The 113,199-nt window shown below is 60.8% G+C and carries 108 protein-coding genes (1 of these 108 only partly in view); 30 read left to right on the top strand and 78 right to left on the bottom strand.

Annotated elements, in window-relative coordinates:
- Positions 1-113: 113 nt before the first annotated feature.
- Positions 114-2,573 carry a ribonuclease R gene (rnr, locus tag WBK19_RS18610; RefSeq protein ID WP_511292432.1) on the top strand — a complete coding sequence of 820 codons (2,460 nt, stop codon included), beginning with the start codon at positions 114-116 and terminating at the stop codon, positions 2,571-2,573.
- A 15-nt stretch (positions 2,574-2,588) separates the two neighbouring features.
- Here rnr and WBK19_RS18615 read toward each other — a convergent pair whose 3' ends face one another.
- The gene (locus tag WBK19_RS18615; protein ID WP_511292434.1) at positions 2,589-3,377 is read right to left on the bottom strand and encodes an HDOD domain-containing protein; all 789 of its coding nucleotides are present in this window, start codon (positions 3,375-3,377) and stop codon (positions 2,589-2,591) included.
- A 197-nt stretch (positions 3,378-3,574) separates the two neighbouring features.
- On the opposite strand from WBK19_RS18615, the gene WBK19_RS18620 reads away from it, so the two are divergent.
- A complete protein-coding gene (locus tag WBK19_RS18620) occupies positions 3,575-4,138 on the top strand; it encodes a bacteriohemerythrin (protein WP_511292436.1) in 564 nt (187 codons plus the stop codon).
- A gap of 70 nt (positions 4,139-4,208) precedes the next feature.
- Positions 4,209-4,940 carry a 23S rRNA (guanosine(2251)-2'-O)-methyltransferase RlmB gene (rlmB, locus tag WBK19_RS18625; RefSeq protein WP_226498170.1) on the top strand — a complete coding sequence of 244 codons (732 nt, stop codon included), beginning with the start codon at positions 4,209-4,211 and terminating at the stop codon, positions 4,938-4,940.
- Positions 4,941-4,943: 3 nt separating this feature from the next.
- Here the strand turns inward: rlmB and WBK19_RS18630 are convergent, their stop codons facing one another.
- From WBK19_RS18630 to WBK19_RS18645, 4 genes are all read right to left on the bottom strand, one after another.
- A complete protein-coding gene (locus WBK19_RS18630; RefSeq protein ID WP_511292438.1) occupies positions 4,944-5,921 on the bottom strand; it encodes a sensor domain-containing diguanylate cyclase in 978 nt (325 codons plus the stop codon).
- Between the two features lie 268 nt (positions 5,922-6,189).
- Positions 6,190-7,602: an efflux transporter outer membrane subunit gene (locus WBK19_RS18635; protein WP_511292440.1), complete on the bottom strand. Its 1,413-nt coding sequence runs from the start codon at positions 7,600-7,602 to the stop codon at positions 6,190-6,192.
- On the bottom strand, positions 7,595-10,729 hold the full coding sequence (locus tag WBK19_RS18640) for an efflux RND transporter permease subunit (RefSeq protein WP_511292442.1): 3,135 nt from the start codon (positions 10,727-10,729) through the stop codon (positions 7,595-7,597). Before WBK19_RS18640 ends, WBK19_RS18635 begins: the two co-directional genes overlap by 8 nt.
- A 9-nt stretch (positions 10,730-10,738) precedes the next feature.
- Complete coding sequence (locus WBK19_RS18645; RefSeq protein WP_511292444.1) at positions 10,739-11,914, bottom strand: efflux RND transporter periplasmic adaptor subunit; 1,176 nt, start codon at positions 11,912-11,914, stop codon at positions 10,739-10,741.
- A gap of 140 nt (positions 11,915-12,054) precedes the next feature.
- On the opposite strand from WBK19_RS18645, the gene WBK19_RS18650 reads away from it, so the two are divergent.
- The 3 genes from WBK19_RS18650 (at position 12,055) to WBK19_RS18660 (ending at position 14,800) form a co-directional block, all read left to right on the top strand.
- Positions 12,055-12,675 (top strand): TetR family transcriptional regulator, encoded by a 621-nt coding sequence (locus tag WBK19_RS18650; RefSeq protein WP_511292446.1) that lies wholly within the window; start codon positions 12,055-12,057, stop codon positions 12,673-12,675.
- Positions 12,676-12,854: 179 nt separating this feature from the next.
- Positions 12,855-13,046: a hypothetical protein gene (locus WBK19_RS18655; RefSeq protein ID WP_511292448.1), complete on the top strand. Its 192-nt coding sequence runs from the start codon at positions 12,855-12,857 to the stop codon at positions 13,044-13,046.
- Positions 13,047-13,222: 176 nt separating this feature from the next.
- Positions 13,223-14,800 (top strand): ATP-binding protein, encoded by a 1,578-nt coding sequence (locus tag WBK19_RS18660; RefSeq protein ID WP_511292450.1) that lies wholly within the window; start codon positions 13,223-13,225, stop codon positions 14,798-14,800.
- A 9-nt stretch (positions 14,801-14,809) separates the two neighbouring features.
- Here WBK19_RS18660 and WBK19_RS18665 read toward each other — a convergent pair whose 3' ends face one another.
- The 4 genes from WBK19_RS18665 to WBK19_RS18680 are packed head-to-tail and all read right to left on the bottom strand — an operon-like array spanning position 14,810 to position 19,080.
- Positions 14,810-16,147 (bottom strand): fused MFS/spermidine synthase, encoded by a 1,338-nt coding sequence (locus tag WBK19_RS18665; RefSeq protein WP_511292452.1) that lies wholly within the window; start codon positions 16,145-16,147, stop codon positions 14,810-14,812.
- A gap of 29 nt (positions 16,148-16,176) precedes the next feature.
- Entirely contained in the window at positions 16,177-17,466 is a 1,290-nt protein-coding gene (gene paeA, locus WBK19_RS18670) for a polyamine export protein PaeA (RefSeq protein ID WP_511292454.1), read from the bottom strand.
- Between the two features lie 46 nt (positions 17,467-17,512).
- Positions 17,513-18,397 (bottom strand): EamA family transporter RarD, encoded by an 885-nt coding sequence (rarD, locus tag WBK19_RS18675; RefSeq protein WP_511292456.1) that lies wholly within the window; start codon positions 18,395-18,397, stop codon positions 17,513-17,515.
- Between the two features lie 5 nt (positions 18,398-18,402).
- Positions 18,403-19,080, bottom strand: coding sequence for a DUF599 domain-containing protein (locus WBK19_RS18680; protein WP_511292458.1), 678 nt, complete (start codon positions 19,078-19,080; stop codon positions 18,403-18,405).
- Positions 19,081-19,244: 164 nt separating this feature from the next.
- Between WBK19_RS18680 and WBK19_RS18685 the strand changes: the two genes are divergently transcribed.
- Both WBK19_RS18685 and WBK19_RS18690 read left to right on the top strand, forming a co-directional pair.
- On the top strand, positions 19,245-20,378 hold the full coding sequence (locus WBK19_RS18685) for a diguanylate cyclase domain-containing protein (RefSeq protein ID WP_511292459.1): 1,134 nt from the start codon (positions 19,245-19,247) through the stop codon (positions 20,376-20,378).
- Positions 20,379-20,440: 62 nt separating this feature from the next.
- Positions 20,441-20,755: a hypothetical protein gene (locus WBK19_RS18690; protein ID WP_511292461.1), complete on the top strand. Its 315-nt coding sequence runs from the start codon at positions 20,441-20,443 to the stop codon at positions 20,753-20,755.
- A gap of 104 nt (positions 20,756-20,859) precedes the next feature.
- Here the strand turns inward: WBK19_RS18690 and WBK19_RS18695 are convergent, their stop codons facing one another.
- From WBK19_RS18695 to WBK19_RS18705, 3 genes are all read right to left on the bottom strand, one after another.
- On the bottom strand, positions 20,860-22,233 hold the full coding sequence (locus tag WBK19_RS18695; RefSeq protein ID WP_511292463.1) for a PAS domain-containing protein: 1,374 nt from the start codon (positions 22,231-22,233) through the stop codon (positions 20,860-20,862).
- A 129-nt stretch (positions 22,234-22,362) separates the two neighbouring features.
- Entirely contained in the window at positions 22,363-22,935 is a 573-nt protein-coding gene (locus WBK19_RS18700) for a DUF1415 domain-containing protein (RefSeq protein WP_511292465.1), read from the bottom strand.
- 128 nt (positions 22,936-23,063) lie between these two features.
- Positions 23,064-23,618 carry a DUF4124 domain-containing protein gene (locus WBK19_RS18705; RefSeq protein WP_511292467.1) on the bottom strand — a complete coding sequence of 185 codons (555 nt, stop codon included), beginning with the start codon at positions 23,616-23,618 and terminating at the stop codon, positions 23,064-23,066.
- Between the two features lie 231 nt (positions 23,619-23,849).
- Here WBK19_RS18705 and WBK19_RS18710 point away from each other — a divergent pair, with 231 nt between their 5' ends.
- Both WBK19_RS18710 and WBK19_RS18715 read left to right on the top strand, forming a co-directional pair.
- Positions 23,850-25,835 (top strand): TonB-dependent receptor plug domain-containing protein, encoded by a 1,986-nt coding sequence (locus WBK19_RS18710; RefSeq protein ID WP_511292469.1) that lies wholly within the window; start codon positions 23,850-23,852, stop codon positions 25,833-25,835.
- Positions 25,836-26,065: 230 nt separating this feature from the next.
- Complete coding sequence (locus WBK19_RS18715; protein WP_511292471.1) at positions 26,066-26,872, top strand: SHOCT domain-containing protein; 807 nt, start codon at positions 26,066-26,068, stop codon at positions 26,870-26,872.
- A gap of 65 nt (positions 26,873-26,937) precedes the next feature.
- Here the strand turns inward: WBK19_RS18715 and WBK19_RS18720 are convergent, their stop codons facing one another.
- The 12 genes from WBK19_RS18720 to nifB form a co-directional block, all read right to left on the bottom strand.
- Complete coding sequence (locus WBK19_RS18720; protein WP_511292473.1) at positions 26,938-29,106, bottom strand: putative bifunctional diguanylate cyclase/phosphodiesterase; 2,169 nt, start codon at positions 29,104-29,106, stop codon at positions 26,938-26,940.
- Positions 29,103-31,253, bottom strand: a complete 2,151-nt coding sequence (locus WBK19_RS18725; RefSeq protein WP_511292475.1) for an HDOD domain-containing protein — start codon at positions 31,251-31,253, stop codon at positions 29,103-29,105. The genes WBK19_RS18720 and WBK19_RS18725 overlap by 4 nt, the downstream gene beginning before the upstream one ends.
- Positions 31,254-31,580: 327 nt before the next feature.
- Complete coding sequence (gene gltA / locus WBK19_RS18730; RefSeq protein WP_511292477.1) at positions 31,581-32,879, bottom strand: citrate synthase; 1,299 nt, start codon at positions 32,877-32,879, stop codon at positions 31,581-31,583.
- A gap of 357 nt (positions 32,880-33,236) precedes the next feature.
- The gene (locus WBK19_RS18735; RefSeq protein WP_511292479.1) at positions 33,237-34,850 is read right to left on the bottom strand and encodes a methyl-accepting chemotaxis protein; all 1,614 of its coding nucleotides are present in this window, start codon (positions 34,848-34,850) and stop codon (positions 33,237-33,239) included.
- Positions 34,851-35,144: 294 nt separating this feature from the next.
- Positions 35,145-36,095: an ADP-ribosyl-[dinitrogen reductase] hydrolase gene (gene draG / locus WBK19_RS18740; RefSeq protein ID WP_511292481.1), complete on the bottom strand. Its 951-nt coding sequence runs from the start codon at positions 36,093-36,095 to the stop codon at positions 35,145-35,147.
- On the bottom strand, positions 36,074-36,649 hold the full coding sequence (locus WBK19_RS18745; RefSeq protein ID WP_511292483.1) for a nitrogen fixation protein NifQ: 576 nt from the start codon (positions 36,647-36,649) through the stop codon (positions 36,074-36,076). Before WBK19_RS18745 ends, draG begins: the two co-directional genes overlap by 22 nt.
- Positions 36,650-36,663: 14 nt before the next feature.
- Positions 36,664-37,026, bottom strand: coding sequence for a 2Fe-2S iron-sulfur cluster-binding protein (locus WBK19_RS18750; protein WP_226498288.1), 363 nt, complete (start codon positions 37,024-37,026; stop codon positions 36,664-36,666).
- A gap of 178 nt (positions 37,027-37,204) precedes the next feature.
- Positions 37,205-37,492, bottom strand: a complete 288-nt coding sequence (locus tag WBK19_RS18755; RefSeq protein WP_226404730.1) for a 2Fe-2S iron-sulfur cluster-binding protein — start codon at positions 37,490-37,492, stop codon at positions 37,205-37,207.
- A 25-nt stretch (positions 37,493-37,517) separates the two neighbouring features.
- A complete protein-coding gene (locus WBK19_RS18760; RefSeq protein ID WP_511292485.1) occupies positions 37,518-38,789 on the bottom strand; it encodes an FprA family A-type flavoprotein in 1,272 nt (423 codons plus the stop codon).
- Positions 38,767-39,246 carry an ArsC/Spx/MgsR family protein gene (locus WBK19_RS18765; protein WP_511292487.1) on the bottom strand — a complete coding sequence of 160 codons (480 nt, stop codon included), beginning with the start codon at positions 39,244-39,246 and terminating at the stop codon, positions 38,767-38,769. The genes WBK19_RS18760 and WBK19_RS18765 overlap by 23 nt, the downstream gene beginning before the upstream one ends.
- Positions 39,246-39,524, bottom strand: a complete 279-nt coding sequence (locus tag WBK19_RS18770) for a 4Fe-4S binding protein (RefSeq protein ID WP_511292489.1) — start codon at positions 39,522-39,524, stop codon at positions 39,246-39,248. Before WBK19_RS18770 ends, WBK19_RS18765 begins: the two co-directional genes overlap by 1 nt.
- Entirely contained in the window at positions 39,525-41,033 is a 1,509-nt protein-coding gene (gene nifB, locus WBK19_RS18775) for a nitrogenase cofactor biosynthesis protein NifB (protein ID WP_511292491.1), read from the bottom strand. It lies immediately after the preceding gene.
- Between the two features lie 262 nt (positions 41,034-41,295).
- On the opposite strand from nifB, the gene WBK19_RS18780 reads away from it, so the two are divergent.
- Positions 41,296-41,502 (top strand): hypothetical protein, encoded by a 207-nt coding sequence (locus WBK19_RS18780; RefSeq protein ID WP_226404737.1) that lies wholly within the window; start codon positions 41,296-41,298, stop codon positions 41,500-41,502.
- Positions 41,503-41,819: 317 nt separating this feature from the next.
- The gene (locus tag WBK19_RS18785; protein WP_511292493.1) at positions 41,820-42,479 is read left to right on the top strand and encodes a YiaD family glycine zipper/OmpA-like lipoprotein; all 660 of its coding nucleotides are present in this window, start codon (positions 41,820-41,822) and stop codon (positions 42,477-42,479) included.
- Between the two features lie 45 nt (positions 42,480-42,524).
- Here the strand turns inward: WBK19_RS18785 and WBK19_RS18790 are convergent, their stop codons facing one another.
- Positions 42,525-42,998: a VF530 family protein gene (locus WBK19_RS18790; RefSeq protein WP_511292495.1), complete on the bottom strand. Its 474-nt coding sequence runs from the start codon at positions 42,996-42,998 to the stop codon at positions 42,525-42,527.
- Positions 42,999-43,130: 132 nt separating this feature from the next.
- Here WBK19_RS18790 and WBK19_RS18795 point away from each other — a divergent pair, with 132 nt between their 5' ends.
- Complete coding sequence (locus tag WBK19_RS18795; RefSeq protein WP_511292497.1) at positions 43,131-44,480, top strand: (Fe-S)-binding protein; 1,350 nt, start codon at positions 43,131-43,133, stop codon at positions 44,478-44,480.
- 80 nt (positions 44,481-44,560) lie between these two features.
- Here the strand turns inward: WBK19_RS18795 and WBK19_RS18800 are convergent, their stop codons facing one another.
- The 7 genes from WBK19_RS18800 to WBK19_RS18830 are packed head-to-tail and all read right to left on the bottom strand — an operon-like array spanning position 44,561 to position 49,583.
- On the bottom strand, positions 44,561-44,953 hold the full coding sequence (locus tag WBK19_RS18800; RefSeq protein ID WP_511292499.1) for a NifB/NifX family molybdenum-iron cluster-binding protein: 393 nt from the start codon (positions 44,951-44,953) through the stop codon (positions 44,561-44,563).
- Between the two features lie 14 nt (positions 44,954-44,967).
- Positions 44,968-45,822, bottom strand: coding sequence for a ModD protein (gene modD, locus WBK19_RS18805; protein ID WP_511292501.1), 855 nt, complete (start codon positions 45,820-45,822; stop codon positions 44,968-44,970).
- Entirely contained in the window at positions 45,822-46,217 is a 396-nt protein-coding gene (locus WBK19_RS18810; RefSeq protein WP_310494389.1) for a hypothetical protein, read from the bottom strand. Before WBK19_RS18810 ends, modD begins: the two co-directional genes overlap by 1 nt.
- A gap of 10 nt (positions 46,218-46,227) precedes the next feature.
- Positions 46,228-47,298 carry a molybdenum ABC transporter ATP-binding protein gene (modC, locus tag WBK19_RS18815; protein WP_511292503.1) on the bottom strand — a complete coding sequence of 357 codons (1,071 nt, stop codon included), beginning with the start codon at positions 47,296-47,298 and terminating at the stop codon, positions 46,228-46,230.
- Position 47,299: 1 nt separating this feature from the next.
- Positions 47,300-47,977 (bottom strand): molybdate ABC transporter permease subunit, encoded by a 678-nt coding sequence (gene modB / locus WBK19_RS18820; RefSeq protein ID WP_511292505.1) that lies wholly within the window; start codon positions 47,975-47,977, stop codon positions 47,300-47,302.
- Positions 47,978-47,998: 21 nt separating this feature from the next.
- The gene (gene modA / locus WBK19_RS18825) at positions 47,999-48,745 is read right to left on the bottom strand and encodes a molybdate ABC transporter substrate-binding protein (protein ID WP_511292507.1); all 747 of its coding nucleotides are present in this window, start codon (positions 48,743-48,745) and stop codon (positions 47,999-48,001) included.
- 19 nt (positions 48,746-48,764) lie between these two features.
- Positions 48,765-49,583, bottom strand: a complete 819-nt coding sequence (locus WBK19_RS18830) for a TOBE domain-containing protein (RefSeq protein ID WP_511292509.1) — start codon at positions 49,581-49,583, stop codon at positions 48,765-48,767.
- Positions 49,584-49,785: 202 nt separating this feature from the next.
- Between WBK19_RS18830 and WBK19_RS18835 the strand changes: the two genes are divergently transcribed.
- The gene (locus tag WBK19_RS18835) at positions 49,786-50,214 is read left to right on the top strand and encodes a TOBE domain-containing protein (RefSeq protein WP_511292511.1); all 429 of its coding nucleotides are present in this window, start codon (positions 49,786-49,788) and stop codon (positions 50,212-50,214) included.
- Positions 50,215-50,431: 217 nt separating this feature from the next.
- On the opposite strand, the gene WBK19_RS18840 is transcribed toward WBK19_RS18835, so the two are convergent.
- From WBK19_RS18840 to WBK19_RS18970, 27 genes are all read right to left on the bottom strand, one after another.
- Positions 50,432-52,027: a diguanylate cyclase domain-containing protein gene (locus WBK19_RS18840; protein ID WP_511293090.1), complete on the bottom strand. Its 1,596-nt coding sequence runs from the start codon at positions 52,025-52,027 to the stop codon at positions 50,432-50,434.
- On the bottom strand, positions 51,909-52,709 hold the full coding sequence (locus WBK19_RS18845; RefSeq protein WP_511292513.1) for a Crp/Fnr family transcriptional regulator: 801 nt from the start codon (positions 52,707-52,709) through the stop codon (positions 51,909-51,911). The genes WBK19_RS18840 and WBK19_RS18845 overlap by 119 nt, the downstream gene beginning before the upstream one ends.
- Positions 52,702-52,947 carry a hypothetical protein gene (locus WBK19_RS18850; protein ID WP_511292515.1) on the bottom strand — a complete coding sequence of 82 codons (246 nt, stop codon included), beginning with the start codon at positions 52,945-52,947 and terminating at the stop codon, positions 52,702-52,704. The genes WBK19_RS18845 and WBK19_RS18850 overlap by 8 nt, the downstream gene beginning before the upstream one ends.
- Positions 52,948-53,038: 91 nt before the next feature.
- On the bottom strand, positions 53,039-53,464 hold the full coding sequence (locus WBK19_RS18855; protein ID WP_511292517.1) for a hypothetical protein: 426 nt from the start codon (positions 53,462-53,464) through the stop codon (positions 53,039-53,041).
- A 351-nt stretch (positions 53,465-53,815) separates the two neighbouring features.
- Positions 53,816-54,457, bottom strand: coding sequence for a response regulator (locus WBK19_RS18860; RefSeq protein ID WP_511292519.1), 642 nt, complete (start codon positions 54,455-54,457; stop codon positions 53,816-53,818).
- A gap of 11 nt (positions 54,458-54,468) precedes the next feature.
- Positions 54,469-58,938: a PAS domain S-box protein gene (locus WBK19_RS18865; RefSeq protein WP_511292521.1), complete on the bottom strand. Its 4,470-nt coding sequence runs from the start codon at positions 58,936-58,938 to the stop codon at positions 54,469-54,471.
- Positions 58,939-59,419: 481 nt separating this feature from the next.
- Positions 59,420-59,827, bottom strand: a complete 408-nt coding sequence (locus tag WBK19_RS18870) for a hypothetical protein (RefSeq protein ID WP_511292523.1) — start codon at positions 59,825-59,827, stop codon at positions 59,420-59,422.
- Positions 59,828-59,869: 42 nt separating this feature from the next.
- Positions 59,870-60,175, bottom strand: a complete 306-nt coding sequence (locus WBK19_RS18875; protein ID WP_226404766.1) for a hypothetical protein — start codon at positions 60,173-60,175, stop codon at positions 59,870-59,872.
- The gene (locus WBK19_RS18880) at positions 60,172-60,705 is read right to left on the bottom strand and encodes a flavodoxin (protein ID WP_511292525.1); all 534 of its coding nucleotides are present in this window, start codon (positions 60,703-60,705) and stop codon (positions 60,172-60,174) included. The genes WBK19_RS18875 and WBK19_RS18880 overlap by 4 nt, the downstream gene beginning before the upstream one ends.
- Before the next feature lie 2 nt (positions 60,706-60,707).
- A complete protein-coding gene (locus tag WBK19_RS18885) occupies positions 60,708-60,980 on the bottom strand; it encodes a nitrogen fixation protein NifZ (RefSeq protein ID WP_511292527.1) in 273 nt (90 codons plus the stop codon).
- Between the two features lie 4 nt (positions 60,981-60,984).
- Entirely contained in the window at positions 60,985-61,314 is a 330-nt protein-coding gene (locus tag WBK19_RS18890; protein WP_511292529.1) for a (2Fe-2S) ferredoxin domain-containing protein, read from the bottom strand.
- A 737-nt stretch (positions 61,315-62,051) separates the two neighbouring features.
- Positions 62,052-63,179, bottom strand: coding sequence for a hydrogenase formation protein HypD (hypD, locus tag WBK19_RS18895; protein ID WP_511292531.1), 1,128 nt, complete (start codon positions 63,177-63,179; stop codon positions 62,052-62,054).
- On the bottom strand, positions 63,179-63,424 hold the full coding sequence (locus tag WBK19_RS18900) for a HypC/HybG/HupF family hydrogenase formation chaperone (protein WP_511292533.1): 246 nt from the start codon (positions 63,422-63,424) through the stop codon (positions 63,179-63,181). The genes hypD and WBK19_RS18900 overlap by 1 nt, the downstream gene beginning before the upstream one ends.
- 29 nt (positions 63,425-63,453) lie before the next feature.
- Entirely contained in the window at positions 63,454-63,936 is a 483-nt protein-coding gene (gene hybE / locus WBK19_RS18905; protein WP_511292535.1) for a [NiFe]-hydrogenase assembly chaperone HybE, read from the bottom strand.
- Positions 63,933-66,284, bottom strand: a complete 2,352-nt coding sequence (hypF, locus tag WBK19_RS18910; RefSeq protein ID WP_511292537.1) for a carbamoyltransferase HypF — start codon at positions 66,282-66,284, stop codon at positions 63,933-63,935. Before hypF ends, hybE (WBK19_RS18905) begins: the two co-directional genes overlap by 4 nt.
- On the bottom strand, positions 66,281-67,354 hold the full coding sequence (gene hypB, locus WBK19_RS18915; protein ID WP_511292539.1) for a hydrogenase nickel incorporation protein HypB: 1,074 nt from the start codon (positions 67,352-67,354) through the stop codon (positions 66,281-66,283). Before hypB ends, hypF begins: the two co-directional genes overlap by 4 nt.
- Before the next feature lie 13 nt (positions 67,355-67,367).
- Positions 67,368-67,709 (bottom strand): hydrogenase maturation nickel metallochaperone HypA, encoded by a 342-nt coding sequence (hypA, locus tag WBK19_RS18920; protein WP_511292541.1) that lies wholly within the window; start codon positions 67,707-67,709, stop codon positions 67,368-67,370.
- Positions 67,702-68,631 carry a hypothetical protein gene (locus tag WBK19_RS18925; protein ID WP_511292543.1) on the bottom strand — a complete coding sequence of 310 codons (930 nt, stop codon included), beginning with the start codon at positions 68,629-68,631 and terminating at the stop codon, positions 67,702-67,704. The genes hypA and WBK19_RS18925 overlap by 8 nt, the downstream gene beginning before the upstream one ends.
- Positions 68,628-69,095 carry a [NiFe]-hydrogenase assembly chaperone HybE gene (gene hybE, locus WBK19_RS18930; RefSeq protein ID WP_511292545.1) on the bottom strand — a complete coding sequence of 156 codons (468 nt, stop codon included), beginning with the start codon at positions 69,093-69,095 and terminating at the stop codon, positions 68,628-68,630. The genes WBK19_RS18925 and hybE (WBK19_RS18930) overlap by 4 nt, the downstream gene beginning before the upstream one ends.
- Positions 69,096-69,379: 284 nt before the next feature.
- Positions 69,380-69,577 (bottom strand): rubredoxin, encoded by a 198-nt coding sequence (locus WBK19_RS18935; protein WP_226402793.1) that lies wholly within the window; start codon positions 69,575-69,577, stop codon positions 69,380-69,382.
- A gap of 9 nt (positions 69,578-69,586) precedes the next feature.
- Entirely contained in the window at positions 69,587-70,450 is an 864-nt protein-coding gene (locus WBK19_RS18940) for a hydrogenase expression/formation protein (RefSeq protein ID WP_511292547.1), read from the bottom strand.
- Positions 70,447-70,905: a hypothetical protein gene (locus WBK19_RS18945; RefSeq protein WP_511292549.1), complete on the bottom strand. Its 459-nt coding sequence runs from the start codon at positions 70,903-70,905 to the stop codon at positions 70,447-70,449. Before WBK19_RS18945 ends, WBK19_RS18940 begins: the two co-directional genes overlap by 4 nt.
- On the bottom strand, positions 70,902-71,204 hold the full coding sequence (locus WBK19_RS18950) for a HypC/HybG/HupF family hydrogenase formation chaperone (protein WP_511292551.1): 303 nt from the start codon (positions 71,202-71,204) through the stop codon (positions 70,902-70,904). Before WBK19_RS18950 ends, WBK19_RS18945 begins: the two co-directional genes overlap by 4 nt.
- Position 71,205: 1 nt before the next feature.
- A complete protein-coding gene (locus WBK19_RS18955) occupies positions 71,206-71,820 on the bottom strand; it encodes a HyaD/HybD family hydrogenase maturation endopeptidase (RefSeq protein ID WP_511292553.1) in 615 nt (204 codons plus the stop codon).
- Between the two features lie 63 nt (positions 71,821-71,883).
- On the bottom strand, positions 71,884-72,588 hold the full coding sequence (gene cybH / locus WBK19_RS18960; RefSeq protein WP_494646647.1) for a Ni/Fe-hydrogenase, b-type cytochrome subunit: 705 nt from the start codon (positions 72,586-72,588) through the stop codon (positions 71,884-71,886).
- 22 nt (positions 72,589-72,610) lie between these two features.
- Positions 72,611-74,401 carry a nickel-dependent hydrogenase large subunit gene (locus WBK19_RS18965; RefSeq protein WP_511292555.1) on the bottom strand — a complete coding sequence of 597 codons (1,791 nt, stop codon included), beginning with the start codon at positions 74,399-74,401 and terminating at the stop codon, positions 72,611-72,613.
- Between the two features lie 3 nt (positions 74,402-74,404).
- A complete protein-coding gene (locus tag WBK19_RS18970) occupies positions 74,405-75,499 on the bottom strand; it encodes a hydrogenase small subunit (RefSeq protein WP_511292557.1) in 1,095 nt (364 codons plus the stop codon).
- Between the two features lie 256 nt (positions 75,500-75,755).
- Between WBK19_RS18970 and WBK19_RS18975 the strand changes: the two genes are divergently transcribed.
- Positions 75,756-80,777 carry an EAL domain-containing protein gene (locus WBK19_RS18975; protein WP_511292559.1) on the top strand — a complete coding sequence of 1,674 codons (5,022 nt, stop codon included), beginning with the start codon at positions 75,756-75,758 and terminating at the stop codon, positions 80,775-80,777.
- On the opposite strand, the gene WBK19_RS18980 is transcribed toward WBK19_RS18975, so the two are convergent.
- Positions 80,759-81,664 carry a hydrogen peroxide-inducible genes activator gene (locus WBK19_RS18980; protein WP_511292561.1) on the bottom strand — a complete coding sequence of 302 codons (906 nt, stop codon included), beginning with the start codon at positions 81,662-81,664 and terminating at the stop codon, positions 80,759-80,761. The genes WBK19_RS18975 and WBK19_RS18980 overlap by 19 nt on opposite strands.
- Positions 81,665-81,831: 167 nt before the next feature.
- Here WBK19_RS18980 and WBK19_RS18985 point away from each other — a divergent pair, with 167 nt between their 5' ends.
- The 11 genes from WBK19_RS18985 to napF all read left to right on the top strand — a co-directional run bounded on the left by WBK19_RS18985 (position 81,832) and on the right by napF (position 90,067).
- A complete protein-coding gene (locus tag WBK19_RS18985) occupies positions 81,832-82,839 on the top strand; it encodes a cytochrome-c peroxidase (RefSeq protein ID WP_511292563.1) in 1,008 nt (335 codons plus the stop codon).
- A 131-nt stretch (positions 82,840-82,970) separates the two neighbouring features.
- Complete coding sequence (gene ccmA, locus WBK19_RS18990; RefSeq protein ID WP_511292565.1) at positions 82,971-83,579, top strand: cytochrome c biogenesis heme-transporting ATPase CcmA; 609 nt, start codon at positions 82,971-82,973, stop codon at positions 83,577-83,579.
- A gap of 13 nt (positions 83,580-83,592) precedes the next feature.
- Positions 83,593-84,261, top strand: a complete 669-nt coding sequence (gene ccmB / locus WBK19_RS18995; RefSeq protein WP_511292567.1) for a heme exporter protein CcmB — start codon at positions 83,593-83,595, stop codon at positions 84,259-84,261.
- Positions 84,258-85,013: a heme ABC transporter permease CcmC gene (gene ccmC, locus WBK19_RS19000; protein ID WP_511292569.1), complete on the top strand. Its 756-nt coding sequence runs from the start codon at positions 84,258-84,260 to the stop codon at positions 85,011-85,013. The genes ccmB and ccmC overlap by 4 nt, the downstream gene beginning before the upstream one ends.
- Positions 85,010-85,198 carry a heme exporter protein CcmD gene (gene ccmD / locus WBK19_RS19005; protein ID WP_511276593.1) on the top strand — a complete coding sequence of 63 codons (189 nt, stop codon included), beginning with the start codon at positions 85,010-85,012 and terminating at the stop codon, positions 85,196-85,198. The genes ccmC and ccmD overlap by 4 nt, the downstream gene beginning before the upstream one ends.
- Positions 85,195-85,680 carry a cytochrome c maturation protein CcmE gene (gene ccmE, locus WBK19_RS19010; protein ID WP_494646637.1) on the top strand — a complete coding sequence of 162 codons (486 nt, stop codon included), beginning with the start codon at positions 85,195-85,197 and terminating at the stop codon, positions 85,678-85,680. The genes ccmD and ccmE overlap by 4 nt, the downstream gene beginning before the upstream one ends.
- Before the next feature lie 2 nt (positions 85,681-85,682).
- The gene (locus tag WBK19_RS19015) at positions 85,683-87,677 is read left to right on the top strand and encodes a heme lyase CcmF/NrfE family subunit (protein WP_511292571.1); all 1,995 of its coding nucleotides are present in this window, start codon (positions 85,683-85,685) and stop codon (positions 87,675-87,677) included.
- Entirely contained in the window at positions 87,674-88,258 is a 585-nt protein-coding gene (locus WBK19_RS19020; RefSeq protein ID WP_511292573.1) for a DsbE family thiol:disulfide interchange protein, read from the top strand. Before WBK19_RS19015 ends, WBK19_RS19020 begins: the two co-directional genes overlap by 4 nt.
- Positions 88,255-88,743, top strand: a complete 489-nt coding sequence (locus WBK19_RS19025) for a cytochrome c-type biogenesis protein (protein ID WP_511292575.1) — start codon at positions 88,255-88,257, stop codon at positions 88,741-88,743. Before WBK19_RS19020 ends, WBK19_RS19025 begins: the two co-directional genes overlap by 4 nt.
- On the top strand, positions 88,740-89,579 hold the full coding sequence (gene ccmI, locus WBK19_RS19030; protein ID WP_511292577.1) for a c-type cytochrome biogenesis protein CcmI: 840 nt from the start codon (positions 88,740-88,742) through the stop codon (positions 89,577-89,579). Before WBK19_RS19025 ends, ccmI begins: the two co-directional genes overlap by 4 nt.
- A gap of 11 nt (positions 89,580-89,590) precedes the next feature.
- A complete protein-coding gene (gene napF / locus WBK19_RS19035; protein WP_511292579.1) occupies positions 89,591-90,067 on the top strand; it encodes a ferredoxin-type protein NapF in 477 nt (158 codons plus the stop codon).
- Here the strand turns inward: napF and WBK19_RS19040 are convergent.
- Positions 90,054-90,326, bottom strand: coding sequence for a hypothetical protein (locus tag WBK19_RS19040; RefSeq protein WP_511292581.1), 273 nt, complete (start codon positions 90,324-90,326; stop codon positions 90,054-90,056). The two genes, napF and WBK19_RS19040, sit on opposite strands and share 14 nt — an antisense overlap.
- 29 nt (positions 90,327-90,355) lie before the next feature.
- Here WBK19_RS19040 and WBK19_RS19045 point away from each other — a divergent pair, with 29 nt between their 5' ends.
- Positions 90,356-91,891: a cyclic-di-GMP receptor FimW-related protein gene (locus WBK19_RS19045; RefSeq protein WP_511292583.1), complete on the top strand. Its 1,536-nt coding sequence runs from the start codon at positions 90,356-90,358 to the stop codon at positions 91,889-91,891.
- 84 nt (positions 91,892-91,975) lie between these two features.
- On the opposite strand, the gene accC is transcribed toward WBK19_RS19045, so the two are convergent.
- From accC to scpA, 4 genes are read right to left on the bottom strand one after another with little or no spacing between them, the layout of a single operon-like run.
- Complete coding sequence (gene accC / locus WBK19_RS19050) at positions 91,976-93,985, bottom strand: acetyl-CoA carboxylase biotin carboxylase subunit (protein ID WP_511292585.1); 2,010 nt, start codon at positions 93,983-93,985, stop codon at positions 91,976-91,978.
- Positions 93,986-94,005: 20 nt separating this feature from the next.
- The gene (locus tag WBK19_RS19055) at positions 94,006-95,541 is read right to left on the bottom strand and encodes an acyl-CoA carboxylase subunit beta (RefSeq protein WP_511292587.1); all 1,536 of its coding nucleotides are present in this window, start codon (positions 95,539-95,541) and stop codon (positions 94,006-94,008) included.
- 27 nt (positions 95,542-95,568) lie between these two features.
- Positions 95,569-96,558, bottom strand: coding sequence for a methylmalonyl Co-A mutase-associated GTPase MeaB (gene meaB, locus WBK19_RS19060; RefSeq protein ID WP_511292589.1), 990 nt, complete (start codon positions 96,556-96,558; stop codon positions 95,569-95,571).
- A 28-nt stretch (positions 96,559-96,586) separates the two neighbouring features.
- A complete protein-coding gene (scpA, locus tag WBK19_RS19065; protein WP_511292591.1) occupies positions 96,587-98,737 on the bottom strand; it encodes a methylmalonyl-CoA mutase in 2,151 nt (716 codons plus the stop codon).
- 166 nt (positions 98,738-98,903) lie between these two features.
- Here scpA and WBK19_RS19070 point away from each other — a divergent pair, with 166 nt between their 5' ends.
- Positions 98,904-99,572, top strand: coding sequence for a GntR family transcriptional regulator (locus WBK19_RS19070; protein ID WP_511292593.1), 669 nt, complete (start codon positions 98,904-98,906; stop codon positions 99,570-99,572).
- Positions 99,573-99,755: 183 nt separating this feature from the next.
- Here WBK19_RS19070 and WBK19_RS19075 read toward each other — a convergent pair whose 3' ends face one another.
- Entirely contained in the window at positions 99,756-101,429 is a 1,674-nt protein-coding gene (locus WBK19_RS19075) for a cation acetate symporter (RefSeq protein WP_511292595.1), read from the bottom strand.
- Positions 101,429-101,749, bottom strand: a complete 321-nt coding sequence (locus tag WBK19_RS19080) for a DUF485 domain-containing protein (protein ID WP_494646622.1) — start codon at positions 101,747-101,749, stop codon at positions 101,429-101,431. Before WBK19_RS19080 ends, WBK19_RS19075 begins: the two co-directional genes overlap by 1 nt.
- A 133-nt stretch (positions 101,750-101,882) precedes the next feature.
- On the opposite strand from WBK19_RS19080, the gene WBK19_RS19085 reads away from it, so the two are divergent.
- Entirely contained in the window at positions 101,883-102,659 is a 777-nt protein-coding gene (locus tag WBK19_RS19085; RefSeq protein WP_511292597.1) for an enoyl-CoA hydratase/isomerase family protein, read from the top strand.
- Between the two features lie 11 nt (positions 102,660-102,670).
- Here WBK19_RS19085 and WBK19_RS19090 read toward each other — a convergent pair whose 3' ends face one another.
- The 11 genes from WBK19_RS19090 to dctP are packed head-to-tail and all read right to left on the bottom strand — an operon-like array spanning position 102,671 to position 112,598.
- Positions 102,671-103,480 carry a sulfite exporter TauE/SafE family protein gene (locus WBK19_RS19090; RefSeq protein WP_511293091.1) on the bottom strand — a complete coding sequence of 270 codons (810 nt, stop codon included), beginning with the start codon at positions 103,478-103,480 and terminating at the stop codon, positions 102,671-102,673.
- A gap of 42 nt (positions 103,481-103,522) precedes the next feature.
- On the bottom strand, positions 103,523-104,437 hold the full coding sequence (gene mdcH / locus WBK19_RS19095) for a malonate decarboxylase subunit epsilon (RefSeq protein ID WP_511292599.1): 915 nt from the start codon (positions 104,435-104,437) through the stop codon (positions 103,523-103,525).
- Between the two features lies 1 nt (position 104,438).
- A complete protein-coding gene (mdcB, locus tag WBK19_RS19100; RefSeq protein ID WP_511292601.1) occupies positions 104,439-105,332 on the bottom strand; it encodes a triphosphoribosyl-dephospho-CoA synthase MdcB in 894 nt (297 codons plus the stop codon).
- Positions 105,325-105,993: a malonate decarboxylase holo-[acyl-carrier-protein] synthase gene (mdcG, locus tag WBK19_RS19105; protein WP_511292603.1), complete on the bottom strand. Its 669-nt coding sequence runs from the start codon at positions 105,991-105,993 to the stop codon at positions 105,325-105,327. The genes mdcB and mdcG overlap by 8 nt, the downstream gene beginning before the upstream one ends.
- 4 nt (positions 105,994-105,997) lie before the next feature.
- Complete coding sequence (gene mdcE, locus WBK19_RS19110) at positions 105,998-106,717, bottom strand: biotin-independent malonate decarboxylase subunit gamma (protein ID WP_511292605.1); 720 nt, start codon at positions 106,715-106,717, stop codon at positions 105,998-106,000.
- Positions 106,714-107,616 (bottom strand): biotin-independent malonate decarboxylase subunit beta, encoded by a 903-nt coding sequence (locus WBK19_RS19115; protein WP_511292607.1) that lies wholly within the window; start codon positions 107,614-107,616, stop codon positions 106,714-106,716. The genes mdcE and WBK19_RS19115 overlap by 4 nt, the downstream gene beginning before the upstream one ends.
- A complete protein-coding gene (gene mdcC / locus WBK19_RS19120) occupies positions 107,613-107,927 on the bottom strand; it encodes a malonate decarboxylase acyl carrier protein (RefSeq protein WP_511292609.1) in 315 nt (104 codons plus the stop codon). The genes WBK19_RS19115 and mdcC overlap by 4 nt, the downstream gene beginning before the upstream one ends.
- Positions 107,928-107,932: 5 nt before the next feature.
- Positions 107,933-109,585, bottom strand: coding sequence for a malonate decarboxylase subunit alpha (mdcA, locus tag WBK19_RS19125; protein WP_511292611.1), 1,653 nt, complete (start codon positions 109,583-109,585; stop codon positions 107,933-107,935).
- An 18-nt stretch (positions 109,586-109,603) separates the two neighbouring features.
- Positions 109,604-110,944, bottom strand: coding sequence for a TRAP transporter large permease (locus WBK19_RS19130; RefSeq protein ID WP_511292613.1), 1,341 nt, complete (start codon positions 110,942-110,944; stop codon positions 109,604-109,606).
- Positions 110,941-111,525, bottom strand: coding sequence for a TRAP transporter small permease subunit (locus tag WBK19_RS19135; protein ID WP_511292615.1), 585 nt, complete (start codon positions 111,523-111,525; stop codon positions 110,941-110,943). Before WBK19_RS19135 ends, WBK19_RS19130 begins: the two co-directional genes overlap by 4 nt.
- Before the next feature lie 47 nt (positions 111,526-111,572).
- Positions 111,573-112,598: a TRAP transporter substrate-binding protein DctP gene (dctP, locus tag WBK19_RS19140; protein ID WP_511292617.1), complete on the bottom strand. Its 1,026-nt coding sequence runs from the start codon at positions 112,596-112,598 to the stop codon at positions 111,573-111,575.
- Between the two features lie 192 nt (positions 112,599-112,790).
- On the opposite strand from dctP, the gene WBK19_RS19145 reads away from it, so the two are divergent.
- On the top strand, positions 112,791-113,199 hold the 5' portion of the coding sequence (locus tag WBK19_RS19145; RefSeq protein ID WP_511292619.1) for a GntR family transcriptional regulator. 353 nt of this gene lie beyond the right edge of the window; the window shows 409 of its 762 coding nt (coding positions 1-409); its start codon is at positions 112,791-112,793; the stop codon falls past the right edge of the window.

A 113,199-nucleotide genomic window follows, 5' to 3' on the forward strand; every position in this document is an offset into this window, starting at 1 on the left:
AGGGACTCGAACCCCCACGGAGTTACCCGCTAGTACCTGAAACTAGTGCGTCTACCAATTCCGCCACCTGGGCACAGGTGCGAAGAGCCGCCATTATAGAGAAAGAAGAATTGATGTCAAGAAAAAAACTATCAAAAATCCGTCGTGCTGATCCCTTCTTCGAGCGTGAATTGGCGCGCTACGAGTTCCCTTTGCCTTCGCGTGAATACGTCTCGCAAGTGCTGGCTGACGAAGGTCGGCCTGTCGAGTTCAACGAACTGACCGAGTTGCTGGATATCACCAATACCGAACGCGAAATGTTCCAACGTCGCCTTGGTGCCATGGAGCGCGAAGGTCAGTTGATGCGTAACCGCAAGGGCGCGTACATCCTGCCCGAGCGGGCCAGCCTGACCCCGGGGCGTATCCAGGGGCATCCGGATGGCTATGGCTTCCTGATTCCCGATGATGGCAGTGCTGATATCTTCCTTGATCAGCACCAGATGGGGAAAGTGCTGCATGGCGACCGGGCGCTGGTCCGGGTTACCGGCATAGACCGCAAGGGGCGTCCCGAGGGCGGCATTGTCGAAGTGACCGAGCGGGTCAATACGCGGATTGTCGGCCGGGTTTTCGTCGAGCATGGCGTCGTGGTCGTGGCGCCGGAAAACAAGCGTATTTCGCAGGATATTCTGGTGCCACCGGTACCGAAGGCCAAGGACCAGCCGCAGTCCGGCCAGGTCGTGATGGTCGAGATCATCGAGCAGCCAAGCAAGTTCTCGCAGCCGATCGGCAAGATCATCGAGGTGCTGGGCAATTATGCCGATCCGGGGATGGAGATCGAGATCGCGCTGCGCAAGCACGATCTGCCTTTCGAGTTTTCCAAATCCGCGCTGGATGAGAACAAGGCTTTGCCGGACAAGGTGACCAAGGCCGACCTGAAGGGCCGCGTCGATTTGCGCGATATTGCGCTGGTCACCATCGATGGTGAGACGGCACGCGATTTCGACGATGCAGTGTATTGTGAAAAGAAGGGCCGTGGCTGGCGCCTGATCGTGGCGATTGCCGACGTGTCGCATTACGTCAAGCCAGGTATGGCGCTGGACCGCGAGGCAGTGGAACGCGGCAACTCGGTCTATTTCCCGCGCCGGGTGATCCCGATGCTGCCGGAAAAGCTGTCGAATGGCATCTGTTCCCTGAATCCCGATGTCGAGCGCATGGTCATGGTTTGCGACATGGAGATCAGTTCGACCGGCAAGATTGGCAAATACAAATTCTATCCGGCTGTCTTCAAGTCGCATGCGCGGCTGACCTACAACCTTGTCTGGTCCTGGCTGTCCGGTGAAAAAGAGCCGGAAACCGACGTCCACCGCAGTGTTCTGCCGCATGTGCAGAATCTCTACAAACTGTTTGCCGCCTTGCACAAGGCGCGTGGTCAGCGCGGGGCGATCGATTTCGAGACGACCGAAACGCAGATGTTGTTCAACGAACAGGGCAAGATCGAAAACATCGTGCCGGTCGTACGCAACGATGCGCACCGGATCATCGAGGAGTGCATGCTGGCAGCCAATGTCTGTGCTTCGGATTTCCTCGCCGAACACAAGCAGACCTGTCTGTACCGTATCCACGCTGCGCCGTCGGAGGAAAAGCTGGCCAACCTGCGTGCCTTCCTCGGCGAATTCGGCCTGGCGCTGGGCGGTGGAGATGATCCTCAGGCCAAGGATTACGCCATCCTGCTCGAAAAGGTCAAATTGCGGCCTGACTTCCAGTTGCTGCAGACGGTGATGTTGCGTTCGTTGCGCCAGGCGATGTACAGCCCGGACAACGTCGGTCACTTCGGCCTGGCTTACGAGCATTACACCCACTTTACCTCGCCGATCCGTCGTTACCCCGACCTGCTGGTGCATCGGGCCATCAAGGCCGTGCTGGCCGGTGAAACCTATACGCCGGATCGTTCCTGGGACGACATCGGCCTGCAATGTTCGAGCACCGAACGGCGGGCTGATGAGGCGACGCGGGATGTCGAGAACTGGCTGAAGACCTTCTTCATGAAGGAGCGTATTGGCGAGGAGTTTGACGGAACGATTTCCGGGGTCACCGCCTTTGGCATTTTCGTGGCGCTCGATACGGTTTACATCGAAGGCCTGGTGCACGTTTCCGAACTGGGGGCCGATTACTTCCAGTTTGACAACATCAAGCACCAGATGCTGGGCGAACGGACGGGGCAGCGCTTCCGTCTAGGCGACCGGGTACGGGTCAAACTGGTGCGCGCCGACCTCGAGTCGAACCGCATCGATTTTGTTCTGGCTGGTAGCGAGAAGGCCTATGCCGGGAAAAGAACGGTGCCGAAGACGGCCGTCAAGCCGGTGAGTCAGCGGCCTGTGGTCAAGGCGGTTGCTGCCAGGGCTCCGGCGAAGTTGGATAAACCAGCCACCAAGCCGGAGGTCAAAAAATCAGCTGCCAAAAAATCAGCGAAGCCGGCGGCCAAGGGCGTAGCTAGACCTGCTGCCAAAAAGCCCGCGGCCAAAAAATCGGCCGCGCCACGCAGCAAGACCGCTGCTGCCAAACCGGTTAAAAAAGCCGCGCCGAAAAAGCGCTGACCGGCGCTGTCGCGCTCAATGGTGGGCCGGGTCGAGTAGATCCGCTGCCTTGAGCGCGATGGCAGCGATGTGCTCTTCGTCGAGCCCAGGCAGTTGTTCGGTTAGCCATTCCAGTGAGGCGCCAGGAATGAGGTGTTTGGCGGCGGCGATGTCAGCCGGCAATGCCGGGTCGTCGGGGCCGCTGCTGATATGGCGGGCGGTGTCTACACAAAGACGGGACAGGTTTGCTCGGGTGTTGTCGATGCCTCGAATCAGCTGCGTCAGCAGTGATGGCAGGTGCCAGATCAGGGCGCATTTGAGCGTCATATCCTTGAAGCGGAAGCCGCAGGTGTCGACCTGGGCCTGCAGCGAGCGCGGCGAACGACCGGAATGCAAGGCCTCAAGCGCGGCCAGAGGCAACTCTTCGGCGAAGGACCAGAGCAGTAGCTCGCCGATTTCGGAGAGCAGGGCGGCCATTGCAACCTCGTCGGGTGAAATGTCGGCGCGCGCCGCACCCCAGCGCAGGGCCAATCGGCTGGCCAGGTGGGCGCGGGCTTCGCATTCGGCGAGGCCATGGTTCGATTCGTCTGTTTCCGGACAATCGAGCATCAGTTTATGCACGGCGTCGGTACCCAGTTGCATGACCGTACCTAGCGGGTTGGTGGTTTCGTGTCCGAGGCGCTGGGCGCGATGGTTTTCCGCTTCGCGCAGCAGGCGCAGGCAAAGAAAGGGGTCGGCGGCGGCGATGTCGGCCAGGTCGCAGGCGGCCAGTCGTTCGCCCTTCTCGGTTTCAAGTTCGAGCAGGCGCGCTTTTGAGCGCGGCATACAGGGCAATTCCTGGCTGCTCAGGTAGGCCGCCCACTGATCAACTCCCCAATGTTTCTGGTGTTCTGTCAGCAAGAGATTCCCCCGGTAGGTTCAATGGTTTGCTGCTGGATTTTATGCTCAAAATTAAAAGTTGCCGTATCAACAAGTTGATATGCGACGGTAGAATAGCGGTTTCTAATACTTTCGGAATAGGGATGACGAAGCAGCGGGTGGTTTCCATTCCTCATATGACGGGTGCTGCTGTCGACGATTTGTCCGAAAGTACGGCCTACTGGCTGTCGACCGGCGAGTTGCCGGCCGAGCTGATCACTGGTCACAAACTGATCGATTCCGAACACCATTTCCTGATCGCGGCCATCGCCAACTTGCGCCGGATATGCATCGATCACGTCAATCTGAAGGATTGCACAGGCTGCAGTCATGAGCGGCAACAGCGTTGCGAGGCTGAGGTGATAGCCATGCTCGGTGATGTTTTCGCTTTTATCCTCGACCATTTCAAGACCGAGGAAATGGTCATGCGCGACTCGCTGTTGCTGATGGTCGATCGCGATGTCTGCGAGGCGCACATGGAAGATCATGCGGCGATTTCATCGACCGTGCAGCAGATCGTTTCGTCGCTCGACTCGAATCATGTCGTTTCACGAATCCGCGAACTTGATGCCTTGCTCGCCCGTTGGGAGACTAATCACATCGCGCTGCATGACCTGATATTGTCGCGCTGGATCGCCCGCGAGGATTCGCTGCTCAGGGATTTCTGAGTCCTCGCTGAATCTTCGGCCAATGGCTCCGGCGCGGTAAAATTCGCCCTTCAGTTTTTCGAAAGCAGCCATGTCCTCCCGCCTGATTTACGGCTTTCACGCCGTTACCGCCAAACTTCGCCATGACCCGGAATCGGTCAAGGAAATTGTCATCGACGCCACGCGCCACGATGCGCGGGCGCGTGACCTGCTCGCCCATGCGGAGTTGCAGGGCGTCAAGGTGATCGGCGCCGACGGCAAGCGGCTCGATGGCATGGCGCCTGGCGCCAAGCACCAGGGTGTTCTGGCCCGCATCGAAGGCGACCGCAAGCTGGCGCATCTCGATGACGTGCTTGATACGCTCGAAGAACCGGCTTTCCTGCTGGTGCTCGACGGCATCACTGACCCGCGCAACCTTGGTGCCTGTCTGCGCGTGGCCGATGCGGCCGGCGTTCATGCGGTCATCGCACCGAAGGACCGCGCCGTCGGGCTGACCGATGTGGCGGCCAAGACGGCCTGCGGAGCGGCCGAAACGATGCCCTACGTGATGGTCACCAATCTGGCGCGGACACTCCGTGAATTGCAGGAACGCGAGATCTGGGTGGTCGGTACGGCCGGCGAGGCGGAGAGCGATCTTTACGCCGCCGAATGGCCGAAGGCGACGGCCTGGGTGCTCGGCGCCGAAGGCGAGGGCATGCGCCGGCTGACCCGTGAAAACTGCGACCAGTTGGTCAAGATTCCGATGCACGGCTCGGTCGAGAGCCTCAACGTTTCCGTTGCGGCCGGCGTCTGCCTGTTCGAGGCGCGTCGACGTTTGGGTTGAAAGCTAGACGGCTGCCGCAAGGACGACCCGGTTGCGGCCTGAGTTCTTGGCCCGGTAAAGCGCCGCATCGGCTTCGGCAATCAGGGTTTCCTGGCTGTTGCCGGCATCCGGCACGAGGGCCGAGACGCCCAAGCTTAGTGTCAAATGGGGGGCGGTTTCCGAGGCTGCATGTGGAATGGCCAGAGCGCGAATGGCCACGCAGATGCGTTCGGCCACGGCGTGGGCACCGGCCAGATCGGTGTTGGGCATGACGATAGCGAACTCTTCGCCACCATAGCGGGCTGTCATGTCGGACGGTCGGAATACCGCAGCGCCAATGGCGCCCGCGGCCGAACGCAGGCACTCGTCGCCTTTCGGGTGACCGTAGTGATCGTTGTAGAGCTTGAAATGATCGATATCGGCCAGTATGAAAGCCAGAGAAGTGCCAGCACGCAGGCCGCATTTCCATTCGAGCTGGAGCTTGTCGTCGAGCGAGCGGCGATTGGCCAGACCGGTCAGGCTGTCCTTGGTTGCCAGGCTCTGCAGCGCCATTTCGGCCAGCTTCTGGTCAGTCATGTCGCGCAGCGTTTCGACGATGGCAATCAGCTTTCCCTGGTCGTCGTAAATCGGCCCGGCATCGACGGCAAGATAGTGGCGTTCGCCCTTGACCGGCATGACGCACCAGTTCTCGGCGCGCAGGCCGAAGCCGAATTCACCGGGCGTGGTATGGGCGGAATAAAGCTCGGCGAGTTGGTCAAACTTTTCGAGTGCGATGAGGTCGGCCAGACAGTGGCGCGGTTCATTGTAAAAGCCGCGCCAGTGGTCGCTGGTGCCCAGCATGTCGGCCGCGGGAATGCCGGTCAGGCGTTCGCAGGCGTGGTTCCAGATGGTCACCCGGCGCTCTGCATCGAGGACAAAGGTGGGAACGACCAGGTGTTGCATGAGGCGGACCGCCATGCTGTGGTCAATGTCGTTGCCAAACGTGTGCTTGCCGGAATCCAACGATATTCTCCTGGCTGAGGATAAGAAATGCGTTCTCGCGGGGGAATAATGCCGGCCTGATCATCGGCTGGTCTGTTGGGGCAGGAACCTTACGCTATGACTTTGGTCGTGTCAAAGCGGCGCCGGCCATGCTGTGCCAGCGATTTCGTTATTAGCCATTTTTTCCGGTTGACCGTGGGAGGATGCTGGCTCAAACGGCGCGATCAGTCCCCGCGCTGGCCAAGCCAGATCAGTCCTGACTTGGCCGGGCGGGGACAACCACTTTTGATCAGCTGGCTACCCAGCCACCGCCAAGTGCCTTGAACAGATCGACCGCCGCGCCGAGCCGGCTTTTCCGGCTGGCCAGATACTGCAACTGGGCGCCGTTCAGCGTGCGTTGGGCATCGAGCAGATCCATGTAGCCGGAATAGCCGGACTCGTAGCGCTTCTGGGCCAGATCGAGTGCCTTTTGCGAGGAACCGACCTGGGCCGAGTAGGCGGCTTCTTCGTCGCTGTATTCGCGCAGGCCGACGATGGCGTCGTTCACTTCCTTGAAGGCGGTTTGCACCGTTTTCCGGTAGTTGGCCAGGCTTTCCTTCTGCACGGCCGTCGCTTGATCGACCCGGGCGCCGGTGCGGCCGGCATCGAAAATCGGCATGGCGAGGCCGGCGGCGGCTGACCAGATGCCGGCGCCGCTGGTGAACAGGTTGGACAGCGCCATGCTTTCGCTGCCGAACAACCCGGTTAGGCTGATCGTCGGGTAGTAGGCGGCCTTGGCGACACCAATGCGGGCATTGGCGGCGACCAGCTTTTCCTCGGCTTGGCGGATGTCCGGGCGGGCTTCGAGCAGGGCCGAGGGCAGGCCGGCCGGCGGGGTTGGCGGCAGCGGCAGCTTGTCGATACCGGTGGCGCCGATCTTGAGGCCGGGCTGGCCGCTGAGCAGGCCGATCTGGCTTTCGGACAGGGCGCGCAGGCGTTGCAACTGGCTCCACTGGGCCTGGGCGCCGTTCAGTGCGCTTTCGGCCTGGGCCAGTTCGAGGCCGGAGGCGCTGCCGGCATCGAGGCGGGCCTGGACGATTTTGAGCGCCTGCTTGCGTGATTCGAGCGTCTGGGCTGTGACTTCAATCTGGCCGTCGAGACTGCGCAGATTGAGGTATTCGTTGGCGACCTGGCCGACCAGCGTCAGGCGCAGGCTGTCGCGGCCGAAACGGCTGGCCAGCGCTTCGGCCCGCGCCGCTTCGTTGCTGCGGCGAATGCGGCCCCAGAGGTCTAGCTCGTAGCTCAGTGTCGCGGCAACCCGGTTGTTGTCGTAGGTTGCGCCGCCCTGTTTCCGGCCGTTGAAGGTTTCGCCGCTGCTCTTGCTGCGCCCGGTGCTGGCTTCCAGACCGATCCTCGGCAGGTAGTCGGCGCCGGCTTCGCGAGCCGCCGCTTCGGCCGCTTCGAGGCGGGCGATGGCGGCTTGCAGATCCTGGTTGGCGGCCAGTGTCTGGTCGACCAGCGCATTGAGGTCGGCATCGCCGAACAGCGTCCACCACGTAGGATTGACCGGTACTTGAGCCCTGGCGACGGCCGGTGCCGCTTCCGGCAGCGTCGAAGCCGGGCGGAAGTAGTTCGGGCCGATGGCGCAGCCGCTCAGGGCGATTGCCACGGTCAACCCAAAAAATGGGCGAAATTTGAAATGTTTGGGGAGCAGCTTACGCATTTTGGTTTTCCTCCGTATCGGCGGCATGCGGGTCGCCGGCCGGCAGCATCTGCTTGCCGCGCTCCAGCCACATGAAGAAGAGCGGAATGAAGATGGTGGCGATGAAGGTGGCGGCGATCATCCCGGCGAAAACGCCGGTACCCATCGACTGGCGTGCGGCGGCGCCGGCGCCGGTGGCCTTGACGAGCGGGAAGACGCCGAGCACGAAGGCGAGCGAGGTCATGATGATCGGGCGAAGACGCAGGCGGGCAGCTTCGAGCGCGGCATCGACCACGTTCACGCCTTCGGCGTACTTATGGGCGGCGAACTCGACGATCAGGATGGCGTTTTTCGACGCCAGCCCGATCAGCACGACGAGGCCGATCTGGAAGTAGATGTCGTTCGGCATGCCGCGCAACCATATCGCTGTCAGCGCGCCCATCAAGGCGAAGGGCACGGCCATGATGACGGCGACCGGCAGCGACCATTTTTCATACTGGGCGGCAAGGATCAGGAAGACCATGATGATCGCGAAACCGAAGGCGTAGAGCGAAGAGCCGGAACTGCGCTTTTCCTGGAAGGCCTGGCCGGTCCACGAGATTTCATAACCGCTGGGCAGCGTGGCGGCGGCGACTTCCTCGACGATCTTGATGGCGTCGCCCGAGCTGATGCCCGGCTTGCTGTCGCCCATCACCTTGGCGGCGACGAAGCCGTTGAAGCGTTCGACCTGTTCCGGGCCGACGATGCGCTTGATGGTGCTGACGGCGGATAGCGGGATCATCGCGTTGCTGCTCGTGCTGCGCACGTAAACCTTGCCGAGGTCGTCCGGCTTCATCCGGTAATTTGCTTCAGCCTGCAACTGGACGCGATAGACGCGGCCGGCCTTGTTGAAGTCATTGACGTACAAGGCGCCCATCGTGCTCTGCAGCGTGCTGTAGATGTCGGCCAGCGGGATGCCGAGGGCGATGGCCTTCGGTTCATCGACTTCGACGAACAGTTGCGGCACGGTCGGCCGGAAGAAGGTGCTGATCCGGGTGAATTCCGGGCGCTTCTGCAACTCGGCGATGAAGGTCTGGGCGACTTCGTTTAGCTTGCGGGTGTCGCCGTCGACGCGGTTCTGCACGTAGACTTCAAAGCCGCCAGCGGTGCCGAGGCCCATGATCGGCGGTGGGTTGAAGACCAGTGCCATGCCGTCGGACTGCATCATGCCCATGCCCATGAACTTGCCGGCCAGATCCTGCGCCTTGGCATCGCGTTCGGACCAGTCCTTGAGCGGAATGAAGATGGTGCCGGCGTTCGGCTTGTTGCCGCCGCCGATCAGGTCGAAGCCCGCAACGACGAAGGTGTGCTTGACTGCCGGATCGTTGGCGACCATCTGGCGCATGTTCTCGCCGGTCGTCTGGGTCCGCTTCAGCGTTGCGCCATCGGGCAGCATCAGCGCCGAAATCAGGTAGCCCTGGTCTTCGGCCGGCACGAAACTGCCGGGAATGATGCGGAAAAAGAAAGCGACGATACCGATAACGAGCACGAAGATGATGCCGCCGATGATGCCGTGCTTGAGGGTCAGGCCGACAGTGCTGGTGTACGAGCGGGTGAAGCGCTCGAACAGCCGGTTGAACGGGCGGAACAGCTTGTGCTCGGTATGCTGGGCCTTGAGCAGCAGGGCACACAGCGCCGGCGTCAGGGTCAGTGCGACGACACCGGAGAGCACGACGGCAACCGCCACGGTAACGGCGAACTGCTTGTAGAGCTGGCCGGCAATGCCGCCGAGGAAGGCGACCGGGACGAAGACCGAGACCAGCACGAGCACGATGGCGACCAGCGCGCCCTGCACCTGCTGCATGGCTTTGATCGCGGCATCCTTCGGTGAAAGGTGCTCCTCGGCCATCAGGCGCTCGACGTTCTCGAGCACGACGATGGCGTCATCGACAACGATACCGATGGCCAGCACCATGGCGAACAGCGTCAGCGTGTTGATCGAGAAACCGAAGATCCACAGGCCGGCAAAGGTGCCGATCAGCGAGATCGGCACGGCGACCATCGGGATCAGCGTCGCCCGCCAGCTTTGCAGGAAGAGATAGACGACGGCGAGGACGAGGATCATCGCTTCGACCAGCGTCTTGACCACTTCGTTGATCGAGGCAGAAACGAAGCGCGTCGTGTCGAACGGAATGACGTAACCCATGCCTTCCGGGAACTTCGCCTTCAACCCTTCCATCTTCTTGCGTACGAGCTCGGCCACTTCCAGCGCGTTGGCGCCGGTTTGCAGGAAGACGCCCATGGCGATGGTCGGCTGGCCGTCCAGGCTGACCGACTGGTCGTAGCTGTAGGCGCCGAGTTCGATGCGGGCAATGTCCTTCAAATACAGGGCGCCGCTCGGGCCGCTGGCGCGGATGATGATGTTGCCGAACTCTTCCGGCGTCAGCAGGCGGCCCTTGGCGGTCACCGTGTAGACCAGTTGCTGGTCGGACGGGGCCGGTTCCTGGCCGATCTTGCCGGCGGCGTTCTGGGCGTTCTGCGCCTTGATTGCGGTCGCCACGTCGGTCGTCGTCAGGCCGAGCTGGGCCATACGGTCCGGCTTGAGCCAGACGCGCATCGAGTAGTCCTGGGCGCCGAAAATGGTGACGTCGCCAACACCCTTGACCCGCTTGAGCTCGTCAACGATGTTCAGGCTGGCGTAGTTGGAGAGGAACAGGGTGTTGTACTTGCCCTTTTCAGAGTCGAGGGCGACGACCTGCAGAATGTCGTTGGAGCGCTTCTGGACGATCACGCCGTTACGTCGGACTTCTTCCGGCAGGCGCGGTTCGGCGGCTTTCACGCGGTTATTGACGTTGACCGCGGCCATGTCGACATTGCTGCCGACATCGAAGGTGGCAGTGATCGTCACCGAGCCGTTGGCCGAGGCCGACGAGGTGAAATAGGAGAGATTTTCGACCCCGTTCAGCTGTTCCTCGATCGGTGCAGCGACCGTCTTGGCCAGCGTTTCAGCCGAAGCGCCCGGGTAGGTGGCGGTGATCAGCACGGTCGGCGGGGCAATCTGCGGGTACTGCGCAATTGGCAGCACCTGCGAGGCGACCAGCCCGGCAATGACGATGATGATCGAGATGACCGACGCGAAAATCGGCCGGTTGATGAAGAATTTCGACATGGCTGCTCCTTAACCCTGCTTGGCCGGGGCCGGTGCAGCTTCCTTGGCGGGCGCCGCGCCTTCCTTGGCAGGAGCCGGAGCACCCGGCTTTTCACCGGGGCCGTGCGGGGCAACCGGGGCGCCGGGGCGCAGCTTCATGAGGTTGTCGACGATCACCTTGTCGCCAGCCTTGAGCCCGCCCAGGATGACCCAGTCCTTGCCGCGCCATTCGCCAGCCTGCACCGGACGCGGTGCAACCTTGTCGCCTTCGCCGGCGAGCATGACGATGGCGCCTTGCTCGGTCTGCACGACGGCCGATTGCGGTACCAGAAATACGCCGTCGCGCTCGCCGGTGAGCAGGCGGATACGGACGAACTGACCGGGCAGCAACTGGTTGTCGCTGTTGTCGAACTCTGCGCGCAGGGCCTGGGTGCCGAGCGTGGTGTCGATGTTGCTCGCCAGAAAGTTGAGCTTGCCGGTCTTCTTGTAGACGGTTCCGTCAGCCAGGATCAACTCGACGCCGCTGATATTCTTGGTGGTGACGCGGCCGCCGGCCAGCTTGGCCAGATCGCTGTCGCCGAGGCTGAAGCGAACCCAGATCGGGTTGCTCTGGTAGATAGAGGTGAGCAGGCTGTCGGCACCGGCGGTGATCAAGTTGCCTTCGGATTTGGCGGCGCGGCCGGTCGTGCCGGAAACCGGCGCGGTGACCGTCGTCCATGACAGGTTGAGCTCGGCCTGGCGCAGCGCGGCCTGGGCGATGGCGTTATTCGACGCCGAATCGTCGTACTCTTTCTGGCTGATCGCCTTGGCTTCGATCAGGCTCTTCAGGCGATTCATTTCACGGCTGGTCTGCTCGGCCTTGGCCTTGGCTTCGGCCAGCGCGATTTCGTAACTCGAGCGGTCAATCTGGAAGAGCGGCTGGCCGGCCTTGACCGTCTCGCCTTCCTGATAGAGGCGCTTGACCAGAATGCCGGCGACGCGAGCGCGTACTTCGGTTTCGCGGGCGCCTTCGGTCTGCGCCATGACTTCGACGGAACTGGGCACCTTCTGCGGCTGAACTTCCAGCACAGTGACCGGCATCGGCCCCATCGGCGGGCCGCCAGCCGGCTTGTTGTCCGAGCAACCGGTGAGCAGGGCGGTGCCAAGAACCGTTGCACCGAGAAGAGTCGAAAGGGTGGTACGCCGCAGCAGATTTCCGGAAATCATGGGGGAGAACTCCAAATTTAGAAAAGTTTGGGCTATTATATACAAACACGAATGTATGTAAAATATTTTCGGTGTCGAAGTTGATGGCTTAACATTGGCAACGGCCAAGCCAGAAAGTTGCCAGGCCGGGAGAGGACAAAGTGGTCAGAAAAACCAAGGAAGACGCGGAAAAAACCCGTCAGGACATCATTGGATCAGCGCGCACGGTGTTTCACGAGTGCGGCGTCAGCCGTTCGACGCTGGAAAAAATTGCCAAGGAGGCCGGCGTCACGCGCGGCGCTATCTATTGGCATTTCAAGGATAAAGCCGAGCTGTTTTTTGCCATGCGCGAAGACGTTTTCGCGCCTATGGTCGAGCGGACCGATTCCCTGCTGTTCTCCGAGGCCTACGACAACCCGCTCGACGCCATCGAAGCCTCGCTGAAAGAATTTTTCCGCGTTCTCGACGACTGCCCGGTGGTGCGGGAAGTTTTCGAAATCATGATTTCACGCTGCGAATACGTCGATGAATTCGCCGCGGTTCAGGAAGAGGCCGGCCGCCCGGCTTACGAGTTTCTCGAAAAAATGGAACGCTTCTACCGCAAGGCAGCGGACAAGGGCACCCTGCGTCAGGGGCTCGACCCGGAAGCGACGGCCCGCGACACCTGGGCTTTTACCAGCGGCCTCCTGCACTTGATGCTCGGTTGCCAGAAGGGCTCGGATATCGACAAGCGGATTCCGGCGATGATAACGATGCACGTGGCGTTGCGGCGGCGAGCCTGATACAGCCCATCCTGACCGCAGAAGTACCTGAAACATACGCTGCAGTCATCTCCCGGCAATGAGCGGTGCCCATAATCCCGTCCAGATTAGACGAGGGTTTTCCCGCCATGATAAGAAACGCCGGCGCATTAGTGCGCGGCTATGTTGTTTGGATTCGCCGGTTGCCACAAGCAACCGGCATGATGTTCGCTGCCCAGTCGTCCTGGGGGCGTTCGCTCAAGATTGGCTTGTTCGGTATCGGCGTGGTGCTGCCCCTGGGGTCGCTGATCTGGGCGCTGCTTTTCTGGCATGGCAGTGGCGTTCGCAAGCGTACTGTCGTGCTGCCGGTTGATCTGGCCAAGACCCTGCCAGCGCCGACTGGCGACGCCTGATTTCACCTTGCCCGGTTGAGGTTGGCCCGGGTTTTCTCACGACCTGTATTGCCGCTTGGCTATCAGGCTGCTCAACGCTTTGCCGCGCCTGTAGAGGGATTTCGTTGATATAGGTCTGGTGCTCTTGCTGCGTTCTTGCGTTATTGTGAATTCCTGCGTGTCCAGGAGTTCCGCCTTTGGAAGCCTTCGTTCCCTCTGCTACCGGTCGCACTATTCCGCGCGTCGTTCGTGAGCGTCGCTGGTGGCTGTCGCTGCTTGTTGCCTGGGGGGTTGCCGTCGGTTTTTCACTTGATTCGCAGATCGAGCAGACGCGCCGGCAGGCCACGGCGGTGGCCATCGAAGGCGCCCGCAACATGTTCCGGATGGTTCTGCTGACCCGCAACTGGAACTCCAGTCATGGCGGTGTCTATGTGCCGGTGACGCCGTCTACTCAGCCGAATCTCTATCTGGAACATCCACGTCGCGATGTCAGGACGACCGATGGCATCGCGTTGACGATGGTTAACCCGGCCTACATGACGCGCCTTATCGGTGAGACGGCCGAAGCCTCGTCCGGTGCGATCTTTCGCCTGAGCAGCCTGCGCCCGATTCGCCCGGGGAACGAGCCGGATGCCTGGGAGCGCCAGGCGTTGCTGGCTTTTGAACAGGGCGAGAAGGAAACAACCGGCGTCGAGCGCGGCCCGCAGGGAGCGATGTTGCGTTACATGGCGCCGTTGCCGGTGAAGAAGAGTTGCCTGGACTGCCATGCCAAGCAGGGCTACCAGGTCGGCGATATTCGCGGTGGTCTCAGCGTCTCGCAACGCTATGAGCCGATTGAGGCGGTGGTGCAGGCTGGTGTGCGCAAGGCGCTCATTTCCCATGGCATCGGCTTTGTGCTGGTGCTTGCTGCCGGCTGGCTCCTGCTTGAGGTTCTGCGCCGCCGCTGGTTTGAACTGGCCGACAAGGTGGATGAGCTGGAGGCCTCGCAGAGCCAGTTGCTGCAGTCGGAAAAAATGGCTTCCATTGGCCAGTTGGCGGCCGGGATAGCGCATGAAATCAACAATCCGGTCGGTTTCGTCAATTCCAACCTCGGGGCACTGAAAAAATACAGTGAGCAGATGATTGCCCTGCTCGAGCGTTGCCGTAACGGCCAGGCCTCAGAGGCCGATTTTGCCGCCATCGAATTTGACTACCTCAAGGATGACCTGGGCGATCTGCTCAACGAATCGCGCGATGGTCTGGAACGCGTCAAGAAGATCGTCGTCGATTTGAAGAATTACTCGCGGATAGACCAAACCGCCTGGCAGGATGCCGACATCAACAGCGGCATCGAAAGCACGCTCAACGTGGCCTGGAACGAGCTTAAATACAAGGCCGATGTGATCCGCGAATTGGGCGAATTGCCGCCGGTGCCCTGCGTTGCGGCGCAGATCAATCAGGTCGTGATGAATCTGCTGGTCAATGCGGTGCATGCCATTGATACGCACGGCACGATCACGGTGCGTACCGGCCACGACGACGCGTGGGCGTGGATCGAGGTGGCCGATACCGGCAAGGGCATGACGCCGGCCGTAATGAAGCGCATTTTCGAGCCGTTCTACACGACCAAGCCGGTGGGCAAGGGAACCGGGCTGGGGCTTTCGCTGTCCTACGATATCGTCAGGAAGCACGATGGTCGCATCGAGGTCAGCAGCGAAGTCGGCGTCGGTACGACCTTCCGGGTCATGCTGCCGCTGCATGGCCGCAAGCCGGAAGGCCCGGGCGACACGCAGTAGCCTGCGGGCTTATCGTGTGCGGTCGAGATCGGCCCGGTTTTTCTCATCGACGTAAATGCCCGTCTCGGCTGGGCGGCTGCTCGCGAAGCAGCTGACTTCAACGTTGGCCTGCGCCTTGGCCTTGTGCAGCACGTCGACGGCGCAGCGGCCGAAAACGCTGTCGATGGTGGCCAGCAGGTTGCGGGCGTAGGGTGTTTCGAGCTTGCCGTCGAGGATCAGGTTGGCGAGCAGGACGCCGTCCGGCTTGAGTACGCGGCGGGTGCCGGCCCAGAATTCGCGGGTGACGAGGTGGCTGGGGATCGAGGTGTGCGAGCTGTAGACATCGACGACGACGGCATCGAAGCGACGGTCGCTGGTCGCCACGAAACGCCGGGCATCGTCGGCGATGAATTCGCCACGCGCCGGTTCGTGCAGGAAATGCTTTTCGGCGATGTCCTTGATGGCCGGGTCGATATCGACGTAGGTGTAGCGGTTGAGCGGTTCGCGGTGCGACAGCGTGAAGCCGCCGGCGCCGAGGACGAGGATGTCCTTGTCTTTGAAGCCGAGGTCGTCGAGCAGGATTTGCCGCAGGTGTTTGATGTAGCGCGTGTAATTGGGCGGCTCGCTGTCGTCGATGAGCGAGGCGACTGACTTGTTGACCCAGAAGGCGCGCGGGTCTTTCTGGCCGGGTAGATCGACGGCGCCGATGATGTATTCGGCGTAGGCCGTGTCGGCGGTGACGTCGTGCTGCAGGTTGAGGCCGGCGGCGATTGCTAAGGTCAACCCGGAAAAAAGCCAAAATTTGAAATTTTTCCCGGCCAGCAAAAGCGTGCCGACGAGCAGCCCGAGCGCGCAGGCGAAGACGGCGGCAGAAACGCCGAGCCATTGCATGACGAGCAGCGACAAGCTGATCGACCCGAGGAAGGAACCGAGCGTCGACCAGTAGAGCGCCAGGCCGCTCGCCTCGCCGGTGCGTTCGGCTTTCATGAGATTGGTCAGGATCGGCACGGTCTGGCCGAGCAGCCAGGCCAGCGGGCAGAGCACGCCGCCGATGAAGACGAGGTAGGCGACGAGCACCGGCTGCAGGTGGGCGAACATCCAGTCGACGCTGAGGCCGGCCAGCCCGATGCCGGCCAGCGCGGCGGCGATCAGGAAATTGCGGGCGACGATGTTGAGGTAGTTGCCGGCGACCCTTGCGCCCGAGGCATAACCGAGCGCCAGCGCGAGCAGAAAGAAGCCGATGGTCGGTGCAGTGACGACGATGGAACTGCCGATGTGCGGCACCAGACGGCGCAGCGCGATGACTTCGGCGCCGAGCGAGCAGAAGCCTTCGATGAAGACGATGGCGTAGATCAGGAAACGGGACATCGCCCGATTATCGCCTGCGGCGGCAGGTTTTACGCGGTCGGCGGCAGGCGCGTGACGAGTAGCTGGTCGATGCGGTTGCGGTCGACGTCGATGACCTCGAACTTGAGGCCGCCATGCACCACGCTGTCGGTGCGTTTGGGCAGCTTGCGCAGCATGTACATCATGAAGCCGGCGACCGTTTCGTACTGGCTGTCGTCGGGGAAGGGCGGCAGGTCGAGTTCGGTCTCGACGTCGCCAATCGGCGTCAGGCCGTCGATCAGCCACGAATCCGCATCGCGGCGGACGATCTGGGCTTCGTCGCTGGCGATCAGCGGGTCGCCGACCAGCGTGCTGGTCAGGTCGTTGAGGGTGATCAGGCCGACGATCAGCGCGTATTCGTTGATGATCAAGGCGAAGTCCTCGCGGCCGGCGCGAAAGTGGCCGAGGATTTCGGAGAGCGTCAGCGTATCGGGCAGGATCAGGGCGGGATGGACGAGCGGCGTGTCGAGCGCCAGCGGCTGGCCGGCGATGATGCGGCTGAGCAGGTCCTTGGCGTCGACGTAGCCGAGCGGCTGGTCGATCTCGTCGCGGCAGACCGGGTATTTCGAGTGCGGATGCGTCGCCAGCTTGGCGCGCAGGCTGGCCTCGTCCTCGTCGACATCGAGCCAAACGATACCGTCGCGCGGCGTCATCGATGAAGGCGCCGTCCGCGTGTCGAGTTCGAGCACGTTCTCGATCATCTGCTGCTCCTGCTCGGCGACCACGCCGGCATCGGCACCGGCCTGGGCGAGGGCGACGATGTCTTCGGCCGTGACGTCGTCGGGGCGCTTCTGGGGCAAGCCGAGCGCCGCCAGGATGCGGCTGGCGATGCCGTTGAAGGCCCAGATCAGCGGCGACAGCAGACGGATGCACAGGGTCATCGGCCCGGCAATGCGCAACGCGATGCGTTCGGGGGCGACGATGGCAATGCGCTTCGGCACCAGATCGGCGAAGAGGATGAAAACCGAGGTGACGAGCAGGAAGGAAAGCACGGTAGCCAGCGTGCCGGCAGTGTCGGGGCTGGCAAAATGCGGGGTGAGCAGGGTGGTGAAGTAGGGCGCGTAGGCACCTTCGCCGAGAATGCCGGCAAGGATGGCGACAGCGTTGAGGCCGATCTGGATGGTCGTGAAAAAGTGGCCGGGTTGCGACTGCAGCGACAAGGCTTGCCTCGCCCGCGCATCACCGTTGCCGGCCAGTTGTTCGAGCTTGAGCCGGCGGGCGGCGGCCAGGGCAATTTCGGAGGTGGCAAAAAAGGCGCTGGCGGCGATCAGCAGCAGGATGATCAGGGTGCTCTCGAACATGCGGTGCCTCGGGTTATCCGGTCAGGGAATTATCCCCCTTTGTCGCTCAGGCACGGTGCAACTTGTGCCACATGCTGACGCTGAAGAAACCCAGCCCGAGCCAGATCAGCCCGAAACTGACGAGCCGCGCCGTCTGCAGCGGCTCGCCGAAAATCCAGATGGCCGTGGCGAATTGCATGGTCGGGTTGATGTACATCAGCATGCCGACGGTGGCCAGGTCGAGGCGCTGCGTGGCGGCGGCGAAAGCCATGAGCGGCAGGGCGGTGATGATGCCGGCGCCGACCAGCCATGCTGCGGTCGACGTGTCCTCGGCGGCAAAAACCATATGGCCGCTTTGCGCCATCCACAGCGCGTAAATGGCGCACACCGGCAGCATGGCCAGGGTTTCCAGCCACAGGCCGGACAGCGCATCGACCGGCACCTGTTTGCGGACTAGGCCGTAGGTGCCGAAGGTGGCGGCGAGGAAGAGCGAGACCCAGGGCAGGCTGCCGAGCGAAATGACTTCGTTGGCGAGGCCGGCGACGGCGAGGCCGACCGATATCCATTCCAGCCGGTTGAGCTTTTCCTTGAGGACGAGGAGGCCGAGCAGCACATTGACCAGTGGCGTCAGGAAATAGCCGAGGCTGGAGGCGACGACCTGTTCATGGGCGACGGCCCACAGGAACATCAGCCAGTTGCTGCCGACAAGCAGCGCGGCCAGCGCCAGCATGACGAACTGACGCGGCGTGCGAAAGACGGCGACGACCTTGGCCCAACTGCCGTGTAGCGTGAGCAGGATACTGACGAAGACGCAGGCCCAGACGGCGCGGTTGGACAGCACGTCCATCGGCGAAATGTGCGAAAGCTGGCGGAAGAAGAGCGGAAAGAAGCCCCAGATGCCGTAGGCGAGCAGGCCGAAGCCGATGCCGGCCAGTTGGCTTTTTGGCTGCACTGCGTTCAGTCGCGCAGGATGTGCAGCGCCGGCGAACGGTAGTCGCGGCGGAAGAGCACGACCAGCACGACGACGGCAAAGGCGCCGAGGATGGCCGGGTTGAGCAGCCAGCCGGAGGCGGCGAGGCCGAAATAGTAGGCGCGGATGCCGCGGTTGAAGTCGTCGCCGGCCAGGTTGTTGGCCCCGGCGACGCGCTTGGCGTAGGTGTCGATGCCCGGTTCGCCGGTCTTGCCCAAGGGCGCGGCGCCGACGAGGATGGAGAGCAGGTTGAACTGGCGCAGCGACCAGGTGAATTTGAAGTAGGCGAAGACGAAGGAGGCGAGCAGCAGCATGAGCTTGATTTCGAGTAACTCGCGGTTGCCGGCGCCGCCGAAGGGCAGTTCGGAGGTGAAGCTGAGCAGCTTGTCCGAAGCGCCAAGCGCCGCGACGAGGCCGGCGATGATGTAGATCGTCGTGTTGGCGTAGAAGGAAACGCTGGTCACCAGATTGCCGATCAGCGTCGAGTCGGCCACCCGCAAGTCGCGCTCCAGCATGCGGTAGGCCCATTCCAGGCGGTAACGCTGGGCGGTGCGGATCAGGCCGTTGGCGCCACGCTGGCTGTGTTCCGAATACCAGGCGTAGCCGGCCCAACTGGTAAAGAAAATGGCCAGCGAGATCCAGTCGATGAGAGAAAGGTGGGGCAAAGCATGCATCCGGCCATATTGCCATAGCCGATCGGGCTTGCGACACCGTGTAAACCCTTGTTGTCGGGGACCGGAACCTTGTCATATGCTCAAAGTCATACTTGGGTTGCATTACCGGGTTCTTCGTCATGGCCGACGTGAAGTTTTCTCGAGGCGTTTCATCGATGAACAGAATGCATCCGCTCACTTTGCGTTTCCATGACCCGGAAACCGAGCGTGCCTTCCTCCGGCAGCTATTGCCCCGCCTGCGTCTGCAAGGCCGGGCGGCCATCGTCGTGGGCGTTTTTGTGTACTTTGTCTATGGCGCGCTGGACCACCTTTTCGTGCCGCCGAGTCAGCTCGGCTTGGTCTGGCTGATCCGCATGCTGGCCCTGGCCGTGCCGCTGGCGGTCCTCGTCCTGACCTTTACCGTGTGGTTCGAGAAGGCCAACCAGTTCCTGCTCGCGCTGGTCGGGCTGTCGGCGGCGCTTGGCCTGATCGCCATGCTCTGGCATCTGCCGGTTGAAAGCAGCGCCTACTACTATCCGGGGCTCATGCTGGCCACGTTTTATACCTACAACCTGATCGGCACCCGTTTTATCCAGGCGCTCGGCATCAACGTTTTTGTCCTGCTGCTCTACAACCTGCTATTTGCCTACGTGCATGCCTATCCTGATCCGATCCTGCTCAGCCAGAATTTTTTCATGATTTCGGCCAACCTGATCGGTGGGGCTGCCGGCTATCTGGTCGAATACCAGCGGCGCCAGCTTTTCCTGCGTGAAATGCAGCTCGATCGGGAACGCCGCCTGCACCTTCAGCGGTCGCTGCATGACCGGCTGACCGGCCTGCCCAATCGGGACCTGCTCGACGACCGGATGAACCAGGCGCTGGCGCTGGCCCGGCGGGATTCCGAGCGGCATGCCGGTTTTTTTGTCGATCTTGACGGGTTCAAGAATGTGAATGACCAGCTCGGGCACGAGGTCGGCGACACGGTGTTGCGTGAAATTGCCCGCCGCCTGGTCGCGGCGACGCGTGAAACGGACACCATCTCGCGTCTCGGTGGTGATGAATTTTTCCTGCTCGTGCAGGACATCGGCTCCTGCGATGCGGCTGTCCATCTGGCTGAAAAGCTGATCCGGATCATCGAGGAACCTGTTGCCGGCTTTCCCGATATGCCTCCGATAAGCGCCAGCATCGGCATCTGCCTGTTTCCCCAGGTCGGCCAGGAAAGCACGTCCGAGGCGATCATTCGCTGCGCCGACCAGTCGATGTACCGTGCCAAGGCGGCCGGCAAGCGGCGCTATCACCTGGCCCAGTGAGCTGGCCGGCCGGGTTTGAATTCCTGTATCCTGCCAGCCTTTGAAAAGCGCGGGGAACAGACATGGGACAAGCTAAAAATCGGGGTTCGCAGGCAGAACGGATCGCTCAGGCGCAGGCCAAACTCGAGTCGACGCGCCCGGAAAAGCTGGTCTGCAATGGCTGTGGCGGCGACGTGACGACCATAAACCCGGTCAGCACGCGCGGCCTGCGCGGCATCGAAGCGATCTGGGTCGGCCAGTGCGAGTGCGGCCAGACCACCTTTGCCGCCTCCGGCGAGCCAAAAGCCGTCGAAGCCTTCTTCTTCGCCCTCAGCGAAAATACCGAACTGACGCTGGGCCGCCAGGAGAAGGACGGCGCCGGGCACGAAACGGCCTGATCAGCATTTCATTTTTGGCCAGTTTTCCCGGTTGACCGTGGCAGGGGCGAAATATCGCACCTGCTGACCACCGCTTCGCCTTGGACCTGACCGTTCAGTCCGGGCTATCGGTGTTGTAAAAAGCGCTCCAGCTTGCCGGTTATTTCCGATAGTTCAGCCTGGAAATTGAGCTGTCCGGACTGTGCTTGCGAGATTTCAGCAATGCTGGCGTCGATCAGGGCAAGCAACTCATCTTCCTGAATTTGTGTCAGGCCAAGGTGGACGAAAAGCTTTTCCAGATTGCGCACCATGTTGTTGATCGCATGGCTGCTGGCCTCAAGCGAGTCATGTTGTTTCTTTTCGACGCCGCCGAGAACGCTGCTCATCTGCTGCATCGTGCTGACAATGATGGCTTGCTGGCGCTGCATGTCGGCGTTGGCCAGGATGGCGGCCAGGCGAACATCGGCGGCTTCGACCAGAATCGCCAGGTTGTCGCGGATGCGGCCGACTTTTTCGCTGTCGTCTTTCGGGATGTCGTGAATGAGCAGCGATACGCCCTCGTAGTTGATGATCATCCGGCTGTGGAAATGCACGATTCGGCCCATGTCGACCAGACGGGCGAAGACGGCGGAGTCGTGAGGTGATGCCTTGCCGGCACTGCCCACTTCGATTGTTTCCTCGGCAGTGCGAACCTGCGCCACGCCGCTCATGTAGAAATTGGCCAGGCTGTTGATGATTGATTCAGCGATGTCGCGCGGAGTGTGGCAGTTGTTGAAGTTTTGCAATGCCTGTAGAAGAACGCCCATTTCCCCCATGCTGCTCATGGCGGTCATGGCCGTCGTGCTGGCAAAGCTGACGCGTTCTTCAAGCTGGCTGCGCACCTCGTTGAGTTCGAGCAATTCGTCATTGCGTTGACGCAACTCCAGCGTGCGTTGATCGACCACTTTTTCCAGGTTGGCGAACTGGTCCTGCAAGGCCTCTTCGGCCAGCTTGCGGGCGGTGATGTCCTGCAGCGTTTCAATCGCTGCGACGATTTCGCCTTGGCTGTTGCGAATGGGGGCGGCGGTGAAGTAAAGCCAGCGTCCATCGCCGCCGGCGTGGGGGAAATAGCCCTCGGCCTCGTAGGCGTCCTCGATGATCGGCGAACGCTTGCAATGCCCGGCTTCATAACGGGCCATGGCCTTTTCGATTTCACCGGCAATGATCAGATCAGCCAGGACGGGACGGGGCGCAGGGTAAAAACCCTTCCACTGTTCCGAGCTGCCGACCATGTCGTTGGCACTGATCCCGGTGAGATATTCGCAGGCCCGGTTCCAGTGGGTGACTTTGAAATGGGTGTCGATGACGAAGGTGGCAACCGGGCTGCCCTGCAATACCTCATCAAGCAACTGCCAGTTGCTGTCGCTTTTGACGACGCCAGTGAGCAGGTTCGCGGAGTTTTCTTGCAATGTGCCAGCACCCTGCTCGTTGGCATCCGGATGACTATTGATGAGTGACATTTGTCTTCTCCTCCCTGGAGGATCCCTGTCTGGCCAATGGAAAGCTTGGCTATAAGCTTAGGCTATACCGCAAATGATGTGGCTGTACATAGTTTCGCACTGACCAGCGGCCTTCCCCTGAAAGCTGGCTCAGCTCAGCCAGAGCTTCTTCCAGCCCTCGTGGCCGAGTCGCTCCATCGTTTCGATGTTGCGCTCGAAAATCGCTTCGGCGTCGGGGAAGGCTGCTACCGCCCGGTCGATGCTGCTTTCGCGGAGCAGGTGCAGGGTCGGGTAGGGGGAGCGGTTGGTGAAGTTGGCGATGTCGTCCGGGGCGCTGCCAGCAAATTCATATTGCGGGTGCAGGCTGGCAATCTGGAATATGCCTTCGTAGCCGAGGTTGCGGATCAGGGCATCGACTTCGCCGAGAAAGAAATGGAAGTCGAGAAAATCCGTCATCGCCAGCGGGTGGATAAGCAGCGTGGTGTCGAGTTTGGCCGGATCGGTTTCGACCATCAGCGCCAATTCATGCTCCAGCTCGGCCAGCAGTTCGTCGGGCGTGCTCGCTGCGGTCAAGGCGTAGCGGACCTGCTTTTTGACGAAGACGCTTTTGGCGAAAGGGCACAGGTTCAGCCCGATGACGGCGCGCTCCAGCCAGGTTTGTGTGCTGGCAATGATTTCCTCGCTGGCGGCGGTGTCGGGGTAGGGCTTGAGAAGCTCGGTCATGGTGTGCCTTGGCATTCGTTGGGGGCGACGCTGTCGCCTTCGGGGTGTTTCGAAATTGGCCAATATTTCCGGTTGACCGTGGGAAACCGGTCAATTCCCGGAAAAGGGGCGGTGCTGCACTGGTTCGCTTACTGTTTCAGGGGCTGTATCGCAATAGCCGGCGCGCTGGGCGGTTCGGCCTTGGGGGCCGGGGCAGGCTGCGGATGTATATGCAGACGTTGCGGATAGACGGGCACGCCGACGGGGGCGTACACCGGCTGCGGGCTGACCAGGTTTCGGCATTCCGCCTCCATCTGGGCGCGTTGGCTCGCTTCCAGAACCATGGATTCGATGCTGCGCAGGCATTCATCGGTGTTGCCCGTTTGGCGGGGGGCGCGACTGGCCGTGTTTTGCTGGCGCTGGCTGGCAACCCGCTCCTCGCGGTCGGCAACTTCTGCGGCACGCTGTACGGCCTCGCGTTTCTCGACGTAAGTGCGCATCCGCTCGACATCACGCTCGGCGGCCCGGCGAGAGGTTTCGGAAACGTGCTCGTCGGGGCGCACCGTCACCGTGCCGCTACCCGTCGGGCAGGGAACGTTGGCTATCTCGGTCTTGCCATTGGGCAGGCGGCATTTGTAGATTTCCGCGCTGGCCGCGGTGGTCAGCGAGATCAGGACAGCGGTGGCTATGAAGTTTCTCAACATGGCGCAATTATTCACCAAAAATGCTTTCGATGCGTGTCAGCGAGAACTGCTCGCGGGTGTTCTGGTTTGCCGATGCCATGTTGCTATTTATTCGTATTGTTTGGATAAAGTAACAAAAATGCGATTCCGGTGTCGATGGTTTTTGCTTTTGATAAAGTCGGTTAAAATACAGACTGCGACATGCGCCTTGCATGTGCAGGCGCTGGCAACGACACGGGGAAAATTGGCGGAATGAGTTTTGGCAGGCTGAAACGGTTGCATGGTGTGCTTTGCCTGAGCTTCCTCGCCGGCGCGGTGCTGGCAGAGCCGGCTGTTGACCTGACGGAACTGCCGCTGGAGCAATTGATCCTCCGCGAGGCCGTACCGGTTGCGCAAATGGCCCAGCAGGTCAGCGATTCCCCGTCGGCCGTGAGTATTGTCACGGCGGCCGATATCCGCGCCTTCGGCTACCGCACGCTGGCTGATGTCATCAACAGCATGCGCGGCCTGCATACCACCTACGACCGGCGCTATCAGTACATGGGCGGCCGCGGCTTCGGCGAACCCGGCGACTACGCCGGGCGCATCATGTTGCTGATCGACGGCTATGCAACTCAGGACAGCCTGTTCAACCAGGCCTACATCGACGAATCCGGCCTGCTCGACCTCGAACTCGTCGAACGTGTCGAATATGTACCGGGCACTGGCTCGGTCACCTACGGCAACAACGCCATGCTCGGCATCATCAACGTGGTGACGAAAAAGGGGCGCGATTTCAATGCCGCCCAGTTGTCCGGCGAGGTCTCCAGCCAGCGCGGGCAGAAGCAGCGGGCGACCTACGGCAAACGTTTTGATAACGGCGCCGACGTCTTGCTGTCGGCGTCGGCGCTCGACGTCCATGGCCGCAACCTGTTCTTCCCGGCCTACGACACGCCGAGCACGAACAACGGTATCGCCGAAAACCAGGATGGCGAGACCAACAAGCGGGTTTTCGGGAAATTCGCCTATCAAGGTCTGACCGTTGAAGGCGCCTATGTCGACCGCAAGAAAATGCTGCCGACCAATCCCAGTGAGTCGACCGCCTTCAACACGCCTTTTTCGGTACGCGACGAAAACGCTTTCATCAATCTCTCCTACCAGACAACGCTCGGTTCAACCCTGAGCTCCTTGTCCCGCCTCTATTCCGGCCACTATGCCTACGATACATGGCGCGAATTTACCGACTACAGTGTCGACAACGAAAAGTACGGGCGGCGCGAATACCATGGCCAGTGGTGGGGAATCGACCAGAAATTCGTGGGCAACTGGTTTGTCGATCACACGATGGTCTTCGGCTTTGAGTTCCGCAACGATTACCGGCAGCAGTTTCGGCGGACTTATTTGTCTCCTCAGTACGCGGTCGTCGAGGTTTTCAGCGACTCCCTGTCGCGGCGCACGGCCAGCTTTTATCTGACCGACGAATACCGGATCAACGAGCGCTGGTCGCTCAACATCGGTGCGCGCTACGACGATGCCAGCGATCTGGCCGGTAACTGGAGTCCGCGTCTGGCCGTGATCTACAAGCCGACCCTGCAGACGACCCTGAAAGCTTCCTACAGCGAAGCCTTCCGGATGCCGCATGCCTATGAGCGTTTCTCCTCCGACGGGACCGCCGTGCCCGAATACGTGGCGGCCACTGAACTGGCGCTACAGCACGAATTTGACCGCGATTCACGCCTGACGGCCTCGTTATACAACTATGACCGGAGTGGTCTGTTGATCTATAGCGGTGCAGTTGACGACTATGTACCGGAAGGCAACAGCCGTACCCTTGGTCTGGAACTCGAACTCGAGCGCCTTTGGGAAGGTGGCATTCGCTCGCGTGGCAGCCTGGCCTGGCAGAACGCCCAGGATGTCTATGGGGCCGAGCTGGTCAACTCGCCGCACGTTCTGGGCAAGTTCAATCTCAGTTTTCCGATCATCGCCGGCGCCGTGCGTACCGGGATCGAGGCGCAATATCTCGGCTCCCGGCTGACCCTGGAACGGCGGCGACTCGACGGTGTGGGGCTGGCCAACCTGACCTTTTCGAGCGAGCGCAAGTGGTATGGCCTGTCAGCCTCCTTCAGTATTCGCAACCTGTTCGACCGCGAATACGAAGTGGTTTCACCCTTCGACTGGCGTCCCGACAGCGGCCTGCCGCAGGATTCCCTGCGCATGGATGGCCGAACCTACTGGTTCCAGCTCAATTACGATCTTTGAGCTTGGTGAGTGGCCGTTTGGACTGCCTCCTCCCCCTTTATCTCCCGCGGGGAGGGTGTCGCCTGGGACATGGTGGAGATGGGTTTGGCGCGGACCGGTCAGCGAAACCCATCCCCTCACCAGATCTTGAAGAGGGGCGAGTAGCGGGCCATTTGATTGGATGAAAGAAAACCCCTGTAGACTGGCAGCCGGAATTTTCAAAATTTGGGCGTTTTAGCCAGGAGTCGGTCATGCAACAGTTATCAGCGCAGGGGCAGCAGTTCATTCAGGGTTTGGCGCAGCGTTACGGGATCAGCACCGATGCGGCGATCACCATGCTCTACGCGGTGATGAACGGCAACGGGACGATGGCGCAGTTCAGCCATCCCGAGCTCGGTGGTTCGGGCCAATGGATGATGGGCGGCATGACGATGGTTGGCGACATGTTCAACTACGGGCTCAAATCCAAGGTCGATGGCCTGTGTGTGGAAATTTCCAACCAGTTGATGAACCAGCCCGGCTATTTTCAGCCTGCCCAGTCGCAATTCCAGTCGTCGGGCAATGCGCCGGGCGGTAACCTGTTCGTCTCGGCTGCGGCGGCTGGCCAGTGGTGGCCGGGCGATCTTGGCTCGCCGTCGTCTACGGGCGGGCAGAACAACGTTCGCTACGCCGTTTTCCCCAGCTCGCGGCGCTTGGTCGTCGATATCGGCGGGCAGGTCACGGTCTATGACACGCTCGACAACCAGATCGGCGGCGTTTCGCAGCAGCAGGGCGGCAACGATTCGATGACTTTCAGCAGCCAGTACGGCACGATCATGGTCAACAGCCTGCCGGTGGTCAGCATCAACGGCTATCAGCCACAGCAACAGCCACAGCAGAACTTCATGGCGCCGCCACCGGCCCAGCAATTCAACGAGGCCCCGGCCTATCAGGCGCCAGCCGGCCAGGATGGCGATGTCTTTGCCAAGATCGAACGACTGGCCGATCTTTTCCAGAAGGGCATCCTGACCGAGCAGGAATTCACGACCAAGAAAATGGAGTTGCTCAGCCAGCTTTGAGCCGGGAAGTCATTTGGAAATCGGGCAAAATTTCCGGTTGACCGTGGCAGTGCCTGAAACAGCGGTCAGTGCCGCGTAACCTGCAAAAACTCCAGCAGCTGGTTTGACGGCAAGGGCCGGCTGAAGAAGTAGCCCTGCATTTCGTTGCAGCCGAGTTGTCTGAGGATGGCTACCTGCAGCTCGGTTTCGACGCCTTCGACGATGACGTGCAGATCGAAGTTTTTGGCAATCCCGACGATGGCCTGAATGATGGCGAAAGAGTCGTGAGAGGTTTTCAGGTCACGGACGAATGACTGGTCGATCTTGATCCGGCTGACCGAAAAGCGGCGCAGGTAACTAAGCGACGAATAGCGGGTGCCGAAGTCGTCGATCGAAATATGGACGCCGGTGCTGCGCAGGTGTTTGACCCGCGCAACAATGTTCTCGGCGTCCTTCATGAGCAGGCTTTCGGTGATTTCGATCTCGAGCGATTCGGGGGGAATGCAGAATTCGTCGAGCGGGATGCGAATTCGCTCGAGGAGGTCGATGCGATCGAATTCCCGGGCCGACAGGTTTACGCCCAGTCGAAGCTCGTTGAAGCCTTGTTGCTTCAAGTGCGCCAATTGGGCACAGGCTTCGCGCAACACCCAGTCGCTGATGTTGATGATCAGTCCTGTCTCTTCGGCAATCGGGATGAAAATATCCGGGCTGATCATGCCGGCGCTCGGGTGGTGCCAGCGAATCAGGGCTTCAACGCCGACTACCTTGCCGGTGGCGGCATTGATCTGTGGCTGAAAGTGCAATTCGAACTGATTGCCTTCCTTGACCGCTTTGCGCAGGTCGTTTTCCAGTGACAGGCGGTCGAGGTGGGCCGTGTGCATGTCCGGCTCGAAAGCCAGGGCGCCGTTCTTTCCCTGCGCCTTGACCTGGTACATCGCCATGTCGGCGCAGCGAATCAGGTCTTCGGCGCTGGCGCTGCTGTCAGGGTAGACGGCAATGCCGATGCTGGTTGTCGCGAGGAACTGGGTTTCGCCAAGGACGAAAGGTTTGCGCAGTTCGGTGAGGATTTTTTCGGCGATGACGTGAACGTCTTCGGTGTTGCTGATGTTCGGCAGCAAGGCGGTAAATTCATCGCCGCCTTGCCGCGCCAGGGTGTCTCCGGTACGCAGACAGCTGCGGACGCGGGCGGCAAATTTGCGGAGCAGTTGATCGCCGATCTGGTGACCATAGGTGTCGTTGACCAGCTTGAATCGATCGATGTCGAGGAACATCACGGCGAGTTTTTCCTTGCGCCGCAAGGCTTGTGCTATGGCCATCTCGAGCCGGTCGACGAACAGGATGCGATTGGGCAGCTTGGTCAGCAGATCGTGAAATGCCTGGAAGGTAATGGTTTCTTCGGCTTTCTTGCGTTCCGAAATGTCGCGCGCCACACCTGAAGTGCCAAGGAAGGCTTCCGAAGATCCGCTCATGCCTGTGTCGTAGACGCCTTGCGAACTGAGGATGGCCGTCATGACCGGACCGCTGCCGGCGCGGGGCATGGATGGCTTGGGCTTGAAGCGGACCTCCAGGTTGCTCGTCGCGCGTTCGCCGACCCGCCTTTCGTTGAAGGCATATTGGACATGCTCGTGGTCGCGCGGGTCCACAACCTTGGTGTAGTTTTGCCCGAGCAGTTCTTCCGGGGCGTAGCCGAGCAGGGTGCTGACGCGCCCGTTGATGAAGGTAAAGCGGCCATCACGATCGAGCGTGAAGATCAAGTCGGGCGATTGCTCGACGAGGAATCGGTGCAGTCGCTCGGAGTGCTGGAGCTGAGCCGAAACGACGGACAGTTCCTTGTCGCGGAGCCGATTGGCCAGGGCGCGGTCGACAGCCATGATCATGTCGTTCGGATCGCAATCCTTGCGCAGAAACTCGAAGGCCCGGTGGCGCAGGGCGTGAATGGCCGAGTTGATCGACTTGTCGGCGCTGAACACAATGACCGATGCGTCGATCTTGTGCGAGGTCATCCACTCCATGATTTCGAGGCCCGAGATATCCGGCAGCCGCAAATCGAGAATGACCAGGTCAATGTTGCCCATCTTGAGCCGGGCAATGGCCGCTTGCCCCGTGCTTGCCTCGCTGATCGAACGCTGGTCTCCAGCCAGCAGTTCGCTGTACGCCTGGCGAAAGTGGGGCTCATCGTCGACGATCAGGATGTCCTGCTGCGACCCGATCACGGGAACCCTGGCCAGTTCGTACAGTGCAGTGATGGCGTTCATGCGCTGGTGCCCGGGGCGGATGTTCGGTTCTTGGGGATGAGCAGGGCAATGCTGGTACCGGCGCCGATCTGGCTGCGGCAGGTGATGAGTATCCCTTCCCTTTTGGCCAGGCTGCCGACAACGGACAGGCCGATGCCGCGTTGCCCCGTGTCGGCGATCGGCTTCGGCCGATAGATCGCCTGAATGGTCTCCTCCGACATGCCAGGGCCGTTGTCATCAATGCGCAACTGCACATAGCTGCCACCGTCGTGGATGATGTTGTCGCTGACCGAGATTCTTATCAGCTTGCCTTCGGTAAGCGCTTCCGAGGCGTTCTTCCAGAGGTTGAGGACAATTTGCTTGAGGTTGTCGCGGTTGACCGGGACGAGTAGCTCAATTGTTGGCAGCGCCGTTTCGACACGTATTCCCTTGGCGTTGAACAAGGTGTCGGCGTAGAGCACAAGGAAATCGTTGAGGACGCTGACGAGGTCGATGCTGCGGGTGTCCGCGGTGGATTTGATCGATTGCGTCATGTGGCCGACGATGTTGGCGACGCGATCGATTTCCTCGGTCAGCACGGCCAGTTCCTGGCGAACGCCATCCTCCGGCAGTTTCCGTTCGAGAATGCTCAGGTAGCTCTTGATGATGCCCAACGGGTTGCCGGCCTCGTGGACGATCTGGCGCGCCTGGCGGGTAAATTGCTGGGTCAGTTCTGCTTCGACTTGCTGGCGGTGCTGGTTTGCTTCAATGACCGCATCAAGGCTGATCGCCGCGATTTTGCCGAAATTCGCCAGCCAGGGAATCCGGCGCTGCAGGCGACCGTACTGTTTTTCGGACAGGCCGCAGACAATCACGCCGATGACGCGATTGCGCGCCAGCATCGGGATGCAGAGCAGACCATCGGCGGACAGGGCGCGGGCAAGTTGCAGGTCGAGCAAGGCGGGGGAGTCGGTCTGATCAAATGTTGTCCGAACCTGGCGTCCTATGACAGCGGCCGCGGCCAGCGAGCGGGAAGAGATCAATGGGATGGATAACTGCCGGAATAGTTCCGGCTGGGCGCCAACTTTTTCGCCGGAAATCGCATCGCCTTTGTCGTTGGCCAGCAGGATGGCGACTTTCGGGAGGTCAAACAGGATGCGGGCAGATTCCCTCAGCGCGAGGAGGACTTCGGTGTCGCTGCCGAGCTGAAAGAGATCCTGTTGCAACGGCTGCAGCATTGCCATGCCACCGACCAGCGCTGCCAGTTCCTGGTCGGCCGCATTCGCCGGGTCGGGCAAACAGGGCGTCGGTGCCGGTATCGCCGTGCGGCGTTTGGGGAAGTCGTCAGCGATGCTGATGCCCAAGGCATCGGCAATCTGGCGGGCGCGCTGGATCGCGCGCTCGCGAACGGCTAGCAGTGCAGACATCTCAAGGCGGGGGCTGCTGCGATTGACGACGATGGCCAATTCCGGCGTGCTCTCCGCTGTGGTACTCAGTGCCTGGGCGATCCAGACGATCTGCGGCAGCGTGGTCGCTGTGACGATCTGATTCGCCGCCGTGTGATGGAAGGCGACGCCATCGGCCAATACGGAATCGAGTCCCCAGTGGTCGATGAGCCAGCCCCCGACGTCGGCATGCGTCGTGCCGAACAGCTGAAACTCTTCGGCCTGGAGTTTCGGGGTTTCGCTCGAATTCGCCAAAAAGCGATGATACGGTTCGCCAATCGCCGAGAGCAGGATCAGTTCGCCTATATCGTGCAACAGCCCGGACAGGTAGGCTTCATCGGGATGCGGATATTCCGCCAGTTCGGCCACACCACGCGCCATTTCGCCGACCAGCAGTGAGTGGCTCCAATAGTCGGCAACATCGAATTTGTCGAGGTTGGGGTTGCGGTCGAAAAGTTTCTGGATGGAAAGGCAGGTCGCCAGCGAGCGGACCAAGCGCGTCCCCAAGGCGATCAGGCAGGTTTCCAGATTCTTGAGTTCTTTTCCCCGGCGCAGGGCGGGCGAGTTGGCGACGCTCAGTATTCGGCTGGCCAGGCCAGGGTCCTGTTCAACAATGGTGGCCAGCTCCCCCATCGTCGCTTGTTCGTCTTCGACAGTCCGCACCAGTCGCAACAGAATCTCGGGCGGAGAGGGTATCCGCGCGATATCGATAGCTTCGAGAACCGACTTGGGGAGACTGTGCATGAATATACGATATGAATATTGGACCAATAAACAGCACTGATGGGCGGCCAAATTCTGGCCTACCCAACTGACAATATTCTAATTTACACAGTTCATGAGTCGTATATATGAAATGTTGGAAATATTTTTTAAAGGGAGTCGAAGCAGGGTAAGTCGGCAAATGCTATATAAATACCGGGGTAAGCCGATGTGTTTTCATCGACCTGTTTCGGGCAATTGAGGATTTTAAATTTGGCCGAAATTTCCGGTTGACCGTGGGATTGCTGCCGGTGGACGAAAAAAGGCCGGCCGGGAAGGTATTTCCCCGGCCGGCCTTGCTTGCCTGTGTTAGCCGCGCTGGGCGAGCGGCACGACGTCCCGTTTGGCGGCGCCCATGTACAACTGGCGCGGACGACCGATCTTGTATTCGGGATCGGAAATCATTTCTTCCCACTGCGTCATCCAGCCAACCGTGCGGGCCAGCGCGAAGATGCAGGTGAACATTTCGGTCGGGATGCCGATGGCTTTCTGGACGATGCCCGAGTAGAAATCGACGTTCGGGTAGAGCTTCTTCTCGACGAAGTAGGGATCTTCCAGGGCGATCCTTTCGAGTTCCATGGCCAGCTTGAACAGGCGGTCATTTTCGAGGCCGAGTTCGGTCAGCACTTCGTTGCAGACCTTGCGCATCAGCGTGGCACGCGGGTCGAAGTTCTTGTAAACACGGTGGCCGAAGCCCATGAGCTTGAACGAATCGTTCTTGTCCTTGGCGCGGGCGATGAACTCGGGAACGCGCGAGACGTCACCGATTTCTTCGAGCATCTGCAGGCAGGCTTCGTTGGCGCCGCCGTGGGCCGGGCCCCACAGACAGGCGATGCCGGCCGCGATGCAGGCAAACGGATTGGCGCCGGAGGAGCCGGCCAGACGCACCGTCGATGTCGAGGCATTCTGCTCGTGATCGGCGTGCAGCGTGAAGATGGTGTCGAGCGCGTTGACCAGCACCGGGTTCGGGACGTACTTCTCGCACGGATTGCCGAACATCATGCGCATGAAGTTGGCGCTGTAGCTGAGTTCGTTGTCGGGATGCATGAAGGGCATGCCGATGTTGTACTTGTAGGCCATGGCGACGATGGTCGGCATCTTGGCGATGATATGGATGAAATTGGTATTGCGATGCTCGGCATCGGCGAAATCCATGGCGTCATGATAGAAGGCCGACAGGGCGCCAACAACACCGGTCATGACGGCCATCGGGTGGGCGTCGCGACGGAAACCGGAGAAGAATTTGGCGAGTTGCTCATGCACCATCGTGTGATGCGTGACGGCGCCTTCAAACGCCGCTTTTTGCTCGGCGTTTGGCAGTTCGCCATTTTTCAGCAGATAAGCCACTTCGAGGAAGTTGCAGTTCTCGGCAAGCTGCTCAATGGGGTAGCCGCGATAAAGCAGCTGGCCGACGTCGCCATCGATGAAGGTGATTTTCGACTTGCAGCTGGCCGTGGAGAGGAAGCCGGAGTCGTAGGTGAACAAACCGGTTTTGGCGCCTAATGTACGAATGTCTACACAGTCGTTGCCATGGACCGGCGTCATGATCGAAAAATCGACCGGTGCCAGACCGTCAATGCTCAGTGTTGCCTTGCGTTCGATAGTCATTTTTACTCCCTGGAAAAGTCATCTATTGGCTATGCGTCATGAAACCGATGGCGGATATGGAACAAACGCCGATTTTTTATTGGTGATTTTGGATTCAAGCAATACACATGCCTTGAACTGCCAAAAAAGGCCGAATGCGACCAAACCACTGTCAGCCCGCGAGGGTAACAGGCAATACTTACCTGAACCTTGGGCAAAGCGAATAAGGCAGCACCAAAGCGGCGTTACTTTTCAGCAAACGCTCATTTTCGGTGCGTTATCCCAGTGGTCCGTATCGAGGCGCCGGTTCTCTGCGCCATGAAAAAAAGCCAGTCGGGCCGGCGCGGCCAAACTGGCTTTTTCGGCAGCGGGCCGGCTTTAGAAGCGGAAGTTTCCGACCGCCGTCTTGAGCCGGTCGGAAACGGCAACCAGGGCGGTGGCCGTGCTGGCCACCGATGCGACGGCTGCCGAGTTTTCTTCCGACATCTGGGCGATGGTTTCGACGTTGCGTGAAAGCTCGGTCGAGGCACTACGCTGTTCGCGCATGGCCTCCGAAATTCCGGTGATCGCATTGCGGACCATTTCGGTGGCATTGCGGATGCCATCCATCGAACTGCTGGCCGCTTGGGAGGCCTGGACGACATCGGTGACCAGATGGCAATTGGCCTGCATGCTGGTCACGGCACCCGAGACGCTGCTCTGGATAGTCGAGATGACGGTACTGATTTCCTGAACCGACAAGGTTGTCCGTTCGGCCAGTTTGCGCACCTCGTCGGCCACCACGGCAAAGCCGCGGCCCTGTTCGCCTGCCCGCGCCGCTTCGATGGCGGCATTGAGGGCGAGGAGGTTGGTTTGGTCGGCGACATCGCGGATAACGGTGGTGATGTTGCCGATCTGCTTGACGTGCTCGGAAAGGGTCTGGATCTGCCGGGCCGTTTCGTCGACGCTTTCGGCAACCCGGTTGATCTGCTGGGTGGCGGTTTCAACGCCCTTGCCGCTGGTAATGGCCAGATCGCCGGCGGCACGGGCTTCCTCGCTGGCATCGTCGGCACTGCTGCCAACGTGGTCGATGCTCACGGTGAGTTCTTCGACTGCGGCTGCCGAGGCAGCGGTCGAGCTCGACTGGCTCTGGGTGCTGGCCGAAACCTGTTGGGCGGTGATCGAAAGCTGGGCGGCCGAGGCGGCCAGCTCGTCGCTGCTGGAAGCAATGGCGCCGACGGTGCGGGCGAGGTCCTGACGCATTTTTTCCATTGACTGGATAAGCATGCCGGCTTCGTCATCGGAACTGCTCTGCGGCGCATTGCGACTGGAAAGATCGCCGGAAGCAATGCTTTCGGCCAGCCGGTTGGCTTCACGCAGGCGTGAGGTCAGACTGTTGCGGATCTGCAGGCCAAGGCCGCCGACGATCAGGATGGCAACGAGCCCAATGGCGAGGGACGACCAGGTCGCAAGATCCTTGGCGGCCAGGCCTGCCTCCGCTGACTTCTTGCCGAGTTCAGCATTGAAGCGCATATGGGCTTCCAGCGCCTCGTTGAAATGCCTGGCCACATCCGACGCAGCCGTCAGTTTCTGGCGAGCCTCGTCATTTTTATTCTGGCGCGATAGTTCAAGGATGGGTTTCAGCGATTCACGATAGTTCGCGAAGGTTTTCTTGTTTTCATCGAGCAGCCTTTGGTCTTCTGCGTCGAAAATCAGCTTGTCGTAAGCGTTCAGGGCATGTTCGGTGTTCTTGAGCCCTGTCTCGATGCTGGCATCGATTTCCGCAATGGCTTTGGGGTCCGTGTTGAGCACGTGACGATAAACACGGACGCGAACCTGGCCGAATTTGAGCAGTGCTTCGTCGAGCACCAGAATGCTCGGGACGATATTTTCGTTGCTGAAATTGGCAGCGGAGTAAACCCGCTGCATCTGGATCATGCCGAGTCCGGCGACGAGAATCAGCGAAGTGATCGATGTGGCAAGCAGGATTAGCAAGCGTTTTGACAGGGTCATATTCTTCTCATTGGGGATGGCTCGAAACGCCAAGTTGGTTGTTATCGAACATATCATGGGCCTGACATCATCTGGTGATTACTATATTTGATATACAGCAAAAAGTATAGATATATCAATATTGACAATCCGTCCGCAGGTATGGTGAATCCGGGTCGATTGCTGATTTTAATGAGCGTTAGTCTCTGGGATTCTGCCGGCGCGTGGAAGCCAGGGCATGAACGGTTCCCGGTCGTGTCTTGCGCTGAGTTGGCGGGGGGGCGAGGTCGACGACACCGACCTCGAATTCCTGATTCAGGAGTGGCCCGATATGGCGAGCAGGGCGCGGGCCTGGTCAGGGCACTGGGCGGAAATCTTTTCGTCGATCACCTTCAGCCAGCGATTTGGAATGCTCTCCATACCGTAGCGGGCGCCGGCCAGCATGCCGGCGATGGCGCCGGTGGTGTCGGCATCGCCGCCGCGATTGACGACATCAATCAGGCAGTCCTCAAAGGTATCGGTAGCGAAGAAGGACTGGAAAACGGCTTGCATGGTATCGACGACGAAGCCGCTGGGGTTTTCGCGGCGGCGTTTGTCGTAGGCGAAAACGGGAAAGTCACTGACCAGCTTGCCGGCCCGCTCGCGTTCGACCTCGATGGGGTCGCGGCCGGCCAGGAAATCATGGACCATGAAGATCAGCGTTTCGCAAGCCGCATCGGAAAGCGTGTTGTGGTGCGTGACATGGGCCTGGGCGCGGTTTGCGATTTTGACCGAATTTTCCGGTTGACCGTAGCAGGCCAGGGCGACGGGCAAAACGCGCATCGCGGCGCCGTTGCCGGCGTCGTGTTCGGACGCGACGGCTTCCGGGTTGCCGGTCTTGCGGAAAGAGATCAGGTTACGGCGCACCGTGTTGCCGATGTCGACCGGCTTGGCCCGCATCCAGGCATCGAAGGCTTCGGCCGCGGACATGGCGTCAACACGGCCGCGGGCGATGATCGACTCGCCCAACGCCAGCGACATGGTCGTGTCGTCGGTAACCTTGCCCGCCTTCAGGCGCAGCCAGCCACCGCCGGTGATTTCGCAGTGCAGGCCGATCTGGTGGCGGATTTCATTGGGGGTCAGAAACTCGACCGTGGCGCCCAAAGCGTCGCCGACAGCCAGGCCAAGATAGGCCGCCATGCCGCGGTCGACGTGCGGCGCGTAGGCCGGAATGGGGCGCCGGCGCACCGGCGCGGATTTGGCGATCAGTTCTCCGGTCCAAAACATTTGGCGTAATCCTTACAAACCCCACACGAGGGGGCGGGGCAAACGTAGATGCCTTCGCGCGAACAGAACTGGCGATAAAGGAATTTCTTCCACTTCATGTCGCCGGTGTTGGCGCGGGCGAGGGCCGGAAAGTTTACCCACATGAGCCGGGAAAGTTCTTCCCGGTTGGCCAGACCGAGATCCTGCCAGAGATGGTCGCGGCCGGCGCAGGCGGTGGCGACGATGTTGGCGATGAGCAGTTCGGACGGGTATTCGCAGGCGCGATGGTCGAGCAGCAGCTTTTGCAGGTCTTCCCATTCGGGAATGGCTTCAACGGCGCGCGATGGGCCGCTGACGTCAAGCCGGGGAAAGTAGGTGTGGAGCAGCGCGGCATGAACGGCCTTGCCCAGCCCGAGATCGGCTGGCAGGCAGCCGGAATCGGTCACTTGCCCGGCGACGATGCTGGCCAGCAGCGAACGATTCGGATCGGCCGCAGCCTTCGCCGTCGCCGCCGGCATGGCCAGCAGCTCGGCGAACAGGGTGGTGCGGTAAGGAAGCCGATCCGGACCGTTCATGTCACGCTCGTTACTTACTTGCTCGGATATTCGACCAGGATGTCTTCGTCACGGACGATCATCTGGCAGGCCAGGCGCCACTGGGTCGGCGGGATGTCGTCGACGTACATCTGCTCGATCTGGGCCTTGGTGATGTGGCCGAGTTCGGTCAGCGCAGCGACTTCGCGGACATTGAGCGGGCCACCCATCGGAGCGCGCTTGCCGTCAACCGACGAAACCTTGACCAGACAGGTGCCGCAGTTGCCTTCCTGGCAGCCGAAGTCGATCGGGATGTGATGTTCCTTGGCCAGCGCGAGGATGGTCTGGGTGTGGCTGCCGGCGACGGCATAAACCGTCTTGTCCTTGTGCAGCGGGCTGGTGAAAGTGATTAGTGCCATTTCCTAAGTTCTCCTGGAGAGCGGGTTGATTTGAATTTCTCTGTTGGGGTTGGGTCGATTTCTTTTAACGATGCTTTTAATCTTGTTCGGTACGTTCGCCGTCATTCCCGCTAAAGCGCGAATCCAGTCCTTGGACCTCTGGATTCCCGTTCAAGGCGGGAATGACGGTGTTTAATGTTCATGCCGGCTTGACGACAATATCGCCGCCGATGATCTGCGCCTGGCAAGCCAGCCGATGGCCGCGCGGTGCCATGTTGTCTTTGAGCACCTGGTCTTCGAGGATGCTCGGCGGGGCGAGGAATTCGCCGCCGGAGATGATCTTGGTCAGGCAGGTGCAGCACTCGCCTTCGCGGCAGCCGTAGGTGATGCCGGCGCCGACTTTTTCCGAGACTTCGATCAGTCGGGTGCCGGCCGGCACGGTGACCGTGACGCCGATATCCTGAAAAGTGACTTTTGCTTTAGGCATTATTTTTCCCCCTGTTTGTCATGTGTTAGGCGAGCGCCGCCATGTCGATCTCGCGGTGCTCGACCCTGCCCGTCAGGTGACGGGCCAGTTGTTCGCCGAGATCACGGCAGGCTTCGAGTTCACTGGCATCCGGCACCAGCTTGATACGCAGTCCTTCGACCGGGACGCGCAACTTGAGGCCGCGCAGACGATCCTCGATCAGCCGTACCGCTTCGCCGCTCCAGCCATACGAGCCGAAAGCGGCGCCCAGCTTGCCCTTGACGTTGACCGTGGTCAGCGACGAAAGGACATCCCAGATCGGTTTGACGGCGTCGGCGTTGATCGTCGGGCTGCCGAAGGCCAGGCCGTCGGCTTCCTCGATCAGATCGGTGAAGATGCCCGATTCGCCGCCTTCGAGGTCGTACAGCGAAACGCGTACGCCGCCGATGGATTCGGCGCCGGCAGCGAGCGATTCAGCCATGCGCCGGGTATTGCCGTAGGCCGAGATGTAGAAGACGACCAGTGTCTTTTCGCTGCGCGCCTCGTTGAACAGTCGCGGCGTGGCCAGTTCGCGGTAGCGATGCACATAGTCGCGCGGCGCGTGGCGCAGGATGGGGCCGTGCGCCGGGGCGATCAGGTTGATCTCGAGCGGCTCGATCAGCGCGATGGCATCGAGTACATACTCGCGGAAGGGCCGCATGATGTGCGCGTAGTAATACTCGAACGAGAATCGGAAATCGCCGACCGTGTCGTTGAACAGGCGGTTGTCGCAGAAATGACAGCCGAAGATGTCACCGGTGAACAGCAGGCCATCCTCGACGAGATAGGTGCACTGCGTGTCCGGCCAGTGCAGGTAAGGCGTGTGCAGGAAGCGCAGGGTGCGGCCGCCGAGATCGACGGTGTCGTCGGTGGTGACCGGAATGTATTCGGGCGGCTTTTCGCCGGAGGGCTTGAGCAGCGCTTTCAACATCATCTGGGCGCGGCTCGACAGATAGACCTTGGCCTGCGGCGCGCGCTTCAGGAGTTCGGGCAGGGCGCCGCTGTGGTCCGGCTCCAGGTGATTGAGAACGATGGTGGTGATTTCGTCGTAACGGGCCACCGATTCGAGTCGACGGAAGAAATCGTCGGCGAAGTTTTCCTTCACCGTGTCGATGATCGCCACGCCGTTCTCGCCGCGCACGACGTACGAGTTGTAGCTCGTGCCGTTGGCGGTTTTGAGGATGATGTCGAAACTCCGCAGATGCGGGTCGAGGGCGCCCACCCAGTGGACGCCCGGCGCAATTTCTACGGCGTTGTCAGTGAGTGCCGCAGCGACCATGGCTGCTTTCCTCTTCCTCGTGATCATGCGCGTGGCTGCCGCAACTGCCATGGCCTTCCGGACCATGCACGCAGGCTTCGATATTGCCTTCCGGCAGCTCGACGTTTTTCAGGCCAATCCACGCGTCGACCGCAGCGATGTCGAAACCGACCAGCCGTTCCTCGCCGATTTCCATGAGCGGGCGGCGGATGAGCAGCGGGTTTTCGAGCAGCAGATCCAGGGCATCCTCGAAACCGAGGTTCTCCGGGACGATTTCACCCGACTTGATATCCGTTGCGGCCATGTTGAACCAACTGGCGACCGGCAGCTTGCCAAGAAAGGCGAGCAGGCGATCAGCCGTCCAGGCTTCGGTCTTGAGACTTTTGGCCTGGACGGTGTGGCCGGCTGCAGCGAGCAGGGTCTTCTGGCGAAGATTGCCCTTGCAGCCGGGTTTTTCGTAGAACGTGACAACCGCCATTACGCTGCGTCCTTCCACATGCCGAATTGCTTGAGCTTTTCGATCGGGATGCCGGTCAGCGAACCGGGCGGATTCAGGAAAGCGCCCAGTTCATCGACGATGGCCATTTCAATCGGGCAGATCGCGGCGCATTGCGGCACGCTGTGATCGCCCAGGCACTCGGTGCATTTGTCGTCATCGATCAGGAAGTGCGGCTTGTCTTCGTAGATCGCATCGTTCGGGCAGACATCGACGCAAGCCCAGCAATTGACACAGGATTCGGTGATTTGCAGTGCCATTTACGCCACCTTCAGGGTTTCTGCTGCCGGACTCAACTTGCCGGTCGCCGCGATTTCCTTGTACACCGCCATCACGGCTTCCTCGATCGGCTCCATCGCGTGTTCGCCGTTCGGCGCGATGCCGGCGGCTTCCAGCTTGGCCCAGGGCTCGAAACCGACCTTGGAACAGAGCACGACTTCGCAGCCTTCGAGCACGCGGATGTTGCGGTCGAGCAGCGATTCGGTTGAGCCAGCCTCGGCCACGTCGCCATCCCCGCAGGCATCCATTCCGCCGCAGTAGAGCTCGGTCTTGCGATGGCTCATGAAGCGCACGCCAGCCGGCGAGGCTTCGTAGATCAGGAACTCCTTGGCGTGACCGAAGTGCTCGGCGACGACACCGTTCTTGCCGGCCACCGCCATGAGCACCGGGCGGGCATCAGCCGGGATGCCGAGTTCTTCGGCCTTCGGCTTGACGATGCCGCGCTTGGCGTCGAGCTTTTCGATAATCTCGTCGTGGACAACCTTGCGACGGACCATGGCGGCTTCGTAATCAACCTCCATGACGTCGATCTTGTCCATGGTGAATTCGTCGCCACGATCTTCGCCGAGCAGGCCGACCGCATCGGCGCGGCACTGGCGGCAGTGGCGCATCATCGCCATGTCGCCGGCACAGGCGTCCTGCAGGTCTTGCAGCATTTCCGGTGTCGGTTCCGGCTGCTCCATGATGCCGTAGTAGGTGCCGTGTTCAGCTTCGGCGATCAGCGGCATGACGTTGTGCAGGAAGGCGCCCTTGGCCTTGACGATCTTCGAGACTTCCTTGAGATGCTCGTCATTGACGCCCGGGATCAGCACCGAGTTGACCTTCACCAGGATGCCGCGGTCGGTCAGCATCTGCAGACCGAGCTGCTGCTGTTCGATCAGGATGCGTGCGCCTTCGACGCCGAAGATGCGTTTGTTCTCCCAGAAAATCCACGGGTAGATCTTGGCACCCACTTCCGGATCGACGCAGTTGATGGTGATCGTCACGTGGTCGATGTTGTGCTGGGCAATACGGTCGACATACATCGGCAGGTTGAGGCCGTTGGTCGATACGCAGAGTTTGATATCCGGGGCGCGCGCCGAGAGCTCTTCAAAAGTCTCGAACGTACGGGCCGGGTTGGCCAAGGGGTCGCCAGGTCCGGCGATGCCGAGTACCGTCATCTGCGGGATTTCGGCGGCAACGGCAAGCACCTTGTTGATCGCCTGTTTCGGCGTCAACACTTCCGAAACGACGCCCGGACGGGATTCGTTCGAGCAGTCATACTTGCGGTTGCAGTAATTGCACTGGATGTTGCAGGCCGGGGCCACGGCAACGTGCATGCGGGCGAAGTAGTGGTGCGCTTCTTCCGAATAGCACGGGTGGTCCTGAACTTTGGCGCGAATGTGATCGGGCAGATGGCCCAAAGCGTCCGGGGCCGTACCGCAGCCGCTGGATGCACAACCGCCGCCTTCAGCGGCTGGGGCAGAATTGCTGATAACTGGTAGTTCCACGATGTCGGCTCCTCGAATGCAGTCGAAGCCTATTCAGCAATCGCTGTGCCAGAGGTGTTTATTCAATTAAATCAGCGGGATGCATATTTCTGCCGAAGGGCGTGTTGGCCTCCTTGTCGCATTTGCGACAGCGCTGCAGTGCACAAGCGACGAGCGGCCGCAGGCGGGAAAATATCTCTTAAGCAGCGGTACGGCATTTCAATTACCGGCGCCGGTCGGTACACTGCGCGCATCTATCCCACGACCATTTGGAGAACGAAGCATGCGAGGTACCTTTGAGTACAAGCTGGACGGTAACGGCGACGCCATTAAACTGAATGTCGATCTGGATGCAGTCAGCGCCAATGCCCTGGTTCGACTTGATCGCTACATCAACTGGGCCGATGTCCTGAAACTGACCGACAACGATCCTGAGGCCGCCTACGCCGCCGAACGCCTGCACACCGTGTTGCAGCACATGGGCAAGTAAGCCCATGTAAGGGATTTTCGGCCGGGGTTAAGCAACCCCGCCGGAGGAGAAGGAGCCTGGGCTTGCGCCTTGTGCTCCTTTTTTGTTGGTGCGTTCAGCTGACACCGAATCGCGTTGCCACGGTCAACCGGAAAAAATGACCAAAATCGAAACGGGTATGAATCCGCAGATTCGAACTGCGCTGGATGGGCTTCGGGAATAGATTAGCGTTTGCCCGGCCGTATGTTCGACAGCGAACAAACCGGCCTGTCTCGTTTGGGTATGGTTGCCTTGTCGCTTGCCGCGATATATCAACGACTATCCAAAAAGGCCACATCATGAACAAAGGCAGCCAAACTTTCGCCGTCGCAGCAGTCGTCATCAGTCTTGTTTCAGGCTGCGCCAACATGACGGAAACACAACGCACCACCGGCACGGGCGCGGGGATTGGTGCGGTGGCTGGCGCGGTCATCGGCGGATTGACCCAGGGTGATGCCCAGGGCGCAGCGGCCGGCGCGGCAATTGGCGGAGCGCTCGGCGCGGGGGGCGGCTATTTGTGGTCGCAGCGCATGCAGGAGCAAAAGGCGACCATGGAGCAAGCCACTCAGGGAACAGGGGTGAGTGTCAGCCAGACCGCGGACAACCAGCTCAAGCTCGACATTCCCTCGGATATTTCCTTCGATTCGGGACGCTATGACGTCAAACCCAACCTGCGCCCGATACTCGATCGCTTCGCCGGCACGCTGAACCAGAATCGGGTGACCACGGTAAAAATCATTGGCCACACCGACAGTTCGGGTTCCGATGCGATCAATGGTCCGCTGTCGGTCGATCGTGCCAATGCCACGCGCAGCTATCTTGTCGATCGCGGCGTTGCCATGAATCGCATCAGCATCGACGGTCGCGGTTCGCATGAGCCCGTCGCCGACAACAATACGGCGGCTGGACGCGCCATGAACCGCCGCGTCGAAATCTTTGTTGCTGAGCCGGCGCGCTGAGGACGCGGTTTAAGCCATTTCGCCGTCAGGCAACAAGCCCCGGATTCATTTTCTCCACTTCGCCCAGGGATCCGAATCACTGGCCGAGGTGTTTGAATGGTTTGACGTCCTCTTGGCCGGTGCGGCACGCTGGCTTTTTTCCTGGTCGTGCTGGGCGGCTTTTTTGATGCGTTTTTCTCTCAATCGCTCGGCGTCTTCCAGGCTCAATTCGGCGGGGGGGCCGGGTATCTGGTTCGGCGGCACGATGCGATCCCGGGGCGGCAGTTCGAACTGCTCGTCAGAAGCGCGGGGCAGGCTTTTGAACTTGTACAGATAGAATGCTTCGACCTTTTCGCGCGCCCAATCGGTCTTTTTGAGGTACTTGACGGCAGAATCGATGCTCGGGTTTTTGTTAAAACAATTGATATTGAGATAGGCAAACAGGATCTCGAAGCCGTAGTGATCGACGATTTGAATGAGCAGATTTTTTAAGCTGAGCCCATGCAGCGGGTTGTTCTGGTAATTGATCTCGTCGTTCATGCTGTTGCCTAACCATGGAATAAGGCCGGGATTATACCGATCACTGTCCCTGTTCTGGCCCTTCTTGTCGCATTGCCGACAGTCGCGATGCTTTGATTTTAAAGACTATTGCCGTGGCGCCGGTTTTGCTTCATGTCCAGCATGAAAACCTTTCTCGACTGGTCGGCCTACGACACCTACGGCATGGGCGACGCCTATGCCGGCATTCCGGCGACGGGCGGCAATTACGCTAAGGCGGTTGCCGTCTGCATGAACAATCACCAGTGCCAGCGCGACGGCAAGGGCGTCATGTGCCCGAGCTACCGGATAACCGGCGATCCGGCACATTCGACCGGGGCGCGGGTCAAGGCCTTCAAGGCGGCGCTGAACGGTGAACTCGGCGAACAGCCCTTCATCCATCCCGATCTGGCGGCGGCGATGGACCTTTGCGTCTCGTGCAAGGGCTGCAAGAAGGAATGCCCGAGCTCGGTCGACATGACGCTGATCAAGACCGAATACCTGGCGCATCGCAACGATGAACTCGGCGTGCCGCGTCGGGCGCGACTGTTCGGTGGTCTGCCGGAATGGCTGCATCGCTATCGTCGGCCACTGGCGGCGCTGGTCCGCCTGCGCAATGCGTCGCCGTGGCTGGCCGGGCTGGCCGAGCGCAAGCTGGGGATTTCGGCCAAGCGGCCGATTCCCGAGATCGTCAGTCAGCCTGTTTTCGCCGAAAACACGGAATCCCACGGTCAACGCGGAAAAGTGGCTCTTTTTGTAGACACCTTCACCCACTACTACACGCCGGAAGTGGCCGAGGCGGCTATCGCCGTGCTGTCGGCGGGCGGCTATGCGGTCGAGGTGCTGCGCCCGGCCGCCGACGATGTCGAGCCGGAGCGCCCGCTGTGCTGTGGTCGTACCTATCTGTCGCAAGGCATGGTCGATGCCGCCAAGCTCGAAGGCAAACGGGTGATGGCCGCGCTGGCCCCGGCCCTGGCCGCCGGAACGCCGATTGTCGGGTTGGAGCCATCCTGCCTGCTGGCCTTGCGCGACGAGTTCTACAGCCTGTCGCTCGGGCCCGAGGTCGGGCAACTCGGCAAGCAGGCTTTCCTGTTTGAGGAATTCCTGATGTGCGAGGGCAACAAGGGGCTGAAGCTCGATCTCAAGCCGATCCCCGGCGGCAAGGCGGTGGTCCATGGCCATTGTCACCAGAAGGCCTTTGGCGCCATGAAGTCGATGAAAAAGGTGCTCGGCTGGATACCGGAATTCGAGTTCGAGATCGTCGATGCCAGTTGTTGTGGCATGTCCGGCAGCTTCGGGCTGGAGGCCGAGCATTACGAGGCTTCGGTGAAGATGGGCGAACTGGCCTTGCTGCCGGCCGTGCGCTCAGCGCCGGTTGATGCGACGATTGTGGCGGATGGCTTTTCGTGTCGGCATCAGATCAAGGATGGGACGGGGCGGGACGCGGTGCATGTGGCGGTGTTGCTGGCAAGGGCGCTGGTTTGAAGACCTGATTCGTCACTCCCGCGCAGGCGGGAGTCCAGGGTTGAGCTGGATTCCCGCTTTCGCGGGAATGACGACGGTTCTCAACGCCGTGAAAACAAATCGCGCACCTTGCACAGCGCCAGGGTGATGTCGAAGCGCGGGTCGGGCAGGGCTTCGCCGGCCAGGATGCGGGTGATGGCGACGGCCGGGTCGGTTTCGCCGGTGAGCAACACCTCTGCGCCGCGTTTTTTCATGTGGCGGATGAAACCGTCGCCGGCACTGGCCGCCACGATCAGATCGATGCCGTCGAGCGGGTGCGGCTCCTTGTCCTCGAAGACGTGGAGCACCTGTTCTTTCTCCAGATTGACCCGGCGCGGGGCGGGCAGCAACTGGTTGGAACGGTGGTTGCTCAGGTCGTAAACCAGCCATTGTCGGGTTTGCCCCGCGTGGCTGCTGACGGTTTCGAAGTCCTTGGTTGCGATGGCGATTTTCATGGCGAGCGGCGTCTTTACAGGGCTGTCAGCGTGACCGCCACGTCGCGTGGCGGCGAGAAATACGGGGCGGAGGTGACCAGAATGTTGGCCCCGGCCCGCGCATAATCTTCTGCATTAGCAGAATTTATGCCGCCTGCTGCGGCGATGCGCGTGTGCGAGGATTTCGGAATTAGCCCTTTTATCCGGTTGACCGTGGCAACCGGCATTTTTTCGAGTTGCAGGATGTCGGCGCCAGCCTCTTGCCAGCACAAGGCTTCGGCTTCATCGCCGACTTCGACGACGATGGCGCGTTCTGGCCAGGCGCGGCGCAGGCGTTGTACGGTGGCCGGTGGCGCTTCGTCGCCGAGAAAGGCCCGGTGCTCGGCAAAGATGAGCAGGGTTTCCGACAGGCTCAGGCGATGCGGGCTGGCGCCGCCGGCCAGAATGGCCTTGATCGCCGCGGCCTTGGTGCCGGGGAAGTTCTTGCGCGTGCAGGCGATGCCGATGTCCGGGTTTACGCTGCGGGCGGCGGCGACAATATCGGCCGTGCTGCTGGCGATGCCCGACAGGTATTCCATGAAGGTTTGCGCCGTTTTCCACACCTTGTGCAGGCCGGCGGCGTGGCCTTCAAGGGTCAGGATGGTCTCGCCGGCAGCGAGCCGGCTGCCGCTGGCGACCACGCTGCCGATGCTGTGCAGGCCGTGCAGTTCGCCCATGCGCCGGGCTTCTTCGCTGGCGCAGACGACCATGGGCTGGCGGGCGCGAAAGACGAGGCGTCCGGGCTGGTCGCCGATGCCCAGCGAAAAGGTGGTCGCGTCGCCGCAGGGGACGTCTTCGTCGAGCAGCCGTTCGAGCTCGCTGTCGGGCAGGGAGTAAGGGTTGCCTGTCATCAGCGCGGCGCCTCGGTGGAAAAACTGTAAAAGCCGCGTTTTGGCGACGTGCAGTCGTCGGTGATCGGCTGGCGAAGTATCAGCCAGCGCTCGTCGCGCAAGCGCCAGGCGCGCATGGTTTCGCCGCCGTCGATGGCGCGGTAGAAGTCCTCGTCGTCATCCGAGCGGCAGGTTTCAATCAGGTATTGGTGCGCGTAGTAGCACAGCTTGTCGTCGGCGTCGTAGCCGAGGCAGCGGCTGGCCGGCATTTCGTATTCCCGGTATTCGACAAAATGCAGGGGGGTTTCGGCCATTTCGCGCCACGCAACCGGCAGGCCCGCAGCCCAGTCGGGTGCGCCATCGTCGCGGCAGCCGGAACGGCGTTCGGGCGAACATGAGCGGATTGTTGCCAACATCGTCGACTCCTTATTCCATCAAGGCCACGGATTTGATTTGAACACTGACCGGCAGGCCCGGCGCGATGCCGAGCTGGGCGGCCGAACGGCGGGTCAGGCGGGCGACCAGCTGGCTGGCGCCGATCTGGACGCGGACCAGCAGCAGGCCGGGATGGTCGTCGTCGCCTATCGATTCGACCGTGCCGGCGAGGACGTTCTGGATGCTGCTCGGCACCGGTTCGAGGACGGCCAGGCTGACATCGCGGGCCAGCACGCGAACGCGCACGTGCTTGCCGGGCGGCACGCCGCGATCCCGCGTCCACAAACCGCCGCCGGCGAAATCGACGCGGGCCAGATGCCATTCGCTATCGACGGCGCCGACTGTCGCGTCGAGCACGACCCCGACGTCTTCGCCGAGGTGGATCGGCAGGTCGAGGCGGGCCAGCGTTTCGACCAGCGGGCCGTCGGCAACGACCTGGCCGCCGTCCATGGCGACGATGTGATCGGCCAGGCGGGCGACTTCGTCGGGCGAGTGGCTGACGTAGATGACCGGTATGGCCAGCTCGTCGTGCAGGCGTTCGAGATAGGGCAGGATTTCCTGCTTGCGCTTGAGGTCGAGGGCCGCCAGGGGCTCGTCCATGAGCAGGATTTCCGGGCCGACGGCGAGCGCCCGGGCAATGCCGACGCGCTGCCGTTCGCCGCCGGACAGCGTGTCCGGCTTGCGCTCAAGCAGATGGCCGATGCCGAGCAGTTCGATGGCCTGTTCCAGCCCGACGCGCTGCGCCGTGGTGCTGCGTTTAAGGCCGAAATTCAGGTTGCCGAGGACATTGAGATGGGCGAACAGGCTGGCTTCCTGAAAGACGTAGCCGATTGGCCGCTGATGCGTCGGCAGCCAGGTATTTTCGTCCTGCCAGATTTGGCCCTTGAATTCGAGTCGACCGTGGGATGGCCTTTCCAGCCCGGCCAGGCAGCGCAACAAGGTGGTTTTGCCCGAGCCGGAATGGCCGAACAGCGCGGTGACGCCGCAGCCGGGCAGGGCGAGGTCGACATCGAGCGTGAAGCCGGGCCAGTCGAGTTTGAAACGAGCATTGATGCTGTTCACGTCAGTCTCCCTTCGCCGGCTTGGGGCGGCGGACGTACATGGCGAGCAGCACTGTGAAGGAGAAAATCAGCATGACGGCGGCCAGACGGTGGGCGTCGGCATATTCCATGGCCTCGACGTGGTCGTAGATCTGCACCGAGGCGACGCGGGTGACGCCGGGAATGTTGCCGCCGATCATCAGCACAACGCCGAATTCGCCGACGGTGTGGGCAAAGGTCAGGACGCCAGCGGTAATGAAGCCTGGTTTGGCCAACGGCAGGACCACCGAAAAGAAGGTGTCGACCGGCGACGCGCGCAAGGTTGCGGCGACTTCGAGCGGCCGCTCGCCGATGCTTTCAAAGGCGTTTTGCAGCGGTTGCACCATGAAGGGCAGCGAATAAAACGACGAGGCGACGACCAGACCCCAGAAGGTGAAGGGCAGGGTGCCGAGGCCCAACGAGGCGGTCAGCTGGCCAACCGGCCCGTACGGCCCCATAGCCAGCAGCAGGTAGAAACCGAGCACCGACGGCGGCAGCACCAGCGGCAGAGCGACGACGGCACCGAGCGGCCCCTTCCACCACGAGCGGCTGCGCGCCAGCCGCCAGGCGATGGGGGTGCCGATCAGGAGCAGGATCAGGGTTGTGATCCCGGCCAGTCGTGTGGTCAGCCAGATGGCCTGGAGGTCGCTGTCGGTCAGCATGGTGCTTGGAGTTTCCTTGGATTAGCGCAATTCGTAGCCGAAGGACTTTATCACCGCCTGGGCTTTCTCTCCCTTCAGGTAATTCATCAGGGCAATGGCCGCCGGCTTGTCCTTGCCCTTGGCGAGGATGACCGCATCCTGACGGATCGGGTCGTACAGATTGGCCGGAACGACCCAGCCCGAACCGGAACCGACGGCGCCGTTCTTGATGACCTGCGAATAGGCGACAAAGCCGAGTTCGGCGGCACCCGTTGAAATGAACTGCTGCGTCTGCGAAATGTTCTCACCCTGGACGATCAGCGGCTTGATGCTGTCAGCAACACCGAGCTTGCTCATGACCTGCATGCCGGCCGCGCCGTAGGGGGCGGTTTTCGGGTTGGCCAGTGATAGATGCTTGAAGCCGCCCTTCTTGAGTATCTCGCCCTTGGCGTCGACCAGCCTGGGGTCGGCCGACCACAGCACCAGCTTGCCGATGGCGTAGGTGAAGGCGGTACCGGCGACGGCGTGGCCTTCTTTGACCAGCTTGGCCGGTGTTTCGTCGTCGGCGGCGAGCAGCACGGAAAACGGTGCGCCATTGGCGATCTGGGCGTAGAACTTGCCGGTGGAACCGAAGGCCAGATTGGCCTTGTGGCCGGTGTCTCGCTCGAAGAGCACGGCAATGACTTGCATCGGGCCGGTGAAATTGGCGGCGACGGCGACCTGGACTTCGTCGGCGTGCGCCGTGGCGATGGCGAGCAGGGAAAGGATGAGGGTGCTCAGACGTTTCATGATGGATTCTCCGGGGGGTTCAGGAATACTTGCAAAGAATGACCGACGAGGCCTTGAACACGGCGCAGGCTTGCTCGCCGACGACGAGGCCGAGCTTGTCGACGCTGTCGTGGGTGACGACGGCGCAGACCGATTTGCCGCTCTTCATGCTCAGCGTTATTTCGGCATTGACCGGGCCGTCGTGGATGCGGGTGATTTCGCCCCATAGATGGTTGCGGGCGCTGGTTCTGACGGTCGGGTCATTGAGCAGCAGCACGGACGACGACTTGACCAGGGCGCTGATTTCCATGCCGATGGTCAGGCCGAGACTTTCGGCCGAGTCGCCGGTAATGACGGCGACGATTTCGTTTTCATCGTCGAGCTTGATGCGCACTTCGAAATCGACATGGCCCTCGCGCAGCGCAACGATATGGCCGGCGAACTGGTTGCGGGCGCTGGTTTTCATCGACATGCGCTTGAGCAGCTTGCTGAATTGCTTGAAATCGCTGGCTTCGCCGTCGTTCAGGCTGGCCGACAGGCGTTCCAGCGCCGCCTGGTATTCGGCCTCCAGCGCCCGGTAGAGGGCGATGGTCTTGCGGCCGTGTTCGGTGAGCAGCGTGCCACCGCCGTTCTTGCCGCCGGTCGAGCGCACGACCAGCGGCTGGTCGGCCAGGTTGTTCATGGCATCGACGGCATCCCAGGCGGCCTTGTACGAAATGGGTACGGCTTTTGCTGCCTGAGAGATCGAGCCGTGCTGGTCGATGGCCTCAAGCAGGCGGATGCGGGTGTCGCCGAGAAAGGTGCCGAACTCGGTATCGACTTCCAGTTTGCCGCGCAGGCAATGCAGGATGGTATCCATGATTTCGTGATGTTTAAGTTTATATAGCGGTTACTATAACTCAGGTTTTGGTGCCGGAAATATCCGTAAAATAGTCTGTCGTTATGGTTGTATTGGCAAAACGACCGGCCTTAAAGTGTGAGCGACCCGACAAAAAAGCGTTAGATGTGGTTGTATATAGCGAAAAGCGGGCCAGCTCACTAAACCCGGTAAGGAGAACATCATGAATGTCAGCGCCCGCAATGTATTCAAGGGAAAAATCACCGCTTTGGTCGACGGTGCAGTCAACGCCGAAGTCGAACTCACCCTGCCCGGAGGCGACAAAATTGTCGCAATCGTGACAGAGGGCAGCGTCAATTCACTCGGCCTGGCTGTCGGCAAGGAAGCGGTTGCCTACGTCAAGGCGCCGTGGGTCATGCTGCTGGCCGGCCCGGCCAATGTGAAATTCTCGGCCCGCAATCAGCTGGCCGGCAAAGTCAGCAAGTTGCAAAAAGGCGCTGTGAACACGGAAGTGGCCGTCACGCTGCCCGGCGGCACGACGGTTTATTCCGTGGTGACCAACGAGGCGGTGATGGAGCTGGGCCTGAAAGAAGGCAGCGAAGCCTCGGCGCTGATCAAGGCCAGCCACGTCATTCTGGGTATTCCGGCCTGATTGCCTGACCTGGACAGGAAAAAGGCGGTCGTTTGACTGCCTTTTTATCGGCTTGATGCGGAACGGCGGATTTCAGTTTTGGGCATTTTTTCCGGTTGACCGTGGGAGTCCGAAAGCTGTTCGGATCTAGTGCGTGCGGAGTGTCACCTGCGCAGACCATCGCTTCGCATTGACACTGCGCTTTGATGGAAATGGTGCTGTTTCGGAATCTCCGAATTCACCAGGCTTGTGCCCCACAAAACCGAACCTGATTGCCTCCAGCATGCTTGGCCTGATACATGGCCATATCGGCCCGTTTCAGGATATTTCCCTGGCTCGGTTCATGGTGATTAAAAATAGCAATACCAACACTCGCCGTGCACTGATAAGTCACGACAGTATCGACATCTCCGACATGAGCGATGTTGAGGATGTAGGGTTCCGCCAGGGTAGCACGCAGTTTTTCAGCAATGCTCCCGGCTTGTGAGAGGGATTCAGCCTCGTCAGTATCGAGCTGCGCCAGCATGACAACAAACTCGTCTCCACCAAAGCGGGCCACGGTATCAATCTCGCGCACGCAGCGTTTGAGCCGCTCCGCCACCTGAATTAACAGCAAATCGCCAACCTCGTGGCCGTGCGCGTCGTTGAGCGGCTTGAAGCTATCCAGATCGAGGAATATCAGGGCGCCATGGCAATCACTGCGTGTGCTTGCTGCCAAGGCCCGGCTCAAGCGATCACTGAACAGCCGGCGATTCGGCAGTTGCGTCAGGGGATCATGGAACGCCATTTGGTGCAGCTGCTCCAAAAGCCGGTTGCGCTCGGTGATGTCGCGCGAAACCACGACCACGCGGACAACTTGCCCGTCCTTGTCCTTGATTACATTGCCGCGTGATTCCATGTCACGGATGCTGCCATCGGCCAATACGAAGCGATAATTGATCTGTCGCCCCTGGCCGGAGCGTACGGTTTCGACGAATACTTGTTTGACGCGCTCCCGGTCATCCGGGTGAATTTCCGCGAATGAATTGGTGCCTTGCAAGTCGCTGAGATTGCCAAAAAACTGTTGGTATGAAGGACTGTTGTAGAGCCGTCGGCCCTCCGGATCGAGCACCGCGATGAAGTCGGAAAGGTTCTCTGCAATCAGATGGAAGAACGATTTCTGCTCGCGCAGAGCCTCTTCCAGACGCTTGCTCTCGGTGATGTCGCCAAAGGTAAGGCGATATACCGGCTTGTTGCCAAGGCCAGCCTCGCGAACCGAGCTTAGACGTACCCAAAATGTCGATCCACAACTCTTCATCATGCGTAGATCGCAGGTGTGCAGCCCCGCTGTTGAAATGAGCTGTTGGCTGTAGCAGTGAAACGTATCCTGTTCTTCTTGGGCAATGAAGCGGCGGATTGGCTGTTTGACAAGCGCCTCGCGCGCCACCCCCAACATGTTGGCGGCCGTAAGGTTGGCTTGCGTGATCAGGCCTTCGTCGTCGAGGGTGCAGTAACCAATCGGCGCCAAATCGTAGAGATCACGATAAAGAATCCGTGAATCCTCAAGTTCTGCCTGAGCCTGGCGTAGCTCATGGTTCTGCATCTCGAGTTGGATTTGGTGTACATGCAACTCGTGCAGCAGTTTTCGTGGATCGCTATCTACCAGCGGCCGGGCCGGCAGATATTTTTGGACAAGCATCTCTTCGGCGTGCTTACGCAATTTTCCCTGTTTATGCCTATCGGCACTGTTGTTCATGAAGGTCTTTAAACGCACGGTGGCGCGGCGGCGCCAGATCGGGGCGGCCTTGGTCCCTTGGGTGATCGTGATCATCCAGTGACAAATGGAATAGACGATCAATTTCAACCTTCGCTGCGACATAGCATTCGCAAACGAGGGCTTCAATGCCCGCCCGATCAATTACGGTAATTCGACCTCGGCTGTATTGAATCAGACCTGCCGCCTGAAGCTTTCCCGCCGCCTCGGTGACTGCTTCGCGACGTACCCCCAACATGTGGCCGATCAATTCCTGGGTGACGTTGAGTTGATTGCCGGGTAGCCGGTCCAGGCTGAGCAAGAGCCAGCGACACAGTTGCTGTTTGATGGAGTGATGCCGATTGCAGACTACGCTCTGTGCCATCTGGGTCATCAGCGCCTGTGTGTAGAGCAAGGACAGGGACTGTAAACCGCCACCCTTGATGAGTTCGCTGCGGGCCCTGTCGGCTCGCAGCCGGAATGCATTGCCAGCGCTCTGGACGACGGCGCTGTGGGTGGTGGTTTTTCCACCCAGAATCATCGGAACGCCGACCAGCCCGTCGTTGCCAACTATCGCCAGCTGCGCTGAGGATCCATCCTCAGTGGAAAACCCGAGGGAAACGATGCAGGTTGTCGGGAAATGGATATATCTCTGTCGATCACCTGAGTCGTAGAGAACCTCTCCAAGCGCCAAGCGGGTGAGCTCAAGATTACCCAGCAAGCGAAAATAATCATCGCTCGATAACGCCGCAAGAATGCGGTTCCCTTTCGGGCTATCAATCAAGCTTTTCCCCACAGCGCCTGACGATCTCGGTCATGTCGTCCCGACACTCTTGAAGCATCTCATTGGAAATGGAACTATAGGAATTCTGGTGAATCAGTTTTGCCATCAGGTGATTGAATACCGCGCGCTCGATGCGCGACCAGGCTCTGACGGAATCGGCCGGAAAAACACGATTGGCCCGCTGGATAAACTGATCGTGAGTCTCGTCAGAAGAAACACCATACATTTCAGAAGGCATGTCTCGCTCCTTTGGTTAGTCGCTTTATTTTTTTCTCTGTTGGGGTTGGGGGGCTGGCCATACGCCTGGGTACGACCAGTGGCAACAATTACTACGCAGCGAGTTTTTGGGAACGCACGGTGGACTTGCCAATTCGAATGTCATCAGTCGCCCTCGGCTGAATCAGGGCAAGGTGGTGCTTGAAGACGGCGGAAATTTCCTTTTGCACTTCACTTGCCTGGTCCTGTGCCAGGCGAAGCTTTGCCACCTGGTAGTTCGTTGCGGCGAGCATGGTGTCGCGAGTCAAGTCGATGAAAACCTGCATCCCGCTCTGTATGGCTTCCGGCAAATCAGAAGTCTCCTGGGCAATGCCGCGATCAGAGCATGCATCTCTCAATTGCTGCGAGCTGCGCTCGATAAATCCTTGGGCATGGTCAAATTCGAGGGACATCAGCTCTTCAAAATTGGAAAGAGCCAAGGCGCGCAGTTTGCCGGAAAGATCAATGCTTTGAAAAAGCGGAGCAAGTTGTTGGTTCATGGGAATTCACTCTCAAAGTTGTGGAAGGGGAACGTACACTGTTAAAAATTTGTGTATCAGACGTTGATTAGAGTGTCCCAGAAGCCATGCTAAGCAGATATCAGAAGCACTTACTAGTTCTGTAGGAAAACGAGGCGAGCAACGTAGGAATACACCTACATCACAAGTCATATCACGGAGAGTCGAGCCGCTGATCCGGCGCCGGGGGCACGCTTTCAAAGCATGGCCAGCCGCCGGTACTTGAAACGCTGGCGCGCCTAGCTTTTTCGTCCGTTCGCCTTATTGCCAGATACTTGGATGGTGGGCTTCACTCGCAAGCGATACACCGCAATGTCGTCAAACCGAACTGGATCAGCCGAGCTTGTGCTCGAGAACATAGCGGGTCAATTCGGCATTAGACTGCACACCGAGTTTCTGCAGAATCCGCGCCCTGTAGGTGCTGACGGTTTTGACGCTGACATGGATGCTGTCGCCGATTCGGGTCAACATTATTCCTTTGCTTAGCAGCAATAGAACCTCCATTTCTCGCCGTGACAGTGTTTCGTGAGGCGCTTTGGGGCTGTTCGATGTCACCCCTGAAAGCAGTTGCTCGGCCAGGCTTGGGCTAACGTAGCGAGCGCCATCAACAACAGTGCGAATCGCTGTCAGTATCTGGTACGGCGGACTGTCCTTATTGAGGTAGCCGGAGGCGCCTGCATCCAACGCAGGAATGGCAAACTCCGCCTCCGAGAACATGCTGAAGATGAGCACCGGCAGGTTCGGGCGCATCCGCTTGATACGCTTGAGCACCTCCAATCCGTTGAGGTCGGGGAGCGACATATCGAGCAACACAAGGTCCCATTCGCCACCAGAAATTTGCGCCAGCGCATCGAAACCAGTCTCCGCTTCGGCGGCAATTTCGAATTCATCAGTATTGGCGAGGAATTGACGCAGGCCACCACGGACAACGGCGTGGTCATCGACTATCAGTATCCGCTTAATGATCTTGGTCACGTGTCCACCTTTCAGTCGTCAAGAGGGATACGCAAGTTAAGGCGCGTCCCGGCGTTGGGCATCCCAGTGACGGAAAGCTCTCCGCCCAGATATAGGGCGCGTTCGCGCATCCCGATCAGGCCAAATGAGTCGGGTTTTACACGATTGGACTTCGTAATACCAATTCCGTTGTCCCTGATTTCGATGATCAGCTCACCTCCATGTTTGCTTATCGCGACGAAAGCCGTGCTTGCGCCAGCGTGCTTGGCAACGTTCGTTAAAGCCTCCTGAATGATCCGGAATATGGCCGTACTGCGATCTCTTGAAAGTTTGATGTTTTCCGGCAAGTGCAGATCTGTCGCAATGCCCGTCATTTTGGAAAACTGGGAAACATGCCACTTGATCGTTGCTACCAGCCCAAGGGTATCGAGTGTAGCCGGCCGCAACTCGGCAGAAATTCGCTTGATGGTCTGCAGCGCCATGTCAATCTGGTCGAGAATGCCCCGCAGCGAATCTTGCAGGGGCGTTGACTCCGCCACGCCATTGGCCACGATGGCCAGACTGAGTTTGACCATGGTCAATGTGCCACCAAGTTCGTCATGGACTTCGCGCGCGATCGTCGCACTTTGTTCCTCGCGGACCGTTTCCAGGTGTGCGGCCAGTCGCTGCAAGCGCTTGGCGCTTTCCTGTTGCTCTTCAGCGGCCAGCTTGCGTTCGGTAATTTCCTCGTGCTTGGCCACTAGCCGAAGCTGACCGTCACCTGGGAAGCAACTCAGCTTCATGGCAAACCAGCGTCGCGTTTCCGGGGAATGGCATTCGTATTCAGCCGAGAAATCCTGACGCCGGCCGGCAATAAATTCCCGGATGGCTGTAGCAACCTGGGCGGCGACAGGGTCTGAGGTGCCTGAAGCGGCATCACAGATGGCGAGGTAGTCGGCTCCTTCGCATACTTGTTCGAATTGCACGCCGTTATTCTGTGCAAATTCCCGCCATGCCTTGTTTACCGCAATGATGTGCCCCGTGCCATCAAGCACGCACACTGAAGAGCTCAGGGCATCGATTGTGGCGCGAGCAAAGCGCTCGGATTCCAGCAAGGCACGCGACCGTTCCTCGACTTCGGCAGTGCGCTGGGCGACCAGCTCTTCGAGCGAATCGTTAAAGCGGCGCAAGTCTTCCTCGGCATGCTTGCGCCCACTGACGTCGGTCAGGCTACCGATGACACGGACGACTCTGCCAGAAGAATCGCGGACGATGCGGGCGCAGTCCAGGATGTGTAACCAGTGTCCCGCACTGTGCCGCATGCGATATTCCAGTTGCAGGCTATCGCAGCGTGTCCTCAGGACGCGAAGGATCTCAGGTCGAATTCTGACCAGATCATCCGAATTGACGTTCTCGCGCCACCATCGTCGTCCCGATTCGGCATCCAGTCCGCTGACCCCAAAGACACGGAGGAGTCCACTCGACCAGTAGGTTGAACCAGTACGCTTGTCCCAGTCATAAACGACCCCGGAAATCGCCTCCATGGCCAGACGGAAGCGCGATTCACTGGCAAAAAGTGCTGCTTCGGAACGTTTGCGCTCATTGATATCCTGAGTGCTGCCAAAACCGCCGAGCAGATTTCCCTGGGGGTCGAATTCCAGTTCGGTTCGTTCATTGACCCACTTTATCTCGCCAGCGACCACGATTCGATGCTCGATATCATACGGGGCACCCAGAAGCGCATCACGCCAGGTTTTGTCGACGAAGGACCGGTCGTCAGGATGGACTATCGAGAGAAAGGTCTCATAAGTCAGTGGCGTGCCCTTGGGAACGCCAAAAATACGATAGTTCTCGTCCGACCAACGTAATTCATTTTGTTTGACATAGAGACGCCAGCTACCGGTTTGGGCGACAGCCTGTGCTTGCTGGAGATCTCTTTCACTTTCGCGCAGCGCATTTTCAACGCGTTTGAGCCGACTGATATCAAGGTTGATGCCGGCCCAGTGGGTGATTTGCCCCACTTCATTGCGAACGGCCACGCCGCGCGCCAGCACTTCATGCCACAAACCATCCACCCCGCGAAAACGATGTTCGATGTCCCAATCTGCACCTGTCTGGGCGCACTCTTTCCAGGCCGCGATGGTGCGCTCGGCATCATCCGGATGAAGTACGTCACCCCAGCCAAAATTCGAGCACTGCTCCTGCGTTATCCCAACCATGTTGAGGAAAGAGTCGCTGGCATAGAGGTTCCGGCCATCGGCTGCACAGATCCAGATCCCGTAGTCAATCGACTCCCCGATGGCGCGATAAATACGTTCACTCTCGCGAAGTGCCTCTTCCGAGTGCTTGCGGGCAGTGATATCCATCAAATACCCTTGCCACAGAATGCTGCCGTCGGGTTCCCGCTGCGGCATCGAATGACCGTCAACCCACAAGATCCCTTTGCTCGGATGGTGCACCCGATATTCCGCACGCCATGGTGTCATCGCGCCGACCGAAGCGGCGATTGCCTCGTTCACCATTCCGATGTCGTCGGCGTGAATTCTGGCCAGAAGAGGCGTGGCGTCGTCGCGAACATCCTCAGGCTGCAGGCCGTAGAGTTCATATAGTGCGGGGCTGGCGTATGGCATGCACGCCGTACCGTCAGGGCGCAGCAGGAACGAGCAGATCACCCCGGGCACAGTCGCGGCAATCTTTGACAATATGTCCTGCATTTTCAGCTGGTCGCGAAGCGCGGCCTCGGCACGTTTCTGAATGGTGATGTCTTGAATGACGGCAATCGAACGCGTGACATGATTCTGTTCGTCACGTACGGCAGTCAATTGCACATTGACCCAGACGATGCTGCCGTCCTTGCGCACATAGCGTTTGTCGATGACAAAGAGATCAGTTTCTCCGACCATGACAGCACGAAACCCTTGCCAGCTTCTCTCCCGGTCTTCCGGGTGAGTTATAACGTCGACGGATTGTGCCAAAAGCTCTTCTGCCGAATAGCCGGTAATTTCGCAAAATTTTCGGTTCACCCGCAATAGTTGACCGGTCAACGGATCAGCCTGAATACTGCCCACCACCGACAATTCGAACAGGCTGCGAAACTCTTCCTCGCTATTGCGCAAGGCAGCAACCATGATCTTGTATTCGGTTAGGTCACGTGCATATCCGACGGTCCCCAGAATTTGGCCGTCCAGCACGACCGGGGACTTGAAGGTTTCAAACCAGCGAAGTTCATCCCCTGTCTCGTTCCACTCCTCAATGATTCTTGGCTCGCCACTTTCCAGGACTTCCCGATCATCGGTCCGATAGGATTCAGCCAGTTCCAGCGACGCGATATCGAGGTCGGACTTGCCGACCAATGATTCCGCCGAAGGCCAGCCAAAAGTGGCGGCAAAGGGTTGGTTCACGGAAAGAAAATTGCCCTGCTCATCCTTCAGCCAGACAATGAACGGAAAGGTATCCAGCAGTGCCCGCTGGTATTGCTCGCGTTCGCGTAATCGCCTCGTAGCCTGCCTTTCCTGGGTCACGTCGACCACCACCATGCGACATTCCCTGCCGTTCTCGTCAGGCACGGCATCAATCGTGATGATCGCCGCCGGACGTTGGGCGGTGGCCGACAAGGTAATTTCGCATACCTGTTGGCTGCGCTCCCTCAAGACCTTTTCCAGAAATTCATTGAAAACAACAACAGATTCCGGCGCCACCGAAGTACCAAATCGATATCGCCTGAATTCCGTGTGCTTGATGCCGATAAGCGTGGCGCCAGCCAGATTGATCTGACAAATTGCCCCCTGTGCATCGACGGTGACGAGCGCAATGGGAGAAAAGTCATAGATTTCGGCATACCGTTGGCGTGCCGCGTCAGCTTCGGCATAGGCTCTGGCCAACGCCTCGTTTTGCAACTCCAGTTCGATTTTATGCACCTGTAGTTCATGGACGAGGCGGTGCGTATCCGTCGGCTGGCTGGCACTGCCACTCAAGGTCTGTGGGAGCCTGTCCTCGGCGGTCTTGCGCAGTTTGCCTTGAGTGAAGAGCGTACTTGACGGACCCTGCGCATATGGCACGTTCGGCGCCGAACGGGTCGCGATTTGGCTGGATGCGGCGGCATTCCGTTCAATCTGGGTCATCAGAGACTGCACATAGCGAAGGGCAGTACGCAGCAGCGCCCCCCCTTGATCAAGCTCGCTACGCATCGGCTCGATGCGGATCCGGTAGGCATGGCCAGCTCTTTGTGCAACTGCCTGATGTGCCGACCTGTCCTCGCCAAGCACGGCTGAGACGCCAACCACGCCATCATTCCCGACGATGGCGATTTCGGAACTGGCGCCATCAGCGGTTATCGACCTTAGTGAAACGATGCCGCTGACGGGGAAATAGAGAAAATCCAGCGTCGCGCCGGCTTCATGGAGAACCTCGCCGGCAGACAAGCTCACCTTCTCGAACTCGCCTTCAAGTCGCAGATAGTCGGCCAAAGGCAAGGCGGCCAGGAGGAGGTTGTCCTTGGGCGTACCAGGCAATGTAGTTCGCATCCAGTCTTTCCTCCGAGTTTGCCTTTGTGTCCATCTTTCAAAGGTCGGGTTTTATGCTACCGGATTTTTGCGTTGCTGACAGATGAGCCGGTCGTTGGTGATCCGGCTTGGTGAGAGGTAATCGCGTTGTCGGGATGAACGCAAAGGGTCGAATATCGTCGGTCAAGCTGACGCGATTCCGCCCGTGCCAGGGGTGGCGCAAGGTGGTGGCTGCCAATGCAGGCGTTGGAGGCGAGTCGATATTTCGATTTTGGGCTTTTTTTCCGGTTGACCGTGGGAACCCAGCGCTATCGGCGATTTGCGCGAAAAAAGCCCGCTGTCGTCAGCTGGCGCCAACGAGCCTGCCGGGAGACAGGGAGGCGAGGATTTGTTGGCACTTTGTGGTCGCGTCGAACGTGACAGACGCTACTGCCGCGTGCGGAATGGGGGCGATATGGGGGTGAAACGGGGGCGGCGAAACGGCTGATCCGGGTGCCGGGCCTTAGCGCGGCATGGCGCTGCTGAAGGCGTAGAAGCTGGCCGGTTCGCTGCCGTGGTTGGCGCTGTTGCGCCGAAAGACCAGCCAGCGATCGTCACGCAGGCGCCAGGCCGACATCCGTTCGCTGAAAGTGACCACCGGCTGAGCTGTCTCGCCAGTGCCGGATTGGGTGAGCAGAAAACGATGGCAGGTGAAGCAGGGCTTGTCGTCGCCATCATAGCCAACGGCGCGCTCGGCGCTGATTTCGTATTCGCTGTAGTGGGCGTAATAGAGCGGCGCTTCGACGGCGTTCAACCATTCGGCGGGCAGATCTTCCTGCCAGATTCGCGCATCCGGGGTGCCCCCTTTGCAGCCGGGTACTTTGGCCAAATTGCTGATGTTGGGGCTGGCGTTTCCGGGCAAGGAGTTCATGGCGTGAGTGCAGGAAAGGTTTGGCTGGCCGGATTGTGGCAATCAGGCGTCGAAATGGAGGGCGAGGCTGGCCAATACCTTGGGCAGTGGCAGGTTTTCTTCGCTTTCCAGAATGCCCGGCACCGGGTGCGGGTATTCGTAGAAAATGCCGTAGGTGCCGCTGCGCTGGCCGTGCAGGTAAACATGGGCGCGCAGGGTGGCGATTTCGGCGTGGCGCAGCGTGACGATGTGCGGATCGTCGCCGGCATCCGGCTCGATGTCGCAGGCTTGGGCGATGCGCTCGTCGAGCGAGACCAGGACGCGGCGGATTTCACGCGACTTGGGGGCGGCCCAGGGGTTGGCGTTCATGGCAGGAGCTCCGGTTGGATTTGGGCCAGCCAGGTGTTGACGCGCTCTTCGGTGAGCAGCGGCTGGTGATGCTGATCGAGGGCCAGGCCAAGGAAGTTGTCGCCATCAACCGCCTGCGAGGCGGTGAAGTCGTAGCCTGCGGTGGGCCAGCGGCCGACGACGCGGGCGCCGCGAGCGACCACGGCGTCATGGATGAGGCCGATGGCGTCGACAAATTCTTCGGCGTATTTCTTCTGGTCACCAAGGCCGAAAATGGCGATGGTCTTGCCGGACAGGTCGGCCCCGGCCAGTTGCGGCAGGAACTCCTCCCAGCTTGGCTGGCTGAGTCCGACCGATTGGCCGGGTAATTCACCATCGCCCAGCGTCGGGCTGCCGACGATGAGCGCATCGTAGGCGAGGAAATCTTCGAGCGTCGTCCGGCCGATGTTGACGGGGGCATCAGCCACGTCACCCAGCTTTTTCGCCATCTGCTTGGCGATCAGCCGGGTGCGGCCGGTGTCGGTGCCGAAGAAGATTCCAATTTTGGCCATTTTTACTGGTTGACCGTGGAATCCTGTGTCAGCTCTTCCGGCAGGCAGCCGATAGGGGCGCCAAGGCTGCCATTCGGGCCGTTTTCAAATTGGACCAGATAGATTTCCTTGGTTTCGTCCATTTCGGCCACGCCAAAATGGACGACGACACCACGCAGGCCGGAGGGAATGATCAAGGCTTCTTCATCTTCAAAGCCGGGCATGCCGCCGTCGTTGAAGATGTCTTCAGCCGCGAAGACCATGTCGCCGATGTGATATTGCTGAGCGGTTTCCATGATCTCAGGCCCAGACGTCAGGCGGCGCGAGCAGGCGCTCGACCGGTTGATCGAACATCAGGTGCTCGTCGATGATGACGCCGACGTCTTCCGGCTTGACGCCGGTGTACATGATGCCTTCCGGATAGACCAGCACGCTCGGGCCGAGGTGGCAGGGGCCGAGGCAGCCGGTGTTGGTCAGCGCGAAGCCCGAAGCCCACAGGTTGCGGGCGGTGAATTCATCGGAAAAAGCCTGCCAGGTGGCGCCGCAGCCCTGTTCCTGGCAAGAGCCGCGCGGGTGGCCGGCAGGGCGCCCCTGGACGCAGACGAGTACGTGTTTCTTCGGTTTTGGCATGGAGCTCTCCTGGTTGATGCTTAAGCTATTGCAAGGGGAGTGCCAGCTTTAAGTTTAATTAATTCAATGGTTTGCGTTATGTTGTTGTGTCGCGTTTGCGACAAATGGGGTTTTGGTGTGGCAATTGCTGCTTGCCGGGGCTTGAAGGTTGGCGCTTGGATAGGCTTGGGGTTCCGCCCTTGCGGGGCGTCTCACTTTCTTTTGCTTCGCCAAAAGAAAGTAAGCAAAGAAAAGGCGACCCTGGGTCGGTGCCGGCTGCGCCGGTTCCCTGTGCTACTCGGAAAGCCGGGCGGCTGCGGAACTCGGGGCTTCGCCCCTCAAACAGTCCTCGCCGAAGGCCCCCGGCCTTCCTGCGTTGCTCGGCACCTCTCAAGGGGCCCGGTGAAACAACCCGTAGTTGAGCTTGGGTGCCTGAATGATAGATTTCATTTTTGGCCGTTTTTTCCGGTTGACCGTGGAAACCAGTTTTTTGCGCTACATCGGTCGAACATGGACGCCTTTGGGGTCCCCGTGGAAGGCGCTGAGCAACGCAGGCGGGCCGGGGGCAGTCGGCTTGCGTTGTCTGAGCCGCAGGCGAGTTTAGCAAGCCGCCCGGCCTGCCGAGTAGCGCAAGGGACCCGAAGGGCGCCGACCCTGGGGTCGCCTTTTCTTTGGCTACTTTCTCTTGGCGAAGCAAAAGAAAGTACGCCCGCCAGCAAGGCGGAACCCCAAGCCAATAAAAAAAGGAAACCCCCACTTCAGGCGACATCCTTATACCGCCCGTACGTATAGTGCGCCGCACAAGCCCCCTCCGAAGAAACCATGCAGGAACCAACCGGATTCTCCGGCGTACAAACCGTCCCGAAAATCTTGCAGTCTTGCGGCCGCTTAACCCCGCGCAGGATCGCCCCGCACTCGCAAGCCTTGTGATCCGGCACCGAGGCATAACCCAGCGGAAAGCGTTTTTCAGCATCAAATTCGGCGAACTGGCTGCGAATGCGCAAAGCCGAGTAAGGCAGGATGTTCAAACCGCGCCATTCGAAGTTCTTGCGCATTTCGAACACTTCGGCCACCAGAGCCTGCGCCTTGAGATTGCCATCGCGATCAACGGCCCGCGAGAACTCGTTTTCAACCTCGGCCCGGCCTTCGTTAACCTGGCGGATCAACATCCTGATCGCCTGCATGACGTCGAGCGGCTCGAAACCGGCGATGACCACCGGCTTGCGGTATTCCTCGGCGAAAAATTCGTAGGGCCGACTGCCGATGATGGTCGACACATGGGCCGGGCCGATGAAGCCGTCGAGCGGCACGGTGCCCCACTGGCGCACTTCCGGCGATTCGAGAATGCTGGAGATAGCCGACGGGGTCAGCACGTGGCAGCAGAGCACCGAGAAGTTCTTCAGACCGAGCGCCGCCGCCTGCTTGATGGCAACGGCCGTCGGCGGCGTCGTCGTCTCGAAGCCGATGGCGAAGAAGACGACCTGCTTATCGGAATTTTTCTGCGCCAAGGTCACGGCGTCGGCGCTCGAATAAACCATGCGAATGTCACCGCCACGCGCCTTGGCCTTGAGCAGCGAGAGGCTGTCGGAGGCCGGCACGCGCAGGCAGTCGCCGTAGGTGCACAGCGTGACGCCCTGCTCCAGCGCCAGCCTGATCGCCTGATCGACGCGGCCGATGGGCAGCACGCAAACCGGGCAGCCGGGGCCGTGGATCATCTTGACGTTGGCCGGCAGCAGGTCGGAAACGCCGTAGCGCGAAATGGCGTGGGTGTGGCCGCCGCAGAATTCCATGAAATGGTAGTTGCGCGCCGGGTTCGCCTCGCGGCGGATGGCTTCTGCCAGACCCTTGGCAACCTCGCCGTCGCGGAATTCGTCGATGTATTTCATCAATGAAAAGTCGGGTCGTCGCCGGGCGCTAGCTCGCCCATTTCAGCAAACAGCTTGAGCGTCTTGGCTGCCTCTTCCGGGTCGAGCTTGTTCAGCGCGTAGCCGACATGAACGATCACGTAATCGCCAACCGCCACGCCCTCGACCAGCGCCAGCGAGATTTCCTTCTTGACCCCGGCCAGATCGACCAGGGCGTTGTCGTTGTCGCGCAATTCAACGACTTGCGCAGGAATGGCCAGACACATGACGGCTCCTCAAACTTTCAAAATTCGGTTCATCGCCGACCGCTCAGGGCGCGCAGAAAACCGCGCCGACTGACCGGCTGGCGGGGCTCGTCACTGACCGCGGCAGCAGGCGCGCCAAGACCGAGGGCCAAACGGGCATCGCCAACCAGAAGGCGGGCTGCTGCCATGCTGAGCACGCTGCCAATCGGCTGCACCAGATCGACGCACTGATAATCGCCAAGCTCCGGGTCGTGCGCCGCGACGAAGCGCCAGTCCATGCTCCCCTGCGCCAGATAGCGCTGCTGCCCGAGCGGAATGTCGCCCCACAGTTCGCCGCCCCCGGGCAAGAGAAAAATGCGGACAAAACCCGGCGCAATCATGCCGGCCAGCCAGTCGCCGCGTTCCTGAACGCACCAGCAGACTTCGGCCGTCAGCGCCGGATTGACCGGCAGCCCTTCGGACAGCGCAGCGCAACGCCCGGCCAGCGCACTGGCCGGATCACTCTGCCACGAGGTCGGCGTTTTATCGCTCAAGACATTTCCTTTATTAAAACCTGTTCCGGCCGATTTTCGCCGCTCGCCAGCAGGTCGGCAAGCGCCATACGGCGGGCGATCCAGGCCTGACCGAGAGCCAGACCGCCATCGTTGGCCGGCGCCTGGCGGGCTTCGAGCAGTTCGATACTGGCCGCGTCGAAATGGCTGCGCAGCGCCGTCATGAGCACGGCATTCATCGCGCAGCCGCCGCCGATGGCGATTTTTGTGGTTTTCAATTTTGACTCTTTTTCCCGGTTGACCGTGGCAATCGCCCAATCGGCCAGACCGGCCGCGACGGTGGCGTGGAACAGCGCGGCGCCGTGGGCGGCATCGTCCTTGCAACCCATGAGTGCCGACAACATCGGCGAAAAGTCGAGGATCGCGCCGTCTTCGAGCAAGGCATAGCCGCCGGGCAGCGGCTCGACCGAGCCGTATTGGGCGGCCAGACCTTCGAGTTCCATCGCCGCCTGGCCTTCGAAATGCATGAGGTCGCGCACGCCGAGCAGGCCGGCGGCGGCGTCGAACCAGCGGCCGAGGCTGGTCGTCGGCGGGCAACGCAGATTGCGGGCGAGCATGGTGAGCAGCGGGCCGGGATCGCGACTCGGGTAATACTGCTTGATCCAGCCGCCGACGCGGTAGCCGAAGCCGGCGCCGTGCAGGGCGGAAACGGCCATGCGCCACGGCTCTTTGGCGGCGCGGTCGCCGCCCGGCATGGCCAGCGGGCTGAGGTGGCCGAGGCGCTCGCAGTTCGCACCCTCGAGGTAGAGCAGTTCGCCACCCCAGACGCCACCATCCGGGCCAAGACCTACGCCATCGAGCGCCAGACCGATAGTCGCCTCGTTGACGCCATGTTCGGCGCAGATCGCGGCGATATGGGCGTGATGATGGCCGACGGCGATGGCCGGAATGCCGAGCTTTTCGGCCAGGCGAACGGCGAGATGCGTCGAGGGAAAATCGGGGTGCAGGTCGTGGGCGATCAGTTCGGGCCGGACATCGAGGATGGCCAGCAGGTGCGCGACCGTTTCCTCAAGGAAGCCGATGGCCGCGGCGTTGTCGAGGCCGCCGATGTGCTGCGAGAGGAAGGCTTCGCGGCCTTTCGTGAGGCAGATCGTGTTCTTGAGGTAGCCGCCGAGCGCCAGTACGGTCGGGCCATCGTCAGTCAAAGCAATCGGCACCGGCACGTAGCCGCGGGCGCGGCGGATGAATGCCGGGCCGGCACGGACAACCGAATCGTCGCAGCGAATGACGATCTCGCGGTCATGCAGCAGGTAAGCGTCGGCAATGCCGTTCAGGCGATCGAGCGCTTCGTCGTTGGCGATGACCAGCGGCTCGCCCTGCGGGTTGGCGCTGGTCATGACCAGCAGCAGGTCACTGCTTTGCGCCAGCCAGTCGGTGCCGGCCGGACGGCCAGCCGCTTCGTGCCAGAGCAGCAGGTGGAGCGGCGTCGCCGGCAACATGGCGCCGAGCCAGGCGAGGCCGGGGGCGATGCCTTTCAGTTCTGCGTCGCCCTTCGGGCAGAGGAGAATGGGTGCGGCGACGCTGTGCAGCAGGGCCAGTTCATCATCGCCAATCCGCGCAAATTCGCCCAGCGAAGCGGCGTTGAGGCCCATCACGGCGAAGGGCTTTTCCTCGCGTTGTTTGCGTTCGCGCAGATCGGCGACGGCAGCAGCGCTCCGCGCATCACAGGCGAGGTGGAAACCGCCCAGACCCTTGATCGCGACGATTTTCCCGTCGCGCAGCAGGCTCAGGGTTTCGGTGATGGGGTCGCCGACCAGCGGCTGTCCGTCGGCAGCAAGCAGGCGCAGTTGCGGGCCGCAATCGGGGCAACAGGTGGTTTCGGCGTGAAAGCGGCGGTCAGTCGGGGAGTTGTACTCGTCGCTACACAGCGCGCACAGCGGGAAGGCGGCAAGGCTGGTTTGCGCGCGGTCGTAGGGAATGCCACGACTGACCGTGTAGCGCGGGCCGCAATGGGTGCAGGTCGTGAAGGCGTAGCGCCAGCGGCGGTTGGTCGGGTCGCAGATTTCGGTGCCGCACTCCGGGCAGATCGCGGCATCGGGGCCGATGGCGGTTTTGACTTCGCCCGGCTCACTGTCGAGGATCACAAAGCCGTCGCCAGTCACCTCGGCCGCTTCATCCTCGATGCTGTCGATGCGCGCCAGCCGCGGTGCTTCGAGCGGCAAACGGGATTTGAATTTTGGCCAATTTTTCCCGTTGACCGTGGCAATCACGCCGGCGCCGTCGTTGCGCACCCAGCCGGTCAGCCCGAGTTCGCTGGCCAGCCGCCAGACGTAAGGCCGAAAGCCCACGCCCTGGACGAGACCGCGAATGCGGAACAGGCGGCCGGTCATTTTCCGGCCTGCATCTGCTCCATCTGACGCTCCAGTTCAGCGACGCGCTGCTTCAGGGCATCGACCGTTTCGGTGCAGTGACCGCGCTGCGTTTCGAGGCCGGATTGAATCCAGTCCAGCCAGGCGCTCAGGCCGTCGCCACTGGTCGCCGAAACGCGGAAAATGGTCAGGTGCGGATTGACCCGACGGGCGTTGGCTTCAGCCAGGTCGGCATCGAATTCAAGGTAGGGCAGCAGGTCGCACTTGTTCAGCAGCATGACGTCGGCCGCGCGGAACATGTCCGGGTATTTGAGCGGCTTGTCCTCGCCTTCGGTGACCGAGAGGATGGCGACCTTGTGGTGTTCGCCGAGATCGAAGGCGGCCGGACAGACGAGGTTGCCGACGTTCTCAATGAGGAACAGCGATTCATCGGCCGGTTTCAGGCGCTCCAGCGCGTGACCGACCATGTGGCCGTCGAGATGGCAGCCCTTGCCGGTGTTGATCTGCAGGGCCTGAACGCCGGTGGCGCGGATGCGCTCGGCGTCGTTGGAGGTCTGCTGGTCGCCTTCGACGACGCTGATGGTGACCTTGTCCTTGAGCAATTCGATGGTTTTGACGAGCAGCGTCGTCTTGCCGGAACCCGGGCTGGAGACGAGGTTGAGCGCGAAGATGCCGCGCTCGTCGAACCAGCGACGGTTGGCCACGGCGTAGGTGTTGTTCTTCGACAAGATGTCCTGCTCGATCTGCACCATGCGCGCCTGCGACATGCCCGGCACATGGGCGCCGGCCGGGCCAGTGCCGTAGTCGAGATCGCCGGCGACGCCGTGTTCGTGATGATGATGTTCGTCACCGTGGGCGTGGGCATGTTCGCCCGCATGAACGTGGTCGTGGCTGTGTTCGCTACCGTCGCCATGGTGATGGCTGTGCGAATGCGTGCCGAGCGGCGCAGCGACGGTGCTGTGGGCGTGATCGTGGTCATGCCCGTGGTCGTGCGTGTGGGAATGCACCGTGCCGTCCTCATGAACGTGCGTATGTTCGTGCTCACCTTCGATCTTCGTTTCCCCTGCGCCGCAGCCGCAAACTGTACACATATCCGTCTCCTGATTACTCGATCTCTATTTCCTTGACCCGCATTTCCGTGCCGCCCGTCGCTTGCACCTGATGGCTGCCACATTTCGGGCAGGCGCCGTAGAGTTCCTGCATTGGGACCGTTTCGGCACACAGCATGCACCAGCCGGCACCCGGCACGTCAACAATTTCCAGCGCCGCGCCCTGGGCGATGCTGCCATGCGTCACCGCCTCGAAACAGAACTTGATCGCCTCCGGCTCGACCGACGACATGCGGCCGATTTCCAGTACGACCAGTTTCACCCGCCTGGCGTTCTCGCGTTTTGCGGTGTCTTCAACCAGTTGCAGGACGCCTTCGGCCAGCGACATCTCATGCATCGACCACCTCCGCGACATACGGCAGACAGGGATCGAGCGCCAGTATGGCCCGGTTCAAGCCCAGTCTGGCCTGATCGAGAGAGGCAAACCGGAGATTACCCAGCAAGGATGACAGGGCCGTGGCATCGGCAAAAAAACCGTCGGTCGGCGCCTGGACGCGGTAATTGGCCACCGTGCCGTCCACCACGTGCACGGCATGGGTCAGCACGCCGCGCGCCGTCAGCGTTTGCCCGACGCCCCAACCGTCCTCGCCGGCACTGGCCACCGGAAACGGTGTGCCGCCGGCCAGGGCATCGACGGCAGCCAAGGTTTCGGCCAGGCGCGCCAGAAAAACCGCGCGAATCGATGTCGGCACGGGTAGCACCGGCATTTGTGCCGACGTGCCCTGCCAGAAATCCAGCCATGCCTGCGGGGCGAGTGGAGCGGCGGCTGGAATCTCAAGCTCTCCATCGTCCGGCGCCACTTCATCGGTGCTACGGTCAACCAGCATTTCGAGGCATTTTTCAGCAATCGGGCGCAGGCTTTGGTGCAACAAATTCTGCGTTACCGCCAGACAATCGCCGCCCTGCCGGGCGTTACGCCAGGCAATGAAAGCTTCCTTTTCCGGGCGCAGGCCGAGCGCTGGCGGCCAGTCGAGCAGCAGGCGCCAGAAATTCTCGTGCAGCATTTCCAGCCAGAGTTCGGCGCTATCGAAAGCCCGTGGCGCTTCGCCCTGGGCCGCTGTCACTGCCGCCTCGGCCGCCGCCCGCTGGGCATGAGCGCACAGAGTGAACAGATAGGGCACGGTCTTGGTCACCACATCGGGCAACTGGCCGATGAACAGGCGGGTGACCGAAGGGCGCGTCAGGTCGACACGAATATCGTGCAGGCCGCGCTCCTTGAAACGAGCCTTGACAGTGAGCAGGCCGGCGCTGGTGGTCATCGCCCCAACCCGAGAAAAGCGCGACGGCTGGTCGCCTTGGCTGGCGGCGGTTCGGCCAGCGGGTCGGCAAACAAGGCATGCGCGGCGGCCAGCGCGGTCAGGCGAGCGGCCTCGTGGCTGTCGAATTCGAGCGCCGGCGAGAACAGCGAACAGAGGTGGTAGATGCCGATGCTCTCTTCCTCGGCCACCGTGAATTCGTAATCGCCGGACGGAAAATGCCAGTCGTGCTTGCTGCAGGCAGCCAGCGCCGGCCAGCCTTCGGCCTGACCGGGCAGGCAGAGCAGGTTGATCGCCCACGGCGTGATCATCGCTCCCGCCCAATGGCCATCCGGCCGCCGCTGGAAGCCGATGGCCTCGACCTGTAGGAGCCCATTGCAGATCGGCACATCGTGCATCCGGGTGCGGGCAATGGTGGCGAAGGCGGCGACCAGTTCGGGCGACGGGTCGGTCGTCCAGAACCTCACTTGGCAGCCCTCATTCCGCCCTCCACTTACCCGGAACAGACACTATCCAAGGCCAGCGACCTACCGGCAAAAGAAGTCCAAGGAGGGCTTGGACCTCATTCGCGGGCGGTCGCATTCCATGGCAAGCCATGGAGCCTTGCTCCCTGCTCATTCCGCCCTCCTCTTCCGGGAAACAGACGAAGCCCTTGATCCACCGATAGCCGACAAAGCCAGTCCGGGGAGGGCTTGGACCTCATTCGCGGGCGGTCGCATTCCATGGCAAGCCATGGAGCCTTGCTCCCTGCTCATTCGGTCACCATGAACTTGTGTTTAGGCGCATCACAGCCCGGGCAACACCAGTCATCGGGCAAATCGGCGAACGGCGTACCGGGCGGAATGCCGCGCACGTCGTCACCCTGCTCCGGGTCATAGACCCACCAGCAGATGCCGCATTCCAGCCGGTCGCCCGGCTGAACATTGAGAAACGAACCTTCGAAACGCATCAGTGAAGACTAGACCGGCTCCACCATCATGTCGAGATATTCGCGCAGGCGTTCGACGGAGTCGGTGAAATCCTCGTCGGCGGCCAGCGCCACTTCGGGCATGCCGATGACTTCGATGGAGTTGAGGATCAGTGCATCCATGCTGTTGAAGTACTGCACCCACCAGACGTTCTTGAGCCGCGAGCTGGTGATCCGGCAATTGCCGTAGCCGCGTGACAGGATGGAGACTTCGCGGTGGCCGAGCCAGCTATAGAGCGTATCGAGGTCGGCATCGCTGACTGGCAACAGCGTCAGGTTGATGATGTGGGCCGCGTCGCCGGGTTTCCACGTCGCCGCCTGCATGCGGATTTCCTCGACGAGGGCCTGGGCGTTCATGCAGCCGATTGGGTAGGCCGGCGGCGGCAGATCGGCCGTCGCAGTAGCCAGCATCGTTGCGGTCAGCGCGGCCGGGATGTCACCGGTTTCAAGACGGTCGACAACCATGGCGCCATCGTCCGCCACCTGCAGGACGCGCCAGATGCCGGAAAATGCCGTCTCCTGCACCCGCCAGTGTTGCGGCGCCGTGGTGAAGGCGCTGACTTCGCCAAAGCCCATCGACTGGTTGATGACATCGCGCATCGTCGCATCGAGGTCGCGCAGATTGAGCGTAGCACCGCCGGCAAAGCCGACTTTCTCGGCCTCGTCGACATAGGCGCCGAGCAGGCTGGCCGCCAGATTGACCACCTCTTGCGCCACGTTGTCGGGCAGGCGTGGTTGCGAGAAGGTTTCCATGCCCTTGGGCATCGGCAGGTAATCCGGCGTTTCCTCGCCTTGCGAGCCAGGGCCCATGGCGACGACGGAAATCGGGAAGGGACGCATCGTGGACGGGTTCATGCGCAGGCTCCTTGCGTGCTGGCGGCGCGGACGGGGATGCCGATCGGCTTGGGTTGAGCCGGGCCGGTGAGCAGGCGGGCGATTTCATTCTGGTATTCGTTCCAGTCGCGAATGCCGTTGAGGACGCCGACGAAAGCGCCATCGCGCAGGAAGACGACGGCCGGGGCGCGCGGCACGCCGTATTGCTGCATCAACGGCGCGGAAAAATCGGGACCGGCAACCCAGCGGGCGATCTGCTCACCAACCGGTTTGAGCGCTTCAGGCAGGATGACGCAGGCGTCGAGGACTTCGAGATTGCGCTGCGGGTCTTCGGTGAGGAGCAGGGCGGTCAGACCGGCCGGAAATTCGGGATTCTCACGGTCAACCCGAAAAAAGCCGTGTTTTTGAAGTAATCGGCCAATGGCTGTTTCAAGTCTTTCGAGCGAGGTCGGGCCGGCTTTGAGTTCGAGGCTCATGATTGTTGTGTCCTCAGGAAATCGGGGAGTTGGGGTTCGCGATCGAGATCGGCGAAGAAGGCAGAAAAGTCGGTGGCGCCGGCTTGCGCGGCATCGAGCGCATCGAGTGCCGCGTCGATGGCGGCAGCGCGCTCGGCGTCGATCACTTCGCGCGCTGCGTCGAGAAAAGTCATGAGCCAGGTGCCCGGCAGTTGCTGGCCGACCAGACTGAGGTCGACCCGCACTTCGCCGTTACGACCGGCGCAGCGGGCGAAATGTTCGCCGCATTCGAGCACCTGGACGGGGATGCCGAGGCACATGTCAAACGCTTTCCATATTCAGGAAACGCGCGTCACCAAGGCGATAAGCGACTTCCGCCGGCGGCCGTTCGGATTCATAAACATCCATCGCCAGCGCGTTGTCAGTGATGCTTTCGCTCTGCCCGTCACGCACCCGGCCGGCCGCGCCCCATTTTTCCAGCCAGTCGAGCGCGATGTTGAGGGCCGGCACCATCTGCGCCTTGACGATATCGCGCAGGCTGCCGCCGAAATCTTCCAGCTGCTCGGCCTGAACGCCAACGAGAACGAGTTCTGCCGGCAGTTTTTGCGTCAGTTCGGCCGCCATGAGCACTTCCTGAAAGCCGGTCTGGTGCAGACTCATTTTCTTGACGCCCATGAAGCGTGGCACCTGATCGCCGACCACAACGCGCAAACTGCCCGGCTCATCACCGTAATCGACGGCATCGAATACCAGCAGGCAATCGGCCTCCTGGACGTAGGGCAGCAGGTAAAGACCTTGCGTGCCGCCGTCCATGACCGTCACCTGCGGTGGAAATTCCCAGCCGGCGTTGAGCGCTTCGACACAGCGCACGCCGAAACCTTCGTCGGCCCACAGGATGTTGCCGATACCGAGGACCAGTATGCGTTTTGAAGTCATTGTCACCACCTGAAAAAGTGCCCCGGTGTACAGCCGTACCCGGGGCGAACGCAAGTTGAAGCTTCAGTCCTTGAACATCCGCCAGCCGGAAATCATGGTCGAGATCAGGCTCTGCCGGCTCATGATGTCCTCGCGGATCGCCGCATAGACATGGACCAGCACGAAAGTCATCATGATCCACATGCCGAGCCGGTGCAGGTTGTGCACCTGCATCGAGCCGCCGAGGGCCGGAATGACCCAGCCGAACAGCGTATCCTGCCAGCTGCCCAACCCGGCGCCTTCGCTGTACAGCGCGAAGCCGGTGAACAACATGCCGACGGCGAGGATGGTGAAGAAGAAGAACATCATGAGCTGCGCCATCGGATTGTGGCCGACGTACTTCTTTGGCGTCTTTTCGAGGAACAGATACCAGCGCAGTTCGAAGAAGACTTCGCTCCACCATTGCGGATTGGTGATCGGCAGCTTGAAGATCTGCTTGGCGTGATGATTGCCGACGAAGGCCCAATAGACCCGCCCGAGCAGGCCGACAGCAAAGATGTAGGCCGCTGCGAAATGGGCGAAACGGATGTAGCCCATCAGGAAGTTGTCCGACGCTTCGCCGGGCATCGTCGGCAAGGGTTTGCCGATGAAATACCCGGTTACCGCCAGCACCACCATGGCCAGCGCGTTAATCCAGTGCCAGAGGCGCACCGGGGCTTCATAGACGTAGATCGAACGGACTTGTTTGCCGTGCCGTTCGGCCTCGAGCATGTCCTGTTGAGAGAGCATGATTGCCTCCTTTCCGGACCGCTTAGCGGACCTTGACCGACGTCATTTCCTGTCCATCCGGGCTCATCACGTGCGTCGAGCAGGCCAGGCAGGGATCGAAGGAATGCAGCGTGCGCAGGATTTCGAGCGGCTCGTCGGCCTTGGCTACCGGGGTGTCCATCAGCGAGGCCTCGAAGGCACCGATCTGGCCCTTGTGGTCGCGCGGACCGCCATTCCAAGTGGTCGGCACGACGCACTGGTAGTTGTCGATCTTGGTGTCCTTGATGCGGATCCAGTGACCGAGCGCACCGCGCGGGGCTTCGGTGAAACCAGCGCCCATCGCTTCCTTCGGCCAGGTGCTCGGCTCCCACTTTTCGATGTTCGCCGTGTTGAGGTCACCGGCCTTGAGGTTGGTCATCAGCTTGTCGAAGAAATAGGACATCTTGTGCGCCGCCCACTGGCATTCCAGACCGCGTGCCGCGGTACGGCCCAGGGTCGAGAACAGGGCGGTGACCGGGACGTCGAGTTCCTTGAGCAGGGCGTCGACCGGGTCCTTGAACTCCTTGTTGCCCTGGGCGTAGCCGATGATGTAGCGGGCCAGCGGGCCGACTTCCATGGCGTGGCCGCGCCAGCGCGGGGCCTTGATCCACGAATACTTGCCGCCTTCGTCGAGCTCCTTGATGTTGGTCTTGGTGCCCTTGGTGTTCGGGCCGAGCACGAAGCTCGGTTCGGTGACGCCGTCGAAGGGGTGCAGGCCCTTGGTTTCGTCCGGGTACTTGTACCAGGAGTGGGCAACGAATTCCTGAATCTGTTCCGGGTCCTTGAGGTCAATCTCATGGACCTTGGACAGGTCGCCGTTGATGATGGCGCCGCGCGGCAGCATCAGGTTGCCGGCCGAGTAGTCGTTGGCCTTGTCCGGGATGTCGCCGTAGGACATGACGTTCTTCGACGACAGGCCACCGCCATACAGCCAGCCCTTGTAGAACTTGGCGATGGCGATCAGGTCGGGAATGTAGACCTGTTCGGTGAACTCGATTGAGCGGTCGATGATGCTCTTGACCAGATTGAGCCGCTCCATGTTCACGGCGCCGACCGCCCCCGTGCCTTCCATGTTGATGGCGCAGGGCACGCCGCCGACCAGCCAGTTCGGGTGCGGGTTCTTGCCGCCGAAAATGGTGTGCACCTTGACGATTTCCTTCTGGAAATCGAGGGCCTCCAAGTAGTGGGCCACCGCCATCAGGTTGGCTTCCGGCGGCAGCTTGTAGGCCGGGTTGCCCCAGTAACCGTTCATGAAGGGGCCGAGCTGGCCGGATTCGACGAACTTCTTCAAGCGATTCTGGATGTCGCGGAAATAACCGGGCGACGACAGCGGCCACGAGGAAATGCTCTGGGCCAGAGCCGAGGTGGCTTTCGGGTCGGCCTTCAGCGCCGACACAACATCGACCCAGTCGAGCGCATGCAAATGGTAGAAGTGCACCAGATGGTCATGCACCTGCAGGTTGAGCTGCATGATGTTGCGGATGCTGTTGGCGTTTTCCGGGATCTTGATATTCAGCGCATCCTCGACGGCACGCACCGAAGTCAACGCGTGGGTGCCGGTACAGACGCCGCAGATGCGCTCGGTGAAGGCCCAGGCGTCACGCGGGTCGCGGCCCTTGAGGATGACTTCGAGACCGCGCCACATGGTGCCCGTGGACACGGCATTGCGGATGACGTTCTTGTCGTCGAGATTGACTTCCACCCGCAGGTGGCCTTCGATGCGGCAGACCGGGTCAACGACGACGCGCTTGCCGGAGTTGTCGAGCTTGAAGCCCTGAGTTTCGTAAGCAGCCATTTTTTACTTTTCCCCCTCTTTTTCCGGTTGACCGTGGGAAGTCGAATTCCGCGCCCGAGCCAGCGCCGAGACGGCGGCATGGGCAGCAATCGCGGCGCCGACGGTGCCGGCGGCAGCCTTGCCGATGGTGTCGGCATTCGCTTCGACGCCGAATGCCTTGATGTCGGTCACCCGGTCATAGAAGCTGCCCTTGTCCCAGAAGCCCTCCTCGGAACAGCCGATACAGCCGTGGCCGGACTGCACCGGCCAGCTGACGCCGCCGTTCCAACGCATCGACGAACAGGCGTTGTAAGTCGTCGGCCCCTTGCAGCCCATCTTGTACAGACAGTGGCCCTTGCGCGAACCCTCGTCGTCCCAGGCTTCGGCGAACTGACCGGCGTCAAAGTGACCGCGGCGATAGCACTTGTCGTGGATGCGCTGGCCGTAGAACATCTTTGGCCGGCCCTGGCGGTCGAGCTCGGGGATGCGGTCGAAAGTCAGCATGTAGGTGACGACGCCGGTCATCACCTCAGCAATCGGCGGGCAGCCCGGGACGTTGATGATCGGCTTGCCGGAAATGACTTTATGCACCGGCGTCGCGCGTGTCGGGTTCGGTTTGGCAGCCTGCACACAGCCGTAGGAAGCGCAGGCTCCCCAGGAAATGATCGCCTTGGCGTCGGCGCAGGTTTCTTTCAACACTTCAACAAACGGCCGGCCGCCGTGAATGCAGAACATGCCGTCCTCGTTGAGCGGCGGATTGCCTTCGACGGCGACGATGTAATTGCCCTTGTACTTCTTCTTGACCTCTTCGATGATCGCCTCGGCCTGGTGACCGGCGGCTGCCATCAGCGTGTCGTCATAATCGAGTGAGAGCATCGAAAGCACGACATCCTTGGTCAGCGGATGCGCTGAGCGGATGAAGGATTCGGAGCAGCAGGTACATTCGAGGCCGTGCAGCCAGATCACCGGCGTGCGGGCCTTGGTTTCCAGCGCATGCGCGATGCGCGGCGCAGCGGCGCTGCCCAGCCCGAGCGATGTGGCGGTCAGGCTGCAGAATTTGAGAAAGCTGCGCCGGGTTATCCCCTGGCGGCGCAGCACTTCATAAAAGGTCTCGGTCACTGGTATGTCCCCCGTTGGTTTTGTTGCCAAGTAGGCGGGCTACTACGCAAAGCGTGTGCCACAGAGCGGGACTCACTGATTTATCGATTGAAATCAAGGCACTTCGGACGCCTGGCTGGGCCTTGGAGGAAACCGCGAATGAGAATTGGATGGTCAGTATCAATCCATGGTGGAAACCGCGCTTCCACACCCGATTGGCCCGGCTGATTGACCGCCATCAACGCGCAACAGCAAGGAATCGTTCTAGAATCAGACAATGAAAAGAAAACGCGCGACCAAGATCGTCGAGCTGATATCCACCCAAAGTGATCGCGTCGAACCCGGCATGAGGCTCCGCGACGTAGCGTCACGCATGCTGGAATCGAAGATCTCGTCAGTTATCGTCGTCGACCAGGGCGCCATTCTCGGCATCATCACCGAGCGCGACATCGTGCGCGTCATGCGTCAACATCGCTCGCCGGACCAAACCGCGAGCGAGACCATGAGCAGCCCGGTACACAGCGTGCCGGCCGACATGCCCTTCCAGCAAGCCTACCGGGAAGCCGCCAATCTCGGCATTCGCCGTATCGTAGTTACCGACGAGGCGGGATTGCCACTCGGCGTCGTCAGCGAATCTGATTTTCGCAAACATCTCGGCCCTGACTTTTTCCTTCAGCTGAACAGTGCCGATACGCTGATGGAGCGCACCTTCCCCAGACTGCCGGCCGATGCCAGCCTCGAGGATGCCCTGCTCGCCATGGAAGCCGTCAGTGTCAGTTGCGTCTTCGTCGTCGATGGCCGGCGGCCGCTGGGCATCGTCACCGAACATGACGTTGTTCGCTTCTTTCTCGACACCCAGAACAACCCCAGCCTCGGTGCGGTCATGACCCAGCCCGCCATCTGCATCCGGGCCGACCGGCCGTTGGCTGAAGCGGCGCAGCAGATGCTCGAACGTGACATCCGGCATCTGGCGGTTGTCGACGAGAACGGCGCTCTTGTCGGCCTGCTCTCCGAGCACACGCTGATGAGTCCGCTCCACCTCGGCCAGATTGATAGCGCGCTGAGCGAGCAACAATTGAAGCTGCGTTCGCGCGAGCGAATCCTTGAAGAAACCGCCCGCAACGAACGCTACCAGCGCGCCCTGCTCGACAACTTTCCCTTCCTTGTCTGGCTCAAGGATACGGAATCGCGCTTCCTGACCACCAACCGCAGCTTTGCCGAAGCGGTCAACCAGCCCAATACCAGCGCCATCGTCGGCAAGACCGATCTGGATTTCTGGCCGCCCGACATGGCAGAGCATTTCCGTGCCGACGACGGCGAAGTCATGGCCACCCGGAAAAACAAGGTCGTCGTCGAACCGATCATGGTCAAGCACCAGAGCATCTGGCACGAGACCTACAAGGCGCCGGTCGTTGGCGACGATGGCACCTTGCTTGGCACCGTCGGCTTTGCCCGCGACATATCCGGGCGGATGCGCGCCGAAGAAGCGATGCGCCTGCGCAATGCCGCGCTGGCCGGGATGATCAGCGGAGAAACGCTGCCCCGCGCCCTCGAATTGCTCGTCATGTCGGTTGAGGCCGAGATGCCGAACTGGCGCTGCTCGATCATGCTCTGCGACGAAACCGGGGAACACCTCCGCGTCGGCGCAGCGCCCAGCCTGCCAGCAGCCTATAGCGCCGCCATCGACGGCATGCCGATCGGCGAAAGCACCAGCTCCTGCGGTATGGCAGCGGCGCTGAGGCAGCGGGTCATTGTCGAAAATGTGTTCGAAAACCCGCTATGTGCGGCCTATCACGATCTCGCCCGGGAAAATGAAATTGCCGCCTGCTGGTCTGACCCGATCATCGGGCCGGATGGCTTGTTGCTCGGCACCTTCGCTGCCTATCACCGCCTGCCAAGCCAGCCGCGCGAAGAAGACCTGGGCTGCCTGATGCAGGCCTGCCAATTGGCCGCCCTGCTCATTGCCCACCAGCACCGCTCACATGAGCTGGACAAAAGCCTGGAAACCTTTCGTGGCATTTTCAATAGTGTCAGCGAAGCATTGTTCATTCAGTCCGAGGATGGCACCTTTCTCGACGTGAACGCCGGTGCCGAGCAGATATCCGGGGTACCGCGCGAACAGTTGATCGGTCTGAGTCCCGCTGTGTTTACCCAGCCGGGACTGACCGATGTGCCGACCATCAATCGGCACATCGCCAGCGCACTGGCCGGCACGCCGCAAACCTTCGAAGTTCTCGCCCGGCATAGCGAAGGCCGCATCTTCCCGGTCGAAATCCGGCTGCATAGTTCAAGATACTTCGGCCGTCCGGCCGTCGTCGCTTCAGCGATCGATATTTCCGAGCGCAAGAATGCCGAGTTGCGCCTCGAAATCGAGCACGATCTGGCGCAAGCAGTGGCGTCCGGCCAGCCACGCGACGCCGTGTTTCAAGTCCTGCTGCAGGCTACACTGCGTTTTCCCGATCTTGACTCCGGCTGCCTCCACTGGCGACAGCCCGATGGCAGTTATCAGCTAATCGCCCACGCCGGCGTTTCCGGCGACTTTGTTGCCAAAGTCACGCGGCTCGACGCCAACACCCCGTTCGCCCGCTTCGCAATGGACGGCGGCACAATTTGCAACTGCCAGGAACCGAGCGACCACTGCGCCGACCCCAGCATTCTTGACAGCGAAGCGATCCGCGGCGAAGGCTTGGGCTGCCTGGCCGCCTTACCCATCATGCTGGCCGATCAGCCGGTCGCCTGCATAACGCTGGGCAGTCGCCGGGCCACCGGCGTTCTCGCCTCGACGCTGCGCTCGCTGGAGATGCTCGGCACGCACTTCAGCCAAACCCTGCTGCAGCTCGACGCGCAAGAAGAAGCCCGCCGCCTGCAACAGAATCTGAGCGGCCTGTTCGATGCCCTGAAGGATTTCATTTTCATCCTCGATGAGGACGGCCACATCCTGCACTACAACCGCTCCGTAACCGAAGGCCTCGGCTATGAGGGGAACGCCCTGATCGGCAAGCTGATTGCCACGGTCCACCCGAAAAATCTGCAAAAAATTGCCAACGAGCAAATGATCGACGTTGTCGCCGGTCGCCGCTTCAGCTGCCCACTGCCCATCCTGCACGCCAATGGCGAGCAGACCATGATCGAGACGCGCATCACGCATGGCTACTGGAATGGCCGTCCGGCCCTGATCAGTACGTCGCAGGACATCACCGAGCGGCTGATCGCCGAAGAGCGCCAGCAACTCGCCGCCAGCGTCTTCGACAATGCGCACGAAGGGATCATGATCACCGACCCGAAAGGGCGCATCGTCGAGGTTAATTCAACCTTCACCGAATTGACCGGCTATCCCCGCGAGGAGGCCATTGGCCAGACGCCGGATTTGCTCAAGTCAGGGCATCACGATCCGGCCTTTTACGCTGAAATGTGGAAAAAAATCGCCGAAGACGGCTATTGGCGAGGCGAGATATGGAATCGCAAAAAATCCGGTGAAATATTCGTCGAGCTGCTGACCATCTCAACCGTCCGCAACCGGAACGGCGAGATTGCCAATTTCGTCGCCATTTTTTCCGACATCACGGTCATCAAGCAGCACCAGCAACGCCTCGAGCACCTCGCCCATTACGATGCGCTGACCCAGTTGCCCAACCGCATGCTGCTCGGCGACCGCCTCCAGCTCGCCATGGCGCAAACCGAGCGCAGCGGGAAGATGCTGGCCATCTGCTACCTCGATCTCGACAATTTCAAACCGATCAACGACCGCTTCGGCCACTCGGCCGGCGATTTCCTGCTCATCGAAGTCGCCCAGCGCCTGAAAACCTGCGTCCGGGCCGGCGACACGGTGTCGCGACTGGGTGGCGACGAGTTCGTACTGCTCGTCTCCAATCTTGAAGACCTGCACGAATGCGACTACGCCGTCGCCCGCATCATCAGTGCACTGAACCAGCCCTTCCGCGTCTCCGAACACGCCATTTCGATTTCGGCGAGTATCGGCGTCACTCTCTATCCGCATGATGGCTCGGACGCCGACACCTTGCTCCGCCATGCCGACCAGGCGATGTACGCGGCCAAGCAGGGTGGCCGCAATCGCCATCACCTGTTCGACCCGGAAAACGACCGCCGCACCCGCATTCGCCGCGAAGAAATCGTGCGCATTCGGGAAGGCCTCGCCAAGGGCGAATTCGAGCTTTACTTCCAGCCCAAGGTCAACATGCGCAAGGGCAGCGTAACCGGCGCCGAAGCGCTGATCCGCTGGCAACACCCGACCGATGGCCTGCTCCTGCCAGCCCGTTTCCTGCCCATCATCGAAGACAGCGAACTGGATATTGAAGTCGGCGACTGGGTCATCCGGGAAGCCCTTCGGCAGATGGAAGACTGGCACGCCCAGGGTGTCGATCTGCCGGTCAGCATCAACATTTCGGGCAAACACCTGCAGCACGAGGGGTTCTCGCGGCGACTGGCCGAATTGCTCGCGGCCCACCCGAATCTGGCGCCCGGCCTGATTGAGCTCGAAGTGCTCGAAACCGCTGCGCTTGAAGACATGGCCAACGTCGCCGAACTGTTCGGCGAATGCCGGCGCCTTGGCGTCAGCTTCGCCCTCGACGATTTTGGCACCGGCTATTCGTCGCTGACCTACTTCCGCCAGCTACCGGCCGACGTGCTCAAGATCGACCAATCCTTCATCCGCAACATGCTCGACGACGCCGACGATCTGGCCATCGTCGAAGGTGTCATCGGGCTGACCCAGGCTTTCCGCCGGCAGGTCATCGCCGAAGGGGTGGAAACCGTCGAGCACGGACTCGTCCTGCTGCTTCTCGGCTGCGACATGGCGCAAGGCTTCGGAATCGCCCACCCGATGCCGGCAGCGCTTTTGCCGGAATGGATCCGGCAATTCAAACCGGATGAACTATGGGGTCTGGCCACGGCCTTCAAATGGTCGCACGAGGATTTGCCCATGCTGATCGCCGACGTCGACCACAGCCGCTGGAAAAAATCCCTGTATGCCTACCTCGACGACACGACGGGGGCCATCCGCCCTCCTGAACTCGACCAACATCAATGCCGTTTTGGTCGCTGGTATTACAGCCAGGACGGTCAGCGCTATGCCAGTGCCGACGCGTTCCGAATGATCGAAGACCTGCACAAGAAGCTGCACGACATCGGCAGCCAATTGCGCCGCTGTCACGACAGCGGCGACAGCCGCGCCATCGAGGCATTGAAACTGGAATTCGAGCAGCAGAATGCCAGCCTGACAGAGTGCATCCAGCACATTCAGGCCGAAGTGCTGATGAACACTCAGACCAGCAAGCGATAGGCTGGCGAACGGAGTCCCCGCACCGCATCAAGCAGCGCCTCGATTGCCTTCGGCCGCACGAATCCCGGCCGCCAGGCCAGGGCTACCCGGCGGGCCGGGGCGGGTTCCTTGAAAGGAATGACGCTGATCATGTCGTTGCTGTAAGGATGACCCAGCGCACCGTCCGGCAACACTGAAACCCCGAGGCCGGACGCCACCATGCAGCGGATGGTGCCGATCGAGTGACCGAGCCGGACGTCGGTTTCCGGGCTGCTGACCTGAGGACAGGCGCCCAGTACCTGATCGCGGAAGCAGTTCCCGGCCTTCAACAACAGCACCTCATCGCCGGCCACGTCCTCAGGCGCAATCCATTCCCGGCTTTCCCACGGATGACCGCGCGGCACGACCACCTTGAAGGATTCATCATAGATAGCCCGGGTCAACACGCCCGGCACGTCGAAGGGCAGTGCAATGATGACGACGTCAACTTCGTTGTCATGCAGCATGTCGGCCAGGGTAGCCGTCATGTTCTCCTCGATGGCGAGCGGCATGGCCGGCGCCACCACTTTCAGGGAATGAATGAGTTGTGGCAGCAGATAGGGACCGATGGTGTGAATTACCCCGAGCCGCAATGGCCCCTCCAGCTGATCGCGGCCAAGCATGGCCACCTGCCGGACTTTCTCGGCCTCGCCAAGCGCCCGCTTCGCCTGCTCGACGACCTTGGCGCCAACCGCACTCGGGCTGACAAAACCCTTGCCGCGCTCAAACAATTGCACGCCAAACTCGTCCTCCAGGCGGGCAATCGCCACACTCAGCGTCGGCTGACTGACCGAACAGTGCTCCGCCGCCCGGCTGAAATTACCCTCTTGAGCCAAAGCGACGATATAGCGCAACTCGGTTAAGGTCATTGCTGATCTCCATTTCACACACGAGGGCTCATGCCCCTTCCAGCTATAGGGACTAACTATAGCCGCTATAACCAAAACCCATAAAAATCATTGACTTGGATCAATATTAGCACAAGGCGGAAGGGGAGAATCGACCATCGATGCTTTTTCACCAAGGGAGATAAACGATGAAACGCACCACACTGTCCGTCGCCATTGCACTACTTTCCGGAGCCATCTTCAGCCAGTCTGTCATGGCAGCCAGCAATGAACCGATCCAGCCGATCGCCCCGGCCAAGGTCACCAACCCGGCCCTCGTCGAGCTGGGCAAGAAGCTCTATTTCGATCCGCGCCTCTCCAAATCCGGCTTCATCTCCTGCAACTCGTGCCACAACCTGTCGATGGGCGGCACCGACAACATCAAGACCTCGATTGGCCACAACTGGCAGGAAGGCCCGATCAATGCGCCGACCGTGCTGAATTCCAGCCTCAACGTCGCCCAGTTCTGGGATGGCCGCGCCGCCGACCTCAAGGCCCAGGCAGGTGGCCCGATCGCCAATCCGGGTGAAATGGGCTTCACCCATACGCTGGCCGTCAGCATGCTGCAAACCATTCCTGGCTACGTGGCTGAATTCAAGAAGGCCTTCGGCTCCGAGACAGTCGATATCGAAAAAGTCACCAAGGCCATCGCCGCCTTCGAGGAAACCCTGGTCACCCCGAATTCACGCTTTGACAAATACCTGAAGGGTAACAAGAAGGCCATCACCAAGAATGAACTGGCTGGCTACCAGCTGTTCAAGGACGCCGGTTGCGTCGCCTGCCATAACGGCCCGGCAGTCGGCGGCAATTCCTTCCAGAAGATGGGTCTGGTCGAAGCCTACAAGGCATCCAGCCCGGCCGAGGGTCGCTCTGCCGTGACCGGCAAGGATGCCGACCGTTTCAACTTCAAGGTACCTACCCTGCGCAACGTTGAAATGACCTATCCGTACTTCCACGACGGCGCAGCCAACACGTTGCCGGAAGCAGTTGACACCATGGCCCGCATCCAGCTCGGCAAGAAGTTCACGCCGGAAGAAAACGCCAAGGTCGTCGCCTTCCTGAAGACCCTGACCGGCGACCAGCCGAACTTCAAGATGCCGATCCTGCCGCCGTCATCCGACGCGACGCCGCGTCCGACGCCATTTGAAAAGAAATAACAACCGCTCCAGAGAATCGACGGGGGCTGCGGCCCCCGTTTTTCTTGTTGGCGTTTATTTGATTCCCGTTAATCTGCCGTTAAACTTGCGCGTCCATAATTTGTGCCTGATTTCTTTCGGTTTTCCCCCTGATGCTTGAAGCTGACAATTTGGAATGCGTGCGCGGCGAGCGCCGCCTGTTCGCAGGCCTCGGCTTCAAGCTGGAGGCCGGGGAACTGCTTTACCTGCAGGGAAAAAACGGCGCTGGAAAAACCAGCCTGCTACGCATGCTGATCGGCCTGTTGCCACCGGAAACCGGTGAAATCCGCTGGAAGGGTGAATCGATCAAGTCCGACGAATTCCGTGCCGACCTTTGCTACCTTGGCCACCTGAACGCCATCAAGGAAGAGCTGACTCCACTGGAAAATCTGCTCGCCGCCGCCCGGCTGGCCGACGAGGACTTGTCCGAAGGTGATGCCATCGATGCGCTGGAGCAAGTCGGCCTGGCCGGCCGCGAAGACCTCGCCTGCAAATATCTGTCGCAGGGTCAGAAAAGACGGGTCGCACTGGCCCGCCTGGTAAAGGAAAAACGGCCACTGTGGATACTCGACGAACCTTTTGTCGCCCTCGACGTTGCCGCGGTCGACTGGCTGGCGAGCATCATTTCCGGCCACCTGCAACGCGGTGGCCTGGCTGTCATGACGACGCATCAACTGGTCAATATTCCGGCCGGAACCGTGCGCGAATTGCGGCTCGGTTGAGGGTGATGCGCTGATGTTCAAAATCATTACGGCAGTCATCAGCCGCGATCTCAAACTGGCCATGCGACGCCAGGCCGATATCGTCTCTGCTGTTTTCTTCTTCGTCATTGTCGTCAGCCTTTTCCCGCTCGGCATCGGGCCCGAGCCTGACCTGCTGCGCAAACTGGCGCCCGGCGTGCTGTGGGTAGCTGCCCTGCTCGCTACCATGCTCTCTCTGCCCCGCCTGTTCGCCGACGACCATCGCGATGGCACACTAGAACAACTGGCTCTGGCCCCGCACCCTCTCGGGCTGGTCGTTACCGGAAAAGTGATTGCTCACTGGCTGGTCTCGGGGCTGCCGCTGGCACTGATCGCACCGGTGCTCGGCGTTCAGTTCGACCTATCCACCGACGCGCTCGTCGTCCTCACCTTCGCCATCCTGATCGGCACCCCGGCGCTGTCAGGCATCGGCGCCATCGGTGCGGCACTGACCCTTGGCCTGCGTGGCGGCGGCGTGCTGCTCTCGCTACTGGTTCTGCCGCTATATATTCCAGTGCTAATATTCGGCGCTGGCGCAGTGGATGCGACGGTGACCGGGCTCGGGGGAGAAGGTCACCTGTCACTGCTCGCTGCACTTACCTTTGCCTCACTTGGCTTTGCCCCCTGGGCATCGGCCGCTGCCTTGAAGATCGCCCTCGAATGAAAGATCGCTTCAATCTCTACCGCTTCGCGTCGCCGGCCACGTTTTATCCTTTCGCTGGCGCGCTGATTCCCTATTTCGTCGCTGTTTCGGTCGTCTTCGGCCTCGCCGGGCTATGGCTCGGCATGCTCGTCGCGCCGACCGACTTCCAGCAGGGCGAGGGCTATCGGATCATCTTCATCCACGTCCCGGCCTCCTGGATGTCGATGTTCATCTACCTCGTCATGGCCGGCTGGGCAGCCATCGGACTGGCTTTCAACACCCGGTTGTCGGGCATGATGGCGCAGGCCCTGGCCCCCACCGGCGCGCTCATGGCCTTCCTGTCGCTACTGACCGGTGCCCTGTGGGGCAAGCCGATGTGGGGCGCCTGGTGGGTCTGGGATGCCCGGCTGACTTCCGAATTGATCCTGCTTTTCCTCTACATCGGCTACATGGCCCTGACCGCCGCCATCGATGATGCGCGCCGGGCCGACAAGGCCGGTAGCCTGTTGCTCCTGGTCGGCGTCGTCAATATTCCGATCATCTATTTCTCGGTCAAGTGGTGGAATACCCTGCACCAGGGTTCCAGCGTCAATCTCGCCAAGTCGTCGATGGCGACCACGATGCTCTGGGGCATGCTGCTCATGGCCATGTGCTTCTGGATGTACTCGATTGCCATCGCACTGATGCGCGTGCGGACCATCATGCTTGAGCGCGAACGCCACACCGACTGGGTCAAGGCCGAATTGCTGGGCAAGGCAGGAGACAAAAAATGATCCACTGGGCCAGTTTTTCCGACTTCATCGCCATGGGCGGCTACGGTTTTTATGTCTGGGGTTCGTTCGGCGCCACCGTTTTGATCATGGCGATTGAACCGATCGTCGTTGCCCGCAATCGAAAGAGCACCATCGCCCGCCTCAAGCGCCAGTTGCGCGCCGAAACTAGGAACACCGCTGAATGAAATCCCGTCACAAGAAACTCGCCCTGATCGGCGGCGCGCTGGCCATCATCGGCATCATCGCCGCGCTGGTCTTGAACGCCCTGAACAGCAATATCGCGCTCTACATCACGCCGACCGAAGTGGCTGCCGGCAAAGCACCCAAGGACAAACTGTTCCGCATCGGCGGCTTGGTAAAGGAAGGCAGCATTCAACGCCAGGCTGATGGTGTGACCATCCAGTTCGTCGTCACCGATACTGAAAAAGACATTCCGGTGCACTACAAGGGCATCCTCCCCGACCTGTTCAAGGAAGGTAAAGGCGCTGTTGCCCAGGGCAAGCTGACTGCCGACGGCAATTTCATGGCTACCGAAGTGCTGGCCAAGCACGATGAAAACTACATGCCGCCGGAAGCCGCCAAGGCTGTCGACGACGCCCAGGCCCGCGCCGCCGGCAAGCATGTTTCCCCGTCTTCTTCTGGCGACAAGCCGAAAGCGAGCTACTGAGCATGATTCCTGAACTCGGCCATTTCGCCCTCATTCTCGCGGCACTGGTCGCGCTGATCCTTGGCACCCTGCCGCTGATCGGCGCCCACCAGAACCGCATGGCCTGGGTTGCCGTCGCCCGGCCGGCCGCTTCGGCCATGGCGCTGCTCGTCACTTTCTCATTCGCCTGCCTGACGCAGGCTTTCGTGACCAACGACTTCTCCGTGGTCTATGTGGCCCAGCACTCCAATTCGCTGCTGCCACTGCAATATCGCGTTGCCGCCGTCTGGGGCGGCCATGAGGGTTCGCTATTGCTGTGGATGCTGATGCTGACCTGGTGGGCCTTTGGCGTCGCCATGCTGTCGAAGCAATTGCCGGAAGCGATGGTGGCCCGCGTGCTCGGCACGCTCGGTCTGGTTGCCTTTGGGTTCGTGCTGTTCATCCTGATCACTTCCAGCCCGTTCGAGCGCCTGCTACCGGCAGCGGCCGAAGGACGCGACCTTAACCCGCTGCTCCAGGACTTCGGGCTGGTCATCCACCCGCCGCTGCTCTACATGGGCTACGTCGGCTTCTCAGTCGCTTTCGCCTTCGCCATCGCGGCACTGCTCTCGGGCCAGTTGGACGCCGCCTGGGCGCGTTGGTCGCGGCCGTGGACGATGGCGGCCTGGTGCTTCCTGACCCTGGGCATCGCCATGGGCTCGTGGTGGGCTTATTACGAACTGGGCTGGGGCGGCTGGTGGTTCTGGGATCCGGTCGAGAATGCCTCGTTCATGCCCTGGCTGGTTGGCACGGCGCTGATCCATTCGCTGGCGGCCACCGAAAAGCGCGGCAGTTTCAAGAACTGGACGGTCCTCCTGGCGATCTCGGCCTTTTCGCTATCGCTGCTCGGCACCTTCCTCGTTCGTTCCGGCGTGCTGACCTCGGTCCATGCCTTCGCCACCGACCCGCGACGCGGCATTTTCATCCTGATATTCCTGGTCGCCGTCATCGGCACCTCGCTCGCCCTGTTCGCCTGGCGCGCCCCGAAGGTCGGCTTGGGCGGCCGCTTTAGCCTGGTGTCGCGCGAATCGTTCCTGCTCACCAACAACGTGCTGCTTGTCGTCGCCTGCGCCACCGTGCTGCTCGGCACGCTCTACCCGCTGCTTATCGACGCGCTCGGCGTCGGCAAGATTTCGGTCGGGCCACCGTACTTCAATGCCGTCTTCGTGCCGGTCATGGCGCCGGTGCTGTTCCTCATGGGCGTCGCCCCCTTCGCCCGCTGGAAGGATGCATCGATCCCGGAAATCGCCCGCACCGTACGCTGGGCGATGGTCGCCGCCGCCATCGTCGCCATCGCGCTGCCGCTGGTATATGGCCAGTGGAGCGCGCTGACCGCGCTCGGCATCCTGCTCGCCGCCTGGGTCACCTTTACGACGCTGACTGCCTTCGTCCAGCGCGTCCAGCACACGCGGGCTGGCCAGTCTTTCCTGAGCGCAGCATTCAAGCAGCCGCGCAGCTTTGTCGGCATGTGCGTCGCCCACTTCGGGATCGCCGTTTTCGTCGTCGGCGTGACCATGGTCAGCAGCTTCCAGGATGAAAAAGACGTCAAGATGGCGCCCGGCGATACCGTCGATGTCGCCGGCTACAGCTTCAAGTTCAATGGCGTCAAGGAAATACAGGGGCCGAACTACGTGGCGGCGCAGGGCGACTTCGATCTCACGGTCGACGGGAAATTTCGCCTGAAAATGCAACCGGAAAAACGCAACTACGCGTCGTCCGGCATGCCGATGACCGAAGCGGCCATCGACGCCGGATTCCTGCGCGATGTCTATGTCTCGCTCGGCGAACCGATCAATCGTGACAAGCCGGAAGGCGAATGGGCCGTCCGCGTTTATTACAAACCCTTTGTCGACTGGATCTGGGGCGGCTGTGTACTGATGGCACTGGGCGGCCTGCTGGCCATGCTTGATCGCCGTTACCGCGCCAAGTCCCGCGCCTCGTCTGCTGTTCAAACCCCGGCTGGAAGCCAACACGCATGAACCGTTATTACTGGATCCTCGGCGCTTTCGCCGCTCTCGTCGCCCTGCTTGCCGTCGGACTAGGGCTCAACCCGCGCGACGTCCCCTCGCCGCTGGTCGGCAAGCCGGCACCGTCTTTCAGCCTCAACGTTCTGGCCACGCCGGACAAGACCCTTGGTCCCAAGGACATGCAGGGCAAGGTCTGGCTGTTCAACGTCTGGTCCTCGTGGTGCGTCTCCTGCCGTGCCGAGCACCCGGTGCTCGTCGAGTTTTCGAAGAACGCCAACGTGCCGCTGATCGGTCTCAACTACAAGGAAGTGCGTGGCGACGGCAATTTCGACATGAGCAAGATGCCGGCTGATGAGGAAAAGAAGCTGGCCTTCCAGCGCGCCAACCAGTGGCTGGCCCAGCATGGCAACCCCTACACGCTGACGGTGATGGACATCGACGGCCGCGTCGGCATCGACTACGGCGTCTATGGCGTGCCGGAAACCTACGTCATCGACAAGACCGGGATCATCCGCATGAAGCACACCGGGCCGATTTCGCCGGATGTGCTGGCCCAGAAGATCATGCCGCTGCTTGCCGAGCTGAACAAATGAAGCGTCACCTCCTGATTGCCCTTTTCATTTTTGGCTCTTTTTTCGGGTCGACCGTGGCATTTGCCGACGCGGCCACCGAAGCCGCCACAGCCGCCGATCCGGTGGCCGAAAAGCGTCTGCAGAAGCTGTCTGAAGAGTTGCGCTGCCTGGTTTGCCAGAACCAGACCATTGCCGACTCCAACGCCGAGCTGGCACAGGACCTGCGCCGCGAAGTTCGCACCATGATCAAGGACGGCAAGACCGACAAGGAAATCGTCGATTTCATGGTCACCCGCTATGGCGATTTCGTCCTCTACCGCCCGCCGGTCAAGGGCATCACGCTGCTCCTCTGGGGTGGCCCGGTCGCCCTCATGCTGCTCGGCCTGTTTATCCTGCAGCGTTACCTGCGCCGTCGCGCCACCCGCATCAATGCCGAAGACCAGCCGCTGTCGGCTGACGAGACCAGTCGCGCCGACGCGATGCTCAAGGAAATCGACCAGAAATGAATCAGTTCGCCCTATTTGCCGTCCTCTTGATCGTCGTGGTCTCCGCTTTCATCCTGCCGCCGCTGTGGCTCGGCCTGCGCACCACCAGCAAGGCCGACCGCAAGGAAGCCAACCTCGCCATCTTCCGCGACCAATTGGCCGAACTGGCCCGTGAAAAAGCCGAAGGATCGCTCGCCGAGGCCGATTTCGAGCAAGCCAGACATGAGCTGCAACGCCGCCTGCTCGAAGAAGTCGAGCCGACCACCGCTGACGGTGCCCCCCAAGCCATGCATGGGCCGAGCCGCAAGATGGCCATCGCCATCCTGCTCCTGCTGCCCATTCTCGGCCTGCTCGGCTACGGCATCCTCGGCAATCCGAAGGCGCTCGACCCGGTGCAAACCGCCGCGCCGCAGGAGATGACGCCGGAAAAGATCAATGAAATGGTCTCCAGCCTGGCCGAAAAGCTCAAAGCCAACCCGGACAACATGCCGGGCTGGCTCATGCTCGCCCGTTCCTACAAATCGATGGGCCGCTACGACGAAGCCGTTCAGGCCTTCGCCAAGGCCGAGAAAGCCATCAACGACGATCCAGACCAGCTCGCCAGCTATGCCGAAGCGGTCGCCATGGCCAACGGCAAGGGGATCAATGGCAAGGCCCTCCAGCTCATCGAACAGGCGCTGAAAGTTGATCCGAAGCACGCCCACAGCATGTTCCTGGCCGGCGCTGCCGCCATGGAGGCCGGCGACAACAAGAAGGGGCTGTCCTACTGGGAGCCGCTGCTGTCACAAGTCGAGCCGGGTTCTGAAGTTGACCAGATGCTGCGTAGCGGCATCGAGAAGATGAAGGCTGGCAAGTAGGCCAGGCCAACATGGTCGACCTTTCCCGCCGTGGTTTTTTCCGCGGTCGACCGCGTCCCAGGGCCGAAATTCGCCCGCCCTGGGCGCTCCCGGAAGCAGAATTCATCGACCGTTGCACGCGCTGCAATGACTGCCTCAAAGCCTGCCCGACACGGATTCTCGTCGTCGGTGACGGCGGTTATCCAACCGTTGATTTCAGCCTCGGCGAATGCACCTTCTGCGGCGACTGTGTCACCAGTTGCCAACCCAAGGCTTTGCTTCGCCAACCCGAACAAGCTGCCTGGCCCTACAAGGCAACCATCGGCGAAGACTGTTTGCCCCGTCAGGGCGTCGAATGCCGCGTCTGCGGCGACTTCTGCGAAGCCCGCGCCATTCGCTTCACGCCGCGAGTGGGCGGCAGCCCGTTGCCTGAGATCGAATCCGACAAATGCACCGGCTGCGGTGCCTGCGTCGCACCTTGCCCGGTCACTGCGATCAGCGTTCGCTAGTCTCTTCTGACAAAGGCGGAACCAGTGGTGGCGGCGAAAATCCAAGGGCTATCATCTCGGCCTCCAGCTTGATGCGGAGGATCAGCAAGCCCTGCAAGGACTCACGCGCCTTGTCGTCGACCCAGTTTTCGTGATGATTGCGCAAACAGGCATCAATTTCGTGGCGATTGGCCAGATCGACGCGACAAACAGCAGCGTACCGGTGAATCTCGCTATCAAGATCCCGCAATTCGCGATCATAATGTTCAAATCCGCTCATCGTTCAAGCTTACTCCGGAAGGAGCGACCATGCATTGGTTAACATTGCCCGAACCGCGCAAGAACATCGCCTTGGCCTTTCACGACCTGGCATCGGAAAAAACCTGGCTGGCCAGCCAGCCGCAAGCCCAGCCAATGCACATGCTGGCCGCCATCAGCCTGCAGATCGAAGCGATCGAGGCATCGACGGTCCCGCCAAGCCTAGCCGTCGAATTGCTCGACCTGCTGCGGACAGCCGCCGTACCGGCCCAGGATGCGATGGAGCCGCGTTACGTGCGCAAGGCACTGCCCATGCTCGACGACGACCAGCGCGCATTCGAGGTTGCCCAGCGCCTCTGGCTGCGTCTCGGTACTTCCTATCTGCGCCTGGCGCCACATTTTGCCCCGGCCGAAAAAGGCAAACTGCTGCACCGGGCAGCCTGTGCCATCCGGATGGCGGAATACTGCCATTTCCTGGCCGCCCGGGAATGCCCGGCCCTGCTCGATCAAATACTCTTCGCCATCCTCGACCAGGCCGAAAGAGATGGGGTGTCGCGCCATTCGCTGCCCGATCCCGACTTCCCGCATCTGGTCGACACCACCATTGCCGGCCATCTGGCCTGGGCATTCATGCTGCGCCTGATCGACCCGTATCGCCTGTCGGCCGCGCAGCTCGCCGTCGCCAACCGGGCGCTGAGCCGCTGGCGCGAACTGGCCGGTTTCCAGACCATGCCGGACGATGACCCGAGAGGCCACTCCGTCGATCTCGAACCGCTATTTGGCAGCAGCTTGCCGGAAGGCATTCCGCGCTGGCTCGAAGTTCCCCGGGTGACCCGCAAGATCGCCCAGCGCATTGCCGCGCTCAAGGAAGGCGAATCGCCCGAAGCCCTGAAACTTGGCCGCGAACTGTCACCGGCGGCCTGTATCCGCCTGCTGCGCGACATCGAAGCCAGCCTTGAATCGCATGGCCAACACCGCAGCACGGAAATCGGTGAAATCGAACTCGCCTTCGGCGCCGAATTTGCCTATGCCGCGTTTACCGGCGAAATGATCGTGCAAAGCGGATCGCTCGATGTCGGCAGCGCAACCCTGGCCCATCAGCGTACGGCCATGTTCGGATTCGACCGCGTGTCGACGATGCCGACGGCCGTCAAGAAACTGAATGTCCCCGGTGAAAACTGGCTGCTCGTCGATGGCAAGGCCATCCGCCCGGCTGACCGCAAGGGTGCCCGCCGCCAATCGCCCTGTCTGATCGCCTCGACCTCCCTTGGCGCGCCGAGACTCGGTGTCATGGTTGGACTGCAAAGCATTCCCGGCGGCGCGCTGGCGGCCGATCTGCAGTGGTACGAAGAACTAATCGAACCCGGCCGTCTCGCCCGCCCGGCGGCGCCGGGCCAAACCAACGCCGTGGTCCCCGTCTTCCTGCTCCATGACGGTGACGACTGTTCATTGATCGTCCCGAGTGTGGCTGGTATCCGGCTCGATACCGGCGTTACGCTGGAAGGAGCCTCGGTCAGCCATCTGATGCCGACCGAAGTGCTCGAACGCGGCGTCGATTTCGTCCGCTACGCGATCAGCAAACAATAAAAAAGCCCGCCGGTTGGCGGGCCTTCGATTCCAAGGTTGACCGGGCTTGCCACGGTCAACCGTAAAAACCGGTCGAAAATCAAATCACTCGAATTCGATGATGACCTGATCAACCGTCAGGCTTTCGCCGGCAGCCGCTGAAATCTTCTTCACCTTGCAGTCCTGGTCGGCCTTGAGGATATTTTCCATCTTCATGGCTTCGATGACCGCCAGCTTCTCACCGGCCTTCACTTCCTGACCGACCGTCACCGCGACTTCGCGGAGCAGGCCGGGCATCGGCGAGATCAGGAACTTGGACAGGTCGGGTGCCTGCTTCTCAGGCATCAGCGCCAGCAGTTCGGCAGCGCGGGCGCTCATCACCATGAAGTCGGCGCGGGTGCCCCAGTGGAACAGCGAATATTTTGTCTTGTGGCGCTCGACCTGCAGCGTGAAATCCTGACCGTTGCAGGTACCGACAAACAGCGACTCACCAAGCTTCCAGCTGGAACGCAGTTCATAGGGCTTGCCCTGATATTCGATGTCATAGCCGCCATCGACCAGACGCGCCGTCACCGGATGATGCTGGTTGCCCGCTGCATCGAGGCGAACCACCATCCAGTTGTCGCTAACCAGACGCTCATGGCCCTGCAACTGGCCGGAAATCGAGGCTGAACGGTCAGTAAAGGCGCGGTAGACGTAAGCCGCAACCGAAACCAGCAGTGCCGGATCATCGTGCGGCACCATCGAGGCATCGAAGCCCTTCGGGTATTCCTCGGCGATGAAGCCGGTATTGAAGTTGCCGGACTGAAAACGCTTGTGCTGCATCAGCGCAGCCTGGAACGGAATGTTCGAGGAAATGCCGCGAATGACGAAACCGTTCAGCGCATCGCGCATGCGCTCAATCGCGCTGTCACGATCCTTGGCGTGCACGATGAGCTTGGCGATCATCGAGTCGTAGAACATCGAGATCTCGCCGCCGTCGTAAACGCCAGTATCGACGCGCGTCGTGCCGTTCGCATCGGTGGTTTCCGCCGGCGGCTGGAACTTGACCAGACGACCAGTCGAAGGCAGGAAGCCTCGGAACGGGTCTTCAGCATTGATCCGGCATTCCATGGACCAGCCGTTGAGCTGGACCTGATCCTGCGTCAGCGGCAGCTTTTCACCGGCCGCTACACGGATCATCAGCTCGACGAGGTCGACGCCGGTGATCAGTTCGGTCACCGGATGTTCCACCTGCAGACGGGTGTTCATTTCCAGGAAGTAGAAGCTCTTGTCGGCACCGACGACGAACTCGACCGTACCGGCCGATTCGTAGTTAACGGCGCGGGCCAGCGCGACAGCCTGCTCGCCCATGGCTTTGCGCATGGCCGGATCGACGAAGGGCGACGGCGCTTCTTCTATAACCTTCTGGTGACGGCGCTGGATCGAGCAATCACGCTCGTTCAGGTAAACGTAGTTGCCGAAGGAATCGCCGAGCACCTGAATTTCGATGTGGCGCGGTTCCAGCACGTACTTTTCGATGAAAACGCGGTCATCGCCGAAAGCGTTCTTGGCTTCATTGACGCAGGAGGTAAAGCCTTCATGGGCTTCTTTGTCGTTGAAGGCAACGCGCAGCCCCTTGCCACCGCCACCGGCCGAGGCCTTGATCATGACCGGATAGCCGATGCCCTGGGCAATCTTGACGGCTTCGTCCGGACCGGCAATGGCTTCGTTGTAACCCGGAATGGTATTGACCTTGGCTTCGAGGGCCAGCTTCTTGGACTCGATCTTGTCGCCCATCTTGCTGCTCGAATAGTGCTTCGGGCCGATGAACTTGACACCCTCTTCTTCCAGACGGCGCGAGAACTCGGAGTTCTCCGACAGGAAGCCATAGCCGGGGTGAACCGCTTCAGCACCGGTTTGCTTGCAGGCGGCGATGATCTTGTCGGCCACCAGGTAGGATTCCTTGGAGGCAGCCGGACCGATACAGACGGCTTCGTCAGCCAGATCGACGTGCAGTGCATCCTTGTCGGCTTCCGAATAGACGGCAACCGTCAGGATGCCCATCTTGCGGGCAGTTTTGATAACGCGGCAGGCAATTTCTCCGCGATTCGCAATCAGAATTTTCTTGAACATAGTATTTTTCTCCCTGACGCTTACAGCGGAATGTTGCCGTGCTTGCGCCACGGATTTTCAAGTTTCTTGTCGCGGAGCATGGCCAGCGAGCGGGCAATGCGCTTGCGGGTGGCGTGCGGCATGATGACGTCGTCGATGAAGCCACGAGCGCCAGCCACGAACGGGTTGGCGAACTTGGCCTTGTACTCGGCTTCGCGCCCGGCCAGCTTGGCCGGATCGTTCTTTTCCTCTCGGAAAATGATTTCCACGGCGCCCTTCGGCCCCATGACGGCGATTTCTGCCGACGGCCAGGCGATATTGACGTCGCCGCGCAGGTGCTTCGACGACATCACGTCATAGGCGCCACCGTAGGCCTTGCGAGTGATTACGGTAACCTTCGGCACGGTACATTCGGCGTAGGCGTAGAGCAACTTGGCGCCATGCTTGATGATGCCGCCGTATTCCTGCGTGGTGCCCGGCATGAAGCCCGGCACATCGACGAAGGTAACGACCGGAATATTGAAGGCATCGCAGAAGCGGACGAAGCGGGCCGCCTTGATCGACGACTTGATGTCGAGACAGCCGGCCAGCACCAGCGGCTGGTTGGCAACGATACCGACCGGGTGACCATCCATGCGGCCGAAGCCGATGATGATGTTCTTGGCGTAATCGGCCTGCAGCTCGAAGAAGTCATTGTCGTCGACCACTTTGACGATCAGTTCCTTCATGTCGTACGCCTTGTTGGCGTTGTCCGGCACCAGCGTATCGAGCGAGTAATCCATGCGGTCGACCGGATCATTCGTCGGCGTCACCGGCGGCTTTTCGCGGTTGTTGGCCGGCAGGAAATTCATGAAGCGACGCAGCATGGAGAGGGCTTCGACGTCATTCTCGAAGGCCAGATCGGCCACGCCGGACTTGCTGGTGTGGGTCACGGCACCGCCCAGCTCTTCGGCGGTCACATCTTCGTGGGTCACGGTCTTGACAACTTCCGGACCGGTCACGAACATGTAGGACGAGTCCTTGACCATGAAGATGAAGTCAGTCATCGACGGCGAGTACACCGCACCACCGGCACAGGGGCCCATGATCATCGAGATCTGCGGCACGACGCCGGAGGCCATGACGTTACGCTGGAACACATCGGCGTAACCGCCCAGGGAGGCAACACCTTCCTGAATCCGCGCACCGCCCGAGTCGTTGAGGCCGATCACCGGGGCACCGACCTTCATGGCCTGGTCCATGACCTTGCAGATCTTCTCGGCATGGGTTTCCGACAGCGAGCCGCCGAAAACGGTGAAATCCTGCGAGAAAACGAAGACCAGACGGCCATTGACCGTACCGTAACCAATGACGACACCGTCACCAGGAATCTTCTCGGCCTGATCCATACCGAAATCGGTACAGCGGTGCTCCTTGAACATGTCCCATTCCTCGAAGGAATCCGGGTCGAGCAACAGCTCGATACGTTCGCGGGCGCTCAGCTTGCCCTTTTTATGCTGGCTGTCGATACGCTTCTGGCCACCGCCGAGGCGGGCCATTTCGCGCTTTTTTTCCAGCTGGCGGATGATGTCGTGCATAGAAAACTCCCTAAATGGATCGGGTGATTAGTGTTTCAGATAGTCGAGCAGCGCATACGCGGCGGCAGCCGGGGTCGTATGGCCCTCCTCGACGGATCGGGTAAAGGCGGGCAGGTTTTCCTGCACGCGCGGGTGATGACGGAAATACTGACGCAGGCCTGAATCGATCAGTTGCCACATCCAGCTCAGCGTCTGATGCTGGCGCTTGGCGTCAAATTCGCCAGTCGGTTTCAAGGCCGCCTGGTACTTCTCGACCTCTTCCCAGAACTCGGCAATGCCTTCCTTGTGCAAGGCGGACAGCGTGATGACCGGCGGGGCCCAGTTCGGCGACGCCGGGCGCAGCATGTGCAGGGCGTTGCGCCATTGGGCGCGGACGACGGCGGTGGCCTGACGATCAATATCGGCCTTGTTGATGATCACCATGTCGGCGATCTCGACAATACCCTTCTTGATCGCCTGCAGGTCGTCGCCGGCATTCGGCAATTGCAGCAGGCAGAACATGTCGACCATGCCAGCCACCGTCGTTTCCGACTGGCCGACACCGACGGTCTCGATGATGATCACGTCGTAGCCTGAAGCTTCGCAGAGCAGCATCGCCTCGCGTGACTTTTCGGCCACGCCGCCCAGCGAACCCGATGACGGACTCGGCCGGATGAAGGCTTCTTCGCGCTGGCTGAGCAATTCCATACGCGTCTTGTCACCGAGGATGGAACCACCGGAAACCGAAGACGACGGGTCTACCGCCAAAACAGCCAGCTTCTTGCCCTGTTCGATCAGCCAGACACCAAGCGCCTCGATGAACGTCGACTTGCCCGCCCCCGGCACGCCGGAAATGCCAATGCGGATCGCCTTGCCGGTGCTTGGCAAAATGGCATTGAGCACCTGCTGGGCGCGCTGCTGGTGGTCGGGCCGCGTCGACTCGATCAGCGTGATGGCCTTGGCCAGCGCACGGCGCTGGCCTGCCAGCACGCCGTCTACCAGCAGTTGGTCAGCGGCGGACAGAATATTGGCACGCACGTGAGCTTCGCCCAGATTCATCCGAGGTTTAGCCGCGTGCCTTGCGAATTTCTTCGATGACCTTGATGGCCGAATCCTCGATCCGCGTTCCCGGCCCGAAGATGGCCTTGGCTCCGGCGTTGTAGAGGTAATCGTAGTCCTGGGCCGGGATCACGCCACCAGCGAAGACGATGATGTCGTCACCGCCCTGGTCCTTGAGCGCCTTGACCAGTTGCGGCAGCAGGGTCTTGTGACCAGCAGCCAGCGACGACACGCCAACCGCATGCACGTCGTTTTCGATGGCTTGGCGGGCAGCTTCTTCCGGGGTCTGGAAGAGCGGCCCCATGTCGATGTCGAAACCGAGGTCGGCGTAGGCAGTAGCCACCACCTTGGCGCCACGGTCATGACCATCCTGACCGAGCTTGGCGATCATGATGCGCGGACGGCGACCTTCTTCTTCGGCAAACTTGGCGACATCGGCCTTGATGGCTTCCCAGCTTTCCTGACCTTCCACAACGCCTCCGTAAACACCCGAAATAGTCTGGTTGTTGGCGCGGAAACGACCGAAGATCTTTTCCAGCGCATCGGACACTTCGCCGACCGTAGCGCGCAGGCGCATGGCCTTGACGGTCAGGTCAAGCAGGTTGCCTTCGCCGGATTCGGCGGCCTTCGTCAGCGCCTCCAGGGAGGCGTTGACCGCAGCACTGTCGCGCGTCGCGCGAATTTGCTTGAGACGGGCAATCTGCGAGTCGCGCACAGCATGGTTGTCGATATCGAGGATGTCAATCGCGTCTTCCTTGGCCAGCTTGTACTTGTTGACGCCGACGATGACGTCCTTGCCCGAGTCGATGCGCGCCTGCTTGTCGGCCGCACAGGTTTCGACCTGCATCTTGGCCCAGCCCGATTCGACGGCCTTGGTCATGCCGCCCATCGCTTCGATTTCCTCGATGATGCCCCAAGCCTTGTCGGCCATGTCCTGGGTCAGCTTTTCCATCATGTAGGAACCGGCCCACGGATCGACGACATTGGTAATGTGGGTTTCTTCCTGGATGATGAGCTGGGTGTTGCGGGCAATGCGGGAAGAGAACTCGGTCGGCAGCGCGATGGCTTCGTCGAGCGCATTGGTGTGCAGCGACTGGGTACCGCCGAAGACCGCCGCCATCGCTTCGATGGTGGTGCGCACGACGTTGTTGTACGGGTCCTGCTCGGTCAGCGACCAACCGGACGTCTGGCTGTGCGTGCGCAGCATCTTCGACTTGGCGCTCTTGGCGTTGAAACCGGTCATGATGCGGTCCCACAGCAGGCGGCCAGCGCGCATCTTGGCGATTTCGAGATAGAAATTCATGCCCACCGCCCAGAAGAAGGACAGGCGGCCGGCAAAAGTGTCGACATCCATGCCCGAGGCAACACCGGTACGTACGTATTCCATGCCGTCAGCCAGCGTGAAGGCCAGTTCGATCGCCTGGTTGGCGCCGGCTTCCTGGATGTGATAACCGGAAATCGAGATCGAGTTGAACTTCGGCATGTGCTGCGCCGTGTAGCCAAAAATATCGGCGATGATCTTCATCGACGGCTTGGGCGGATAGATATAGGTATTCCGCACCATGAATTCTTTGAGAATGTCGTTCTGGATGGTGCCGGACAGCTTGTCCTGCGGCACGCCCTGTTCCTCTGCAGCAACGATGTAGCCGGCAAGAATCGGCAGCACTGCGCCGTTCATCGTCATCGAGACGGAAATCTTGTCGAGCGGGATGCTGTCGAAGAGGATCTTCATGTCCTCGACGGAATCGATCGCCACACCAGCCTTGCCGACGTCGCCCGTGACGCGGGCGTTATCGGAGTCGTAACCACGGTGCGTCGCCAGATCGAAAGCGACGGAAACGCCCTGGCCGCCGGCAGCAAGCGCCTTGCGGTAGAAAGCGTTGGAGGCCTCAGCGGTGGAGAAGCCGGCATACTGACGAATAGTCCACGGCTTGACGGCATACATCGTCGGTTGCGGACCGCGCAGATAGGGCGCAAAACCGGGCAGGGTGTCGGCGAATTCGAGACCTGCAACATCGGCCTTCGTATACAGTGCCTTGACGGCAAGGCCTTCAGGGGTATTCCAGACCAGATTCCCGACATCGCCCCCTGGTGACTGTTTTGCTGCTGCCTTTTCCCAAGCATCCAGGTTATTGGAATCAAAGAACTTTTCAGACATGACATACCCCTCGCTGATTCGATTTTTTCGGGCTTATGATGCAGAATTCAAAATTCTACGCTTTTGGGCCCAGCTTGACATACCAAGCCCCACATAATACTTTATCCATAATTATGGAAGCAAGTCGGCAAAGTCCCGATCGGCTCATTCACATCACACCAAAACCATGACACGTATCGCACCTACCGCGCTCTATCAGGAAGTGGCCGAACGACTGCGTCAACGCATCTTCGCACACGAACTGACCCCGGGCACCTGGATCGACGAACAGAAACTCGCCGAAGAATACGGTATTTCCCGTACGCCCTTGCGCGAGGCTCTCAAGGTTCTGGCGTCGGAAGGGCTGGTCGACCTCAGGCCCCGCCGTGGCTGCTACGTCACCGAGATTTCCCGGCAGGATACGGACGACATTTTCCCGCTGATGGCCTTGCTGGAAGGACGCTGTGCGGCAGAAGCTGTCAAGCGGGCCAAACCTTCCGACATCTCGGCACTGAAGAACATCCACGAGCAGCTCGAAGCGGCAGCCCGCGAGGGACGCATTGACGCCTTCTTCGAGTCGAATCAGGAATTCCACAAAAAAATTCAGGAACTGTCCGGCAACCGCTGGCTGCTGTCAGTCATTCAGGACCTGCGCAAGGTATTGAAGCTCTCTCGATTGCACTCGCTCTCACTCGAGGGCCGCCTGCAACAGTCACTGGACGAGCATCGCCTGATCATGGCGGCGCTGCAGGCCGGCGACGCTGTCAAGGCCGAAAAACTGATGCACGATCATCTGCTGTCCGGGCGCGAAGCCCTAGCAAAGATTCGGGATAGTGCCGCTGGGCAAGGCAACTGATCGTTGCCACGGTCAACCGGAAATTTCAGTCAAATTTAAAACGCGTTCCGGGGCCTCACTGACGGACAGACCAAGCGTTGGCTGCAAACCCGCTCGTTGCCGGCTTCAATGAGTTTTTCCAGCCAATAAACAGAAAATCCCTGACGGCTTTCGCCGTCAGGGATTTTTTTGCGCGCCAGAAACCTAGTGGTTGCTGGCGGAGGCAGCGCCGTAACCCGTCTGGGCACGGACATACTGGTCTTCAAACGCCTCGATTTCCAGGCCGGCACGCACACTCGAATCTGTCTTCGAGAAAATGTAGGCCAGCAGGAAGGCAATCGGCATCGCGAACAAGGCCGGTTGGGTGTAGGGGAAGAGCGGCGCCGCATTGTGCAGCACGTCGACCCACACCGACTTCGAGAAAAGCACGAAGAGCACGGCAGAAACCAGGCCACCGTAGCCGCCGAACAGTGCGCCGCGGGTGGTCAGGCCCTTCCAGTACATGGAGAGGATGAGCACCGGGAAGTTGGCCGCAGCCGCCACCCCGAAGGCCAGACCGACCATGAAGGCAATGTTCTGCTTCTCGAACAGGATGCCGAGGATGATGGCAACGAAGCCGAGACAGATGGTGGCGATCTTCGAGACACGGATTTCGGAGGCTTCCGAAGCCGTGCCTTTCTTGATCACGCGGGCGTAGAGGTCATGCGAGATGGCCGATGCTCCGGCTAGCGCCAAACCAGACACCACGGCGAGAATGGTGGCGAAAGCAACTGCCGCCAGGAAGCCCAGCAGCATGTCGCCGCCGACGGCCTTGGACAGGTGCATGGCGACCATGTTGCCGCCGCCGATCATCTTGCCGCCAATCGTGCCGCCTTCGAAGAACTCCGGATTCTGACCGACGATGATAATGCCGCACAGGCCCATGATGAAGATGACGTTGAAGAAGTAGGCGACGAAGCCGGAAGCGTAGAGCACGGATTTGCGGGCTTCCTTGGCATCGGTCACGGTGAAGAAGCGCATCAGGATGTGCGGCAGACCAGCCGTACCGAACATCAGGCCGAGGCCCAGGGAGATGGCGGTGACCGGATCGGCCAGCAGGCTACCCGGATACATCAGTTTGGGACCAAGCTTATGAACCGCCGTCGCCTTCTCAAGCAGCGTCTGGAACGAGAATCCGAACTGACTGAAAGCCAAGAACATGACCAGCGTTCCCCCGGCCAGCAGCATGCAGGCCTTGATGATCTGCACCCAGGTCGTGGCAACCATGCCGCCAAAGGTGACGTAGACCATCATCAGGATGCCGACGGCAAAGATGGCAACGTTGTATTCCAGACCGAAGAGCAACTTGATCAACTGACCGGCACCGACCATCTGGGCGATCAGGTAGAAGCAGACCACAGTCAGCGACGAAATCGCGGCCATGGTGCGCACCTTGCCCTGGTCGAGGCGATAGGCGGTGATGTCGGAGAAGGTGAACTTGCCCAGATTACGCAGGCGTTCGGCCATCAGGAACAGAATGATCGGCCAGCCGGCGAAGAAGGCCAGCATGTAGATGTAACCGTCGTAACCCTGGCCATAGACCATGGCGGTTAAACCGAGCAGCGTGGCGGCTGACATGTAGTCGCCGGCAATCGCCAGACCGTTCTGGAAGCCGGTGATGCCGCCGCCGGCCGTGTAGAAGTCAGCGGTGGACTTGGTGCGGCTGGAAGCCCAGTAGGTAATGCCCATGGTCATGCAGACAAACAGGCAGAACATGATGATGGCGTGCCAGTTGGTCGCCTGCTTTTCGGTGACGCCTTCGAGCGGGCCGCCGGCAAATGCCATGGTGGCTATGGCAAAGAGACCGAGCGCAGTGCCGAGTTGAGTCAAACGTCGCATTATTTGTTCTCCTTCCAGGCTTCCTTGACGATTTCCTGCGTCAGGGCGTCAAATTCCGAATTGGCGCGCTTGACGTAGACTGCCGTCAGCGACCAGAAGAAAATGAACATGAATAGCTCAACGGCCACACCCACCGTCAACATGGAACCTTCGGCAACCGGTTGGCCGAGGGCCGCCGGATTGAAAGCCACCACCATCACAAAGCCGTAAAACATGGTTAATACGACAAAAGCCAACGTCCAGGCAAAACGTCCCCGTCTTGAAACGAGCTCCTGAAACTTCGGATTGGCCCGCATCCGCTCATACATCGCGCTGCTCATGGCTTGATCTCCTAACTTTTAATTAATAATTACCGACAAAAACGACCGCAGTATTCTATCTTATATAAGACTTACTGCCTTTGATCTGGATCGACTAATCCCATATTTTTTATATGGTCATTCGAGATAACCCATGAGCACCATTGATTTTTTCTGCGACAACGAAGTCGCAACCCTGACCCTGAACAACCCCGGCAAGCTGAATGCCATCGACCTCGGTATGTGGAATCAGCTGGCCGAAAAAATGGCTGAAATCAGCGTTGACCGCAGCATTCGTTGCGTCGTGCTGCGTGGCGCCGGCAGCGATGCCTTCGCTGCCGGGGGCGATCTTGAGGAGTTCGTCACGGATCGGGCGACGCTGGAACAGGCTCTGCACTACCACGGCCAGGTCGCGCTCGCATTGCAGGCCATCGACAATTGCCCACATCCGACGGTGGCGCTGATTCAGGGCGCCTGCATCGGTGGCGGGCTGGAAATTGCCGGCGTCTGCGATTTCCGGATCTGTGGCGAATCAGCCCGTTTTGGCGCGCCGATCAATCGTCTGGGCTTTTCGATGTACCCCGGCGAAATGGAAGGTTTGTTGCGCCTGGCCGGGCCAGCCGTCATGAAGGAAATCCTGCTCGAAGGCCGCATCCTGAATTCCGCCGAAGCCTACGCCAAAGGGCTGGTCACCCGCGTCGTCGCCGATGGAGAAACCGAAAGCGAAGCCTACGCCACGGCCAAACGCATCTGCGCCGGGGCGCCGCTGGTCGCCGGTTGGCACAAGCAGTGGATCCGCCGGCTGCTCGATGGGAAACCGTTAAGCGATGAGGAAAAGGCCGCCTCGTTCGCCTTCCTCGACACCGAGGATTACCGGGAAGGACTGGCTGCCTTTCTGGAAAAACGAAAACCGGCGTTCAAGGCGCGCTGAACGATATCCGGTTAGCTACCGTAGAGGCTCCACAGCATCTTGGTCGACAGCACCAGCAGCAGGCCAGCAAAAATCCGCTTGAGCACAACCACGGGCAAACGATGGGCAAGACGGGCGCCGAGCGGTGCGGCCAGCACGCTGGCGAGCAGTATGACACCGAGCGCCGGCAGATAAACAAAGCCCAAACTGCCGGCGGGCAAGCCGGGATGCCCCCAGCCGCTCCAGATATAGCCCAGGGTACCGGCGACGGCAATCGGTAAACCAACCGCTGCCGAGGTGCCGATTGCCTGATGTGGCCGGACGTTGCACCAGACCAGATAAGGCACGGTGAGCGCCCCGCCGCCCATCGCGGCGAGACTAGCCACGCCGCCGATGACGGTGCCGGCGATGCCCAGGCCAAGCCGCCCGGGCAGATTTCGGCTCGGCTTCGGGCGCAAGTTGGCAATCATTTGCACGGCAACAAACAGCATGAAGCCGACAAAGAAAATCGACAGCGCTCGCGACGAAATACGCGCCGCCAGCATGGCCCCAAACAGAGCACCGATCAGGATGCCCGGCGTCAGGTCGCGCATCACCGGCCACAGTACGGCGCGATGGGCGTGATGGGCACGCAGGCTGGAGAGCGAGGTGAACAAGATGGTCGCGATTGACGTACCAAGCGCCAGATGCAAGACCTCGTTGGCCGGAAAACCCTGTCGGGCGAAGAGGATCGTCAGCAAGGGGACGACCACGACACCACCACCCACGCCAAGCAGCCCGGCAAAAAAACCGGCGACGGCGCCGGTCAGCAGATAAGCCGGAATGATTTCGAAGGGAATCACGAAGATTGAGGCAGCGACGGTATTGGCGAGCGCCAAACTGTATCAGTTGCCGGCCTCGAGCCAGCGAACGATGCCCTCGACACTGCGAAAATCATCGCAGGCACGGACTGGTATCTCCGGGGCCAGTTCGCCAAATAACTTGGCCAGCGCGTTGCCGGGGCCGATTTCGAGCACCGCATCGGGTTGCATCTCGCGTATCGTTTGCAGACAGGCTGCCCAATCGAGCGGCGTGCAAATCTGGCGGGCCAGCGCATCGAGCGCCGGACGGGCCGTGCGTGCGACCGTCGCGTCGATGGCGCTGAGCACGGGAAAGGCCAGTCGGTGATCAGGCAGCAAAGCCAATCGCTGCTTGAAATTGCTTGCGGCTTGGGCCAGCAGCGGTGTGTGCGATGGCGTGTGCACCGCCAGATGGACCAACCGGCTCGCCCCCGCCGCCTCGAATTTGCCGGCGACGGCCACGATGCCGGCACGTGGCCCGGCAATCACCAGATGCCGCGGTGCATTGCGGATGGCCACGGCCAGCCCGGCCTGCTCGGCCAACCCGGCAACCAGCGCTTCATCGAGCCCGAGCACGGCGAGCATGCCGTATTCGCCGCTGACTGCGCCATCCATCTCGGTAGCGCGTTGAGTACATAGCGCCACGCCTTCGACCGCGCCAAATGCCCCGGCAGCACAGCACACCGCCATTTCACCCAGCGAATAGCCGGCCGCGCAGATCGGTCGTGGCAGGTGTTTTTGCAGGCTGCCCCAGAGCAGCATCTGCTGGGCAAAAATCAGCGGCTGGGCGATTTTGTTTTTTGCCAGTTTTTCCTGGTTGACCGTGGAACTTGGCTCGGCGATGCCCGGCACCGCCTGCACAATCGCTGCGCCCAATTCGCCGTCAATGCCGGCCTGGACCTGCTGCCAGTGCGCCAGGTTTTGGCCGCCCTGGCCGCTGAAAAGGAGGGCCAGACGCATCTCAGACCGCGCAGTCGAGTTCGGCGAGAAAGAGCGTCACGCCGAGCAAGTCGGCGCTACCGCCGGGGCTGAGATCACGCGCCACGAACTCGCGGTCGATTGCCGCCGCATGCTCGCGCCAGTCGTCGGCGAGCACGCCACCGGCCGCCAGAAATTCACTTGCGGCACGACGCCCGCTGGCTAGCCCGGCCGGACCGCCGCGCCACAGCAGGTTGGTATCGTCGAGTTCGGCAATCAGGGCAAACAAGGCCTGCACCGCTGCCAATTCGCCGTCACCGGTGGCGACCAGAATACCTCGATAGGCCGGCAGGCCAATCTCCAGCGCCGCCGGAAAACCGCTCGCCGCCTCCTGACGCGCTCCGCCGCTGCCGTAACGCTGTGCGACCACCAAACCGTGGCTCAGTTGCGAGGCGGCTGGCAAGACGGCCAGGCCGTCGAGAATGTCGGCTGCCCAGTTGATTTTGACGGCCTGGCAAGCCGTCACGGCGCTCGGCGTTTCTCCATCCGCAATCAGGCGGCCGGCCGCCGCACAGAGCAGACCGAGATTGAAAATCGCCCCACGGTGGGTGTTGACGCCGCCGGTCGCGGCCAGCATGGCAGCTTCGGCCTCGATGCCCAGCACCCGCAAGGGAGCGAAACCCGGGGGTTGCAGGCCGCAAGCGGCGATGGCGGGAAAATAGGTGCGCAAGGCCTGCAGACTGCGCAGGAAAGTGCTGAAGTCCATGTCGCGATGGCTGCCTTGGCTGCTCGGGCTGACCAAGCCGGGCTTGGGCGCCAGGGCAGCCTCACGGTACAGGCTGCGGATAGCCAGGCGACCGATACGCTCGGTTGCCGCGCGGTCGACCGGGATGGCCCGCGGCGCCGGACGACTGACTGGGACGACGCGCTCAAGCATGGCAGCAAGCCTCCTTCAGGGTGGCGAGCAAGGCGTGCACGGGCCGCAAGCCAACCTCGTGCGGCCCTTTGACGAGGACCAGGGCAGCTGGATTTTCCCGATGCGCAGCAAATTCCTGCCAGGCAACGGCGTCACCATCCGGAAAACGCAACTCGCCATCGAGCCGGCAGCGCAGTTCGCCGGCCGCCGACTTCAGCGCCGCCAGCATGTCGTCCAATTGCGCCAGCGTCGCGACATCGACGATAAGGTCGATGTCGGAGTCGGCGTGGCGATAGTCCTCGCCACTCAGCGCCTCCCAGGCCAGCGAGCCGAAAACGCCGAGACTGGCCGAACAGGCAGCCGCCCGCTCGGCCAATCGACGAAGCACGTCGGCCTCGGCCACCGGCAGCCGCGAACAACAGCGGGCGATGCTCAGCGGCGCGTCGATTCCGGCCACCACCCGGCGGTCGACGTGAATGGTCAGCCTCTTTCGTTGTTGTTTCAGCGGCAGGCTCAAACCGAGCAGCAGCGGGCCGCCACCGGCCGGGTGGCGGGCGGCAACCAGCGGCCGGCCAGCGGCGATCCAGTCACGCGCCGCCTGCCACAATGAATCGCCCGTTGCGGCGCAGGGCGTCTCGAATGCTGCATCTCGATCCAGATAAACGAGGTCGTGGCGATGCATCCCTTCAGGCTCCGCACGCGGCGTTCTGAACGGTTTTGGCTATGCCCGCCGCCAGTTGGCGGCCACCGCGCTCGAGCCCGCTGGACTGGCGCTGATCGCTGGCCGGCGCGGCCCGCTCGGTGGCAAGGGCTTCTTCCAGCAAGCTGGCCGATGGTACCGGCCAGATCGCTTCGATGGCGCCCATGCGGACGTAGCTCTCGGCGCCCGGTGCGAAAATCGGCGAGCCGGCAGCCAGTTCGACCAGACGTTCATGGGCGATCTTGGTAACGCGAGACATAGCCCGCAGGTCCATCACGCGGACCTGAGCATCGGCCAGCGCATAGGCCCGGTCGGCCATCAGGCCGAAGGAGAGGAAGCCGCCGCTGACCGCATTGGCCGTCACCAGACTGAGCGAGGCATGCCCCTGCCGGCGGGCCAGATCGACGCACTGGGCGAGATGGGCCAGCGAGCCATTCAGGCAGAGCAGTTCCTGACTGCGCGACAGGGCCTGACCGCTGGTATCAACGAGAAAGACCAGCGGCCGGCCGGGGTGCTGCTCAACGGTATTGAGAATGAAGGCGGACAGGGCCAGCGCCATGGCGTGATCGATGGCCGCCGCATCGGTCGTGCCAAGGACAGCGACCGTGCCTTGCGCGGTGGTCGCTTTACCGGTAATCACCTGGTTGTTCACGGCGACCGCGTGGCCGGCTGGGAACAGGCTATCGAGAATGTCGTTGAGACTCATGTCGGCAATCCTTCCTTGAGGGCGACCAGGCTGTCGCGGTCGAGCATGGGCACGCTTTCCGGCTCGGCGATGCCGAGGGCGGCCCAGACCTGCAGGCCGTCGCGATACGTGGCATAGGCAGCGAGACGGTTTTCCAGTGCCTGCTGGCCGGCCCGCAGCTGGGCGACACTCGGCGCAGATTCCGTCCACTTGGCGAGAAACTCGGCCGCGCCAGTGCGAAAGGCAGGGATGTCGTCTTCCACCAGTTCGGCGCAATCGCCCATCAGGTAGCGGTGCTTGCCGCCGGTGACGCGCCAGACCAGCGCCCGGTCCTTCGAGTCGAACTCCTCGACGCCGGCGACGGTTTCGATGACTTCCGGCCCGGACAGCGCAAGGCGGCCCTCTTCGGAAATGATGATGGCCGAACAGAGTTTGGCGACGATGCCCATCCCACCGAAAGCGCCACAACTGCCACCGACCAGCGCGATGACCGGGACGCCGGCAGCGCGGGCGTCGAGCACGGCGCGCATGATTTCGGAAATGGCGATCAGGCCGGCGTTGGCCTCGTGCAGACGAACGCCACCGGAATCGATGAGAAAGAGCACGGCGGCCGGCTTTTCCTGCGCGGCGCGGCGAAGCATCCCGACAATCTTGGCGCCGTGGATTTCACCGACCGCACCGCCCATGAACTGACCTTCCTGGGCGATTGCAAAAATCGGCTTTTTTTCCAGTTGACCGTAGCAAACGACCACGCCGTCATCAAAAGCGCCGGGCAAGTCGAGCAGGGCGAGATGCGGGCTGGGGTTGGACTCGGCCGGTGGCAGGATTTCACTGAAACTGCCGGGATCAAGCAGGCCCGCGAGGCGAGCCCGGGCGGTCGCCTCAAACCAGCTGTGGCGTGCAGCAAGCGACGCGATCATTGGGCACCTCCCTGGTATTCGGCCAGCGCCTGGGCCAGGCGCAAGGTGACGACAGCCGGCGTCGCCCCCATGTCATTGATGGCAATAACGGTGCCGCCGGCCGGATGACTCGTGGCGAAGCTGTCGAGCACGGCGCGCCAGGTTTCACCGAAACCGCGTGCCGAAGTCTTGATGCGGACCCGGCAAGCCTCCGGCTCAATACCGGGCTTGACGAGAATTTCCAGATTGCCCGAGCCGACCACGCCGCACAGCGCGGGATCGGCTGCCCGCGGAACGGGCTTGGAATCGAAACGAAAATCGAGAGTTTCCATGGCGGTCACCAATTGCGGAAGCGTGAAGGGGGGGCATACAAGCCGCCCGACCAGCGCACCAGATCCTTGACGGAACGGGCGGCGAGCAGGTCGCGCGTGGCCAGTCGCGGGTCGATGCCGAGGTCTTCGGGACGGCGGACGATGCCGCGGTCGCGTAGGTTCTCGACCATCGCCTTGTCACGGGCCATGCCGACCGGCGTGAAGCCGGCAACGCCGCGGATCGCCTGTTCGCGCTCTTCCGGGCTGCGGCAGAGCAGCAGGTTGGCGATGCCTTCCTCGGTGACGATATGGCTGACGTCATCGCCGTAGATCATGATCGGCGGCAGTTCGGCACCCATCGACTTCTGCAGTTTCCACGCATCGAGTTCCTCGACGAAAACCGGCGCCATATGCTCGCGGAAGGTTTCTACCATCTGCACCACCAGCTTGCGGCCGCGAATGGCCTTGGGGCCGTAGGCTTCGCGCCCGGCCTTGAGCCAGGCCGGGCTGGCGTGACGCCGGCCGTGCGGGTCGGAACCCATGTTCGGCGCGCCGCCGAAGCCGGTGATGCGGCCCAGCGTCGCCGTCGAACTGTTGCCGGCCATGTCCATCTGCAAGGTCGAGCCGATGAACATGTCGCAGGCGTAGAGGCCGGCCGTCTGGGAAAACGCCCGGTTCGAACGCATGCTGCCATCGGCGCCGGTGAAGAAGACGTCGGAGCGGGCCGAGATGTAAGCGTCCATGCCGACTTCCGAACCGAAGCAGTGCACCGATTCAACGAAGCCGGCTTCGATCGCCGGAATGAGCGTCGGGTGCGGATTGAGCGCCCAGTGCGTGCAGATCTTGCCCTTCAGGCCGAGATCGGCGGCGTAGGTCGGCAGCAGCAACTCAATGGCTGCGGTATCGAAACCGATACCGTGGTTCAGGCGTGTCACGCCGTACTCGGCGTAGATGCCCTTGATTGCCATCATCGCCATCAGCACCTGGACCTCGGTGATCTGCGCCGGATCGCGGGTAAACAAGGGCTCGATATAGTTCGGCTTCGGGGCAAGCACCGTGAAATCGACCCAGTCGGCCGGCACATCGACGCGCGGCAACTTGTCGAGGCGCTCATTGACCTGGGCGATGACGATACCGCCCTTGAAAGCAGTCGCCTCGACGATGGCCGGCGTATCTTCGGTATTCGGCCCGAGGTAGAGATTGCCTTCGGCATCGGCGGCCTGCGCCGCAATTAGCGCGACGTTCGGCGTCAGGTCCATGAAATAGCGGCCGAACAGTTCGAGATAGGTGTGGATCGCCCCGATCTCGATGCGCTGTTCCTGGACCAGCTTGGCCAGCCGGGCGCCCTGCGGGCCGCTGAAAGAAAAGTCGAGGCGGTTTGCCAGGCCGCGCTCGAAAAGGTCCACATGGCTCGGGAGAGCCAGGACTGACTGGACCATACTGAGGTGATTGATGCGTTCCGGGCTGCAATCAGCCAGGGACTCGGAGAGGAAATCGGCCTGCTTCTGGTTGTTGCCTTCCAGACAGACGCGGTCACCGGGCTGAATGACGGCTTCGAGCAGGTCGATGATACGGTCAACCGGAATTTCCTTGCCAAAACCGAGGCTCGCCGCCCGCTCAAGGCGGCGGCCACGACTCTGGCGCAGGGTGTCCCAGTCACGCGGGAGGGGTGCGTTCATGATCGTCTTTCCGCCAACTCAGGAACCGCTGTACTGCGACGGCAGCCAGGTGGCGATTTCCGGGAAGATGCAGAGCAGCACGATGCCAAGCGCCATCAGCAGCAGGAAGGGCACGGTGCCCCACATGATTTCCTTGAGCTTGATGTCGGGGGCAATGCCGCTGATCACGAACAGGTTGAGGCCGACCGGCGGGTGAATCAGGCCCATTTCCATGAGGATGGTCATGATCACGCCGAACCAGATCAGGTCGATACCAAGGGCGTTCAGCGCCGGCAGGATGATCGGCGTGACCATCAGGATGATGGCCACCGGCGGCAGGAAGAAGCCGAGCACGATGAGCAGGATATTGACCCAGAAGAAGAAGACCCATTTGCTCATTTCCAGCGAAATCATCCAGGCGGCGGCCGACTGGGTGATGTGCAGGTAGCTCATGACATAGGTGTAGAGAAAGGACATCGCAATGATCAGCATGATCATCGACGACTCGCGGGCGGTACCGGACAAGATGACCTTGAGGTCAGCCCAGCGCCAGCAACCGTAGATCGCCATGACCATGAGCAGCGCGCCGAAGGCACCAATGCCGGCCACTTCCGACGGCGTCGCCCAACCACCATAGAGGGCAACCATGACGACGATGATCAGGCCAATGAACGGCGCCAGGCGGGGCAATGTTTCGAGGCGCTGTTTCCAGCTGAACGACTCTTCCGCCGGCATGACAATACCGCTCGAACGATTTGAGGCAATTTTTTCGTTCTTTTCCGCCCAGGATTTGTACACCACCCAGATCGAGAACATCGTCGTCAGCAGCAAGCCAGGACCAACGCCGGCCATGAACAGCTTGCCGATCGATTGCTCGGTGGCTAGGCCATAGAGAATCAGTGTCAACGACGGCGGAATCAGGATGCCCAGCGTGCCGCCGGCAGCGATCAAACCGGTCGCCAGACGTTCGGAATAGCCGCGTTTGCGCATTTCCGGAATGCCCGAGGAACCGATGGCCGAGCAGGTTGCCGGCGAGGAACCACACATCGCGGCGAACACCGAACAAGCCAGCGTATTGGCCAGGCCGAGGCCGCCCGGCACCTTGTACAGCCAGCGGTTCAGCGAGTTGTAGAGATCGGCGCCAGCACGTGATTTGCCGATCGCAGCGCCCATCATGATGAAGAGCGGAATGGTCAGCAGCGTGAAACTGTTCAGTTCGGAAAAGATGGTTTCAGCGATGATCGACAGCTGCGCCACCGGCATGAAGAAGTACATGAAAATCAAGGCGACCGAGCCGACAGCAAAGGCGATCGGCATGCCCGAGAATAAAAACAGGAAGGTTGCGGCCGCATAGAGCAGGCCCAGGGTTCCGACGCTCATTTGCGCTCTCCTTCGTCATCGTGCTGGATGCGCTCAATCGCCACCTGGATGGCGGCATTGTGCTGCGGCGGTGGGTGATGCGAACGCATGGCTTCCGGTAGCGAGTCCTCGACAAACTGGACAAACACCTGCAAGGCAAGCGAGGTCATGCCGATTGCCATGGTGGCAAAGACCGGCCACATTTTCGGCGCCCATGAGGTGTCGCTCATCCGGCCTTCGTCCCAGGCTTCGTAAAACAGATGCCAGCAGTTCCAGGCAATGAAGGCACAGAAAAAGAAGGACAGCAGGTCAGAAAAGGCCATGCGCCACTGGGTCCAGCTCGGCGGCGTGATTTCGTCGAGAATTTCGATCGTCACATGGCCACGGTTGAGCTGGGTATGGGCGGCAGCCAGAAAGCTGGAGGCGATCAGTAAATAGACGCAAAACTCAATTTCCCAGTCGGTCGGCCAGGCAAAGAAATAACGGACCGCGACTTCAAAAACGAGAACGCAGGTAGCGATGACGATCAGAAAGGCCGACAGGTAACCTGTCGCAATATTGAAGGCCTTGACCGCTCGGCTGATGAAATATCCGGGGCTCATGATTCACCTTTAAAGAGGGATGGGCCGGGCCATGCCCGGCCGGTGGATTACTTGACCGACAGCGCCATGTCGAGCAGGGCGCGGCCATCCTTGATGTTCTCGGCGAAATCCTTGAAGGCGGTTTGTTCGGCGACGCCGCGCCAGGCCATGAAGGCCTTGTCATCCATGTCGGCCACCTTGGCACCGGCCTTGGCGAATACGTCTGCCATGCGCAAGTCATCCTTCTTGGCCTCCTCGACGCCGAATTTCTCCAGGCTGGCACCAACGTCGCTGATGATCTTTTGCTGCTCCGGGGTCAGCGAGTCATAGAGGCCCTTCGAAATCAGCAGCGGTTCGAACATGAACCAGAAGCTCTTGTTGCGGGCCGTGGTGACGTACTTGCTGAATTCCTGCAGACGGAAACTGATCAGCGAGGTGCTGGAGGTCAATGCGGCGTCGAGCACGCCGGACTGCATCGCACTGTAGATTTCCGAGGACGGCATGCCGGTCACGGCAGCCCCGGCGCCCTTCAGCATCTGGTCCATTTCCTTGCTGCCGCCGCGGAATTTCAGGCCCTTGGCGTCGTCGGGAACAACCACGGTCTTCTTGGTCGAGGCGATGCCGCCAGCCTGCCAAATCCAGGTAATGATCTTAATATTCTTGTCAGCCAGGATACGGTCAAGCTCCTTGCCGATTGGCGCTGTTTTCCAGCGCATCCCTTGCTCGTAACTGTTTACCAGCGTCGGCATCAGCGTGATGTTGACCTGCGGAATTTCGCCGCCGCCGTAGGCCAGCGGCACCAGGCTCATGTCCAGCGCACTCTTGCGCAGGGCGCCAATCTGGCTATTGGTTTTCATCAACGAACTGCCAGGATAAATCTCGAACTTCAGACTGCCCTTGGACTGCTTTTCGACCTCCGCTACGAAGCGACGGACCAGACGGTCACGGAAATCGCCATCCTCGTTGGTCGCGGCCGGGAACTGGTGGGAAATTTTGATGACGCGCGGCGTCTGGGCGTGGGCCGCAGGCAGGGCACAGGTCAAGGCCGCAACGGCGATGGCCAGGGTAAGGTGGCGTTTTGTCTTGCTGAACATGGATAGTTCCTCCAGGGTTAGAAATGCACAGGCGGTGAAACCTCACTGGCTGGCTTATCCACACTTTGGGGAATACCGCACTCTTGCTTTGTGTTCAAAAATCACCGTTGTGTATACACAATAAGCAAACATTGAATACTGGTCAACTAATTTCGTATAATTAAACTATTGCCACATGTTGGAGCACGAGTCGTGAACAGCCCTGTCGAAATTCCCGCCGTCACCCGCCAGTCAGAACGCCTCGGCGAACTGATCGAAGAGCGCATCGTTACCGGCGTCTACCCGCCCGGCACGCGGCTCGACGAACAAGAGTTGGCGGACACCTTCGGCGTTTCGCGGACACCGGTGCGTGAAGCTCTGATTCAGCTCGCCTCGATCGGCCTGATCGAAATCAAGCCACGACGTGGCGCGACCGTGCCGGAAGTCGGCGCCGACCGGGTCTGCGAAATGTTTGAAGTGATGGCCGAACTCGAAGCGATGTGCGGCCGACTGGCCGCCCGGAGGATCACGCCCAGCGAGCAGGTGGCCCTACAGGAGGCCCATGGCGCCTGCGAAGCGGCACGCGACGCGAACACCCCGGATATCTATTACCAGTTGAATG

The organism is Azonexus sp. (assembly GCF_049652925.1).
In the GTDB taxonomy this organism is placed as follows: Bacteria; Pseudomonadota; Gammaproteobacteria; order Burkholderiales; family Rhodocyclaceae; genus Azonexus.

What these genes read in the sequence shown, in the direction of transcription:
- rnr (WP_511292432.1), top strand. Translation starts at nt 114, where the DNA reads ATGTCAAGAAAAAAACTATCAAAAATCCGTCGTGCTGATCCCTTCTTC.
- WBK19_RS18615 (WP_511292434.1), bottom strand. Translation starts at nt 3,377, where the DNA reads ATGCCGCGCTCAAAAGCGCGCCTGCTCGAACTTGAAACCGAGAAGGGC.
- WBK19_RS18620 (WP_511292436.1), top strand. Translation starts at nt 3,575, where the DNA reads ATGACGAAGCAGCGGGTGGTTTCCATTCCTCATATGACGGGTGCTGCT.
- rlmB (WP_226498170.1), top strand. Translation starts at nt 4,209, where the DNA reads ATGTCCTCCCGCCTGATTTACGGCTTTCACGCCGTTACCGCCAAACTT.
- WBK19_RS18635 (WP_511292440.1), bottom strand. Translation starts at nt 7,602, where the DNA reads ATGCGTAAGCTGCTCCCCAAACATTTCAAATTTCGCCCATTTTTTGGG.
- WBK19_RS18640 (WP_511292442.1), bottom strand. Translation starts at nt 10,729, where the DNA reads ATGTCGAAATTCTTCATCAACCGGCCGATTTTCGCGTCGGTCATCTCG.
- WBK19_RS18645 (WP_511292444.1), bottom strand. Translation starts at nt 11,914, where the DNA reads ATGATTTCCGGAAATCTGCTGCGGCGTACCACCCTTTCGACTCTTCTC.
- WBK19_RS18655 (WP_511292448.1), top strand. Translation starts at nt 12,855, where the DNA reads ATGATGTTCGCTGCCCAGTCGTCCTGGGGGCGTTCGCTCAAGATTGGC.
- WBK19_RS18665 (WP_511292452.1), bottom strand. Translation starts at nt 16,147, where the DNA reads ATGTCCCGTTTCCTGATCTACGCCATCGTCTTCATCGAAGGCTTCTGC.
- paeA (WP_511292454.1), bottom strand. Translation starts at nt 17,466, where the DNA reads ATGTTCGAGAGCACCCTGATCATCCTGCTGCTGATCGCCGCCAGCGCC.
- WBK19_RS18685 (WP_511292459.1), top strand. Translation starts at nt 19,245, where the DNA reads ATGAACAGAATGCATCCGCTCACTTTGCGTTTCCATGACCCGGAAACC.
- WBK19_RS18690 (WP_511292461.1), top strand. Translation starts at nt 20,441, where the DNA reads ATGGGACAAGCTAAAAATCGGGGTTCGCAGGCAGAACGGATCGCTCAG.
- WBK19_RS18695 (WP_511292463.1), bottom strand. Translation starts at nt 22,233, where the DNA reads ATGTCACTCATCAATAGTCATCCGGATGCCAACGAGCAGGGTGCTGGC.
- WBK19_RS18700 (WP_511292465.1), bottom strand. Translation starts at nt 22,935, where the DNA reads ATGACCGAGCTTCTCAAGCCCTACCCCGACACCGCCGCCAGCGAGGAA.
- WBK19_RS18705 (WP_511292467.1), bottom strand. Translation starts at nt 23,618, where the DNA reads ATGTTGAGAAACTTCATAGCCACCGCTGTCCTGATCTCGCTGACCACC.
- WBK19_RS18710 (WP_511292469.1), top strand. Translation starts at nt 23,850, where the DNA reads ATGAGTTTTGGCAGGCTGAAACGGTTGCATGGTGTGCTTTGCCTGAGC.
- WBK19_RS18715 (WP_511292471.1), top strand. Translation starts at nt 26,066, where the DNA reads ATGCAACAGTTATCAGCGCAGGGGCAGCAGTTCATTCAGGGTTTGGCG.
- WBK19_RS18720 (WP_511292473.1), bottom strand. Translation starts at nt 29,106, where the DNA reads ATGAACGCCATCACTGCACTGTACGAACTGGCCAGGGTTCCCGTGATC.
- WBK19_RS18725 (WP_511292475.1), bottom strand. Translation starts at nt 31,253, where the DNA reads ATGCACAGTCTCCCCAAGTCGGTTCTCGAAGCTATCGATATCGCGCGG.
- gltA (WP_511292477.1), bottom strand. Translation starts at nt 32,879, where the DNA reads ATGACTATCGAACGCAAGGCAACACTGAGCATTGACGGTCTGGCACCG.
- WBK19_RS18735 (WP_511292479.1), bottom strand. Translation starts at nt 34,850, where the DNA reads ATGACCCTGTCAAAACGCTTGCTAATCCTGCTTGCCACATCGATCACT.
- draG (WP_511292481.1), bottom strand. Translation starts at nt 36,095, where the DNA reads ATGTTTTGGACCGGAGAACTGATCGCCAAATCCGCGCCGGTGCGCCGG.
- WBK19_RS18745 (WP_511292483.1), bottom strand. Translation starts at nt 36,649, where the DNA reads ATGAACGGTCCGGATCGGCTTCCTTACCGCACCACCCTGTTCGCCGAG.
- WBK19_RS18750 (WP_226498288.1), bottom strand. Translation starts at nt 37,026, where the DNA reads ATGGCACTAATCACTTTCACCAGCCCGCTGCACAAGGACAAGACGGTT.
- WBK19_RS18755 (WP_226404730.1), bottom strand. Translation starts at nt 37,492, where the DNA reads ATGCCTAAAGCAAAAGTCACTTTTCAGGATATCGGCGTCACGGTCACC.
- WBK19_RS18760 (WP_511292485.1), bottom strand. Translation starts at nt 38,789, where the DNA reads ATGGTCGCTGCGGCACTCACTGACAACGCCGTAGAAATTGCGCCGGGC.
- WBK19_RS18765 (WP_511292487.1), bottom strand. Translation starts at nt 39,246, where the DNA reads ATGGCGGTTGTCACGTTCTACGAAAAACCCGGCTGCAAGGGCAATCTT.
- WBK19_RS18770 (WP_511292489.1), bottom strand. Translation starts at nt 39,524, where the DNA reads ATGGCACTGCAAATCACCGAATCCTGTGTCAATTGCTGGGCTTGCGTC.
- WBK19_RS18780 (WP_226404737.1), top strand. Translation starts at nt 41,296, where the DNA reads ATGCGAGGTACCTTTGAGTACAAGCTGGACGGTAACGGCGACGCCATT.
- WBK19_RS18785 (WP_511292493.1), top strand. Translation starts at nt 41,820, where the DNA reads ATGAACAAAGGCAGCCAAACTTTCGCCGTCGCAGCAGTCGTCATCAGT.
- WBK19_RS18790 (WP_511292495.1), bottom strand. Translation starts at nt 42,998, where the DNA reads ATGAACGACGAGATCAATTACCAGAACAACCCGCTGCATGGGCTCAGC.
- WBK19_RS18795 (WP_511292497.1), top strand. Translation starts at nt 43,131, where the DNA reads ATGTCCAGCATGAAAACCTTTCTCGACTGGTCGGCCTACGACACCTAC.
- WBK19_RS18800 (WP_511292499.1), bottom strand. Translation starts at nt 44,953, where the DNA reads ATGAAAATCGCCATCGCAACCAAGGACTTCGAAACCGTCAGCAGCCAC.
- modD (WP_511292501.1), bottom strand. Translation starts at nt 45,822, where the DNA reads ATGACAGGCAACCCTTACTCCCTGCCCGACAGCGAGCTCGAACGGCTG.
- WBK19_RS18810 (WP_310494389.1), bottom strand. Translation starts at nt 46,217, where the DNA reads ATGTTGGCAACAATCCGCTCATGTTCGCCCGAACGCCGTTCCGGCTGC.
- modB (WP_511292505.1), bottom strand. Translation starts at nt 47,977, where the DNA reads ATGCTGACCGACAGCGACCTCCAGGCCATCTGGCTGACCACACGACTG.
- modA (WP_511292507.1), bottom strand. Translation starts at nt 48,745, where the DNA reads ATGAAACGTCTGAGCACCCTCATCCTTTCCCTGCTCGCCATCGCCACG.
- WBK19_RS18830 (WP_511292509.1), bottom strand. Translation starts at nt 49,583, where the DNA reads ATGGATACCATCCTGCATTGCCTGCGCGGCAAACTGGAAGTCGATACC.
- WBK19_RS18835 (WP_511292511.1), top strand. Translation starts at nt 49,786, where the DNA reads ATGAATGTCAGCGCCCGCAATGTATTCAAGGGAAAAATCACCGCTTTG.
- WBK19_RS18850 (WP_511292515.1), bottom strand. Translation starts at nt 52,947, where the DNA reads ATGCCTTCTGAAATGTATGGTGTTTCTTCTGACGAGACTCACGATCAG.
- WBK19_RS18855 (WP_511292517.1), bottom strand. Translation starts at nt 53,464, where the DNA reads ATGAACCAACAACTTGCTCCGCTTTTTCAAAGCATTGATCTTTCCGGC.
- WBK19_RS18865 (WP_511292521.1), bottom strand. Translation starts at nt 58,938, where the DNA reads ATGCGAACTACATTGCCTGGTACGCCCAAGGACAACCTCCTCCTGGCC.
- WBK19_RS18870 (WP_511292523.1), bottom strand. Translation starts at nt 59,827, where the DNA reads ATGAACTCCTTGCCCGGAAACGCCAGCCCCAACATCAGCAATTTGGCC.
- WBK19_RS18875 (WP_226404766.1), bottom strand. Translation starts at nt 60,175, where the DNA reads ATGAACGCCAACCCCTGGGCCGCCCCCAAGTCGCGTGAAATCCGCCGC.
- WBK19_RS18880 (WP_511292525.1), bottom strand. Translation starts at nt 60,705, where the DNA reads ATGGCCAAAATTGGAATCTTCTTCGGCACCGACACCGGCCGCACCCGG.
- WBK19_RS18885 (WP_511292527.1), bottom strand. Translation starts at nt 60,980, where the DNA reads ATGGAAACCGCTCAGCAATATCACATCGGCGACATGGTCTTCGCGGCT.
- WBK19_RS18890 (WP_511292529.1), bottom strand. Translation starts at nt 61,314, where the DNA reads ATGCCAAAACCGAAGAAACACGTACTCGTCTGCGTCCAGGGGCGCCCT.
- hypD (WP_511292531.1), bottom strand. Translation starts at nt 63,179, where the DNA reads ATGAAATACATCGACGAATTCCGCGACGGCGAGGTTGCCAAGGGTCTG.
- WBK19_RS18900 (WP_511292533.1), bottom strand. Translation starts at nt 63,424, where the DNA reads ATGTGTCTGGCCATTCCTGCGCAAGTCGTTGAATTGCGCGACAACGAC.
- hypF (WP_511292537.1), bottom strand. Translation starts at nt 66,284, where the DNA reads ATGACCGGCCGCCTGTTCCGCATTCGCGGTCTCGTCCAGGGCGTGGGC.
- hypB (WP_511292539.1), bottom strand. Translation starts at nt 67,354, where the DNA reads ATGTGTACAGTTTGCGGCTGCGGCGCAGGGGAAACGAAGATCGAAGGT.
- hypA (WP_511292541.1), bottom strand. Translation starts at nt 67,709, where the DNA reads ATGCATGAGATGTCGCTGGCCGAAGGCGTCCTGCAACTGGTTGAAGAC.
- WBK19_RS18925 (WP_511292543.1), bottom strand. Translation starts at nt 68,631, where the DNA reads ATGACCACCAGCGCCGGCCTGCTCACTGTCAAGGCTCGTTTCAAGGAG.
- WBK19_RS18935 (WP_226402793.1), bottom strand. Translation starts at nt 69,577, where the DNA reads ATGCGTTTCGAAGGTTCGTTTCTCAATGTTCAGCCGGGCGACCGGCTG.
- WBK19_RS18940 (WP_511292547.1), bottom strand. Translation starts at nt 70,450, where the DNA reads ATGAACCCGTCCACGATGCGTCCCTTCCCGATTTCCGTCGTCGCCATG.
- WBK19_RS18945 (WP_511292549.1), bottom strand. Translation starts at nt 70,905, where the DNA reads ATGAGCCTCGAACTCAAAGCCGGCCCGACCTCGCTCGAAAGACTTGAA.
- WBK19_RS18950 (WP_511292551.1), bottom strand. Translation starts at nt 71,204, where the DNA reads ATGTGCCTCGGCATCCCCGTCCAGGTGCTCGAATGCGGCGAACATTTC.
- WBK19_RS18955 (WP_511292553.1), bottom strand. Translation starts at nt 71,820, where the DNA reads ATGACTTCAAAACGCATACTGGTCCTCGGTATCGGCAACATCCTGTGG.
- cybH (WP_494646647.1), bottom strand. Translation starts at nt 72,588, where the DNA reads ATGCTCTCTCAACAGGACATGCTCGAGGCCGAACGGCACGGCAAACAA.
- WBK19_RS18965 (WP_511292555.1), bottom strand. Translation starts at nt 74,401, where the DNA reads ATGGCTGCTTACGAAACTCAGGGCTTCAAGCTCGACAACTCCGGCAAG.
- WBK19_RS18975 (WP_511292559.1), top strand. Translation starts at nt 75,756, where the DNA reads ATGAAAAGAAAACGCGCGACCAAGATCGTCGAGCTGATATCCACCCAA.
- WBK19_RS18980 (WP_511292561.1), bottom strand. Translation starts at nt 81,664, where the DNA reads ATGACCTTAACCGAGTTGCGCTATATCGTCGCTTTGGCTCAAGAGGGT.
- WBK19_RS18985 (WP_511292563.1), top strand. Translation starts at nt 81,832, where the DNA reads ATGAAACGCACCACACTGTCCGTCGCCATTGCACTACTTTCCGGAGCC.
- ccmA (WP_511292565.1), top strand. Translation starts at nt 82,971, where the DNA reads ATGCTTGAAGCTGACAATTTGGAATGCGTGCGCGGCGAGCGCCGCCTG.
- ccmB (WP_511292567.1), top strand. Translation starts at nt 83,593, where the DNA reads ATGTTCAAAATCATTACGGCAGTCATCAGCCGCGATCTCAAACTGGCC.
- ccmC (WP_511292569.1), top strand. Translation starts at nt 84,258, where the DNA reads ATGAAAGATCGCTTCAATCTCTACCGCTTCGCGTCGCCGGCCACGTTT.
- ccmD (WP_511276593.1), top strand. Translation starts at nt 85,010, where the DNA reads ATGATCCACTGGGCCAGTTTTTCCGACTTCATCGCCATGGGCGGCTAC.
- ccmE (WP_494646637.1), top strand. Translation starts at nt 85,195, where the DNA reads ATGAAATCCCGTCACAAGAAACTCGCCCTGATCGGCGGCGCGCTGGCC.
- WBK19_RS19015 (WP_511292571.1), top strand. Translation starts at nt 85,683, where the DNA reads ATGATTCCTGAACTCGGCCATTTCGCCCTCATTCTCGCGGCACTGGTC.
- WBK19_RS19020 (WP_511292573.1), top strand. Translation starts at nt 87,674, where the DNA reads ATGAACCGTTATTACTGGATCCTCGGCGCTTTCGCCGCTCTCGTCGCC.
- WBK19_RS19025 (WP_511292575.1), top strand. Translation starts at nt 88,255, where the DNA reads ATGAAGCGTCACCTCCTGATTGCCCTTTTCATTTTTGGCTCTTTTTTC.
- ccmI (WP_511292577.1), top strand. Translation starts at nt 88,740, where the DNA reads ATGAATCAGTTCGCCCTATTTGCCGTCCTCTTGATCGTCGTGGTCTCC.
- napF (WP_511292579.1), top strand. Translation starts at nt 89,591, where the DNA reads ATGGTCGACCTTTCCCGCCGTGGTTTTTTCCGCGGTCGACCGCGTCCC.
- WBK19_RS19040 (WP_511292581.1), bottom strand. Translation starts at nt 90,326, where the DNA reads ATGAGCGGATTTGAACATTATGATCGCGAATTGCGGGATCTTGATAGC.
- WBK19_RS19045 (WP_511292583.1), top strand. Translation starts at nt 90,356, where the DNA reads ATGCATTGGTTAACATTGCCCGAACCGCGCAAGAACATCGCCTTGGCC.
- accC (WP_511292585.1), bottom strand. Translation starts at nt 93,985, where the DNA reads ATGTTCAAGAAAATTCTGATTGCGAATCGCGGAGAAATTGCCTGCCGC.
- WBK19_RS19055 (WP_511292587.1), bottom strand. Translation starts at nt 95,541, where the DNA reads ATGCACGACATCATCCGCCAGCTGGAAAAAAAGCGCGAAATGGCCCGC.
- scpA (WP_511292591.1), bottom strand. Translation starts at nt 98,737, where the DNA reads ATGTCTGAAAAGTTCTTTGATTCCAATAACCTGGATGCTTGGGAAAAG.
- WBK19_RS19070 (WP_511292593.1), top strand. Translation starts at nt 98,904, where the DNA reads ATGACACGTATCGCACCTACCGCGCTCTATCAGGAAGTGGCCGAACGA.
- WBK19_RS19075 (WP_511292595.1), bottom strand. Translation starts at nt 101,429, where the DNA reads ATGCGACGTTTGACTCAACTCGGCACTGCGCTCGGTCTCTTTGCCATA.
- WBK19_RS19080 (WP_494646622.1), bottom strand. Translation starts at nt 101,749, where the DNA reads ATGAGCAGCGCGATGTATGAGCGGATGCGGGCCAATCCGAAGTTTCAG.
- WBK19_RS19085 (WP_511292597.1), top strand. Translation starts at nt 101,883, where the DNA reads ATGAGCACCATTGATTTTTTCTGCGACAACGAAGTCGCAACCCTGACC.
- mdcH (WP_511292599.1), bottom strand. Translation starts at nt 104,437, where the DNA reads ATGCGTCTGGCCCTCCTTTTCAGCGGCCAGGGCGGCCAAAACCTGGCG.
- mdcB (WP_511292601.1), bottom strand. Translation starts at nt 105,332, where the DNA reads ATGCTTGAGCGCGTCGTCCCAGTCAGTCGTCCGGCGCCGCGGGCCATC.
- mdcG (WP_511292603.1), bottom strand. Translation starts at nt 105,993, where the DNA reads ATGCATCGCCACGACCTCGTTTATCTGGATCGAGATGCAGCATTCGAG.
- mdcE (WP_511292605.1), bottom strand. Translation starts at nt 106,717, where the DNA reads ATGAGTCTCAACGACATTCTCGATAGCCTGTTCCCAGCCGGCCACGCG.
- WBK19_RS19115 (WP_511292607.1), bottom strand. Translation starts at nt 107,616, where the DNA reads ATGATCGCGTCGCTTGCTGCACGCCACAGCTGGTTTGAGGCGACCGCC.
- mdcC (WP_511292609.1), bottom strand. Translation starts at nt 107,927, where the DNA reads ATGGAAACTCTCGATTTTCGTTTCGATTCCAAGCCCGTTCCGCGGGCA.
- mdcA (WP_511292611.1), bottom strand. Translation starts at nt 109,585, where the DNA reads ATGAACGCACCCCTCCCGCGTGACTGGGACACCCTGCGCCAGAGTCGT.
- WBK19_RS19130 (WP_511292613.1), bottom strand. Translation starts at nt 110,944, where the DNA reads ATGAGCGTCGGAACCCTGGGCCTGCTCTATGCGGCCGCAACCTTCCTG.
- WBK19_RS19135 (WP_511292615.1), bottom strand. Translation starts at nt 111,525, where the DNA reads ATGAGCCCCGGATATTTCATCAGCCGAGCGGTCAAGGCCTTCAATATT.
- dctP (WP_511292617.1), bottom strand. Translation starts at nt 112,598, where the DNA reads ATGTTCAGCAAGACAAAACGCCACCTTACCCTGGCCATCGCCGTTGCG.